The 115,343-nt window shown below is 72.4% G+C and carries 87 protein-coding genes and 4 pseudogenes (2 of these 91 cut by a window edge); 42 read left to right on the forward strand and 49 right to left on the reverse strand.

Annotated features, from left to right (window positions below; translation table 11 throughout):
• On the forward strand, positions 1–1,814 hold the 3' portion of the coding sequence (gene lnt, locus CC117_RS07210) for an apolipoprotein N-acyltransferase (protein ID WP_241829900.1). It extends 799 nt beyond the left edge of the window; the window shows 1,814 of its 2,613 coding nt (coding positions 800–2,613); its start codon lies off the left edge, out of view; it ends in the stop codon at positions 1,812–1,814.
• Positions 1,815–1,979: 165 nt separating this feature from the next.
• Here lnt and CC117_RS07215 read toward each other — a convergent pair whose 3' ends face one another.
• Positions 1,980–2,330: an RNA polymerase-binding protein RbpA gene (locus CC117_RS07215; RefSeq protein WP_018505947.1), complete on the reverse strand. Its 351-nt coding sequence runs from the start codon at positions 2,328–2,330 to the stop codon at positions 1,980–1,982.
• A gap of 142 nt (positions 2,331–2,472) precedes the next feature.
• Here CC117_RS07215 and CC117_RS07220 point away from each other — a divergent pair, with 142 nt between their 5' ends.
• From CC117_RS07220 to CC117_RS07245, 6 genes are all read left to right on the forward strand, one after another.
• Positions 2,473–2,943 carry a hypothetical protein gene (locus CC117_RS07220; RefSeq protein WP_241829901.1) on the forward strand — a complete coding sequence of 157 codons (471 nt, stop codon included), beginning with the start codon at positions 2,473–2,475 and terminating at the stop codon, positions 2,941–2,943.
• A gap of 38 nt (positions 2,944–2,981) precedes the next feature.
• On the forward strand, positions 2,982–3,419 hold the full coding sequence (msrB, locus tag CC117_RS07225) for a peptide-methionine (R)-S-oxide reductase MsrB (RefSeq protein WP_071082966.1): 438 nt from the start codon (positions 2,982–2,984) through the stop codon (positions 3,417–3,419).
• A 176-nt stretch (positions 3,420–3,595) separates the two neighbouring features.
• The gene (locus CC117_RS07230) at positions 3,596–4,261 is read left to right on the forward strand and encodes a DUF4262 domain-containing protein (protein WP_071082967.1); all 666 of its coding nucleotides are present in this window, start codon (positions 3,596–3,598) and stop codon (positions 4,259–4,261) included.
• 442 nt (positions 4,262–4,703) lie between these two features.
• Entirely contained in the window at positions 4,704–5,390 is a 687-nt protein-coding gene (locus CC117_RS07235) for a TetR/AcrR family transcriptional regulator (protein WP_071082968.1), read from the forward strand.
• A 262-nt stretch (positions 5,391–5,652) separates the two neighbouring features.
• Positions 5,653–6,276: a cyclodeaminase/cyclohydrolase family protein gene (locus CC117_RS07240; protein WP_071082969.1), complete on the forward strand. Its 624-nt coding sequence runs from the start codon at positions 5,653–5,655 to the stop codon at positions 6,274–6,276.
• Positions 6,273–7,100 carry a bifunctional 5,10-methylenetetrahydrofolate dehydrogenase/5,10-methenyltetrahydrofolate cyclohydrolase gene (locus tag CC117_RS07245; RefSeq protein WP_071082970.1) on the forward strand — a complete coding sequence of 276 codons (828 nt, stop codon included), beginning with the start codon at positions 6,273–6,275 and terminating at the stop codon, positions 7,098–7,100. Before CC117_RS07240 ends, CC117_RS07245 begins: the two co-directional genes overlap by 4 nt.
• Before the next feature lie 45 nt (positions 7,101–7,145).
• Here CC117_RS07245 and CC117_RS07250 read toward each other — a convergent pair whose 3' ends face one another.
• Positions 7,146–8,816: a GGDEF domain-containing protein gene (locus CC117_RS07250; protein WP_241829903.1), complete on the reverse strand. Its 1,671-nt coding sequence runs from the start codon at positions 8,814–8,816 to the stop codon at positions 7,146–7,148.
• A gap of 586 nt (positions 8,817–9,402) precedes the next feature.
• Complete coding sequence (gene bioA, locus CC117_RS07260) at positions 9,403–10,689, reverse strand: adenosylmethionine--8-amino-7-oxononanoate transaminase (protein ID WP_071082972.1); 1,287 nt, start codon at positions 10,687–10,689, stop codon at positions 9,403–9,405.
• A 146-nt stretch (positions 10,690–10,835) separates the two neighbouring features.
• On the opposite strand from bioA, the gene CC117_RS07265 reads away from it, so the two are divergent.
• The 3 genes from CC117_RS07265 (at position 10,836) to CC117_RS07275 (ending at position 15,257) form a co-directional block, all read left to right on the forward strand.
• Positions 10,836–11,657: a 4'-phosphopantetheinyl transferase family protein gene (locus CC117_RS07265; RefSeq protein ID WP_071082973.1), complete on the forward strand. Its 822-nt coding sequence runs from the start codon at positions 10,836–10,838 to the stop codon at positions 11,655–11,657.
• Between the two features lie 59 nt (positions 11,658–11,716).
• Positions 11,717–12,229, forward strand: a complete 513-nt coding sequence (locus tag CC117_RS07270; protein WP_241829904.1) for an SRPBCC family protein — start codon at positions 11,717–11,719, stop codon at positions 12,227–12,229.
• A gap of 367 nt (positions 12,230–12,596) precedes the next feature.
• Positions 12,597–15,257: a HelD family protein gene (locus tag CC117_RS07275; protein WP_407673482.1), complete on the forward strand. Its 2,661-nt coding sequence runs from the start codon at positions 12,597–12,599 to the stop codon at positions 15,255–15,257.
• Positions 15,258–15,381: 124 nt separating this feature from the next.
• Here CC117_RS07275 and CC117_RS07280 read toward each other — a convergent pair whose 3' ends face one another.
• On the reverse strand, positions 15,382–15,624 hold the full coding sequence (locus CC117_RS07280; RefSeq protein WP_018640105.1) for a hypothetical protein: 243 nt from the start codon (positions 15,622–15,624) through the stop codon (positions 15,382–15,384).
• 236 nt (positions 15,625–15,860) lie between these two features.
• Between CC117_RS07280 and CC117_RS07285 the strand changes: the two genes are divergently transcribed.
• From CC117_RS07285 to CC117_RS07305, 5 genes are all read left to right on the forward strand, one after another.
• Positions 15,861–18,539 (forward strand): DEAD/DEAH box helicase, encoded by a 2,679-nt coding sequence (locus CC117_RS07285; RefSeq protein ID WP_241829905.1) that lies wholly within the window; start codon positions 15,861–15,863, stop codon positions 18,537–18,539.
• A 903-nt stretch (positions 18,540–19,442) separates the two neighbouring features.
• Entirely contained in the window at positions 19,443–20,291 is an 849-nt protein-coding gene (locus CC117_RS07290; RefSeq protein WP_018640107.1) for a helix-turn-helix transcriptional regulator, read from the forward strand.
• A gap of 675 nt (positions 20,292–20,966) precedes the next feature.
• On the forward strand, positions 20,967–24,419 hold the full coding sequence (locus tag CC117_RS07295; RefSeq protein WP_241829906.1) for an MMPL family transporter: 3,453 nt from the start codon (positions 20,967–20,969) through the stop codon (positions 24,417–24,419).
• A 186-nt stretch (positions 24,420–24,605) separates the two neighbouring features.
• Positions 24,606–25,457, forward strand: coding sequence for an acyl-CoA thioesterase (locus CC117_RS07300; protein WP_071082975.1), 852 nt, complete (start codon positions 24,606–24,608; stop codon positions 25,455–25,457).
• A 163-nt stretch (positions 25,458–25,620) separates the two neighbouring features.
• The gene (locus CC117_RS07305) at positions 25,621–26,952 is read left to right on the forward strand and encodes an alkaline phosphatase PhoX (RefSeq protein WP_084131685.1); all 1,332 of its coding nucleotides are present in this window, start codon (positions 25,621–25,623) and stop codon (positions 26,950–26,952) included.
• Between the two features lie 98 nt (positions 26,953–27,050).
• Here the strand turns inward: CC117_RS07305 and nagA are convergent, their stop codons facing one another.
• The 3 genes from nagA to CC117_RS07320 all read right to left on the reverse strand — a co-directional run bounded on the left by nagA (position 27,051) and on the right by CC117_RS07320 (position 30,820).
• Positions 27,051–28,232, reverse strand: a complete 1,182-nt coding sequence (nagA, locus tag CC117_RS07310; RefSeq protein WP_071082976.1) for an N-acetylglucosamine-6-phosphate deacetylase — start codon at positions 28,230–28,232, stop codon at positions 27,051–27,053.
• A gap of 439 nt (positions 28,233–28,671) precedes the next feature.
• Positions 28,672–29,112, reverse strand: a complete 441-nt coding sequence (locus tag CC117_RS07315) for a cold-shock protein (RefSeq protein WP_071082977.1) — start codon at positions 29,110–29,112, stop codon at positions 28,672–28,674.
• Between the two features lie 97 nt (positions 29,113–29,209).
• Positions 29,210–30,820 (reverse strand): MFS transporter, encoded by a 1,611-nt coding sequence (locus CC117_RS07320; RefSeq protein ID WP_071082978.1) that lies wholly within the window; start codon positions 30,818–30,820, stop codon positions 29,210–29,212.
• 114 nt (positions 30,821–30,934) lie between these two features.
• Here CC117_RS07320 and CC117_RS07325 point away from each other — a divergent pair, with 114 nt between their 5' ends.
• Together CC117_RS07325 and CC117_RS07330 are read left to right on the forward strand one after the other, a co-directional pair.
• Positions 30,935–31,411, forward strand: a complete 477-nt coding sequence (locus CC117_RS07325; RefSeq protein WP_071082979.1) for a MarR family winged helix-turn-helix transcriptional regulator — start codon at positions 30,935–30,937, stop codon at positions 31,409–31,411.
• Positions 31,412–31,730: 319 nt separating this feature from the next.
• Positions 31,731–32,405 (forward strand): SnoaL-like polyketide cyclase, encoded by a 675-nt coding sequence (locus CC117_RS07330; RefSeq protein ID WP_071082980.1) that lies wholly within the window; start codon positions 31,731–31,733, stop codon positions 32,403–32,405.
• Here CC117_RS07330 and CC117_RS07335 read toward each other — a convergent pair.
• Entirely contained in the window at positions 32,374–34,623 is a 2,250-nt protein-coding gene (locus CC117_RS07335) for a sensor histidine kinase (RefSeq protein ID WP_071082981.1), read from the reverse strand. The two genes, CC117_RS07330 and CC117_RS07335, sit on opposite strands and share 32 nt — an antisense overlap.
• Positions 34,624–34,853: 230 nt before the next feature.
• Between CC117_RS07335 and CC117_RS07340 the strand changes: the two genes are divergently transcribed.
• The 3 genes from CC117_RS07340 to ppk2 all read left to right on the forward strand — a co-directional run bounded on the left by CC117_RS07340 (position 34,854) and on the right by ppk2 (position 38,280).
• Positions 34,854–35,783 carry an aminotransferase class IV gene (locus tag CC117_RS07340; RefSeq protein WP_071082982.1) on the forward strand — a complete coding sequence of 310 codons (930 nt, stop codon included), beginning with the start codon at positions 34,854–34,856 and terminating at the stop codon, positions 35,781–35,783.
• Between the two features lie 46 nt (positions 35,784–35,829).
• The gene (larC, locus tag CC117_RS07345) at positions 35,830–37,140 is read left to right on the forward strand and encodes a nickel pincer cofactor biosynthesis protein LarC (RefSeq protein ID WP_241829907.1); all 1,311 of its coding nucleotides are present in this window, start codon (positions 35,830–35,832) and stop codon (positions 37,138–37,140) included.
• Between the two features lie 327 nt (positions 37,141–37,467).
• On the forward strand, positions 37,468–38,280 hold the full coding sequence (gene ppk2, locus CC117_RS07350) for a polyphosphate kinase 2 (RefSeq protein ID WP_071083077.1): 813 nt from the start codon (positions 37,468–37,470) through the stop codon (positions 38,278–38,280).
• 205 nt (positions 38,281–38,485) lie between these two features.
• On the opposite strand, the gene CC117_RS07355 is transcribed toward ppk2, so the two are convergent.
• Positions 38,486–38,707: a hypothetical protein gene (locus tag CC117_RS07355; RefSeq protein WP_026311544.1), complete on the reverse strand. Its 222-nt coding sequence runs from the start codon at positions 38,705–38,707 to the stop codon at positions 38,486–38,488.
• A 258-nt stretch (positions 38,708–38,965) separates the two neighbouring features.
• Between CC117_RS07355 and CC117_RS07360 the strand changes: the two genes are divergently transcribed.
• A complete protein-coding gene (locus CC117_RS07360; protein ID WP_071082983.1) occupies positions 38,966–40,561 on the forward strand; it encodes an ABC transporter substrate-binding protein in 1,596 nt (531 codons plus the stop codon).
• 12 nt (positions 40,562–40,573) lie between these two features.
• Here the strand turns inward: CC117_RS07360 and CC117_RS07365 are convergent, their stop codons facing one another.
• On the reverse strand, positions 40,574–41,566 hold the full coding sequence (locus tag CC117_RS07365; protein ID WP_071082984.1) for a ParA family protein: 993 nt from the start codon (positions 41,564–41,566) through the stop codon (positions 40,574–40,576).
• Between the two features lie 327 nt (positions 41,567–41,893).
• On the opposite strand from CC117_RS07365, the gene CC117_RS07370 reads away from it, so the two are divergent.
• Positions 41,894–43,015: a DUF2637 domain-containing protein gene (locus CC117_RS07370; protein ID WP_241829908.1), complete on the forward strand. Its 1,122-nt coding sequence runs from the start codon at positions 41,894–41,896 to the stop codon at positions 43,013–43,015.
• 82 nt (positions 43,016–43,097) lie between these two features.
• Here the strand turns inward: CC117_RS07370 and CC117_RS07375 are convergent, their stop codons facing one another.
• Complete coding sequence (locus CC117_RS07375; protein ID WP_241829909.1) at positions 43,098–44,084, reverse strand: NAD(P)-dependent oxidoreductase; 987 nt, start codon at positions 44,082–44,084, stop codon at positions 43,098–43,100.
• A gap of 104 nt (positions 44,085–44,188) precedes the next feature.
• Positions 44,189–44,725 carry a MarR family winged helix-turn-helix transcriptional regulator gene (locus tag CC117_RS07380; RefSeq protein ID WP_241829910.1) on the reverse strand — a complete coding sequence of 179 codons (537 nt, stop codon included), beginning with the start codon at positions 44,723–44,725 and terminating at the stop codon, positions 44,189–44,191.
• Positions 44,726–44,858: 133 nt separating this feature from the next.
• Between CC117_RS07380 and CC117_RS07385 the strand changes: the two genes are divergently transcribed.
• Positions 44,859–46,376: an MFS transporter gene (locus CC117_RS07385; protein ID WP_071082987.1), complete on the forward strand. Its 1,518-nt coding sequence runs from the start codon at positions 44,859–44,861 to the stop codon at positions 46,374–46,376.
• A 48-nt stretch (positions 46,377–46,424) separates the two neighbouring features.
• On the opposite strand, the gene CC117_RS07390 is transcribed toward CC117_RS07385, so the two are convergent.
• Both CC117_RS07390 and CC117_RS07395 read right to left on the reverse strand, forming a co-directional pair.
• On the reverse strand, positions 46,425–47,861 hold the full coding sequence (locus CC117_RS07390) for a histidine kinase (protein WP_241829911.1): 1,437 nt from the start codon (positions 47,859–47,861) through the stop codon (positions 46,425–46,427).
• Positions 47,862–47,869: 8 nt separating this feature from the next.
• Positions 47,870–49,648: a sensor histidine kinase gene (locus tag CC117_RS07395; protein ID WP_071082989.1), complete on the reverse strand. Its 1,779-nt coding sequence runs from the start codon at positions 49,646–49,648 to the stop codon at positions 47,870–47,872.
• Between the two features lie 688 nt (positions 49,649–50,336).
• On the opposite strand from CC117_RS07395, the gene metK reads away from it, so the two are divergent.
• On the forward strand, positions 50,337–51,560 hold the full coding sequence (gene metK / locus CC117_RS07405) for a methionine adenosyltransferase (protein ID WP_071083078.1): 1,224 nt from the start codon (positions 50,337–50,339) through the stop codon (positions 51,558–51,560).
• 19 nt (positions 51,561–51,579) lie between these two features.
• Here metK and metX read toward each other — a convergent pair whose 3' ends face one another.
• A complete protein-coding gene (metX, locus tag CC117_RS07410; RefSeq protein WP_071082991.1) occupies positions 51,580–52,824 on the reverse strand; it encodes a homoserine O-acetyltransferase MetX in 1,245 nt (414 codons plus the stop codon).
• Positions 52,821–54,116: a bifunctional o-acetylhomoserine/o-acetylserine sulfhydrylase gene (locus CC117_RS07415; protein WP_071082992.1), complete on the reverse strand. Its 1,296-nt coding sequence runs from the start codon at positions 54,114–54,116 to the stop codon at positions 52,821–52,823. The genes metX and CC117_RS07415 overlap by 4 nt, the downstream gene beginning before the upstream one ends.
• 699 nt (positions 54,117–54,815) lie before the next feature.
• Between CC117_RS07415 and CC117_RS07420 the strand changes: the two genes are divergently transcribed.
• Both CC117_RS07420 and CC117_RS07425 read left to right on the forward strand, forming a co-directional pair.
• Complete coding sequence (locus tag CC117_RS07420; protein WP_071082993.1) at positions 54,816–55,946, forward strand: isopenicillin N synthase family dioxygenase; 1,131 nt, start codon at positions 54,816–54,818, stop codon at positions 55,944–55,946.
• Entirely contained in the window at positions 55,943–57,415 is a 1,473-nt protein-coding gene (locus CC117_RS07425; protein WP_084131689.1) for a bifunctional o-acetylhomoserine/o-acetylserine sulfhydrylase, read from the forward strand. Before CC117_RS07420 ends, CC117_RS07425 begins: the two co-directional genes overlap by 4 nt.
• Positions 57,416–57,432: 17 nt before the next feature.
• Here CC117_RS07425 and CC117_RS07430 read toward each other — a convergent pair whose 3' ends face one another.
• Entirely contained in the window at positions 57,433–58,266 is an 834-nt protein-coding gene (locus CC117_RS07430) for a TauD/TfdA dioxygenase family protein (protein ID WP_071083080.1), read from the reverse strand.
• Between the two features lie 186 nt (positions 58,267–58,452).
• Between CC117_RS07430 and CC117_RS07435 the strand changes: the two genes are divergently transcribed.
• Positions 58,453–59,508: an aldo/keto reductase gene (locus CC117_RS07435; RefSeq protein WP_084131692.1), complete on the forward strand. Its 1,056-nt coding sequence runs from the start codon at positions 58,453–58,455 to the stop codon at positions 59,506–59,508.
• A gap of 34 nt (positions 59,509–59,542) precedes the next feature.
• Here the strand turns inward: CC117_RS07435 and CC117_RS07440 are convergent, their stop codons facing one another.
• Both CC117_RS07440 and CC117_RS07450 read right to left on the reverse strand, forming a co-directional pair.
• On the reverse strand, positions 59,543–60,454 hold the full coding sequence (locus tag CC117_RS07440) for an NAD(P)-dependent oxidoreductase (RefSeq protein WP_198541766.1): 912 nt from the start codon (positions 60,452–60,454) through the stop codon (positions 59,543–59,545).
• A 217-nt stretch (positions 60,455–60,671) separates the two neighbouring features.
• Positions 60,672–61,436, reverse strand: coding sequence for an SDR family NAD(P)-dependent oxidoreductase (locus CC117_RS07450; RefSeq protein ID WP_071082995.1), 765 nt, complete (start codon positions 61,434–61,436; stop codon positions 60,672–60,674).
• A 206-nt stretch (positions 61,437–61,642) separates the two neighbouring features.
• Between CC117_RS07450 and CC117_RS07455 the strand changes: the two genes are divergently transcribed.
• Positions 61,643–62,296 (forward strand): TetR/AcrR family transcriptional regulator, encoded by a 654-nt coding sequence (locus CC117_RS07455; RefSeq protein ID WP_071082996.1) that lies wholly within the window; start codon positions 61,643–61,645, stop codon positions 62,294–62,296.
• A 76-nt stretch (positions 62,297–62,372) separates the two neighbouring features.
• On the opposite strand, the gene CC117_RS07460 is transcribed toward CC117_RS07455, so the two are convergent.
• From CC117_RS07460 to CC117_RS07475, 5 genes and pseudogenes are all read right to left on the reverse strand, one after another.
• Positions 62,373–62,702, reverse strand: coding sequence for a hypothetical protein (locus CC117_RS07460; protein WP_071082997.1), 330 nt, complete (start codon positions 62,700–62,702; stop codon positions 62,373–62,375).
• 27 nt (positions 62,703–62,729) lie between these two features.
• Complete coding sequence (locus CC117_RS07465) at positions 62,730–64,022, reverse strand: aromatic ring-hydroxylating oxygenase subunit alpha (protein WP_071082998.1); 1,293 nt, start codon at positions 64,020–64,022, stop codon at positions 62,730–62,732.
• Positions 64,023–64,564: 542 nt separating this feature from the next.
• A pseudogene (locus CC117_RS40385) lies at positions 64,565–64,660 on the reverse strand (IS3 family transposase); the annotation flags it as partial.
• A 74-nt stretch (positions 64,661–64,734) separates the two neighbouring features.
• Positions 64,735–64,908: a hypothetical protein gene (locus CC117_RS40390; RefSeq protein WP_157905368.1), complete on the reverse strand. Its 174-nt coding sequence runs from the start codon at positions 64,906–64,908 to the stop codon at positions 64,735–64,737.
• A gap of 1,119 nt (positions 64,909–66,027) precedes the next feature.
• Positions 66,028–66,672: a class I SAM-dependent DNA methyltransferase gene (locus CC117_RS07475; RefSeq protein WP_071083000.1), complete on the reverse strand. Its 645-nt coding sequence runs from the start codon at positions 66,670–66,672 to the stop codon at positions 66,028–66,030.
• 239 nt (positions 66,673–66,911) lie between these two features.
• Between CC117_RS07475 and CC117_RS07480 the strand changes: the two genes are divergently transcribed.
• Positions 66,912–67,247 (forward strand): ArsR/SmtB family transcription factor, encoded by a 336-nt coding sequence (locus CC117_RS07480; protein WP_071083001.1) that lies wholly within the window; start codon positions 66,912–66,914, stop codon positions 67,245–67,247.
• Positions 67,244–67,717 (forward strand): SRPBCC family protein, encoded by a 474-nt coding sequence (locus tag CC117_RS07485; RefSeq protein ID WP_071083002.1) that lies wholly within the window; start codon positions 67,244–67,246, stop codon positions 67,715–67,717. The genes CC117_RS07480 and CC117_RS07485 overlap by 4 nt, the downstream gene beginning before the upstream one ends.
• A 179-nt stretch (positions 67,718–67,896) precedes the next feature.
• On the opposite strand, the pseudogene CC117_RS40395 reads toward CC117_RS07485, so the two are convergent.
• Positions 67,897–68,091 (reverse strand): annotated as a pseudogene (locus CC117_RS40395) (SSI family serine proteinase inhibitor); the annotation flags it as partial.
• Positions 68,092–68,199: 108 nt separating this feature from the next.
• On the opposite strand from CC117_RS40395, the gene CC117_RS37910 reads away from it, so the two are divergent.
• Positions 68,200–68,409: a hypothetical protein gene (locus CC117_RS37910; protein ID WP_071083003.1), complete on the forward strand. Its 210-nt coding sequence runs from the start codon at positions 68,200–68,202 to the stop codon at positions 68,407–68,409.
• Between the two features lie 68 nt (positions 68,410–68,477).
• Positions 68,478–68,906, forward strand: coding sequence for a DoxX family protein (locus CC117_RS07495; RefSeq protein ID WP_071083083.1), 429 nt, complete (start codon positions 68,478–68,480; stop codon positions 68,904–68,906).
• Between the two features lie 79 nt (positions 68,907–68,985).
• Here the strand turns inward: CC117_RS07495 and CC117_RS36060 are convergent, their stop codons facing one another.
• A complete protein-coding gene (locus tag CC117_RS36060; RefSeq protein WP_241829912.1) occupies positions 68,986–70,827 on the reverse strand; it encodes a serine/threonine-protein kinase in 1,842 nt (613 codons plus the stop codon).
• Between the two features lie 141 nt (positions 70,828–70,968).
• The gene (locus CC117_RS07505) at positions 70,969–72,114 is read right to left on the reverse strand and encodes an RNA-guided endonuclease InsQ/TnpB family protein (protein WP_071083084.1); all 1,146 of its coding nucleotides are present in this window, start codon (positions 72,112–72,114) and stop codon (positions 70,969–70,971) included.
• Between the two features lie 281 nt (positions 72,115–72,395).
• Between CC117_RS07505 and CC117_RS07510 the strand changes: the two genes are divergently transcribed.
• Complete coding sequence (locus CC117_RS07510; RefSeq protein ID WP_071083005.1) at positions 72,396–72,992, forward strand: pyridoxamine 5'-phosphate oxidase family protein; 597 nt, start codon at positions 72,396–72,398, stop codon at positions 72,990–72,992.
• A gap of 13 nt (positions 72,993–73,005) precedes the next feature.
• Here the strand turns inward: CC117_RS07510 and CC117_RS07515 are convergent, their stop codons facing one another.
• The 4 genes from CC117_RS07515 to CC117_RS07530 form a co-directional block, all read right to left on the reverse strand.
• Positions 73,006–75,021, reverse strand: coding sequence for a protein kinase family protein (locus CC117_RS07515; protein ID WP_071083006.1), 2,016 nt, complete (start codon positions 75,019–75,021; stop codon positions 73,006–73,008).
• A gap of 67 nt (positions 75,022–75,088) precedes the next feature.
• Complete coding sequence (locus CC117_RS07520; RefSeq protein WP_071083007.1) at positions 75,089–75,814, reverse strand: hypothetical protein; 726 nt, start codon at positions 75,812–75,814, stop codon at positions 75,089–75,091.
• Entirely contained in the window at positions 75,811–76,683 is an 873-nt protein-coding gene (locus CC117_RS07525) for a vWA domain-containing protein (RefSeq protein ID WP_071083008.1), read from the reverse strand. Before CC117_RS07525 ends, CC117_RS07520 begins: the two co-directional genes overlap by 4 nt.
• A 128-nt stretch (positions 76,684–76,811) precedes the next feature.
• Positions 76,812–77,363, reverse strand: a complete 552-nt coding sequence (locus tag CC117_RS07530; RefSeq protein WP_071083009.1) for a hypothetical protein — start codon at positions 77,361–77,363, stop codon at positions 76,812–76,814.
• A gap of 591 nt (positions 77,364–77,954) precedes the next feature.
• On the opposite strand from CC117_RS07530, the gene CC117_RS07535 reads away from it, so the two are divergent.
• The 3 genes from CC117_RS07535 to CC117_RS07545 all read left to right on the forward strand — a co-directional run bounded on the left by CC117_RS07535 (position 77,955) and on the right by CC117_RS07545 (position 87,256).
• The gene (locus CC117_RS07535; protein ID WP_071083010.1) at positions 77,955–84,356 is read left to right on the forward strand and encodes a type I polyketide synthase; all 6,402 of its coding nucleotides are present in this window, start codon (positions 77,955–77,957) and stop codon (positions 84,354–84,356) included.
• A 169-nt stretch (positions 84,357–84,525) separates the two neighbouring features.
• Positions 84,526–85,962: a P-loop ATPase, Sll1717 family gene (locus CC117_RS07540; RefSeq protein WP_071083011.1), complete on the forward strand. Its 1,437-nt coding sequence runs from the start codon at positions 84,526–84,528 to the stop codon at positions 85,960–85,962.
• 283 nt (positions 85,963–86,245) lie between these two features.
• Positions 86,246–87,256, forward strand: a complete 1,011-nt coding sequence (locus CC117_RS07545) for an alpha/beta hydrolase (RefSeq protein WP_071083085.1) — start codon at positions 86,246–86,248, stop codon at positions 87,254–87,256.
• A 70-nt stretch (positions 87,257–87,326) separates the two neighbouring features.
• Here CC117_RS07545 and CC117_RS07550 read toward each other — a convergent pair whose 3' ends face one another.
• On the reverse strand, positions 87,327–87,587 hold the full coding sequence (locus CC117_RS07550; RefSeq protein ID WP_071083012.1) for a hypothetical protein: 261 nt from the start codon (positions 87,585–87,587) through the stop codon (positions 87,327–87,329).
• A gap of 768 nt (positions 87,588–88,355) precedes the next feature.
• On the opposite strand from CC117_RS07550, the gene CC117_RS07555 reads away from it, so the two are divergent.
• Positions 88,356–89,432, forward strand: a complete 1,077-nt coding sequence (locus tag CC117_RS07555; RefSeq protein ID WP_071083013.1) for an aromatic ring-hydroxylating oxygenase subunit alpha — start codon at positions 88,356–88,358, stop codon at positions 89,430–89,432.
• A gap of 179 nt (positions 89,433–89,611) precedes the next feature.
• On the opposite strand, the gene CC117_RS07560 is transcribed toward CC117_RS07555, so the two are convergent.
• The 14 genes and pseudogenes from CC117_RS07560 to CC117_RS07610 form a co-directional block, all read right to left on the reverse strand.
• The gene (locus CC117_RS07560) at positions 89,612–91,831 is read right to left on the reverse strand and encodes an NADP-dependent isocitrate dehydrogenase (RefSeq protein WP_071083014.1); all 2,220 of its coding nucleotides are present in this window, start codon (positions 91,829–91,831) and stop codon (positions 89,612–89,614) included.
• A gap of 390 nt (positions 91,832–92,221) precedes the next feature.
• Positions 92,222–95,755 (reverse strand): proline dehydrogenase family protein, encoded by a 3,534-nt coding sequence (locus CC117_RS07565; RefSeq protein ID WP_071083015.1) that lies wholly within the window; start codon positions 95,753–95,755, stop codon positions 92,222–92,224.
• Between the two features lie 173 nt (positions 95,756–95,928).
• Positions 95,929–96,081, reverse strand: coding sequence for a hypothetical protein (locus CC117_RS37320; protein ID WP_157905369.1), 153 nt, complete (start codon positions 96,079–96,081; stop codon positions 95,929–95,931).
• A 332-nt stretch (positions 96,082–96,413) separates the two neighbouring features.
• Positions 96,414–97,775, reverse strand: coding sequence for a DUF6351 family protein (locus tag CC117_RS07570; protein ID WP_131803030.1), 1,362 nt, complete (start codon positions 97,773–97,775; stop codon positions 96,414–96,416).
• Between the two features lie 279 nt (positions 97,776–98,054).
• A pseudogene (locus tag CC117_RS40400) lies at positions 98,055–98,352 on the reverse strand (transposase); the annotation flags it as partial.
• A gap of 197 nt (positions 98,353–98,549) precedes the next feature.
• The gene (locus CC117_RS38765) at positions 98,550–98,786 is read right to left on the reverse strand and encodes a HepT-like ribonuclease domain-containing protein (protein WP_241829914.1); all 237 of its coding nucleotides are present in this window, start codon (positions 98,784–98,786) and stop codon (positions 98,550–98,552) included.
• A 20-nt stretch (positions 98,787–98,806) separates the two neighbouring features.
• Positions 98,807–98,932: a ribonuclease HepT family protein gene (locus CC117_RS39760; RefSeq protein ID WP_256385360.1), complete on the reverse strand. Its 126-nt coding sequence runs from the start codon at positions 98,930–98,932 to the stop codon at positions 98,807–98,809.
• A gap of 98 nt (positions 98,933–99,030) precedes the next feature.
• Positions 99,031–99,213 (reverse strand): nucleotidyltransferase family protein, encoded by a 183-nt coding sequence (locus tag CC117_RS38770; RefSeq protein WP_241829915.1) that lies wholly within the window; start codon positions 99,211–99,213, stop codon positions 99,031–99,033.
• 220 nt (positions 99,214–99,433) lie between these two features.
• On the reverse strand, positions 99,434–100,504 hold the full coding sequence (locus CC117_RS07585) for a DUF4037 domain-containing protein (protein WP_084131700.1): 1,071 nt from the start codon (positions 100,502–100,504) through the stop codon (positions 99,434–99,436).
• Between the two features lie 45 nt (positions 100,505–100,549).
• Complete coding sequence (locus CC117_RS07590) at positions 100,550–101,029, reverse strand: inorganic diphosphatase (RefSeq protein WP_241829916.1); 480 nt, start codon at positions 101,027–101,029, stop codon at positions 100,550–100,552.
• A 113-nt stretch (positions 101,030–101,142) separates the two neighbouring features.
• Positions 101,143–101,370: pseudogene (locus CC117_RS07595) on the reverse strand (transposase); the annotation flags it as partial.
• A gap of 355 nt (positions 101,371–101,725) precedes the next feature.
• The gene (locus CC117_RS07600; protein ID WP_084131702.1) at positions 101,726–102,298 is read right to left on the reverse strand and encodes an RICIN domain-containing protein; all 573 of its coding nucleotides are present in this window, start codon (positions 102,296–102,298) and stop codon (positions 101,726–101,728) included.
• 319 nt (positions 102,299–102,617) lie between these two features.
• Positions 102,618–103,115 carry a hypothetical protein gene (locus tag CC117_RS07605; RefSeq protein ID WP_071083020.1) on the reverse strand — a complete coding sequence of 166 codons (498 nt, stop codon included), beginning with the start codon at positions 103,113–103,115 and terminating at the stop codon, positions 102,618–102,620.
• 138 nt (positions 103,116–103,253) lie between these two features.
• Complete coding sequence (locus tag CC117_RS07610; protein ID WP_071083021.1) at positions 103,254–103,499, reverse strand: hypothetical protein; 246 nt, start codon at positions 103,497–103,499, stop codon at positions 103,254–103,256.
• A gap of 430 nt (positions 103,500–103,929) precedes the next feature.
• Between CC117_RS07610 and CC117_RS07615 the strand changes: the two genes are divergently transcribed.
• Positions 103,930–105,210, forward strand: a complete 1,281-nt coding sequence (locus CC117_RS07615; RefSeq protein WP_071083087.1) for a sulfite oxidase — start codon at positions 103,930–103,932, stop codon at positions 105,208–105,210.
• 111 nt (positions 105,211–105,321) lie between these two features.
• Here CC117_RS07615 and CC117_RS07620 read toward each other — a convergent pair whose 3' ends face one another.
• Both CC117_RS07620 and CC117_RS07625 read right to left on the reverse strand, forming a co-directional pair.
• Positions 105,322–107,349, reverse strand: a complete 2,028-nt coding sequence (locus CC117_RS07620; protein ID WP_071083022.1) for a glycerophosphodiester phosphodiesterase family protein — start codon at positions 107,347–107,349, stop codon at positions 105,322–105,324.
• 240 nt (positions 107,350–107,589) lie between these two features.
• Positions 107,590–108,510: a hypothetical protein gene (locus tag CC117_RS07625; RefSeq protein ID WP_131803031.1), complete on the reverse strand. Its 921-nt coding sequence runs from the start codon at positions 108,508–108,510 to the stop codon at positions 107,590–107,592.
• Positions 108,511–108,973: 463 nt separating this feature from the next.
• Here CC117_RS07625 and CC117_RS07635 point away from each other — a divergent pair, with 463 nt between their 5' ends.
• Complete coding sequence (locus tag CC117_RS07635; protein WP_071083025.1) at positions 108,974–109,828, forward strand: alpha/beta hydrolase; 855 nt, start codon at positions 108,974–108,976, stop codon at positions 109,826–109,828.
• Between the two features lie 87 nt (positions 109,829–109,915).
• On the opposite strand, the gene CC117_RS07640 is transcribed toward CC117_RS07635, so the two are convergent.
• On the reverse strand, positions 109,916–110,653 hold the full coding sequence (locus CC117_RS07640; RefSeq protein WP_071083026.1) for an FAD-dependent monooxygenase: 738 nt from the start codon (positions 110,651–110,653) through the stop codon (positions 109,916–109,918).
• Positions 110,654–111,177: 524 nt separating this feature from the next.
• On the opposite strand from CC117_RS07640, the gene CC117_RS07645 reads away from it, so the two are divergent.
• From CC117_RS07645 to CC117_RS07655, 3 genes are all read left to right on the forward strand, one after another.
• Entirely contained in the window at positions 111,178–114,693 is a 3,516-nt protein-coding gene (locus tag CC117_RS07645) for a CHAT domain-containing protein (protein WP_241829917.1), read from the forward strand.
• A gap of 73 nt (positions 114,694–114,766) precedes the next feature.
• On the forward strand, positions 114,767–115,180 hold the full coding sequence (locus CC117_RS07650; protein WP_071083027.1) for a hypothetical protein: 414 nt from the start codon (positions 114,767–114,769) through the stop codon (positions 115,178–115,180).
• A gap of 1 nt (position 115,181) precedes the next feature.
• A protein-coding gene (locus tag CC117_RS07655) for a hypothetical protein (RefSeq protein ID WP_071083028.1) crosses the window boundary here: on the forward strand, positions 115,182–115,343 show its 5' portion. It continues 783 nt past the right edge of the window; only the first 162 of its 945 coding nucleotides appear in the window; the start codon lies at positions 115,182–115,184; its stop codon lies beyond the right edge, outside the window.

Consider the following 115,343-nt stretch of genomic DNA (forward strand, 5'->3'; position numbering starts at 1 on the left):
CCGCCAACCACGTCACCGGCACCGAACGCCTCGCCGCCGACGTCCGCGCCGGCCGCACCCCCCAGCCCGACCTGGTCCTGTGGCCCGAGAACTCCTCCGACATCGACCCCCTCACCAGCCCCACCGCCCACGCCGCCCTCACCCGCGCCGCCACCGCCGCCCGCGCCCCCCTGCTCATCGGCGCCGTCCTCGACGGCCCCGGCGACCGCCACGTCCGCAACGCCGGCCTCATCTGGACCACCGACGGCCCCACCGGCGCCATGTACGTCAAACGCCACCCCGTCCCCTTCGCCGAATACCTCCCCGGCCGCGCCCTCCTCGAAAAACTCATCAGCCGCTTCGCCGAGGAAATGCCCAACGACTTCCTCGCCGGCACCGGCCACGGCGCCCTGCCCGTCGCCGGCACCACCATCGGCGACGTCATCTGCTTCGAAGTCGCCTACGACGGCCTCGTCCGTGACAACGTCACCCGCGGCGCCGAACTTCTCGTCATCCAGACCAACAACGCATCCTTCGGCCGCAAGGGCGAAAGCGAACAACAGCTCGCCATGAGCCGGCTGCGCGCCGTCGAACACGGCCGCGCCACCGTCCAGGTCTCCACCAGCGGCGAAAGCGCCCTCATCGCCCCCGACGGCACCATCCTCACCCAGACCGGCCTGTACGAGGCAGGCATCCTGACCGCACCACTGCCCCTGCGCACCAGCCACACCCTCGCCACCCGGCTCGGTATCGYCCCGGAGGCGGTGCTCACCGCACTCGGGGCACTCTCCATGATCGCCGCACTGGCTCACGGTCGACGCTCCCGCCGCCGCACCGACCCGACCGTCAACCCGAGAGACAGCACCAACCCCCTGACCAGCACCGGCGACACCCAGCACCCCGTCGAGACGCCCCAGCCCGCCGCCGGCCCCGACCAGAAAAGGAGAGGCGTGGAAGCCACCCGCGTCGTCGTCTGCGTCCCGACCTACAACGAACGGGACAACCTGCCGGACACCACGCGCCGGCTCCGCACGGCGAACCCCGCGGTCGACCTGCTCGTCATCGACGACGCCAGCCCGGACGGCACCGGACAGATCGCCGACGAGCTCGCCGCCGGCGACAGCCACATCCACGTGCTGCACCGCGCAGGCAAATCCGGCCTCGGCTCCGCCTACATAGCCGGTTTCACCTGGGCCCTGCAACACGGCTACGACATCGTCGTCGAAATGGACGCCGACGGTTCCCACCAGCCCGAACAGCTACCCAGGCTGCTCGACGGCCTCACCGGGGCCGACATCGCGATCGGATCCCGCTGGATCCCCGGCGGCACCGTCCACAACTGGCCCCGCAGCCGACTCGTCCTGTCCCGCGGCGCCAACGCCTACGTCCGCGCCGCCCTCGGTGTGCCCCTGCACGACGCCACCGCCGGCTTCCGCGCCTACCGCGCCGACGTGCTGCGCGCCCGCGACCTCGACCAGGTCGCCTCCCAGGGCTACTGCTTCCAGGTCGACCTCGCCTGGCGCGCCTGGCAGGCCGGCTTCCGCGTCATCGAGGTCCCCATCGACTTCGTCGAACGCGAACGCGGCGCCTCGAAGATGAGCCGCGCGATCGTCGCCGAGGGCTTCTGGCGGGTCGGCTGGTGGGCCCTGACCTCCCGCCGCCGCGGCCCCGACCGCACCCCGCAGACGACCCAGGACACCGTCCCACCCGCCGCGTCGACCATCCCCGCCCCGGCCCCGCCCGGCGACCCCGCATCCACCCCGGCCGCCGCCGACCAGGCACCCACCGCCGACACCGGTCAACCGCCGACGAACGCCCCCGCCGGGCGCTCCTGAACCACCGGGCGCCCCTCGGCCCCGACATGCGTCGAGGGGGCGACAACGTTACGTTGTCGCCCCCTCGACGCATGTCGACGAGCCTGACCGACGACGCCTGATCGAGATCACACCCGACCAGGCACGGCAGGCCCGCCAGGGCCTGCCACCATCGGCAGCATTTCCCTAGGCGGACCGGCGGTCCGCCCCGGTACCCCGCAGCACCGCGAGCCGCTCAGCGAGGACCTCTTCCAGATCGTCCGTCGTCCGACGCTCCATCAGCATGTCCCAGTGGGTCCGCGGCGGCTTGCTCTTCTTCGGCTCGGGCCGCTCACCGTCCACAATCACCGAAGCCGCCCCGCACACCCGGCACTCCCACACCGACGGCACCTCGGCCTCGGCCGCGAACGGCATGGTGAACTGGTGCCCGTTCGGGCAGTCGTACGACGCTGTCTGCCGCGGGGCAAGCTCCGTGCTGCGGTCAGTCTCGTAGGACACTGCACCGAGACGGCTGCCCCGCAGAATGCGCTCGCCCATATGACTCCTCAGAGCGTCGTGGCGTGTTGACCTCAACCGAGTCCAACGTACGAACAAGCGAAGTCGTTCCCACCCCGGAAGGCCAGGTAACGAGATCGTGATCACACTACGTGTTCCCTCGACCGCAAAGGATACACGCCGGGTGACCAGTCGGGCCCAGATCCTGCTGAACGGCATCGCACGCTCCGCCGTCGGACTCACCGCCATCACCAGACCCGTCCCGATCATCCGCCTCGCAGGCGTCGACCGTGTGACAGCTGAGAAAATTGCCTGGCTCGCACGTATCGCCGGAATCCGGGACCTCGCCCTCGGCGTCGGGCTGCTGCACGCACATGCGACCCATCGGCCAACCCGGGCCTGGCTCGTCGCCGGCATGTGCGCCGACACCGCCGACACCGCGGCGTTCGCCCACGCCGTCGCCCACCGCCAGCTCCCGCCTGTCGGCGGAACACTCATGACCGCCGCGGCCGCCGGCGGAGCCGCGCTCGCCGCCACCACACTGCGCACCGCCCACCGCGAGCACAACGACGGCCGCACCCACGACGATCACGCCCGTGACGCGATGACGTCCGCACAGAACAAACCGGCGCGACGTCGCGTTGACATGCACTGAGCCGTCACCGAACCGACCCGTATCCGAAAGGACACGACGTGAGCGACAAGCAGGCCACCGGCAAGGTCGTCCGCAGCGACAGCGAGTGGCGCGAGCTGCTCGGCCCCGACCGCTATGCGATCCTGCGCCAGGCGGCCACCGAGGCCCCCTTCAGCGGCGCCTACACCTACAACAAGGCAGACGGCACCTACCACTGCGGCGCCTGCGACGCGCCCCTGTTCACCTCCGACACGAAGTACGACTCCGGGTCGGGCTGGCCCAGCTTCTACCAGCCCGTCACGCACGACGCCGTCGCCCTCGTCGAGGACCGCGCGCACGGCATGGTCCGTACCGAGGTGCGCTGCGCCCGCTGCGACTCCCACCTCGGCCACGTCTTCGACGACGGGCCCGCCCCCACCGGGCAGCGCTACTGCATGAACAGCCTCGCGCTCAACCTCGACGCCGCCGACGGCAGCAGCGGCACCGACACCGCCTGAGCCCGCCCCTACCCGCCCCGCGCGGCGGGTAGGGGCGGCCGGAGACCGGGTATGTCAACCACCCACGTCAACCGCCGTGATCCCACCAAGATCCACAGTCACGGATCCGGTCAGGCCGCCCGATCACCCACCGGGACCCGCATACGGTTCACCCACCCCACAGACGAGGTGAACCCATGACCCCCGGCCACCACCACCGACCCGACGACCATGCCTGCTGCCCCGGTTGCGACGTTCCGGACGACGACCCCGCCGCCATCGCCGCGTTCATCGCCGAGCAGGATGCCTGGCTCGCCGACACGATCCGCAGTTACGGGTGGGCCGTGCAGTCCGTGCTCGACGACGGCCCCGAGCATCCGCCGTACGCCTACACCATCGGGCTGCACGCCTTCGATCACCACCCGGAACTGCTCGTCAGCGGCCTCCCTGGCACGTCAGCCGCCAGGATCCTCAACCTGCTGGGGGAGCGGGTGCGTCACCACGAGCGCCTCAGCGCCGGCCAGCGGCTGATCCTCGCACCCCTGCTGACCATCGAGCTGCGGTCCATCACCCCGCTGGCCAGTGACCAGCTGCTCCTCGGCGCGAACCACCTCTACCGCGACCCGGACGGCCCGGCCGTTCCCGCCCTGCAGGCCATCTGGGCCGATGGGAGGGGGCGCCTGCCGTGGGAGCCCGCCGCGCTGCACCGCGGCGGGCAGCCTCTCGCCACGGCACCGTCGGCGGAGCACGGCACCGCCGGCGACCTGGTGTGGCACCTTCCCGGCCGGCCAGGCCGAGCTGTCCGAGGGCCGGCCAGGCCGCTGCGCCTGCCACGTCCGCGCCGTCCTCCCGAGATCCACTGAACCGCGCCGACCAGCTGCCGCTGCGGGCACCACCGGCCGGGCGGCGCGGGACCTCTCGAAGCAGCCGGGATCATCGAAAGGTCCTCTCTCGAGGAGAGCTCTTATTCCGATTTGATCTTGCTTTGAAGGTGACGATCAAGATCAAATTGCATAAGACCGGCTCGTCAACACCGTTGACTATCTTGGTTTTCGAACCGCTGGGCAAACGCCGCCGCCAGTCCGCCTGCGCCGCGGATCCCACCTACGAAGCCGGCCGGCCGTGCCGTGCCGGAAGGTCGCCGGCCGGCGACCGGGAGCGGCGCACATCCCGGACATGGCGCCCTCTCCCCCACGACCACCCCGGCAGTCGCGGATTCACCATGCCCACCCCTTGATCAACTATGGGTGCACCGCGACGTCAACGTCGTTGACCACGGCGTGGGCATAGATAAGATCAGACCTCGTGACAGCAGCGGACGACGATGAGCAGGCACCCCGCAGGGGCGCACCGGCTCCCCCACAGCGCACGCCCCGCGGCACGCTGTCCCGGGAGGTCCTGCTCGACGCGGCGATGGAGATCGTGCGGATCGGCGGGGCGGACGCCTTCAGCATGCGGGCGCTCGGCGGCCGTCTCGATGTCGACCCGACGGCCTTCTACCGCCACTTCCGCACCAAGAACGAACTGCTCGACGCGCTGGCCGACATTCTGATCGAGGGCGACGAGCCGCTGCCGGCGACCGGCAACGCCCGGGCGGACCTGCGGGCGAGCCTGCACCAGTTGCGTCACTCGCTGTTGCGCCACCCGACGATGGCCGCCGTCATCCTGCGCCGGCCGCCGGGGGGCCGCGCCTACTGGGCACGCGCCAATCACGCCCTCGGGCTGCTACGCGGGATGGGTCTGAGCCCCGAGGAGGCCACCGCGCTCTATCAGACACTGCTGTTCTACTGCCTGGGCCACGTTCTGTCCGAGGCTCGCGCCGTGGCGGCCGCGGTCGCCCGGGACCGCCGGCCCGGCACGCCCACCTCGACCTTCAATCCCCCGGCCCACCAGCTGCCCGACCTGGCTGCGGCCGTGCCGTTCCTGCGCTCCGACACCCTCACCCAGTTCGACACCGGCCTGGATCTGATCATGCGAGCGGCGCCCGCATGATCGGGCCGCGCGGGATGCAGGCCGGGCCCGGTCGCGTGCCTGCATCCCGCGCGCCGCGCGCCGGCAGCAGAGGGCCGGAGACATCGAGCGGCGCAGGTCACAAAACCGCCCTCGGCCGGCGCGGAGTGGCCCTCTCGCACCCCGGGCAGCGATCCACTTGCTACGGTGCACTCCGGCCAGCGTCGGTGTGCTGCGGTGGGGCAATGCACCCGGACGGCAGTGCACGTGGACATTGACCTTGAACGAGGGGGAGTCGGAGACGATGGCGGACGAGACGCTTGACGGGTTCCTCGAGGCGCTCGCCTCGGCGGCCCCCGCACCCGGTGGCGGTGCGGCGGCGGCGGTCCAGGTCGCGCTCGGCGCCTCCCTGGTGAGCATGGTCGCCAACCTCACCATCGGCAAGCCCCGCTACGCCGAGCACGAGGCGACGATGGTCGGTGCCCGCGACGAGGCAACCCGCCTGCGCCGTGACGCCCTCGGGCTGGCCGATGCGGACGCGGTGGCCTTCACCGCCGTGACGGACGCCTACCGGCTTCCCAAGGAGACCGTGCAGGACAAGGCTGCCCGCACCGCCGCGATCCAGCAGGCGCTGATCGGCGCGGCCGAGGTGCCGCTGCGCACCGCCGCCGCGGCCGCCGAGGTCGTCGGCCTGTGCCAGCGCATCCTCGACGGTGCCAACGTCAACGTCCTGTCGGATGTGGCGGTGGCTGCCGCGAGCGCCCGCGCGGCGCTGGACTCGGCGGCGATCAACGTCCGGATCAACCTGGCGTCGATGACCGACGCGGCCACCCGCGACGCGACCGCCGCCGAGCTGGACAAGTACCTGTCGTCACTGGCCGGCGCGGACAGTGTGGTGCGCGCCGTGGGAGATCGGATCGGGTCATGAGGTTGCTGGATGGGCGGTCGATGGCCGCCGACATCGGTCGGGCGGTCGTCGACGACGTCGAGCGGCTGGCCGCCACCGGCGTCACCCCGACGCTGGCGGTGGTGCTGCCGACCGTCGACGAGGCGGCGCGGTCCTACGTACGGGTGATCGAGCGCAGCGCCGCCAAGGTCGGCGTGGCGTGTGCCGTCCATGAGCTGTCCGGTGACCCGGCGCAGCTCATCGACACCGTCGACCGGCTGGCCGGCGATCCCTCGGTGCACGGGATGATCGTGCAGACCCCGTTGCCCGGCGCACTGACCGCTGCCGAGGTGGGGGCGCGCGTCCCCGTCGGCAAGGACGTCGACGGGATGAACCCGCTGAGCCTGGGGCAGCTCGCGCTCGGTCTGCCCGCGTTCGCACCGGCGACCGCGGCGGCCGTGCTGGAGATCCTCACCCGGGCGGAGGTGCCGCTGGCCGGCGCCCGGGCCTGCGTGATCGGCCGCAGCTCGGTGGTGGGCAAGCCCGCGGCGCTGCTCCTGCTCGCCGAGAACGCGACCGTCACGGTCTGCCATTCCCGGACGAAGGACCTGGCGGCGGTGGCGCACGAGGCCGACATCGTGGTCGCCGCGGTCGGCCGGCCGAAGATGGTGGGCAGCGGGTATGTACGGCCCGGCGCGGTGGTCATCGACGTCGGCACGAACTGGACGGACGCCGGCCTGGTCGGGGACGTCGACGCGGACGCGGTGGCGTCCGTCGCCGGGGCGTTGACCCCGGTCCCCGGTGGCGTCGGCCCGGTCACGACGATGCTGTTGCTGCGCAACACGGTCCGCGCCGCCGGCGCCTGAGCACGGACGCCGCCCTCGCCGGCGCGGCGGGCACCTCGACCCCGGTCAGGGCGCCGGATGCGATCCCGGTGCAGGAGGCCGCCACGCGGGCGCCGTGGGCGAGGCCGGCGGGCAGGCCGGCGCACCACCCGGGCTGGTTGACCCGGGTGGTGCGGCAGCGGACGGCTCGGCGGGCGCAGGCGGGCTGGTTGTCCTGGCCGTGCACACGCGGTCCCGTCCTTCCCGTTTCGCGCGGTAGAGCGCGGCGTCCGCTCGTTCGAGCAGGTCGGTGACGACGGCGAGGTCGTCGTCAGCGGCGCGCGGCGCCTCGGCGGTGACGGTGGTGGCCACCGCCCGGGCGGTGTTCTCCCTCGGTGCCGGGGCGATGCTCGCCACCCCGACGGACACGGTGACGCTCACCTCCACACCGGACAGGTGGATGCGGGCACCGGCGACCGTGTGCCGGATGCGCTCGGCGACGGTGGCCGCCGCGTCCAGGTCGGCGTCGGCGAGCAGGACGACGAACTCCTCCCCCCCGAACCGGCCGACGAGGTCCTGCGGGCGGGTGGCGTGCCGCAGCACGTTGGCGATGGCGACCAGGACCGCGTCGCCGTTGAGGTGGCCGTGGCGGTCGTTGACCTGCTTGAAATGGTCGATGTCGACCAGCAGGACCGACAGCGGCCGGCCGAGCCCGCGGGTGCGGGCGGTCTCCCGCAGGGCGACCTGCCGCCAGTAGGCCATGGTGGCCAGTTGCGTCTTGGCGTCGGTGCGGGCGGCGGTGAGCAGTTCGGCGTGGGTGAGCCCGCGGCGCAGCAGCAGGACGAGCGGCGCCGCGATCACCAGCAGGACCGGGCTCGCCGCCCACACCACGGTGAGCACGAGCGCGGCGCAGATCTCCACGGTGACCGTGGCGGCGTGTTCCCGCCCGTCCGGCCAGCGGCGGGGCCGCAGCAGCCGGTCCACCGCCGGATACGCCGCCACCGCGGCGAGCAGCGCCAGCAGGTCACGGGCGGACGCGGCGAGCCCATCGGCCGAACCGGGGTCCGAAGCCGGGGCGAGCAGGTGGTGGACGGCCGCGGCCGCCGCACCGGCGAGGCCGAGAGCGACGCAGTCGTGGATCTGGCTGTGTGCCCCGCACCCCCCCGGCACGCCGGCGGGGTGCTCGGGCTGCGCCGATCGGGCCACGCGCTCCCGCCCGGGTAAGGCGGCGAGCCAGAGCGGCAGGCAGGCCAGCAGCGCGTACAGCGGGGGCAGCAGCAGGGCGATCGGCAGCGTCCAGGTGGTGGTCATCGCCGGGTAACCGCCACGCGAGCCGCTGTCGGGGTCGTCACCGCGGGGGCTGCCGGCCCAGGGGCCGGTACCGACCAGGCCGGTGAGCGCCGCCAGGCTGGTGAAGGCGGCGAACGCCGCGATCTCGATGGCGCGGGGCGAGCCGGCTCCGCCGGCGACGGCATCGGCGGCGAGCAGGCCGGCGGTGACCAGGAACACCGCGTCGGTCAGCAGGGTACGGGCCGGTGTCGCGGGCGGCGGGGCAGCGGGGTGACGAGACGCCAGCCGCAGCCACCGGGCCAGCCTGCGGATGGTGCTGACCCCGCGCACGGCGGCGTGCGTGTCCTCCCGGGTGCAGGGTCGGACCCGTTCGGCGGGCGTCCACGCGGGCTGGTCACGGAGGAACAGCGAGGCGCCCAGCCCGGGGTCGCCCGGATGGCTGCCCGGCGGGACTACGGCAGCTTCCACCGCGAACGCGGGTTCGGCTGGGGTGGCAGGGCCGGGATGCCGGGCGGGAAGCGGCCGGCGCGGGGCTGATCCCAGGGGGACCGGATCCGTTGGCCACAGCGCCGGCCCCGGCAGAGCGTCAGGTCCGGCTCCGGAGCCGCCCCCGGAGCCCGGTGCGGGTCGGGACTCGACTCCGCGGCGCGAGAACAGGCGACCCGCGGCACGGGCCGCCATCCGAAGGGCGGCGGGAACACGCCCATGCCCGGGCCGCCCTGAGACCTGTCGTAACGACATCCGCACCTGGCCCTTCTCGTGTGCCGCCAAAGCTGCTACACACAGTGAAGCCTCGTGGACGAAGGGTATGAAGGCTCTTCGGGCATCCGCAACTAGTTCGCGGATGTCGGACATGCAGGGTGCGGTGGGAGCAGGGTGTCGCCACCCCGCGGCCCGGCGCCGGCGACGGCCCGTCCCACGTCCGTGACCTGCGCCGTCGCCGACCGCATCACCCGTGGCGCACGTGCGCGGCCGGGCCGGAGGTCCCGCCGGGCCGCGAACAGGAAGACCACAACCGGCACGTCGCCGGGGCTACTTCGGCGCVCCGCCGGGGCTACTTCGTGGTCGCCGCGACCGCCTCGACCATGGCCCCGGTCAGGGTGCTCACCTCGGCGGGGTCCATCACGAACGGCGGCATCGCGTAGACGAGACGTCCGAACGGCCGTACCCACACCCCGAGGTCGACCAGCAGTGGCTGGATGACTGTCATGTCGACCGGGTCGCGGGTCTCGATCACGCCGATCGCGCCCAGCGTGCGGACGTCCACGACACCGGGCAGGTCCGCCGCGGGGGCCAGCCCGGTGGCCAGCGCGTCGTGCACGGCTGCCACCCGCTCCCGCCAGGGGCCGGCGAGCAGCAGCTCGATGCTGGCGCGGGAGACCGCGGCCGCCAGCGGGTTCGCCATGAACGTCGGTCCGTGCATGAACGCGCCGGCAGGTGAGGCGCACACCCCGTCGGCGACCTCGGCCGTGCACAGGGTGGCGCCCATCGTCAGGTAGCCGCCGGTCATCGCCTTGCCGACGCACATGATGTCGGGCGTGATCCCGGCGTGCTCACAGGCGAACAGCTCACCGGTGCGGCCGAAGCCGGTGGCGATCTCGTCCGCGATGAGCAGGACCTGGTGGCGGTCGCACAGCTCCCGGACCCGGGTGAGCCACCCGGGGGGGTAGAAGCGCATCGCTCCGGCGCCCTGCACCACCGGTTCGCAGATGACCGCGGCGATCTCCCCGTGGTGGGCTGCGAGCAGCCGTTCGACGTCGGCGAGGTCACGGTCGGTCACCGGGTCCCGGTAGCCGCTGGTGGGGGCGGCGGCGAACAGGTGACGGGCGAGCAGGCCGGTGAACAGGTGGTGCATGCCGGTGTCGGGGTCGCACACCGACATGGCGCCGGAGGTGTCACCGTGGTAGCCGCGGCGGATGGTGAGCAGTCTGGTCCGGTCGGGCCGTCCCCGGCCCGTCTGGTACTGCAGCGCCATCTTGATCGCGACCTCGACGGAGACCGACCCGGAGTCGCAGAAGAAGACCCGCTCCAGGTCCGGGGGGGTGATGCGCACGAGCAGTTCGGCGAGGGCCACCGCCGGCTCGTGGGTGAGCCCGCCGAACATGACGTGGGCCATCCGGTCCAGCTGGTCGCGGACGGCGCCGTCGAGCACCGGATGACGGTAGCCGTGGATCGCCGCCCACCACGACGACATCCCGTCGAGCAGCTCACGGCCGTCGGTGAGGGTCAGGCGCACTCCCCGGGCGGACGCGACGGCGAACAGTGGTGCCGTGTCCCCCACCGCGCCGTAGGGATGCCAGACAACTGCCCGGTCACGCGCGACGAGGTCCGAACCGTGCATGCGTCCACCTTCTCCCAGCGGGGGCGCGGTGCCGCACCGGCGTGTCGGAAGAGCCACATGCGCACGGGCCCGGTGCCGGGCCGGGACGGGTGCCGTCGAAGATGGGACGCGCACGCATGATCTCGCCGAGGCGAAGGGACATCGCGATGACCGGTCAGCGGGCGGGCGGCGGCGCGGGCGGCCTGCCCGGGGGTGCGGAACTGCTCGCGGCGGTCCTGCCGTCTCCCACCTCCGGCGCTGGCCGGACGGCGCTCGCCGCCGTGGAGAAGTACGACGACGACTTCGGTGACGCCGTGGACGCCCGGCTGTTCCCCGAGGAGGCCGCCACGTTGACCCGCGCCGTCGACAAGCGGCGCCGGGAGTTCACCACCGGACGGATCTGCGCGCACCGGGCGCTCGAGGCGCTCGGAGAACCGGCCGTACCGATCCTGTCGGGTGAGCACCGGGAGCCGCGCTGGCCGGGTGGTGTCGTCGGCAGCATCACCCACACCAGGGGCTACCGGGCGGCGGCAGTGGCCCGGCAGGTGCCCGGGGCGACGGTCAGCGTGGGCATCGACGCCGAGCCGAACGAGGCCACCCCCGGCGGGGTGCTCCGTGAGATCTCGCTGCCCCAGGAGCGGGACCTGCTCGCCGAGCTGGGGCGGGCGCATTCCCAGGTCTGCTGGGACCGGCTGCTGTTCAGCGCCAAGGAGTCCGTCTACAAGGCCTGGTTCCCGCTGGCCCGGCGCTGGCTCGGCTTCGACGACGCCGAACTGGTCCTCACGGTCGACGACCCGGTCGACGACACCCCCGTGGCGGCGTCGGTGACCGGGTCGCCGACCGGGGGCGGTGTGACCGCGCGTGGGCAGTTCCGGGCTCGGCTGCTGGTTCCCGGCCCGGACCTGCCCACGGGCGAGCTGACCGGGTTCACCGGGCGCTGGGTGGTGGGCCGTGGCCTGATCGTCACCGCGATCGCCGTCGGCTGCTGACCGCGGCCCCTGCCGCTGGCGGGTGAAGAATCGGCCGGCCCGGCCTACCGTGGGTCAGTGTGAGTGTGGTGTTCCTGGATGCGTCCGGGCCGGYGCCACCGCAGGTGTGCTGGGAGCGGTACGCCGTGCCGGCGGTGTGGCCCAGTTGGGCCCCGCAGATCCACGCCGTCGTCCTGGACGGCATCCCCGCCGAGGCCTGGCGTCTGCCGGAGCGGGCCGGGGTCCCGCGGGGCATCGGCCCGGCCGCTCCCCCGCTGCCCGCCGCGTGGGAAACCCTGGAGCAGGGCGTGGCGGTGCCGCAGGCCGCGGTGCGTATCGTGCCGGGGCTGCGCGGCCGGGTCCGCGCGCTGGTACCGCCGGCGGCCCGGTTCGTCGTCACCGCGGTGGATGAGGTCGAGCGGACCTGGAGCTGGCGGGTCGGCGTCGGCGCGGTGCGGCTGGAGCTCGACCACGGGGTGGACGCCTGCCTGGACGGCGGGACACTCACCTGGCTGCGGGTCACCGCGCCCGGGCCGGTGATCCGCGCCTACGCGCCGCTGGCCAGGGCCGCGTTGCGCCACCTCGTCCGGTAGGCGGGGCGGTCACGGACGGAACGAACACGGTGGGCGGGCCGGCGCGGCGCCGCCGCGGTGAGTGCCGTGACGCTGTTCATGGCGTGGAGAGGGGCGAGCGTCGGCGAGCTAGGATGTCGGCCACTCGCAGGGGCGGGCACCACACCCAAGCGCTCGGGCACCTGCGGCCAGACACAGACCACATCACGCCACAGACCACGCTGCGGTCGGGTCGGCGCCGGCGGCCACACGGCACCCTGCCGCCAGCACACAACCCGCCGGTACACAACGCTGGATAAGTTACGACGCCAGTGGGCGCGTCGCCACCGCTGACGAAGACGGGCCACACAGCGAGCGCCGCGCTGGATGGTAGATGAGAGGGCTGGGTTTGTCAAAGCAATCGGTGCCCACCGGGTCAGCGGACACTCCCGAGCCCCGAGCCCCACGGCCGGGGGACGGCGGCGACGCCGAGCGGGAGCGGGAGCAGCAGTACCTGACAATGCTGCACGACCGGCTGGACCAGCTGCGTGCCACCGCGTCCACGGAGCTCGCCCAGGTGCTGCTGCGCGACGACCCCGAACCCGGCGCGCGCGCCGACCGGGACGCCCTCGCCGCCCGGCACGCCGACCAGGTGGCACGGTTCGACGCGGTCCGCGACCGGCTGCTGTTCGGCCGGATCGACATGGCCGACGGGGAACGCCGCTACATCGGCCGGATGGGTGTGCTCGACCCGGACACCGGCTACGATTCCCTGCTCATCGACTGGCGGGCCCCGGCCTCCCGCCCGTTCTACCTGGCGACCGGGGCCACTCCTCTCGGCGTGGCACGCCGCCGCCACATCCGGACCGTCGGTCGGCGGGTGACCCATCTCGACGACGAGACCCTCGACACCGGGGCGCTCGGCGACGGCGTGCTCGGCCTGCTGACCCTGGACGGCCTCGGTGCCGACGGAAGCGACCGGGGCAGCGGTGCCCGCGGCGCGCTGGCCGGAGAGGTCCCCCGCGACGCCCTGGTCGGCGAGGCCACCCTGCTGGCCACCCTCGGTGCCCAGCGCACCGGCCGGATGCGCGACATCGTCGCGACCATCCAGTCCGAGCAGGACCGGATCATCCGCTCCGACCGGGACGGCGTCCTCGTCGTCGACGGAGGGCCGGGCACGGGCAAGACCACCGTGGCGCTGCACCGCGCTGCCTACCTGCTGTACTCGCGCCGCGAGCACCTCGCCCGCCGCGGCGTACTGATCATCGGGCCGAACCCGGCCTTCCTGCGCTACATCGAGCAGGTGCTGCCCTCTCTCGGGGAGACCGGCGTGCTGCTGTCGACGATCGGCGACCTGTTCCCCGGGGTTCGCGGGCGTTCCGCGGAGAGCACCCTGGCCGCCGAGGTCAAGGGACGTTCGATCATGGTGGACGTCCTCGGTGCCGCGGTGCGTGATCTCCAGCGGCTGCCGGAGCAGCCGCTGGAGATCACCGTGGCCGACGGGGTGGCGCGTCTCGACGAGACGATCGTCGTGCCGGCGCGGGCCGCCGCGCGGCTCACCGGCCGCCCGCACAACCTGGCCCGGCCGGTGTTCGTCCGCGAGGTCATCGCCGGGCTGACCCGCCAGATCGCCGACCGCTACGAGGCGTCCATCGACGAGGTCGACATCCCGGACTTCGTCGATGACTTCATGCTCTGGCCGGACACGGACGCCGCCCGCGAGCACCAGAACGACAGTACGGCCGTGGGCGCCGACTGGTCGGACACCGCCCTCGCCGCGGCCGCAGCCGCCTCCGAACGCCCGGTGCTGGATGCCGCCGACCTCGCAGACCTGCGCCGGGACCTCAGCTCCGACCCGCGGCTGGCCGAGGCGATCGACGGTCTGTGGCCGCTACTCAGCCCGCAGGCACTGCTGACCGGCCTGTTCGCCGACGCCGACGCGCTGGGCCGCGCCGCCCCCGAGCTGACCGGCGACGAACGGGCGGTGCTGCTGCGCCCGCCGGGCCAGGACTGGACCGCCACCGACGCCCCGCTGCTCGACGAGGCCGCCGAGCTGCTCGGCGACGACCCCCGGCTGGCGATCGACGCCGCGGTGTCGGCGCATCTGGAACGCCGGGAACGCATCGAGTACGCCGGTGGGGTCCTCGACATCCTCGCCCGCGGCGACACCGAGGATCCCGACGGGGAGGTGCTGATGGCCAGCGATCTCATCGACGCCGACCGTTTCGGGGAGCGGCACGCCGAGATCGACGCCCGCACCACCGCGGAGCGGGCGGCCGCGGACCGCGGCTGGGCGTTCGGCCATGTGATCGTCGACGAGGCGCAGGAGCTGTCGCCGATGGCCTGGCGGATGGTGATGCGCCGTTGTCCGAGCAGGTCGATGACGCTGGTCGGCGACGTCGCGCAGACCGGTGACGCGGCCGGGACATCCTCGTGGGACCAGGTCCTCGACCCGTATGTCGGGCAGCGGTTCGTCCTCGAGCGACTGACCGTGAACTACCGTACCGGCGCCGAGATCATGGAGGTCGCCGGAGACGTCCTGGCGCTGCAGGGACGAGGGTTGCGCGCACCGCGGTCGGTCCGCCGGTCGGGCCACGCACCGTGGCGTCTCGCCGTCACCGAGCAGGAGCTGACGGCCCGCCTCGCCGACCTGGTCGCCGAGGAGCACAACGCCTGCGGCGGCGGGCGGCTCGCGGTGATCGTGCCGACGGCACGCCGCGACCAGCTGGCCGGTCTCGCGCGGGCGCTCACCGATGTCGTGCCCGGCGCCGTGCCCCGCGACGGAGCGGCGGGCGGCGGGGCGGCGGGACCCGACCCGGAGCAGCCGGTGGTCGTCCTCACGGTGCGGGAGTCGAAGGGCCTGGAGTTCGACGCCGTGATCGTGGTGGAGCCCGAACGGATCCTGGCCGAGTCCCCGCGGGGCGCCGGGGACCTGTACGTGGCGCTTACCCGCCCGACGAACCGGCTTGGCGTCGTTCATGTCGGCGAGCTGCCGGTCGCACTCGGGCGGCTGCGCCCTCGACTGGTGATGTCCGAGTGGATGCCGATCGGTCCGTCCCAGGGCGGGTGAGAGTGCGCCCGCCCTGGGACGGAGGGGACATTTCAAGATCAGATTTCACCATGGGCGGCCGTCAACAGCGTTGACTATCTTGTGCCGGAACGGGCCGGCGATCAGACGATCAGCTCACCGCCGATCACCCGCTTCGGGCGGTCGAGGCCAGCAGGCGGTGCCACCGGTCAGGCTCGAGGTTCAGCCACCGGTCGATGTCCTCGCGCCACCAGATACGGGTCCCGTTCCAGGCGGACGTCCGGTTCACGACCCCCGCGGCTGCGGGCGCCGCCGGATCACTGCGCAGACGGTGATCGACAGCCTGTCGGGTCACGCCCAGCGCACGGGCGATGTCACCCGACCCGACGAGCAGAGGGAGCTCATCCACCTCGCCGACGCTAACCGCACACCGGACATCACCGGCCGGCCGCAGACCCCGGTAGGTGGGGCGGGCACCTCATGCCAGAACCAACGGACAACACACCAGCACACACATTCCCTGCTCACCCGCGGTCGCCGTGCCGCACCGCGGGAGCTGTGACGACTCCGTCACGACACCCCCGGACCCGCCGTGGGCGCCCCGCGCCCCGCAGAGCGGCGGCGTGCGGCACGATCGAGGACACCATGACGTACCAGCCCCAGACCCCGCCCCGGACCCCGCCACCGAGCAGTCCCCGCAGCGAGCCCCAGCCCCAGGCCGGGCCGCCGGCCGAGCCACAGGTGGCGCAGCCCCAGCCGCCGGTGCCGCCGGTCACACCGGCGACGCTGACAGCGCGCCTGCCCGCCGGCGGGCCGGACCCGGAGGCGGACGCCGACGCCCTGTTCGACGCGTTCGGCGCCTGGGTGGTGGATCAGGGCCTGGAGCTGTACCCGGCGCAGACCGAGGCGCTCATCGAGGTGGTCAGCGGCTCGAACGTCATCCTGGCGACGCCGACCGGCAGCGGGAAGAGCCTGGTGGCCACCGGTGCCCACTTCGCAGCGCTCGGCTGGGGCCGGCGCACTTTCTACACCGCGCCGATCAAGGCGCTGGTGTCGGAGAAGTTCTTCACGCTGTGCGCGGTGTTCGGCGCCGCCAGCGTCGGGATGATGACCGGTGACGCCTCCGTCAACGAGGGGGCGCCGATCATCTGCTGCACGGCCGAGATCCTCGCGAACATCGCGTTGCGTGACGGGGCCGCGGCGGACGTCGGCCAGGTCGTCATGGATGAGTTCCACTACTACGCCGACCCCGATCGGGGCTGGGCCTGGCAGGTGCCGCTCATCGAGCTGCCGCACACCCAGTTCCTGCTCATGTCGGCGACGCTGGGTGATGTCACCCGCTTCGAGGAGGACCTGACCCGGCGCACCGGCCGGCCGACGGCCGTCGTGCGCTCGGCGCAGCGGCCGGTGCCGCTGTTCCACCGCTATGTGACCACCCCGCTGCACGAGACGATCGAGGAGCTGCTCGAGACGCGGCAGGCCCCGATCTACGTCGTGCACTTCACCCAGGCCTCGGCGCTCGAGCGGGCGCAGGCGCTGATGAGCATCAACGTCTCCACCCGGGCGGAGAAGGACGCGATCGCGCAGATGATCGGCGGCTTCCGGTTCGCCTCCGGGTTCGGCAGAACGTTGTCGCGCCTGGTCCGGCACGGGATCGGGGTGCACCACGCGGGGATGCTTCCCAAGTACCGCCGGCTGGTGGAGCTGCTCGCGCAGGCGGGGCTGCTCAAGGTGATCTGCGGCACCGACACCCTCGGGGTCGGCATCAACGTGCCGATCCGCACGGTCGTGTTCACCGCGCTGTCCAAGTACGACGGGACCCGCACCCGGATCCTGACGGCGCGGGAGTTCCACCAGATCGCCGGGCGGGCCGGCCGGGCGGGGTTCGACACGGTCGGCAACGTGGTTGTGCAGGCGCCCGAGCATGTGGTCGAGAACGAGAAGGCGCTGGCGAAGGCCGGCGACGATCCGAAGAAGCGGCGCAAGGTGGTGCGCCGCAAGCCGCCGGAAGGGTTCGTCTCCTGGGGCGTGCCCACGTTCGAACGACTGGTCGGCGCCGAGCCGGAACCGCTGGTGTCCCAGTTCGCCGTGAGCCACTCGATGCTGCTCAACGTGGTCAACCGCCCCGGGGACGCGTTCACCGCGATGCGCCACCTGCTCACCGACAACCACGAGCCGCGCCCGGCGCAGCGCCGGCACATCCACCGCGCGATCGCGATCTACCGGGCGCTGCTGGCCGCCGGGGTGGTCGAGAAGCTCGACACTCCGGACGAGACCGGCCGCTCGGTGCGGCTCACCGTCGACCTGCAGCTCGACTTCGCGCTCAACCAGCCGCTGTCCCCGTTCGCGCTGGCCGCCATCGACCTGCTCGACCGCGACTCCCCCGCCTACGCGCTGGACGTCCTCAGCCTGCTCGAGTCGACACTGGACAACCCGCGACAGGTGCTGTCCGCGCAGCAGTTCCGCGCCCGCGGCGAGGCGGTCGCCGCGATGAAGGCCGACGGTGTCGAGTACGACCGGCGCATGGAGCTGCTGGAGGAGGTCACCTGGCCCAGGCCGCTGGACGAGCTGCTGCACGCCGCCCTGGCCACCTACCGGCGCGGCCACCCCTGGGTCGACGACTACGAGCTGGCGCCGAAGTCGGTGGCCCGTGACATGTTCGAGCGGGCGATGACCTTCGCCGAGTACGTCGACTTCTACGGGCTGGCCCGGTCGGAGGGCCTGCTGCTGCGTTACCTGGCCGACGCGTTCAAGGCGCTGCGCCAGACGGTGCCGGAGGAGGCGCGCACCGAGGAGCTCGTCGACCTCACCGAATGGCTCGGGGAACTCGTCCGCCAGGTCGACTCCAGCCTGCTCGACGAGTGGGAGGCGCTGCGCGACCCCGAAGCCGGCGACGGAGCCGGCACCGGCGGTGGCCCGGGGGCCGCGGGCATGCTGGTGGAGCGGACCACCGCCGTCACCGCGAACACCCGCGCGTTCCGGGTGCTGGTGCGCAACGCGCTGTTCCGGCGGGTGGAGCTGGCCGCACTGCGCCGCTACGACCTGCTCGGTGAACTCGACGCCGAGGCCGGCTTCGACGCGCAGGCCTGGCGGGAGGCGCTGGAGCCCTACTTCGAGCTGTACACCGAGATCGGGACGGGGCCGGACGCCCGCGGACCGGGTCTGCTCATCGTCACGACCGCCGCGGACCGGTGGACGCTGCGGCAGATCTTCGACGACCCGGCGGGTGACCACGACTGGGGAATCAGTGCCGAGGTGGACCTCGCCGCCTCGGACGAGGCGGGAACAGCCGTCGTGCGGGTCACCGCCGTCGACCAGCTTTGACACCGAACCGTATCGCGGTAACGGCAGGCGGCGGCAAAGGCACAATGGGCATGGCACCGAAGTGTTCACACCCGTTTGGGCCGACCCGCAACCGGCACTTTCGGTCCAGCCCTCTCGCGTAGGTTCGGGAAAGGGCGCCGACGCGGTGCGGTGTGGCGCGGTGACCGAACGACGCCGGGAGGTGGGCCGACCGGCCGGTGGGGCTTTCCCGCGGGCGACGGTCCGACCGGGCCGCCCATCGCCCACCGGCGTCCACCCACGACCAGGGGTGACGGCGGCAACGGCACCGCCGGCCGACAACGGACGCCGCCGGCTGGTATTTACCCACCTTCCGCCGCAGACATTCCCATCCCTGAGACACCGGATTCACAACCGCCGCGTGACGCAATAGCGGATTCACCCACCTGGCGGCGGGCTTCGCGGTCCTGTATCAACGGAGAACGAACGCAGGATCACCGCCGCCCCCGTCGCGGCCGATCGACGCGGAGCCGGTCCGGTCGGGGCGGACGGGCCCGCGGCGGCCAGGAGCCGGCCGGGGCGACGGCGACCGCGACGGCCCTCGCCCACCGGCCGGCCCGGGCGGGCGCGTCCGGGCCACCCCATACACCTCCGCCCGATCACAACCCTCACTGCGCGCGTTCGGCACCACGGTGCACAATGCGCCGATTGCCGGGACGAAGATCCCCTTGCTAGTCTCATTTCTCGGCAAGGAGATTTGTCTGTCGTAAAGGGCAGCGCCGACCCGGCTGCGCCGGCCCCTCSACACGGAACCGGTTTCCGTGGCCCACCTGCRTCCCCGGCCGCTTCAGGCGGCGGAAACCGGGCAGGCCAGCAACACCTTTTGCCTGCTTTTCCGTTTTGTTTCGTTCTTAGTCCGCGAGACCCCCGGACGAGAGGAAGACGATGACATCGGGCACTACCGATGGCTGCTCGGTCGAGGCGATGCTGCCTCGGGCCGTCACCCGGCTGCGCGCCCGTACCGGCGCCGATCTGGCCTACGGCGGATCGGTCGATCCCCGCTCGCGCTACCTGACCATCAGCGCGCTTGACGGGAACCGCACGAACGCGTTGCGCGGGATGTCCCTGCCGCCGGGCCACGGCGTGGGCGGACGGGTCGTGGCCCTGGGCCGCCCCGTCGTGATCGACGCGGGCACCCGCCCGCGCTATACCGAGGACCAGCGCGACTGGGCCGTCCTGGGCGAGGACATCTCCTCGGTCGTCGCCGTGCCGGTGCGCGCCGGCGGCATCGTGCACGCGGTGCTGTACTGCGGTGTGCGGGCGGACAACCCCGTTCCACCGGCCGCGGTGGAGACGGCGCTCGGTGTCGCGCGCCGCTTCGAGGCGCTGCTCGCCGAACGCGCCATGGCAGCCCGGCCCGACACCGCCGCGGCGACGCCGGGCGCCTCCCGGCTGCGGACCCTGTGCCGCGTCGACGCCGAACTGGAGGAGCTGACCTTCCAGACCAGCGACCAGGCACTGCGGGAGCGGATCATCGCGGTCCGCGACCTGCTGGAGGACCTGTTCCCCGACGCGGCGCCGCCCACCCGCGCGCAGCCGTTCGGCCTGTCACCGCGAGAGCTGGACGTCCTGCGGCTGGTCGCGGAGGGCATGTCCAACGCCGAGACGGCCCGCCGCCTCGCGGTCAGCCCGGAAACGGTGAAAGCCTACCTGCGCAGCATCATGAACAAGCTCGGCGTGCACAACCGGACCGCGGCGGTCAACGTCGCGCGCCGTTCCAGCCTGCTGCCGTGAACACGGCACCGGGCCGGCCATAACAGGTCCCGAAACAAAAACCGGGTGCGGGCGAGATTCTCGCCCGCACCCGGTGGCTTTCACACGGCACTGGTGCCCGTAACCTGCAGGACAAACGCCTTTCCCGTCCCGGGACGTCCTTCACCTGGGGCGGCTCGGCCTGGGGCAGAACGGGCGCCCGACGGGGCGTCGGGCCGGGCCGGTGGCCGCGGAACCTGGCGCCGGCAGGGCCAACGGCCCGGTGATCGCGGGGCTGCCCGCACCCCCCGACTCGCCGGCCGCTCCCTGCTCCTGACCTGGTGGTGGTGCCTGACCGGGGCCGCCGTGCCGCGGCTGGGCGCCGGGGCGCGGCCGGTCCGTGTTGTCCGTGCCGGCCCCCTGGCCCCGCTGGGCATCGTCCGGACGGCCCGCCCGCTCCCCCGTACCACCCCCGTGCGGCTGGGCTCCGTACCGCGGCCGGGGACACCTCCCCCGATGCGACGGCGATCCGCCGCTGTTGTGCCGTTCGAACTTGTCTGCCACGACGAACTCCCCCTCCTCCGGATACCGACTGGCGTGACTCACGACGTCATCGCGGTACTGGCGCCATCGGCGTGAACATTAAAGAGGTATTCGCGGCTTTGGTACCCCTCTCCGGGGGTAACACCAAATCTTTTGCACTTCTACGTTGAACTCATGTCATTTCCCGTCGATGTCACGCGGCGGTTCAGGGGCTCGACGGGGCGCCCCGACAGCCACCGGTCACCCGCCCACGCGGGAACGGTCGGCGCGACAGCGGAGGCATCGCCGCCACCGTTCACCGCGCACACGCCGCCGCCCTCCGCCGCCGCGCTGCCGGCTGCCGCCGCGCTGCCCGCCGGCAGCGGCCGACCGTCCGCGACCCTGACGGCATTCGCCACCGGCCTGCCGTCGGCCACCACGCTGGCGCCTGCTCCGGATCCGGCGCACGGCTCCGCCCGTGCCGGCTCCACGCGGCGGGGCGTGTCCCGGCCTGACGCGTGGGCCGGTGCCGCCCGCCCGGGGCACCGGCGAGCGGACCGGATCCACGAGCCGGCCGGCCGCACGCCGGCCCAGCCCGGCAGCTCGGGCCGATCCGGCCGGTCGAGGCACTCGGACGGCGGCGGCACGATCGGCGACGCGGGTGGCGGAAGTGGCGGGAGTGGCGCGGCCTCCGGCAGCGCGGGCGACGCGGGCGACGCGGGCAGCGCCGGTTCCGGCAACGCGGGAAACTCGGGGCGGTCCGGCGGGGCTGGTGGGCCCGCCAGCGCGCCGGCGGGTGGGCGTGGCGGCCTGTTCGCCCTGCTCGCCCGGCTGGCGGTCAACCGCCCGGGACGGGTCCTGACCATCACCGCGCTGCTGGTCATCTGTCTGCTGCCGTGGGCCGGCGGTGTCTTCGACCGGCTCTCGACCGGCGGCTTCTACGCCGCCGGTGACTCCGCCACTCATGCCGAGGCGCTGCTGGACGCCGAGTTCCCCGGCGCCCCACCGAACGTGGCCATCATGGTCACCGCACCCGGCACCATCGAGGGACCGACCGCGCGGCGGGTCGGGGAGAACCTCACCAGCCAGCTGCAGCGCGAGCCAGGCGTCAGCGCGGTGACCTCCTACTGGTCACCGGACGCGCCGGCGGGCCTGCTGCGCTCCCAGGACGGGCGCAGCGCCCTGGTCCTGTTCCGGCTGACCGGCTCCGAGGACGCGATCGCGCGTCATGTGGCCGACCTGCACGACCGCTACGCCCATGACGGGCCCGGGGTCACCGTCCGGTTCGGCGGGGCGCCGGCGGTGATGCTGGACGTCACCGAGCAGAGCCGCGCCGATCTGGAGCGGGCCGAGCTGGTGACCGCACCGCTGGTGCTCGGCGTCCTGCTGTTCGCCTTCGGCGGGACGGCCGCGGCGCTGCTGCCGGTGGTGGTGGGCGGCAGCGCGGTCATCGCCAGTCTCGCCCTGTTGCGGCTGCTCTCCGAGATGACCCACATCTCGGTGTTCTCGCTGAACCTGACCACCGCGCTCGGGTTCGCCCTGGCGGTGGACTACTGCCTGTTCATCCTCCGGCGGTTCCGTGAGGAGCGGGAGGCTGGTGTGCAGCGGGAGGTCGCCCTGCACACCAGCCTGCGCACCGCCGGGCGCACCGTGCTGTTCTCCGGGCTGACGGTGGCGCTGTCGCTGACCGGCGCGCTGCTGTTCCCCCTGCCCTACCTGAAGTCCTACGCGTACGCGGGCATCGCGGTGGTGGTCACCTCGGAGCTTGCCGCGCTGCTGGTGCTCCCGGCGGGGATCATGCTGCTGGGCGAGCGGGTCGAGCGGGGCCGCCGCCGCGGCCTCGGTTTCGGCCGGCGCAGGGGCGGCGGCCGCAGGCGCCGCGAGCCGGGGGCGGTGTGGACGGCGGTCGCCCACCGGGCGATGGCGCACCCGCTGCTGTTCGGTGGGGCGGCGGTGGCGCTGATGGTCGTGATGGCGCTGCCGCTGGGCGGCCTGCGCGTCGCCCTCGCAGACGACACCGTGCTGCCGACGACGGCCGACTCGCATCTGGTGAACGACGCGATGCGCGACGACTTCACCGTCTGCCTGCCCTGCCAGATCCCGGTCGTGGTGCCCGGGGTGGACGCCCGCGAGCCCGCCGTCGTGGCCCAGCTGGGCGGGTACGCCGCCGCCCTGTCGGACGTCCCCGGCGTCGCCCGGGTCGACACCGTGGCCGGCAGCTTCACCAACGGGCGGATGATCGCGCCGGCGCCGGCCGGCGGCCAGCAGTTCGTCGGCACCCACGGCGGTGCCTGGCTGTCGCTGTGGCCGACCGAACCGGATCCGATCTCCGCGGCGACGCAGCGCACGGTCGGCCTGATCCGCGCCATCCCGACGCCCTACCCGGTCGAGATCGGCGGCCTCGCGCCGCACCTGGTGGAGACCCGCGACACCGTCATCCGCGGCCTGCCCGGCGCGATCGCCGTGGTGGTGACCGCGACGTTCGTACTGCTGTTCCTGTTCACCGGCAGCCTGCTGCTGCCGCTGAAGGCGCTGCTGCTCAACGCGCTGAACCTGGCGGCGGTGATGGGCGTGATGGTGCTTGTCTTCCAGGACGGGCATCTGCAGTCGCTGGTCGGGCACTTCCAGGTCTCGGGGACGGTCGAGCTGACCAGCCCGGTCCTGATGTTCTGCGTCGCGTTCGGGCTCAGCATGGACTACGAGATCTTCCTGCTGGCCCGCATCCGGGAGGAGCACCTGCGCGGTGCCGGCAACCGGCGGGCCGTCGCCCGCGGCCTGGCCGCGACCGGCCCGCTGCTGACGTGCGCGGCGCTCGCCCTGATCGTCGTCATGATCGGCGTCGCGACGTCCCAGATCAGCATCATCAAGATGGTCGGTCTGGGCCTCGCGCTGGCCGTGCTCCTCGACGTGACCGTGATCCGCGCGGTGCTGGTCCCCGCCTTCATGGCCCTCGCCGGCCGCTACAACTGGTGGGCGCCGACGCCGCTGCGTCTCCTCCACGAGCGCCTCGGCCTGCGCGAGGGTGCCGAGCCCGGCGAGCCGGACGGGCTCGGCGCTGCCGGGGCGCCGGACGGGCTGGCCGTCCCCCGCGGGGTGTTCCCCGCGGTCCTGCCGGCCGTCCTCCCCACCCGGGGGACCGCGGCATCACCGCCCCCCGTCGGGGCACCACCCGTCCGGACCCCCTCGGCGGCGGAGACGGCCGCGGCGGGACAGCCGGCCCACGCAGGCGGGGACGTCCTGGCCGGGTCGCCCCGGCACAGCGGCCTCGGTCCGCCGGGACCGCGGCCCCCGGCCCGATCCGACGGCGCCGGACCGGCCCTGTTCTCGGCGAGTACCTACGGCCGGGCGGAGGACGGGCTGTTCGATCCCGACGGGTACGGCAGTCTGGCCGGGCCCGCCGAGCCATCCGGGGCGCACCGGCCGGCGGATCCGCCCGCGGATCCGGCCGGGCAGGACGGGCCATGGGAGGAGCGCCCGGCCCGATCGGGCCGGGCTCCGGAGCGGACTGCGGGTGAGCAGGATGCCTCCCCCGAGAAGTACGTGCCCACGCTGGGTGAGCGGGAGAAGGCCGAGGGCTGCTGGTCGGCGGACGCCTGGTTCTCCCCGCACGGCGACGCCCCGGCCACCGATCCCCGCCGGGACGGCTGACGCAGGGTGGGGTGCGGCACAACGCCGGGTGCCGGGCGGCCGTGATGCAGTATTCCGGAGCAGTGGCCCGCTCCGCGCAGGGCCGCGACCGGGGACGTTCCCGCCGCACAGGGTTGGCGGGGCTCCCGGGCACCCGGCCGGCCCGGGGCCCGGGTGACCCGCGCCCGGCCGACCCGAAGGTGGAAGATGCGACCTGCTGCCGTCACCCGTCCGGTGAGCGTCACCCCGTCCGCACCGACGGTGCTGGACCTGATGGACCTCGAGGAGATCGACCGTGATCTCTTCCGGGTCCGGGTGGTGTTCGACGACCGGTACGCGCTGTACGGCGGGCAGGTCGCGGCCCAGGCCCTGCTGGCGGCGGGGCGCACCGTGCCGGAGGGCCGGGTGCCGCACTCGCTGCACGGCTACTACCTGCGCCTCGGCGACGCCTCCCGGCCGACGATCTTCCGGGTGGACCGTGACCGCGACGGCCGCTCGTTCTCCGCCCGCCGGGTGGTGGCCGTCCAGGGCGGCAAGGTGATCTTCAACATGTCAGTGTCGTTCCAGGTCCCCGAGCCGGGCGTCGACGTCACCGCCGAGCCGATGCCACCGCTGGCCGCGCCGGACACCCTCACCGAGGTCAGGCTGTCACGGCCGGTGTCCTTCGAGGCGCGGGCGGAGCGGGCACCCGCGCCCGGCGTCGACTTCCCGACCCGGCTGTGGGCGCGGTGCACCACGGCGCTCCCCGACGACCCGCTCCTGCACGCGGTCATCCTGACCTACCTGTCCGACAGCGTGGCGGGGCTGGCCCCGTACCACTCCGCCACCGCCCGTTCGGGCTCCAGCCTGGACCACGCGGTCTGGTTCCACCGGCACATCCGGATGGATGACTGGGTGCTGATGGACCACGTCCCGCGCACCATCGCGGGCGGCCGCGGCTGGTACACGGGCACCATCCACGCGCGGGACGGCGTGCTGGGCGCGAGCCTGGCCCAGGAGGCGCTCTTCCGCCCGCCGGTGGATCACCCGCGGCGTCCCTGGAGCGGCGACCAGCCCTGACACCGGCGGGGGGCGCGGGCGCAGCGTCCCGCGGGTGTGACGGCGGGTGTACCGAAGTTGGCGAATCGGACCGCCGCCTGTGCATGTGCGTTTGCGTCCGGGTCGCGTCCTGGTCATCTGCGACTGCGAACGTGCGGACCGTCCTTGCTAAGGAGGGTCCTACATGGCAGTCAACCGCCGCCAGGTGGTCATGGGCACCGGCGCAGCCGGCCTCGGCTTCACGCTGTCAGGTGCCGTGAGCTCGGTCTTCAGCGGCACCGCGAACGCCGGCGCACCGAAGAAGTTCAAGGGGTACGGCGAGCTCGTCGCCGACCCCAGGGGTCTGCTCGACCTCCCGCGCGGCTTCCGGTACACCGTCCTGTCCCGGGCGGGCGTCGACCAGCTGCCCGACAACCAGGGCCCGCTGCCGGGCGCACCGGACGGGACCTACGCCTTCGCCGCCGGTTTCGGCCGCAGTGTCCTGGTCCGCAACCACGAGCTGTCCGGCTCGGCCGTGCCCGTCCCGCGGCTGCCCGGAATCACCTACGACCCGGCGGCGCCGGGCGGCACCACCACCGTCACCGTCGCCGGGGACCGGCTGCTGTCCACGGTCCCGAGCCTCGCCGGCACCATCCGCAACTGCGCCGGCGGCAACACCCCGTGGCAGACCTGGCTGTCCTGCGAGGAGACCGAGGACACCCCGGCGACCGTCCCCGCGCTGACCAAGCGGCACGGGTACGTCTTCGAGGTCGACCCGTTCGGCCGGCTGCGGGACCGGGAGGCGGTGCCGCTGACCGCGCTGGGCCGCTTCGCCCACGAGGCCGTCGCCGTCGACCCGCGCACCGGTGTGCTGTACCTGACCGAGGACGCCTCCGGCCCGTACGGGCTGATCTACCGCTTCCTGCCGCGTCGGCCGCTCGGCGGCCCGGGCAGCCTGCGCGCCGGCGGGAAGCTGCAGGCGCTGAACATCCCCGGTGTGCCGGACCTCTCCGCCCCCAGCGCCCTGGGCACCAGGCTGAAGGCGACCTGGGTGGACGTCCCGGACCCGGACGCCACGACGGTCTCGATCCGCAGGCAGTTCGACGCGGGCAAGGTCACCCGTGTGCCCAAGGGCGAGGGGATCTTCTGGTCCGACGGACACGCCTACATCGTCTCCAGCTACGCGGAGACCTCCGGCGGGGCTGCGCGCAACCACGCCGGGCAGGTCTGGAAGTTCGACCCGAAGCACTCCACCCTGACGCTGATCCTCATCATCGAGCCGGGCGGCCGCTTCGACGGCCCGGACAACATCACCGTGTCGCCGAACGGCGGCATCGTGCTGTGTGAGGACGGCGACGGCGAGCAGTACCTGGTCGCCGCCTCCGAGGACGGCACGCCCTACCCGCTGGCCCGCAACGCCGGCAGCGGCAGCGAGTGGGCCGGCGCCACCTTCTCCCGGGACGGTCGCTGGCTGTACGCCAACATCCAGGGCGACGGCATCACGGTCGCGATCACCGGCCCGTGGTGGCGCGGCTGAGCGGCGCCGACGAGCCGGGCTCCGGTGGCGTCACAGCGCGGTGACGCCGGGGCCCGGCCACCGACCCGCGGCGGATGCGGGGGGACATCCGCCGCGGGTCACCCACCTCCGGAACGGGGCGCCCCGCGCCCGCCGACCCACCTGCCGCCTGCCATCACAGCGGTGACGGCAAGCTCGGCGTCGAGGACGACGAGGTCGGCGTCCAGGCCCGGGGCGATCGCTCCGCACCGGGCGTCCAGGCCGAGCACCCGCGCCGGGTTCGTCGCCGCGGCGGCGGCGACCACCTCGATCGGCAGACCGGCGGCGACGGCCCGGCGCACCGCCTGGTCCATCGTCAGGGTGCTGCCCGCGAGCGCACCGCCGGCGACCAGCCGGGCCTGCCCGTCGCGCACCCGCACCGGGTGGCCGCCCAGCACGTACTCCCCGTCGCCGGCGCCGGCCGCGTCCACCGCGTCGGTGACCAGCACCAGCCGCTCCGGTTCCGCGGCGACGAGCCGCAGCAGCGCCGGGTGCACATGCACCCCGTCGTTGATCAGCTCGCAGGCCACCCCCGCGTCGAGGGCCGCACCGGCGGTGCCGGGCTCCCGGTGGTGCAGCGGGCGCATGCCGTTGAAGACATGGGTCGTCAGCGTGATCCCGGCGGCGAAGGCGGCGCTGGCCTGCGCGTAGGTGGCATCGGTGTGACCGGCGGCGGCGACCGCTCCCGCCTCGAGTGCGGCCGCGACGACCGCGGCGGCGCCGGGTAGTTCCGGGGCGACGGTGATGACCCGCAGCGCACCGGCGGCCGCGGCCTCGAGGTCGGCGAACACCGCCCGGTCGGGCCGGCGCAGATGCTCCGCGGGCTGGGCCCCGCGGCGCTCGGCCGCCAGGAACGGACCCTCCAGATGGGCCCCCACGACATGGCCGTCCGGCCCGGGCCCGGCCGCGGTCAGCGCCGCGACCCAGCCGAGCTGCTCGGCGAGCCGGGCCACCGGCGCCGTCACCAGCGAGACCAGGGTGCGGGTCGTCCCGTGGGCCTGGTGGAAGGCGACCGCCCCGGCCATGTCCGCAGCCGACGCCGCGACATCGTGCCCGCCGCCGCCGTGCATGTGCAGGTCGACGAAGCCGGGCAGCAGCCAGGCTCCCGTCAGGTCGACCCGCTCCGCCGGCTCCGCCCGGCCCGGGTCGAGGTCCAGGTCGCCGCGGCCCACCTGCGCGATCAGCCCGTCACGGACCAGCACCCGACCCGGGTCGAGGACGCCGCCGGGTGTGACCACCTTCGCGCCGGTCAGCAGGATCATGGCACCACGTTAGCGAGGCCGTCCGGGTGCCGTCCGGTTGAAGAACCGCCCGGTCGGACCGTCCACTGGAAGCCGTGGTTCTGTGAAGGCCCGGTTCTGGGAGGTGTGGTTTCCCCGGGCACATCCGTGCCGGTGGGACCCTGCCACGGCTCGCCGTTCGCCGGTGACGGTGGACAACGCCAGGCAAGGAAGCCGACCATGCCATGTACGCGGCGAAGCGCAGCGGCAAGGTCCATCTCGTCACCGGGCGTCGACGGTCGGCACCCGCCGGGCCGCCGTGGACCCGCGCCTCTCGCCCGTCTCGCCCGTCTCGCCCGTCTCGCGTGCCGCTCGCGCGGACGGGGTCGGGCGCGCCTGACCTACCGCCGGAAGCGGCGGCCACCGCGGCGGACGGCCGAGCCGGCCCCGCCGCGGCCAGGCCGGGCGGGGCCGGCTCCGGTCAGTTCTCGACCCAGCCGTACTTGCGCGCGACGCTCGCGAGCTGGCGGCGCACATGCAGGATCTGCGTGCCGGTCAACGCCGGCTCGGTCTGCAGCAGAACCTCGGTGATCTCCTGCGTGAACTCGTCCAGCGGCAGGACGTCACACAGCCCGTCGCCGCCGTCATCCGGCCGCACCGGTACCGACACCGGGCCGGCCCCGCCGATCGAGGAGACACCCGCGGGCACCGCCGCGGGGCTGCGCAGGATCCTGGCCGACGACGCCTTCCGGCYGCGGTCGCTGTCCTCGACGTCGAACTCCATCACCACGCCCGGGACCACCAGGCTCTTCTCGACGAGGAGGTCGTTCGCGTGCAGGAAGACGTCCTCACCGCCGTCACTCGGGGCGATGAAACCATAGCCACGGACATGATCGAAACGAAGAACTTTACCCGTACTCACAACTCACCCACAACCCCTAGGAAAACCCCATATCGGCACACTGCCGACCGCGCCCGCCCGTCACCACGAGACCGGACCGTGGCAGTCGCCCGACATCTTAGGCAAGCCACGCTCCGGCGTCGCCGGGTTTCGCCGCCACGGGGGTGGCGATGGTGGTGGCGGGGGTGGCGGGACGCCGCGGGGCCGGCGTGACCGCGCCGAGAACGACGTCCTGCCGGGCGTCGCTCCCCACCGCGGCGGCCACGACCGCCGCCGGCGCCCGCCTCGCCTCGGGCCCGGGGCCCGGACCGGGGATGCACAGGCCGAGCAGCACCGCCAGGGCCGCCGCACCGGCGCCCAGCAGAAAGACCGCCTGGAAACCCGCCGCGGACGGCACCTGCCCACCGTCGAAGGCGACGGTCATGCTCGCGAGCAGGGCGCCGACGACAGCGGCCGACGACGAGGTGCCCAGGGAGCGCATCAGCGTGTTCAGGCCGTTCGCCGCCGCGGTCTCGGTGTCGGGCACCGCCGCCATGATCAGGGTGGGCATCGAGGCGTAGGCGAGCGCCACCCCGACCCCGGAGATCAGGCCGATCAGTACCGTCTGCCAGATCGAGTGCATGAACCACGCGCTGATGAGGTAGCCGACGCCGATGATCCCGGAGCCCAGCACGAGGGTCACCCCGGCGCCCCACCGCGCGGAGACCCGGGCGGTGAACGGCGAGGCGAGCATCATGACGACGCCGAACGGGGCGAAGCACACCCCGGCGGCGATCATCGACTGGCCCAGCCCGTAGCCGGTGGCCGTCGGCAGCTGCAGGATCTGCGGCACCGCCAGCCCCATCCCGTACATGGCGAAACCGACGACCACCGAGGTCAGGTTGGTCATCAGCACCCGGGGGCGGGCGCTGACCCGCAGGTCCACCACCGGGGACGGGTGCCGCAGCTCCCAGGGTCCCCAGAGCAGCAGGAGCACGGCCACCGCGGCAAGGGCCGTACCGACGGTGGCGGGAGACACCCAACCCCAGGTGCCACCCTTGGAGATCGCCAGCAGCAGGCAGCTCACCCCGGCCGCGAGCCCGATCGCCCCGACGACGTCGAAGCGGCCCGGCGCCGCCTCGCGGACCGGCGACTCGGGCACGACCCGCCAGAGCAGGAGCAGGATCGCCAGGCTGAGCCCGGTGGCCATCCAGAACAGAACGTGCCAGGTGAAGGTCTGGGCGATCACCGCGGCCACCGGCACGCCGAGCGCGCCGCCGATACCGAGCGAGGAACTCATCAGGCCGAGGGCGGAGCCGAGCCGCTCGGCGGGCAGCTCGTCGCGCAGCAGGCTGATGCCCAGCGGGATCAGCCCCGTCGACAGGCCCTGCAGCCCGCGGCCGACCACCATCGGCGCCAGCGAGGTGCTGAGCGCGCAGACCAGCGAGCCGAGGACGAGCAGCCACACGCTGCCGAGCATGACTCTGCGCTTGCCGTACATGTCGCCGAGCCGCCCCGCGACGGGCGTCGCGACCGCGCCGGCGAGCAGGGTGATCGTGATGATCCAGCTGGTGTCGGCTGCCGGGGCGTGGAACAGCCGCGGCAGCGCCGGGATGATCGGCACGACCAGGGTGTGCATGAACGAGGCGACGGTGCCCGCGACGGCCAGCACGGCGATCAGCAGCCGGGGGCTGGGGGTGGTGGAACGGGACCGCCGCCCCCGGAAGGCCGGTTCCGCTTCTGCCGTCACAAATATGCATGGTACACGCACCATGCATAGTGCACATCCGCGAGCCTGCCGCCGTAGACTGGGGAAAAGTCACACCCTCCGCCCCGGCCGCGGAGGCGTCGCGCGGAGGCACGGGTGCAGGACAGCCTGCGGGATCTCGAACGAGAGCTGATGCTGCTCAGCCGGCATCACATCCTGCCCGCGGCGGCCCGCCGCCGCCGCGCTCCGCACCTCGACCGCTCCGCCTACCTGCTGCTCAGCCGGCTCGAGGCGGAAGGGCCGATGAGCATCGGCCAGCTCGCCGAGGCGTTCTCGCTCGACGTCTCCACCGTCAACCGGCAGACCGCCGCGATGCTGCAGGCCGGCCTGGCGGAACGCATACCCGATCCGGACGGCGGCCTCGCCCGCAAACTGGCGATCACCCCCGAGGGCGCCCGCCGGGTCGCCGAGTACCGCGAGATCGTCCTGAGCCACCTCGGCGACCTGGTCGGCGACTGGTCACCGGACGACGTGCGCACCTTCGCCGACATGGTCGAGCGCCTCAACGCCGGCATCGAGACCCGGCACGGGCAGCGCGTCTGGCCACGCCCCGCGCGGCTGCCCGCACAGTAGGAACCCACCAGCGCCCACGAGGACGTCCACCCGACAGGCGGGCGTCCGTCCAGGGGCATGCCACGGAGGGTGAAACCAGGGCACCCCTGGGCTACCCTTCGGCCCTCCCCGATGGTCCATGTGCCCCTGCCGGCGGGACCTTCGACGTTCCGCGGAGGACAAACGGCGCGGACCTGGCAGGTTGTTCTCCGTCCAGACTCGGATTAGACCTGATTTGCGCTGATTAGTCGCAATTTGACGGGACGCCATTGCCGTCCCGAGCAGGGCCTGGGCACGTCACCCGACCGCACGACGTATCGGAACCACGGAGGACGACACGGTGAGCGACGACAGCCCGACCGGCACGACTCCGCTGCATCTCCAGGGCCGGGACGCGGTCATCGCCGCGTGCCCCGACGCCCGCTGGCGCCACGGCGCCCCGCCCGACTACCACCTCTCCCGGGAGGTCATGCCCGGCGAGCGCACCACCCGGCACGAGCCCGGATCGCTCGCCGACGTCGTCGAGCAGCTCGTGCAGGTCTTCGAGATGGAGCTGTCCCACAAGGCCGACCCCGCGCAGTGGGTCAGCATGGTCACCGACCGGATCAAGGTCAGTCTCAACGGCGGCCCGCCCGCGGACGCCGCCGAGCTCGCCGAACGCGGCAGCTACAACATCCTGATCGGCGAGAACCCCTACTACTCGGCTGCCGAGGAGAGCTTCGAGTCCTCCCACCAGGTCTTCCACCAGGYCTTCCCCAGTGGTTTCTTCTGGGAGGTCCTCGAGGTGTACTCGCCGCCGCCCGTGATCACCTTCAAGTGGCGCCACTGGGGCACCTTCAGCGGCCCCTACAAGGGCACCGAGCCGACCGGCGAACGCGTCGAGCTCTACGGCGTCACGGTCGCTCGCTGCGCACCCGACCTGCGCCTCGTGGAGACCGAGCACTTCTACGACAACACGACGTTCCTGGGAAGCCTGTCCGGCGTCACACCCCGACCGGGGTCGGCCCAAGCCTGAAGATCGTCCGCCGGATGTCGTCGATGGTCGAGTCGAGTCCGGTGATGGCGGCGTTCAGCCGGGCCGCGGTGACGTCACCGACGGCCCGGCTCAGCGACTGCAGGTGCAGGCCGATCGCGAACAGCCGCTGGATGACGAGGTCGTGCAGGTCCCGGGCGATGCGCTCGCGGTCCTGGACGACGGCGGCGCGGGCACGGTCGCGGTGCGCCTCGGCGAGGTGCACCGCCATCGCGGCATCGTGCGCGAACGCACCGGCCAGCTCGGGGTCCCGCGCGGCGAACGGTGCGGCGTCCGGGCTGTTCCCCAGAACGAGCGCACCCATCGGTCGCTCCGCGGCGGTGAGCGGGATGACCAGCGCCTCCCGCAGTCGCGCCGCCGTGGCCAGGTCCACCGGCCCGTCCCGATCCGCCTCCGGCCGCGCTGCCATCCCAGCCCGGGCTGCCATCCCAGCCCGGGCTGTCGCCTCGTCCCGCGTCGGCACGTCGTGGGCGGCCGTGAGCGGGATCGGGCCGCTCCAGGACTCGGACTCGTCCAGCCCGTCGACATGGACGGGTCTGCCGGCCAGGAACTCCGCCCGGTTCTCCGCCGCCTCCAGCGCCAGCGCCAGACCGTGCAGCGTCTCCGGATCGCAGTGCCGGTGCGGGGCGGCGTCGACCTCGGTGGCGATCAGGTTGCCCGCCTCGTCGGGCAGCGCGACAGCACCCACATCGGCGGACGTCACCCCGCGTGCCAGCGATGCCAGCAGCATCAGCGCCTGCTGCTGGCCGGCGACCATCGCCCCGGCGGTGACCTCGGCACGGGCCGCGAGCCACGCTCGGCCCCGCTCGGCCTCCTCGTGGCGTGTCCGGGCACGACGCTCGGCCGCCTCCCGGTCGGCCGCGGCACCGAGCAGGTGCGCGACGGCCTGGACGAAACGGGCCTCGTCGGCGGTGAACCGGCGCGGCATCGTGCTGGCCGCGGCGAGCACCCCGAACGGCGCGGCGGACGAGCCGACCCGGGCGGCGAGCGCCGCCTGCGCCCGGCCCGCGTCCGACCATCCGCTGCGCAGATGCGGACTGGCATCGAGGTTGTTCGCGACGACCGGCTCGTCGACGTCGAGCGCGAGGTGGACGAGGGACCGGGCCTCGATCGCGAGCGGTCCGGTGAGGTAGATCGGCCCGGTACCCAGTGCTGCGGGCGCGGCCGACGCGGGCGGTTCGGCCACCCGCGCGAGCCCGCCGGACGCCGCGGCGTCGCCGGCATCGCGGATGACCTCGCAGACCGCGACCTCCAGGGTCGCGGAAACCAGCTCGACCGCCTCGGTGAGCAGCGCCGGCAGATCAGCGCCGGCCAGTGCATGCTGCCCCAGCCGCGCCAGACCCGCCTGCCGGCGCTCGGCGTGGCGCAGATCGGTGATGTCACACAGCGACACCGCCGCCAGCTCCTCGCCGCCCTCCTCGTACGGGATCACCGAGGCTCGCAGCGACCGGCCGGCCCCGCCCGCACCCACAAGTTCCAGGTCGCCGAGCTGGGCGCGGCCCGTCCGCAGCGCGACCGGAACCAGCCCCCACTCCCCGCTCAGGGAGCGGGACCGCCAGTCCGCCGGGCGGGCCCGCTCGGCGAGCCGGTCCAGCGGGTCGCCCACCCGCAGCGGTACATCGACCAGCCGCTCGACCGCGCCCGAGGACCGGCGCAGCCGCAGGTCCCGGTCATAGACGGCCACGCCGGTGGGCAGCTCGTCGGAGCGGCCGGCGGTGACGGACTCCAGCAGCGTGGCGTGCTCCCCGACCACCTGGGCCGCGAACCGTGAGCCGGACACGTCGACGATCGTCCCGGTGTTGCCGAGTGCCTCCCCGGCCGGCCCGCGCAGCACCGTCGCCCGGATCTGGACCCGCCGGTAGCGACCGTCACGGGTCCGGTAGCGGGCCTCGTACAGGCACTGGCCCGTGGTGCCCCGCGCCAGGTCGGCGAACACCGCGGACGCGTAGGCGGCCTCGTCCGGGTGGACGTAGTCCAGGAACCGCGCGCCCAGGCTGGGGCCGACCTCGTGGCCGGTCAGATCCGTCCAGGCCCGGTTCAGGTAGGTCCAGCGGCCGTCGGCGTCGGTCCGGAAGACGACCTCGCTCAGCAGGTCCAGCAGGTGCACGGCGGACGTCTCCGCCGCCGCCCGGCCCGTCCCGCCGCCGCCACGGGACCAGGGCCGGCCCGCCGCCTGCGCGTGCCTTGTCTCGGACGTCACCGAAGACCCCCATCCATCACGGCTGCAGTCGTCGCCCGCACCCGGCGCGAGGGGACGGGAGATCCTCTTCGGAGATGCCACCGTACGCGCCGGCGGAAGTGCCCGCCGGCAGAACAACATCCTCCTCGGTTCACCCCGTGTGATCTCCCCCGGGGCTCTCCCCGCGCGCCCCGAAACCACTGCGGCCACAGCCCGCGGAACCTCGCCGGTCGCAGCTCTGACGGTCTACCGTGAACGCCGTGGAGCCGCCGCCGTACATCGAGGTCGACGGCCGTCCCGCCGACGGAACCGGCCTGCGTGACCTCGCGCTGTCCAATGACGGACACCTGACCACGATGCAGGTCCGCGCCGGCCGGGTCCGTGGGCTCGCCCCGCACCTGAGCCGGCTCGACCACGCCAACCAGGAGCTCTACGGCGCCCCCCTGGACGCCGGCCTCGTCCGCGACCGGATCCGCCACGCGCTCGCGGTCGCACCGGCCGCCACGGCACCTCCGACCGTCGCGGCACCGGCCGAGGCCGGGCAGGCGGCCGGAGTCCCGGCCCGCAGCGTGGACGCGACCGTGCGGGTGGTGGTCTTTCCGACCGGGCCGGGCGCGGTCTCGGTCCTGGTCTCCGTCGGCCGGCCCGCCGAGCCCGCCAGCGCACCGCTGCGGCTGTGCTCGCTGCGGTACCAGCGGCCGTTCGCGCACATCAAGCACCTCGGCACCTTCGGCCAGCTCCACGGCAGCCGGCTCGCCCGCCGGCGCGGCTTCGACGACGCCCTGCTCGTCACCACGGACGGCCGGGTCTGCGAGACGACGGTCGCCACCATCGGTTTCGTCGCCGCCCCTGCCCGCGGCCGCACCGCGGGCCCGGCCACGGTGATCTGGCCGGAGGCACCGTCACTGTGCGGCGTGACCATGACGCTGCTCGACGAGCAGCTCCGTGGCACCGCCCTCGCCTCCCCGCCCGCCTCAGGCACGGGGCCGCCGACGGTTGCGGGGACGCGGCGGGAACCGGTCCGGTTGGCCGAGGTCGGCGGGTTCCACACCGTGTTCGTCGCCAACGCCCGCGGGCTGGCGGCCGTCGAGCGCATCGACGACACCCTCGTCCCCCCCGACCCCGAGGTCATGGCCGGACTGCGCCGCCTGTACGCCGCCGTCCCCTGGGACGAGATCTGACAGCGGGCGGTGAGGGGCTGCCCGCCGCCGGCCATGATGAGGGGCCATGACGGGCGACTTCCCCGCGGCGACGGTCGGCTGGCTCGACGCCACCGGCGGCATCAGCGGCGACATGTTCCTCGGCGCCTGTGTGGACGCCGGGGTCGACCTGGCTGTCCTGCACTCCGTCGTGGCCGCTCTCGGGCTGGCCGACGCGGTCACCCTGGACGCCCGGACCGTGCACCGCGGCGGCCTGCGGGCGACGCAGGTCCTGGTCCGGTGCGCACCGGCGGCCGAGCAGCCCACGCGGGGGCTCGGCGACATCCTCGGCCTGCTCGACGCCTCCGGCCTCGACCCGGTCGTGCGGCGACGGTCCGCGGACGTGTTCCGCGCCCTGGGAGCCGCCGAGGCACACGTGCACGGCCGCCCGGTCGAACAGATCCACTTCCACGAGGTCGGCGCGCTCGACAGCATCGCGGACGTCGTCGGGGCCGTCGCCGCCCTGCGGGCACTGGGCGTCGAGCGCCTGGTGTGCAGCCCGCTGTCGCTCGGCGGCGGCCGGATCGGCACAGCCCACGGGGCGATCCCCCTGCCTGGACCAGCGGTGCTCGAGCTGGTCCGTGCCAGCGGAGCGCCGGCGGCCGGCGGGCCGGTCGACACCGAACTGGCCACCCCGACGGGTGTCGCGCTGGCCGTCACCCTCGCGGAGAGTTTCGGCGCGATGCCGCTGATGCGCACCACCGCCGTCGGTCTCGGTGCCGGCGGCCGCGAGATCCCCGGGCACCCGAACGTCGCCCGGCTCGTCGTGGGCCAGCCGGATCTCGCCGGGGCCGGGCCGGCGCACGGCGCCCGCCACGGCGACAGCGTCGTCCTGGAAACCAACGTCGACGACCTGGACCCGCGGCTGTGGCCGTCCACCCTGGAAGCCCTGCTCGCCGGCGGCGCGGCGGACGCCTGGCTCACCCCGATCCTGATGAAGAAGGGCCGACCGGCACACACGCTTTCGGTGCTGTGCGACCCCGACGCCGTCGACCGCGTCCGCGACGTGCTCTTCCGCCACACCACGTCGATCGGGGTCAGGGAGCACGTCGTCACGAAGACCGCGCTGGCCCGCCGCGCACTGCGGGTCGAGGTGGCCGGCGGCCAGGTGGGCGTGAAGGTCGCCTCCTCCCACGGCGAGGTCGTCAACGTCTCGGTCGAACACGACGACGTCCTCGCGGTCGCCGAGTCATCCGGCCTGCCCCCGAAGGTCATCCTCGACTGTGCGCGTTCCGCCGCAGCGGCTCTGCTCCACCCTCACGTGCCGCGACGCCTTGAAGCGCACGCGTATATGCACCCGCATCCCGAGGAGTTGACCGACCAGGAAACGCCTCGTTGAGCTCACTGGTCGGCCGATAGTTCACCGAATGCTCCCAGTTTCGCGGGCTACGGTCCCAGGCCGCGAGGGTGACCTGCCGTTGCGCGGCCTCGAGCTGCGCGGCGATCCACGCCGCCCAGTCGGCGTCCGGCCGGGCGCGGGCGTGGCTCTCGATGCGGACCGGCGCCGTTCCGGGCTCGTCCGAGAGACGGACAGTCGGGCGGGCCGCGCCTACGCTGGGCGGGACTGCCGCGTTCAGCCCGGGGCGAGGGTGCCCCGAGCCGATCTTCCCGAGGGGCCGCCGTGACCGTCCATCCGAGCCAGGACGGCACCGCCGTTCCGAAGCACGTGGCCGACGGCGCCGCCGTGGCCGCGCCCGTCCGGCTGTCGAAGGGCGGGTACGAGAAGGAGCTCGCCCGGCTGCAGACGGAGCTGGTGCGGATGCAGGAGTGGATCGTCTCCACGTCGACCCGCCTGGTCGTCGTGATGGAGGGCCGGGACACCGCGGGCAAGGGCGGCACGATCAAGCGGATGACGGAGCGACTCAACCCCCGGCACTACCGGGTGGTCGCGCTCGGCAAGCCCAGCGAGCGGGAACGGGCGCAGTGGTACTTCCAGCGGTACATCACCCATCTCCCGGCCGGCGGGGAGATCGTCTTCTTCGACCGCAGCTGGTACACCCGCGCCGGGGTGGAGCGGGTGATGGGCTTCTGCTCCGACGAGGAGTACGAGGAGTTCCTGCGGTTCTGCCCGCAGTTCGAGCGGGCCCTGGCCCGGTCGGGCATCAGGCTGGTCAAGTACTGGCTCTCGCTGAGCGACGACGAGCAGGAGCGCCGCTTCACCGAGCGGATCAGGAACCCCGAGAAGCGGTGGAAGCTGTCGGACCTCGACCTGCAGGCCCGGGCGCACTGGGTCGACTACGCCGAGGCCAAGGACCAGATGTTCGCCTACACCGACATTCGGGAGGCGCCCTGGTCCGTGGTCGACGCGGACGACAAGCGCAGCGCGCGGCTGAACCTGATCAGCCATCTGCTGTCGACGGTGCCCTACGAGCGGGTCTCCCACCCGGACGTGATGCTTCCGCCGCGGCAGAACCGGGGTTACCAGCGACCGCCGATCGACAGCCAGACCTGGATCCCCCGCCGTTACATCGTCGGGTAGGCCAGACATCTCGCCGGGTGGACCGGACGTCACCGGACTCGGCGCTCGCCGGGCACAGCGCTCGCCGGGCACGGTGGCCCTCGGGCCCGGTACCGGTTTCCGGCGTCGCCGAAGGCCGGCGGCACCCGACCGGTGGCGCCGCCTGCTGACTGCACCGGGCACCGACGCCGTCCGGTGAACGGACGGCGTCGGTGCACCGGCGGTGTCAGAGGTGGGACATGCCCTCGAAAGGGCTGGGGATGCGTTCCTGGCGGGAACCGAAGTCCACCAGGACGGCGCTCTCCCCCTCGACCCGGGTGACCCGACCGAGCCCGTAGGAGTCATGCACGACCCGGTCACCCTCGGCGAACCGGGGGGTCGGCACCACCACGGGTGCCTTGAACGGGCTGGTCGGCAGGTGGCGTCTGGGAACTGCTGACTGGCTCATCTCTGCCAGTATGCAACGCGTGGGCCCGGCGCGGTTGGTGGCACACCGCCGGATCCGGGCCACCGGCCCCTCCGCACCGCGTCCCCAGCGCATCCGCCCTGGTCACCAGCACCTCAAACGGTCGTTCAGCATTTCGCGAATGTTGCCGGATCGGACCCGGCGCCCCGTCTACGCTGTGACAGACAGGTGACTTACCGCCAGCTGGCCCCGGGCCCGCCGCCTTCCGCGGAGTGCGCCGGCACCCACGAGAGGACGACGATGATCCGTCGAGGACGATTACTCGCCACTGCCGCCGCCTGCTGCGCCGTGCTGGCCTTCGGGACCGCCTGCGGCGGCGACAGCGGCTCCACCGCGGCGCCGGGGACCGGCGGCACGGGCGGGCCGGGCGGGCCGGGCGGCGAACCGGTGGCCGGTGGCACCGCGCAGGTCATGCAGATCCGCGAGCCGTCCTCGATGGACCCGGTGACCATGACGAACGCCTGGCAGATCAGCGGATTCCTCGGCAACGCCCTGTACGGCACGCTGCTCGTCAACGACGCGCGCACGGACGAGATCCACTACACCATGGCCGAGTCGTTCGCCTCGACCGACAACGGCGCGACCTTCACGCTGCGGCTGCGGCCCGGCCTGCTCTTCTCCGACGGGACCGCGCTCGACGCCGCCGCCGTCAAGATCAACTGGGACCGGCACCGCGACCCGGTGCTCGCCTCGCCGTACCTGTCCGAGGCCTCGCTGATCGCCGCGACCGAGGTGGTGGACGCGACCACCCTCGCGGTGCGGATGACGGAGCCGGTGCCGAGCTTTCCGCGCGCGCTGCTCACGACGTCCATGAACTGGATCGCCTCCCCGGCCGCGCTGGCCGGTGACCGCGCCGCGTTCGACCGGGCGCCGGTCGGTGCCGGGCCGTACACCCTGAAGAGCTGGACCCGCCAGGACCGCATCCAGCTGACCCGCAACGCCCGCTACTGGGACGCCCCGCGCCCCTACCTGGACGAGATCACCATCCGCACCTCGAACGACGCGGGGCAGCGCTACAACACCCTGGTCAGCGACGGCGCCGACATCGTCATCGAGACCAACGCGGACAGCCTCGCCCGCGCGGCGAAGGCCGGGTACACGACGGACGTCACCCCGCTGAGCGGCGGGCTCTTCCTGGCGATGAACATGCGACGGCCGCCGTTCGACGACCTCCGCGCCCGCCGCGCCGTCGCCGCCGCGATCGACCTGGAGGCGTTCGATCTCGCGGTCTACAACGGTGCGGCGACGACCGTCGACACGCTGTTCTCCGAGACGTCGCCGCTGTATGTCGACACCCCGCTGCGCCGGCAGGACCGGGCGCTCGCGCAGCGTCTGTTCGACGAGCTGGCCGCCGAGGGCACACCGGTGTCGTTCACGTTCACCGGTTACAACACCTCGGAGATGAAGGACACCGCCGAGAACATCCAGGCGCAGCTCAGCTCGTTCGACAACGTCACAGTGGACGTCCGGGCAGTCGACTTCGCCGAGAACACCCGCCTGGCGACCACACACGACTTCGACATGCTCGTCTGGTCGTCGAGCTTCATCGACCCGGACCCGCGGGTGTGGACGGCGTTCCGCAGCGACTCGCGGGGCAACTTCCCAGGTGTCGACGACGACCAGCTCGACGCCGCCCTGCGGACCGGCCGCACCGCGACCGCCACCGAGCAGCGCCGGGCCGCCTACGGGACGTTCCAGGACCGCCTGGTCGCCCTGGTGCCCGGCGTCTTCACCGTCCGGGTGAACCCGGGCGTGATGGCCGCTCAGGACGTCGGTGGCGTCACCCAGTACGGGCTGGGCTCGCTGCTTCCCGAACGACTGTGGATCACCCGGTGACGCGCCGGGCGGTCAGGACATCCAGGCGGAGGTGACGGGCACGGCGGCGTCCTCGACCGGGGCGGCCTCGCCGCGGGCCGCCCCGATCCGGACCAGGAACTCCTCGACCAGGCCGAACAGCTCGCGGGCCAGGTCGAGGGTGAGGTCCGGGGAGAGCACCGCCGGCAGYGGCAGGTCGACGGCGCCGGCGAAGCCCCGGTTGTTCACCCGCAGCATCGCGTCGAAGACCGGGATCCCGAGCTGGCGGGCCCCTTCGATGTGCGGGCGCAGGAAGCGGGTCGGTGCCCCGCGGTAGTACTGCACCATCGTCAGGACGACCCCGAGCAGCCTCGGTTCGAGCGGCTTCACCACCGGGTGCAGCCCGGACTGGAGCTCGGCGACCCGGTTGTACTCCCAGACGAAACGGCCGAGCCGGCGCATCAGGTGCTCGACGCCGAGGGTCGACTGGTTGTCCGGCCGGGACGGGATGAGCAGGTGGTCGCAGGCGGCCACGGCCGCCCGGGTGATCACCCCGAAGTGGGACGGGCAGTCGAGGATGACCAGGTCGTAGTCGGACGGGTCGAAGGACGCGAGCCCCAGCGCGAGCTGCTGGTAGACGTCGAAGTAGTACCGGGTGGACCGGTGCGCCTGCGCCCCGCCGAGCCGCCCTACGAGATCCATCTCGATGTCGCCGAGGGCGGTGTGCGATCCGAGCAGGTCCAACCGGCCCCCGCCCTCGGCGATGACGGCGGCCGCGGCCGGCGGCGTCGTGACGTACCCGGCCAGCGGCGGTGGGGCGGTGTGCGGACGCCAGGACTCGAACCAGGCCTTGACGGTGCGGCGCCGGTCCGCGAGACCGGCCTGCCAGGTCTCGGCGTCGTAGAAGTTCAGTGTCAGGTTCGCCTGCGGATCCAGGTCGACCAGCAGGACCCGCCGCCCCATCCGCGCGATCGCCGCGCCGATGTTGGCGGACAGTGTGGTCTTGCCCACCCCGCCCTTGTAGCTGGCGATCGTCACGACCTTCACCGCAGCCTCGCTCCCGGTCGTGCGCCCTGACGAGATGCACACTACGGCCCATTCCACCCCTGTCCCGCATTCCGTCCGCAATCGCCACGCATTCCGCCGGCAATACGGCAACACCCGGACAGTGGGCCGCCGCGGCGGGAGACCGCCCGCCGCCTGAGGTCACGGACCGGGTACACCCGGGCGCACACACGCACGGACCGCTGGTGCGGACAGCACCGGAGTGGTAGCCGGCCCGGCCCCGATTTCGCGTCGTCCGTGCTGCGTGTCATCGTCTGCGGAGAGAACTTGCCGGACTTACGGCTCAAAGCCGGAAATCAGGTGATCGGTGTGGAAAACGGCAATGCGGCGGCAGTGCCACGACGGGCCGCAGGACGCTCCGACCGGGCGATCCGGATCACGACCGTGGTGGCGGTGGCCACGGTCGCCGCCGTCGCGGCATTCGTGTCCTATCGGCACATGCGCGGTGTCGCTCTCCTGCACGGCGAGGACACGGTGACCGCCACCGTCCTGCCGTTCAGCGTCGACGGTCTGATCGTGGCAGCCTCCATGGCGATGCTGGCGGACCGGCGGGCCGGGCGGCGGCGGTCCTGGCTGTCCGCCACCCTGCTGGCGGCGGGCGCCTGCGCGTCGCTCGCCGCGAACGTCCTGCATGCCGACCCGACGGCGACCGCCCGCATCATCGCCGGCTGGCCACCGCTGGCGCTGCTCGGCTCGTACGAGCTGCTCATGCGCCAGATCCACCCCGCGCGCCGGTCGTCCGCCGCGACCGCCGCGACCGTGACGGACGCCGGGACTGTGGAGGACGCCGAAGCCCTGGCGGACGCCGGGGTCGGCGCCGCCGCCACCGAGTCCGTCCCTGCCACCACGACCGCCGTGGTACCTGTCACGGCCCAGGCAGCCCCCGCCACCCCCCCAGCCGACTCCGCCGACATCCCCACGGGTCCCGCCGCAGCGGCGCCTGCAGGGGCCGCTGCGGCGCACGCGCAGTCCACGGCGGGGCCGCCCGCCACCCGCACGGAGGCCGACCGGCTCACAGCCGCGGCATCCCCCGCCGCCGAACCAGTCGAACCAGTCGAACCAGTCGAACCAGCCCGCCCGGCTGCGCCGGCCGCGTCAGCTGACACGCCCGCGCACGTCGGCGGGCCGCGGCGCCTCACGCCGGTTCCGTTCAACGGTCTCGACACGACGGATCCGTCGGTGAAGCGGGCGGCGATCATCCGCGCGCTCGACGAGACCGGTGGCTCGGCGACCGCGGCGGTCTCGCTGCTCGGCCGGTGGGGCGTCACGGTCAGCAAGAGCTGGGTGTACCAGGTCCGCAAGGAGACCCGGTACGCGAACCTGCAGACCGGGCCGCTGCCGGTGCCCGCACCGCGGGCGCCCCGCGGCGGGAGTACGGGGCGGCGCCGGGGCATGGCGGCCGCACCGTCACTCACGGTCCCCTCGCGCTGACGCCCGCACCGCCGCCAGACGCGTCCGTCCCGCCGGCGCCGACACCGACGCGGGTGTCAGCCGGCGCGGCGGCAGACGGATCTCAGGAGCTGACCGCCCCGTCGGAGTCGTCGACAGCGCGCGGACCGGTCGCGGCACCGGTGGCTCCGGTGCCAGCGGTGGCACCGGAGGCCCCAGGGTCGGCGGCGAGGTGCGGCGGATGCGTCTCGGCGCGGCGCAGGCGGATGACGGCGGTCGCGTCGAGGCCGCCGTCACCGCGCTCCTGCGCCGCGGCGTAGTCGGCCTCGGCGCGGGCGGCGAACGGGAGCGGGATGCCGCGGCGGGCCGCCTCGGCCAGGCAGATGCGCAGGTCCTTGCGCATCCAGTCGACGGCGAAGCCGAAGTCGAACTCGTCGCGGACCATGGTGTGTCCGCGGTTGTTCAGGTACCAGCTGCTGGCCGCGCCGCCGCCGACGGCGGCCAGCACGAGATCGGTGTCGAGGCCGGCCTCGGCGGCGAAGTTGAGGGCCTCGGCGGCGCCCGCGATGGCGGCCGCGACGAGGATCTGGTTGACCATCTTGGTCAGCTGGCCGCTGCCGACCGGCCCGATCCGGGTGATCGTGCTGCCGTAGGCGGCCAGGACCGGGCGGACCGTCTCGAGCGTCCGCGGGTCGGCGCCGCACATGATGCTGAGCCGACCGGCCTGCGCCCCCGCCTGGCCGCCGGAGACCGGGGCGTCGACGAACCCGACACCGGCCCGCGACGCCTGGCCCGCGATCTCCACGGCGAGCTCGGCGGAGGTGGTGGAGTGGTCGACGACGGTGGCGCCGGGGCGCAGCACACCGAGCGCACCCGCCGGGCCCGTGATCACCTCGCGGACGTCCGCGTCGGCACCGACGCAGACACAGACGACGTCCGCGCCCGCCGCGGCCGCGGCGGGGGTGGGGGCTGCGGTGCCGGAGTGACGCTCCAGCCACCGGTCGGCGGTCGCCGCAGTGCGGTTGTGGACGACGGTGGTGAAGCCCGCCGCGGCGAGATGCCCCGCCATGGGGAAGCCCATGGTGCCGAGACCGATGAAAGCCACCTTCATGCCGGCACGCTCCTGTCCCGCCGCCACGGCGGCTCGGTCACCTCTGGTGCCCGGCCTGGCGCCCGGTCGTTCCCGGGGGCCTCGATCGCCCGGGCCGGCGCCGGTCAGAGGGCACCCAGCAGGGTGCGCAGGGCGTCGTCCAGATGCTGGCGCTGTTCCGGTGTGAGATGGGCGGCCAACCGGGCGAAACGCGTCACCTGCTCGGTGAACGCGGCGTCGATGATGACCCGCCCCCGCTCGGTGAGTCCCACCCGGAAGCTGCGCCGGTCGGCCGGATCCAGCCGGCGCTCCACCAGCCCGGCGTCCTCCAGCCTGTCGAGCCGGTTGGTGATACCGGCCCGCGACATCATCAGCTTCTCGGAGAGCTGGGAGGGGATCAGCACACACGGCGGGCCGACCGCGCGGAGCGCGGCGAGCACCTCGAAGTCGCCGGACGTGAGTCCGTACTGCTCCAGGGGGTCGCCCTTCGAGCCGAGCGCGGTGACGAACACCTTCATCCGCGCGAAGGTTCCGAGGGCACTGATGTCGAGGTCGGGGCGCTCGCGCTGCCAGTGTTCGACTACGTCGTCGATCTGGTCCGGAGCATGCCCGTCGATACATGCGTTCCAGGCGCCGTCCACGGCACGAGTGTATTTGATCATCGTCCTCTCACGCTAGAAATTAGTTTGATGCAGTACTATCAGTCCTCGTACTGTCTCGTGTCGAACCAACAGCGGCCGCCCCGTAGTGGCCACTCCGACAGACCGCAACCACCGGACACCAGGAGATCTTTCCGTGACCGCATCCACCGACATCGTCGGCGACGGGCAGTCATCAGTCGCCTCGGACGGGTCACCGGGGACGAGCCCGCAGGTCGACCCTCGGCGCTGGCTCGCGCTGGGCATCATCGCCATCGCTCAGCTGATGGTCGTCCTCGACGCGTCGATCGTGACCATTGCGCTCCCCCACGCCCAGGCTGACCTGGGCATCTCCACCGCCGACCGGCAGTGGGTCATGACCGCCTACACGCTCGCCTTCGGCGGCCTGCTGCTCCTCGGCGGCCGCATCGCGGACTTCCTCGGCCGCAAGCGGATCTTCATCTGGGGGCTCATCGGCTTCGCCGGAGCCTCCGCGCTCGGCGGCGCCGCCCCGAACGCCGAGTTCCTGTTCGCAGCCCGGGCGCTGCAGGGTGCCTGCGCGGCGCTGTTGGCGCCGGCGGCACTCTCGCTGATCACCGTGACCTTCACCGAGGGCAAGGAGCGGGCCCGGGCGTTCGGCGTCTACGGCGGGATCTCCGGCGGTGGCGCGGCCATCGGCCTCATCGTCGGCGGTCTGCTCACCGAGTACGCGTCCTGGCGGTGGTGCCTGCTGGTGAACATCCCGATCGCGCTGGCCGCGGCGGCCGCGGCGCTGCCGATCGTCCGGGAGAGCAAGGCCGAGGGCAAGGCGAGCTATGACATCCCGGGCGCGGTGACCGTGACCGCCGGCCTGGTCGCGCTGGTCTACGGCTTCACCGTCGCCGCCGAGGACGGCTGGGGTTCAGCCACCACGATCGGCCTGCTCGTCGGGTCGGCAGTGCTGCTCGCCGCGTTCGTCGTCATCGAGACCCGCACGAAGGCCCCGCTGCTGCCGATGCGCGTCCCCCTGGAGCGCAACCGAGGCGGGTCCTTCCTGGCATCGCTGCTCATCGGCGGCGGGCTCTTCGCGATGTTCCTGTTCCTCACGTTCTACTTCCAGTCGACGCTGGGGTACAGCGCGCTGCGCAGCGGCTTCGCCTTCCTGCCGTTCAGCGTGGGCATCATCGTCTCGGCCGGTCTGTCCAGCCAGTTCCTTCCCCGGGTCGGCCCCAAGGCACTGATGATCGGCGGCAGCGTGCTCGCCGTGGCCGGCCTGCTGCTGCTCAGCCAGATCGGCGTCGACTCCAGCTACGTCGCCCTGGTGCTGCCGGCGGAGCTCCTGATCAGCTTCGGGATGGGCTTCGCCTTCGTCCCGATGTCCAGCGTGTCGCTGCTGGGGGTCGCCGAGCACGACGCGGGTGTGGCCAGCGCCCTGGTCAACACCACCCAGCAGGTCGGCGGGTCGCTCGGGGTGGCACTGCTCAACACCGTCTACGCCACGGCCGTGACCGACTACCTCACCTCGCACGGCACCGGCCCGGCCGCCCAGGCGCAGGCGGCGGTGGAGGGGTACACGACCTCGTTCCTGTGGAGCGCGGCGCTGATCGCGCTGGCTCTGATCTCCGTGATCGTGCTCGTCAGGGCCGGCCGGGACGACGTGCCGCAGGGTGACGGGATCCCGATCCACGCCGGCTGACGCCGGTCATCACGGCCGGATGACGGACAGCGGGTCAGGCGGCGGTGGTCATCCCGGCCCGGGGGTGCGTGGCGGGCCGTCCGCCGCCTCCCCGGGGCCGAGGCCACGGCCCAGGTCGCGGACCTCCTGGTTGGCGGCGAGCAGTCCCTCGCGCAGCTGGCGGAGCACCGTCCGGGTGCCGGCCGGGTCGGCGGGCTGGGCCTGGGCGTCGGCCGCGACCAGCACGAGCTCCATCAGCCGCCGCTGCATGCCGTCGTGCAGGTCGGCGGCCATCCGGCGGCGCTGGGCGGCCTGCGCGCCGGCGACCTGCTGGTGGGCCGCATGCGACTCGACCAGCCGGGCCCGGGCGGCGACCTGGAGCTGGGCGTTCTCCAGCGCCAGCTGCCCGGCCCGCAGGGCGGCCTCGGTGTAGGCGTTGTCGGTGCCGAGGGCCGGGTCACCGGTCACCACGGCGAGCACTGCGCCGTCTCCGGTCCGCACCTCCCGGGCCCAGCGGGGCGCCGTGGCCAGGCCACGATCGCCCACCTCCGCGCGGTCCAGGGCGGTCGGGCCCAGGTCGGTCAGGTGGAGGTCGGTGGGGCGGCCGTCGACGTCCACGTAGCCGGGAAGGCCGGGCAGCCGGAAGCAGATCTCGACCGTCGGGTCACGCAGCACGGTCCGCAGCGCGTCCCGGACGCTGTGGACGGTGGCGGGGTCGGCGAGGCGCAGCACCCGGTCGGCCGCGGTGACCACCCCGAGCGCCCGGCGCGCGGCGGCGACCACGAGCACCACCGGGAACACCGCGAGCACGATGCTCTGGACCGCGATCCCCCGCATGACACCGTCCAGGCCGTCCACCTCGATCGGCGGGGTGAGTACCGCGACGGTGACGATCGCGCCGCCCACCATGCTCAGGACGAGCGGGGCCACCACCCGCTCCGGGCCGCGCAGGCTGCGGACCCGCCGGAACAGCAGGACCGCGAAACCGACCGCCAACAGCGGGATGATCACCTGGAATCCGTCGCTCAGCGCGCCGAACACCGACCGGTGCGCCAGCCAGCCGGGCCACCAGGCGTCCGCGGCGTAGCCGTTCCACTCCGGCCGGGAGGTGACCACGCTGAGGGCCATCACCGGGCCGAGCGCGACGGCCGCCGCGGCGGTGAGCACCCGGTCCGCCCGGCCGGCCAGCCGCCCCTGCGGGTAGCGCAGCAGCGCCAGGCCGAACAGGACGTAGAAGGCGCAGTTCCCGGCGATCCCGAGCACCGGCAGGATCCCGGTGTTCCAGCTCATCGCCCAGGTCGCGAGCCAGGCCAGGCCCGCGCCGACGAGCGGGCGGCCACAGCCACGCAGCGGCCCGGCGGGCAGCATCAGCACGCCGGCGCCGGTCAGGCCACCCGCGATCAGGACGTTCACCACCGCGATCGCCGGGGCACCTCCCAGGTAGGGCCATCCGACGGCCAGCGTCGCCGCGCCGGCCGCGGCACCCGCACCGGCCGCGGCCGCCACCCGGCCGTTCACGGCGCCGCGGCGGTCGGGACGGTGACCCGCACCGTCGTCCCGGCGCCCGGCGGGCTGGCGAGGTCCACACTGCCGCCGGCCGCCTCCGCCCGGTCGCGCAGACCCGCCAGGCCCCCGGACGTTCCCTCGGCGGCGCCGCCGCGCCCGTCGTCCCGCACCTCCACCACCAGCCACTGCGCGCCTCCCGACAGCCGCACCCGCGCCGACGCCGCCCCCGCGTGCTTGACGACGTTCGCCAGCAGTTCCGAGACGGCGAAGTAGACCGTGCGCTCGGCCAGGTCGCCGTAGGGCCCGGGCCCGGTCAGGGCGATCTCGACGTCCACCGGCAGTGCGAGCCGACCGGCGGCGGCGCGCACCGCCCCGGCCAGGCCCTGGCTGCGCAGGATCTCCGGGTCCAGGCCGCGGGCGATCGTGCGTACCTCGTCGTTCGCCGCGAGCAGGCCGGCGCGGATGTCGCCGAACACCGTCGCCGACGCCCCCGGGTCGTCCGCGGACCACTCGGCGGCACTGACCATCATCGCCAGGGCGAGCAGCCGCTGCTGGACGCCGTCGTGCAGGTCACGGGCGATCCGGTTTCGCTCGACTGCCTCGGCCTCCTCGACCCGCCGCTGCGCCGCCCGGGTCTCGACCAGCTGTGCCTGGATGGCTACCTGCAGCTGGGCGTTCTGCAGCGCCAGCCGGGCGGCCCGCAGCGCCGCCCCGGTGAACGCGGCGTGCCCGCGGCGCAGCACCGACCGGCCGGTGACGAGGGCGAGCATCTCACCGGACGGAGCTGACACCGGCTGACGCCAGGCCGGCCCGGGATCGCCGTCGGGCTCGGCGGGCTCCCCGTCGACGTCGACGAAGCGGCCCTCGTCCGGCAGCCAGAAGTACAGGTCGACGGTGTCGTCGCGCAGCACCCGGCGCAACGCGTCCCGGACGGCGGTGACCGTGGTCGGGCCACCGCCGGGCCGCAGCATCCGGTCCGCGGACGTCGCGACCGTGACGGCGCGCCACAGCTCGCACAGCACCAGCGCGAACGGAAGCACCGCCAGTGTGGCGCCCTGCTCGGCGACGTTGTCGGCGTTATGGCCGGGTTCCCGGTTGTCCAGGGTCGGCGAGAGCACCGCCAGGCCGATGACGACAAAGCTCAGCGCGACCAGCGCCGGGGCGAGCACCGACCGCTCCAGGCCGTACAGCCGGGCCCAGCGCCGCCCGACCAGCGCCACGAACACGGCCGCCAGCACCGGGTTGACCACCAGGTAGACATCGCTGATCGCGCCGAACAGCGCGTCGCTGGCCGCCAGTGTCGGCCAGGACGCGTCCGCGTCGAAGCCGTTCCACTCCGGCTCGGAGACCAGGATCGACAGCGCCGCCAGCGGGCCGTAGGCGAGGGTCGTGAGGGCGCCGGCCCACCAGTCCAGGCGGCCGGTCGGGATCCCGTCCGGGTAGAGCAGGACGCCCCAGCCGAAGGCCACGAAGAACAACGCGTTGGCGAGGAAACCGAGGGCCGGCAGCGGGCCGACGTCCCAGCCCAGTAACCAGGTGAGGGCCCAGCACAGGCCGGCGGCCACGGCCATCCAGCCCGTCCGCCGCAGCGCCGGGGAGCCTGCGAGCAGGACCCCGGAGACGACGAACGCGCCGGCCACGAAGGCGTTGACCGCCGCGAGGGCGTGCTCGCCACGCCAGTAGGGCCACCCGGCGGCCACGGTGAGCGCCGCGGCCGCCGCCCCGCAGGTGATCGCGGCCAGCAGCAGGCGATACCGGGACCAGCGGGGGACGGAGCTCGTCGACACGGACCCCTTCCCTCAGCCAGCCGGCACCGAATCCGGGCGGCCGGGGCCGCCGTGTGCACCGGGGCCGCCGCTCCGTATGACGATCATCCCATGCACGCCCTGCTGCCGGCCGGGCGGGGAGCACAGGTCAGACATCCGGGACGTCGCCGATCCGCACAGTTGACCGGGTGTCCCTTCCGATGGTGCAATCGGGCCCATGTGGAGTTCGGCGCGACTGAACGCGCCCCGACTGGTCACCCGGAGTCACATCGACTTCGGCCGGGTCAGCTCCGCCGTCTGTACCACCGCCGCCTGTACCGCCACGTCGGCGCTTCGGTAACGCGCACCTCGGCCGCTCGCCACCCGGCAGTCCGGCCGGCGGGCGTCCTCCTGTAGCGGACCGGTCACCTCGGCGGGCGCGCGGGTCGCGGCCGCCCTGTCGGGTTCCGGCCGGGTAACCTGCCTCCTCACACGTGCGAGCCGGCTGCCCGCAGCCCTGTTCCGCGCCGCGGTTGCGCTGTCCCCTGTGCCCGCCCCCGCGACGTCCCGTACCGGCCGCGACGTCCTGCGCCGGTTCCGCGGCGTCCATCCCTCCACCGGTCGCGCCAGTGCGCCGGTGCCGTCGTTCCGCGGCTTCGTCCCCGCTCCCGCGGGCAACGGCCCCGTTCCGGCCCTGCCCGCGCCGCCGAGAAACAGAAAGCAGGTCATGATGCCCCGTCGGTTGTTCACCTCCGAATCCGTCACCGAAGGCCACCCGGACAAGCTGGCCGACCAGATCAGCGATGCCCTCCTGGACGCCTACCTCAGCGCCGACCCGACCTCCCGGGTCGCGGTCGAGACGCTGCTGACGACCGGCCACGTGCACGTTGCCGGCGAGGTCACCTCCGCGGCACTCATCGACGTCACCGCGGTCGTGCGCCGCACGCTGACCGACATCGGGTACAACGCGGCGACCGGCTTCGACGGGGCGACCGTCGGTGTCCTGGTGTCGATCGGCGCGCAGTCCCCCGACATCGCCCAGGGTGTCGACCACGCCTACGAGGCACGGCGGTCCGCCGACGCCGGCGGGACGGCCGCCGACGACGCGCTCGGCCGGCAGGGCGCGGGCGATCAGGGGATCATGTTCGGCTACGCGACCGACGAGACCCCGGACCTGCTGCCACTGCCGATCACGCTGGCGCACCGGCTCGCCGAGCGGCTCGCCCGGGTCCGCCACGACGGGGTGCTGCCCTACCTGCGCCCGGACGGCAAGACCCAGGTCACCATCGAGTACGACGGCGACCGGCCGGCGCGGCTCGACACCGTGGTCGTCTCCGCCCACCACGCCGCCGGGGTCGACCTCGAGGGCCAGCTGATCCCGGACATCCGCGCCCAGGTCGTCGAACCGGAGCTCAAGCGGCTCGCCGAGGAGAGCCTGGGCCTCGAGGTCGACGGCTACCGGCTGCTCGTGAACCCGACGGGCCGGTTCGAGATCGGCGGCCCACAGGGTGACGCCGGCCTCACCGGCCGCAAGATCATCATTGACACGTACGGCGGGTACGCCCGGCACGGCGGCGGTGCCTTCTCCGGCAAGGACCCGTCCAAGGTCGACCGCTCGGCGGCCTACGCGCTGCGCTGGGTGGCCAAGAACGTGGTCGCCGCGGGCCTGGCCCGCCGCGCCGAGCTGCAGGTCGCCTACGCGATCGGCAAGGCGGAGCCGGTCGGGTTGTTCGTGGAGACGTTCGGCACCGAGCAGGTGCCGGTGGAGCGGATCGAGCGGGCCGTGGACGAGGTGTTCGACCTCCGCCCCGCCGCGATCATCCGGGACCTGGACCTGCTGCGCCCCGTCTACCGGCGGACGGCCGCCTACGGCCACTTCGGCCGTTCGCTGCCCGAGTTCACCTGGGAGCGCACGGACCGCGCCGACGCGCTGCGCGCCGCCGCCTCCGCCTGACCGCCCCGGGCTGAGCGCATCAGCTGCCGGCGTCGGTGAGGGCGGCGCGCACGACCTGGCCGACCGCCGCCGTCTCCAGCAGGAAGCCGTCATGGCCGAACTCGGACGACACCAGGTGCGCCTCGGTGCCCAGGTGCCGGGCGAGTTCGGCCTGCAGCCGCGGCGGGTAGAGCCGGTCGCTGTCGATGCCGGCGACCGTGACCGGGGCCCGGCAGCCGCGCAGGGCTGCCGGGACCCCGCCGCGGCCGCGGCCGACGTCCTGGCTCATCATCGCCGTGGTGAGCGTGACGTAGGTGCCGGCGTCGAAGCGGCTGATCAGTTTCGCCCCCTGGTGCTCCACGTAGGACGCGGCTGCGTAGCGGCCGTCGCTCTGCATGGTGTTGCCGAACCGGTGGGCGAACTCGGCCTCGCTGCGATAGCTGACCTGGCCCATCTGGCGGGCGAGCGCCAGACCGGTGTGCGGGCCACCACCAGCCGGCCGGTGGTGGTGGTAGTCCCCGCCCAGCCAGTGCGGGTCGGCGCGGATCACCGCGAGCTGGGTCGCGTAGAGCGCGATCTGCTCGGCGGTCGCCGCCGCGCCGCACGACAGCACAACCGCCCTGGCCACCCGCTCGGGCAGCGCCACCGCCCACTCCAGCGCCCGCATACCGCCCATCGAGCCGCCGACGACCGCCGCCCAGCGGCTGATGCCCAGCGTGTCGGCGAGCAGCGCCTCGGCCCGCACCTGATCACCGACGGTGATCTCCGGCCACCGGCTACCCCAGGGCTGCCCGTCGGGGGCCGGTGAGGCCGGTCCGGTGGTCCCCTGGCAGCCCCCGAGGACATTCGGGCAGACGACGAAGAACCGCTCGCTGTCCAGCGGAGCGCCCGGGCCGATCAGGGCATCCCACCAGCCCGCGGTGGGATGCCCCGGCCCGGCCGGGCCATGGACGTGGCTGTCCCCGGTGAGCGCGTGCAGCACCAGCACGGCGTTCGACCGGTCCGCGGCGAGACGCCCCCACGTCTCGTAGGCGATCGTCAGGCCGGGCAGCGAGCCGCCCCGTTCCAGCGCCAGCGGGCGGGTCGGGGTGGCGAACCGCCGTAGCCCGACCGGGTCACCGACCCGCCACGCGGCGGAGGCTGGCGGCCCGGCTGCCGCGGGTGCGGGTGCGGGTGCTGCGGGCACGGATGCGGTCTGGCGCTCGGACCCGGGTTCGGACGAGCCCGGTCGCGCAGGCGGCTCCGGCGGGACGACGAGTGGGCGGTGCCCGGGCTGCGCGGTCATCCGGCCTTCGCGGCGCGGAACCCGGCGTCGAGGTCGGCGAGGATGTCGTCGATGTGCTCGATGCCCACCGAAAGCCGGATCAGGTCCGGAGTCACGCCGGTCGCCGCCTGCTCGGCGTCGGTGAGCTGCGAGTGGGTGGTCGTCGCCGGATGGATGACCAGCGAGCGGACGTCCCCGATGTTCGCGAGGTGGCTGAACAGTTCCAGCCCCTCGACGAACCGGCGGCCCGCCGGCGCGCCACCGGAGATACCGAACGCCAGCACCGCCCCGGCGCCCCGTGGGAGCACCTGCGCCGCCCGCCCGTACCAGGGCGAGCTCGGCAGCTTCGGGTAGGCGACCCAGCTCACCTCGTCCCGGGCCGCCAGCCATTCGGCGACCCGCAGCGCGTTGGCGCTGTGCCGCTCCAGGCGCAGCGACAGTGTCTCCAGGCCCTGCAGGAAGAGGAACGAGTTCAGTGGCGCGATGGCCGGCCCGAGGTCACGCAGGAGCTGCACCCGCGCCTTGGCGATGTAGCTGCCGTGGCCGAGCGCGTCCCAGTAGACCAGACCGTGGTAGCTCGGGTCGGGGGTGGTGAAGTTCGCGAACCGCCCGCTGGCGCCGTAGTCGAACCGGCCGCCGTCGACGATGACACCGCCGATGGACGTGCCGTGCCCGCCGATGAACTTGGTCGCCGAGTGGACGACGATGTCCGCGCCGTGCTCGAACGGGCGGTACAGGTACGGGGTGGCCAGGGTGTTGTCGACGATCAGCGGCACGCCGGCCTCATGTGCCACCCCGGYGATCCCCGCGGTGTCGAGAACGTCCAGACGCGGGTTGCCGATCGTCTCGCCGTAGAACGCCCTGGTCTCCGGGCGCACCGCCGCCCGCCAGGCGTCCAGGTCGTCGGGGTTGTCGATGAACGACACCCGCACCCCCAGTTTGGGCAGGGTGTAGTGGAGCAGGTTGTACGTGCCGCCGTACAGGTTCGCCGAGCTGACGATGTGATCCCCGGCCTCGGCCAGGTTCAGGATCGCCAGCGTCTCCGCCGCCTGCCCGGACGCCGTCGCGAGCGCCCCGACCCCRCCTTCGAGGGCGGCGACACGCTGCTCGAAGACGTCCTGTGTCGGGTTCATGATCCGGGTGTAGATGTTGCCGGGTTCCCCCAGCGCGAAGAGCGCCGCCGCGTGGTCGGTGTCGCGGAAGACGAAGCTCGTCGTCTGGTAGATCGGGACGGCGCGCGCGCCGGTCGTCGGATCGGGCTGCGCACCCGCGTGGATMTGCTGCGTCTCGAACGACCAGGTCGGCTCGGTCATGGCGGGGCTCCCCCTCGGACATTGCCGGCACGGGACGGTGCTGGCACGAGACATTGCTGGCACAGGACATTGCTGGCACAGGACATTGCTGGCACAGGACATTGCTGGCACGGGACATTGCTGGCACGGGATGGTGCTCGCGCGGGCGGCTGCCGGTCGGGCCGTGGCCGCGAGGTGATCGGTGCGGACGTGGGTGTGCGGCGGCGGTCCTTCTCCCCGGGCCCCGGCGGTCTGGGCCGGCCGCGGCCGCAAGAAGGATGCCCCGCACGGAACGGAATCGCGCGCATACACGCCCGGACCCCTCCGAACGGGCGGTCACGCCGGGCGATGGGTTCCCGCGCCCCGGACCCTTCGGACCGTTTCGACCGGGTCACGCCACGGCCCTGCTCCGGAGCCGACGCCGGAGGCCAGGCTGCCCGCGGGAGCTCTCAGCTCCTCGGACAGGCGGCCGACGTCACCCGGAGCAGGTCGATGTACTCCCGACGCACGAGTTTCAGCGGCCTCGGCATTCCCGAACCGAAACATGCCCACCGCGCGGCGACAACGAGCTGACGACGTGACCCGGGGCACACTACGGAGGGGTGTCACTCGCGCACAGCACGCCGCTCGGGCGAGCGTCCCCGAAAATGCATATCTTCGATCGGGAAGATGAGTAACGTCTCACGGATGCGTCCTGTCGCCACCAGGAGGGAGGGCCGCGTGCCCGTCTCCCCCGGCCCGGGCCGACCGAGCGCCGCGGCGCTGCCGGTGCTCGACCTGCGCTCGTACGGCGCAGCCAGCACCCCCGCCGACCGCGCCGACTTCCTCGCGGCGCTGCGCGCGGCCTGCCGCGACCCGGGTTTCTTCCAGCTCACCGGCCACGGCGTCCCGACGCGCCTCACCGAGGGAGTACTCGCCGTGAGCCGCGAGTTCTTCCGCCTGCCGACCGCGGTGAAGCTGGAGATCGAGAACATCCACTCGCCGCACTTCCGCGGTTACACCCGCCTCGGTCACGAGATCACGCGGGGCAGCCCGGACGTCCGCGAGCAGATCGACATCGGTGACGAGCGGCCCGCACGGGTTCCCGCTCCCGGTGATCCGCCGTACCTGCGGCTGGACGGGCCGAACCAGTGGCCGGCACGCCTCCCACAGCTGCGGGAGACCGTCCTGGAGTACATGGCCGCACTGGGCCGGCTGGCGCGGGTCGTGGTCCGGGCGCTGGCGGAGTCCCTCGGGCTGCCGCCCGGGCACCTGGACCCGACGTTCGCCGCCGATCCCCGCTCCCATGTCAAGCTGCTCCGCTACCTCGCCGCGCCCGCCGGCTTCACCGACGGCTACGACCAGGGTGTCGGCCCGCACAAGGACGGCGGGTTCCTCAGCCTCGTCCTGCAGGACGGCCTCCGTCCATGGGACGAACCGACGGAGCCCGCCCGACCGACCGCGCTGCCGACCCAGCCGCCTGCCCTGCAGGTCGCTGACGGTCGCGGTGGCTGGATCGACGCGGTGCCACTCGCGGGCGCGTTCGTGGTCAACATCGGTGAGATGTTCGAGTTGGCCACCCAGCGCTACTACCAGGCGACCGTGCACCGGGTGGTGAGCCCACCGAAAGGCCACGAACGCGTGTCCGTGGCGTTCTTCTACGGACCGGGCCTGTCAGCGACCCTCGAACCCGTGCCTCTGCCCGCCGACCTCCGCGCCCAGCTCCCCGACACCGAGGAGCCACCCGACCCCGACAACCCGATCTTCGCGCAGCACGGGACGAACACGCTGAAAAGCTGGCTGCGCAGCCATCCCGCGGTCGCTCGCCGGTACTACGCCGACCTGGCACCGCTGACCGGATCCGTCCGGTGAGCGAGCAGACCGATGCCGCGACCACGCCCACCCGGCCGCCCGGCGCGAACCCGTCGGCGCGCCGAGCCGCGCACCCGACCGACCGGACCACGTATCCGACCGACCGGGCCACCGAACCGCCCCCCGTGCCACCCGCCGGGCGGCCCGCAGCGCTCCCGGGCGTCACGCCCGCGCAGGGCGGGTCCGCCGTCTCGGCATGGTCGTTCGAGACCCGCCAGATCCACGCCGGCGCGCAGCCCGATCCGACGACCGGCGCGCGCGCCGTCCCGATCTACCAGAGCGCCTCGTTCGTCTTCGCCGACGCCGAACAGGCCGCCGGCCTGTTCGCCCTGACGGAGACCGGCTTCACCTACACCCGGGTCGTGAACCCGACCCAGGACGCACTCGAACAGCGCATCGCCGACCTCGAAGGCGGCGTCGCGGCGCTCGCGACGGCCAGCGGGCAGGCCGCGCAGACCCTGGCCCTGCTCAACATCGCCTCGGCCGGCGACCACCTCGTCTCGTCCGCCTCGCTGTACGGCGGCACCTACGCCCTGTTCCGCCACACCCTCGCCGACCTCGGCATCGAGACGACGTTCATCGACGACCCCGACGACCTGGACGCCTGGCGGGCGGCGGTGCGCCCGAACACCGCCGCGTTCTACGGGGAGACGATCGGCAACCCGCGCGGCAACGTCCTGGACATCGCCGGGATCGCCGCGGTCGGCCACGACGCGGGCATCCCGCTCGTCGTCGACAACACGCTCCCCTCGCCCTACCTCACCCGCCCGCTGGAGCACGGAGCCGACATCGTCGTGCACTCGGCCACGAAGTTCATCGGCGGGCACGGGACGTCCATCGGCGGCGTGATCGTCGACGGCGGCCGGTTCGACTGGGGCAACGGCCGTTACCCCCGCTTCACCCGGCCCGACCCGTCCTACAACGGCCTGGTGTTCCTCGACGTGTTCCCGGAGACCGCGTACATTCTGCGCGCCCGCGCACGGCTGCTACGCGACCTGGGCCCGGCGCTGTCGCCGATGAACGCGTTCCTGCTGCTGCAGGGCCTGGAGACGCTGTCGCTGCGGATGGAGCGGCACAGCGCCAACGCACTGCGCGTCGCGACCTGGCTGCGGGGCCACGAGGAGGTCACCCGCGTCGCCTACCCCGGCCTGCCCGACAGCCCCTGGCGCGACGCCGCGGCACGGTACCTGCCACGCGGGGCGGGCGCGGTGGTCGCCTTCGGGCTGCGCGACGGCGAGCGCCGCGGCCCCGCCTTCATCGAGGCCCTGCGCCTGCACAGCCACCTGGCGAACATCGGGGACGTCCGCTCCCTCGCGATCCACCCCGCCTCGACGACCCACGCCCAGCTCACCGAGGCCGAACGGGTCTCCAGCGGCGTCCCCGCCGACCTGATCCGCCTCTCCGTGGGCCTTGAGGGCGTCGAGGACATCCTCACCGACCTCGACACCGCGTTCCGCGCCACCCACTGACCCGCCCGATCGCGGACTCAGGCCACTGCCTCCTCGCCGACCAGGGTGGTGCGGTGCATCAGGCGGCGGGACTCGGCCGTGTAGGGCTGGGCCCGGTGCAGGATGCCGGTGTTGTCCCAGACAACCAGGTCGCCTGGGTGCCAGTGGTGCCGCAGCGAGTACCGGGGCTGGGTCGCCCAGGCGAGCAGGCGGTCGAGCAGCTCTCGGCTCTCGGCCTCCGACAGGCCGACGACCTGTTCCGCGGTGGCCCCGACCAGCAGCGACCTGCGGCCATTGCCGCGGGTCCACACCAGTGGATGCTCCCGGGACGGGACCTTGTCCCACGATGCCCGCATCCTCGGCGACGCGTCGGGGTGCGCCAGCCGTTGCGTCGCGGCGAAGCTGTGCACCACGCGAAGCTCGGCGTACCGCGCCTTCTCCTCGCCGGACAGCCCTTCGTAGGCCGCATAGAGGTTGGCGAACTCGGTGTCGCCGCCCTCGGTCGCGACCTCCAGCGCGGTCAGCAGGGTCGCCTTCTGCGGGACGAGGTCGTTGGCACCGTCGATGTGCCAGAAGAACGTGCCCGCCCGGTAGGCGGCCAGCGCGCTCTGCGCCGGATCGAGAGAGATCGCGGAGACCTCGGGGTGGTCCTTCTCCCCGCCCATGGGAGCGACCACCACCTCGCCCAGAAGGCGGCTCACCGCGACCAGGTCCGCGTCGTCGATGTGCGCCTCGCGGTAGACGACGACGCCGTACCGGTCGAGGTACTTCCTCGTGTCCGCGGCGATGGCCGGATCCGTCAGCTGACGGCCGGTCAGGCCGGTGATCTCTAAGCCCACCTCGGGGCTGATCGGGCTTGCGGTGACGGCCATGTGTCTCTCCTCGTCCGGCTTCGGCGCGGTCGGCCGGTCTCGTTCGGTGGACAGGTCATCCATCCCAAAATATACTTTTGCGTATACTTACGGTCAATGCTTGCGGAGAGGCTCGACCCGCGCCGCAGGTTCCGGCTCCCAGGCACGCACATCTCTCACCACGTCACCACGCGGAGGACGCAGCGCATGACCGAACCGAGCGCGCCGGAGATGACTGCCCCGGCAGGTGCCAGGCCGCGGCCGACGAGAATCGAGCTGTGCCAGCTCGGGCGCAGCGGCCTCTACGTCTCCCGGTTCGCCCTCGGCACGATGACGTTCGGCATGAAGGACTGGGGCTGCGACGAGGAGACCTCGATCGCGCTGGTACACCGTTACCTCGACGCGGGCGGTAACTTCCTCGACACCGCGGATGTCTACGGCAGCTCCGAGGACATCGTCGGCCGAGCCCTGAAGGGGCGCCGCCACCGCGTGGTCGTCGCGACCAAGGCCGGCCTTCCCGTCGGTCGTGGCCCGCATGACAAGGGCACCGGCCGCCTTCACCTTCGCAGGGCCTGCGAGAACAGCCTGCGCCGGCTGCAGACCGACTACCTCGACCTCTACCAGGTCCACTTCGACGACCCGACCACCCCGATCGCCGAAACCCTCGACACTCTCGACGATCTGGTTCGTGAGGGCAAGGTCCGCTACATCGGCGCATCCAACTTCCAGGCCTACCGGCTCATGAAGGCACTCGCCACCAGTGACGCCCGCGGCAAGGAACGTTTCGTCTCACTGCAGGGCCAGTACAACCTGATCGTGCGCACGCTGGAACGTGAGCATCTGCCGCTGCTCGAGGAGGAGGGCCTGGGCTTCATCGCGTGGAGTCCGCTCGCGGCCGGCATGCTCACGGGCAAGATCTCGGCCGGAGCAGAACCGGAGGGCACCCGACTCGGCCAGCGTGAGGTCGAACTCGACGCGCTGGTCAGGAACGACCGCGGCTTCGCCATCGCCGCCGCCGTGGTGAAAGCCGCCACCGAACTCGGCTGCACCCCGGCGCAGCTTTCTCTCGCCTGGCAGAGCACCCGCCCGGTCACCGCCACCATCATCGGGGCCCGCACCATGGCCCAGCTCGAGGACAATCTCGCCGCCCTGACTATCGCGATTCCCGAGGAGATCCTGGCCGAGCTGGACCGCCTCACCGGCCTCCCCGACGAGTACCCCGGCGCCTTTCTCAGGACCATGCACAGCTGGCTCCGCCGCTGACGAGCTCCGCCGCCGACGAAGCCTTCCTCGGCCGTCAGTCGGAGGCCGCGTCCTCAGGGGCGACGAACGGGTAGATCGCGGTGAAGTCGGCTCCCGGCCGCTGGTCGGCGAACCTCCGCCACAGGGCGGCCACGGGGCGTCCGACCTCGTCGGGTCCACCCGCGGCGGCGACCTCGTCGAGATAGAGCCCGACGTCCTTGGCCATCAGACTGTTGGCGAAGCCGGCGGCGTATCCGCCGGTCAGAACGTGGTTGGGGAACTTGTCGCTGGTCGCGGAGTTCTGCCCACTGGAGGTGTTCAGCACGTCGAGCATCGTTGTCATCGACAGACCCGCCGCCGTTCCGAAGGCGATCGCCTCGCTCGTCGCGGCGAGCGCGGTGGCGGAGAGGTAGTTGTTCGCGAGCTTCATCGCCTGGGCCAGGCCGGGCCGGTCACCGACCCGGATACGACGGTCGGAAAGGCCCGCCAGCACCGGCACGGCCCGGGCGCAGCTGGCCTCGTCACCTGAGTACATCACCGTGAGAGTCCTGGACCGGGCGCCTGCGACCCCGCCGGAGACCGGCGCGTCGACGAGGCCCATGCCGGCGGTCTCGAGGAGTGCCGCGTTGTTTCGCGCGTGGACGACGCCGATCGTCGAGGTCTCCACGACCGTCAGGGCCGTCCGCGCGACGGTACCGACGATCTCGCCGACCACCTGTGCTGACGCGAGGCCGTCCGGAAGGCTCAGGACGACCGTGGCACTCGCGGCGGCGACAGCGCCCACCGAGGCCGCGAAGCTGGCACCGGCCGGTGCGCGGTCGGCTCCGGCGAGGTCGTGGCAGACGACCACGTGACCGGCCTCGACCAGGTTGTGGGCGAGGACGCTGCCCATGCTGCCGAGACCGATGAAGCCGACCACACTGGTCACCGCCGGGTCAGCCGCTCGCGGCGGACGCCGCTCAGACATCACCGTGACTCCACCGGAGTCGCCTGCCCCGGCAGACCGCGGGATCGTCGGTGCAGAAGTCGGTCGGATCGAGCGTGTCGGGCACCCGGACCTCCGGTCGGTGGTGACGTCGTCGGTGGTGACGTCGTCGGTGGTGACGTCGTCGGTCGTGCGCTGGTCGTCGTTCGTGCGCTGACCGGCCCGGCCGCGCCGGGTGTCGCCTGCGCGGCCGGGCCGGTCAGGTGTTGCGGCCGCCGTTCACGCCGATGATCTGGCCCGTCACGTAACCGGCCTCGTCGGAGACGAGGAACGAGCAGGCCGCGGCGATGTCCTCCGGCCGGCCGGCGCGCCCGACCGGAGTTCGGGAGATCGCTTCGTCGATGCCGCCGGGACCGAACCGCCCCTTGCCCTCGTTGCGACGGGTCATCGGGGTGTCGATGAAGCCCGGCGGAATGGTGTTGACGGTGATCCCCGCGGGGCCGAACTCGAGTGCCAGTGACTTGGTCAGGCCGACCATGCCGGACTTGGAGGAGACGTAGTGCGCCATGTACGGCTGCCCGCTGTGCGTGCTGGACGACGAGATGTTCACGATCCGCCCCCAGCCCGCCTCGATCATGTCGGGAAGCACAAGCTGGCAGCAGTGGAACGTACCGGTGAGGTTGATGGCGATCAGCTCGTTCCACGACGCGGGCGAGATGTCGAGGAACCGGCGGAAGCCCTCCTTCCCGGCGTTGTTGACCAGAACCGTGATCGGGCCAAAGGTCTCGCGCACCCGCTGAAGGCCCGCGTCGATCTGGTCACGGGAGGCGACATCGACACCGACCGCCATCGCCGCACCGCCATCGCCGCGGATCTTCGCGGCGGCCGACTCGGCTGCGACCACATCGAGATCGAAAAGACCGACCGCGATGCCGTCGAGAGCCAGGCGCTGCGCGATTCCCAGCCCGATACCGGATGCCGAGCCGGTGACCACAGCCACCTTCTCGTCGGGGCTTTCGACCATGGCAATCCCTTCGGGGCGCTCAACGTGATGTGCACTGCATACTGATGCGGCAGTCGCGCAGAACGCCAGAAGTATACGATAAAGTATATTTACGGTCAATGATCAGAAGAGGATTCAGGCCGCCCACACGCCGGAGCCGGCGCGTCGGCACGTCGGGGCGCGGGCTCCGGCACGGGCGAATTCAGCCGGTGCGAGAATCGAGGACCATGACGCAACCTGCGCGCACCGGCCGGCCGACCCGGACCGGGTCAGCCGAACTCGAACAACGGCTGCGTCAGGCCGCCTTCGAGGTCTTCTGTGACCGCGGCTTCGAAGCCGCGTCCATGGAGGAGATCGCGCGGGCCGCGAACATCACCAAGCGCACGCTCTACGCAAAGTATCCAGACAAGCGCGCACTGTTCACAAAGATTCTTCCCTGGGCGATGTCGTCGCTGCAATGGGATCCGCCGCTCGTGGCGGTGCCCGAGGGCGACCTCCGTGGCGAGCTCATGATGATCGCCCAGGCGGCGGTCACCCGGGCCGTGGATCCCGCGATCGCGCAGCTGATCCGGATGGCCATGAGCGAGGCGCGCCGCTTCCCCGAGTTCGCGCAGGCGGCTCACTCGATGGCCTGGTCGCCGCGGCTGCGTTCGGTCATCGAGCTCCTCGAACGGCACGCACGGGCCGGCACCATCGTCGTGGACGACCCGGAGCTCGCGGCCGAGCAGTTCCTGGCGATGGTCGCGGGTTTTCCGTCCATCCTCGCCGTCTTCGACCTGCGGCGCGACAACGATGTCGAGCAGCGTCACATCGAGCACGCGGTCGAGCTGTTCCTCTCCGGCGTCGAGCCGCGGCCTGAGCGGGCGCCCGGCAGGCGCTGACGGATCAGCCCAGCGGCCCGCCGGGCCGGGGCTCCGGGCCGATCCGGGCGGGGCAGCGCCAGTGCCGTGACCGACGCTAGATCGCGGGCTCGAGCACCGCGTCGACCGCGGAGGGCCCCGAGTCGGGCACCCGCGCCTGACGCCACACCTCGACGGGGAACGAGACGGTGCACAGCGCCGAGTAGAGCCAGGTCAGGCGCTGGTCCTCCGCCTTCATCTCCGCATCGTAGGGCACCTGCTCGAGGTAGGCCCGCGCGTCGTCGATGCGGGCGAAGGCGGCGTCGTAGAACGCCTGAAGCTCGTCCATCGAGCTCGTGAAGCGCTTGTCGTAGCGCGCTCGTTCGCCCTGGATGGCCCAGTCAGCGAAAGGCTCAAGGTCCGCGAACTGTGCGGGAAGGACAGCCATCTGTCAGCTCCTGTCTGGAATCAGCGGTCAGGCACCCGAGGAGGCCGGAGCCGGCCGACCGGTCCGGCCGGCCTCCTCGAACTCGGCGACGAGGCGGGCGGTGGTCTCGTGCAGGTGACGGAGCATGACCTCCTGGTCGTTCAGCGGGAACTCGGTCACGATGCGCGATTCGARCATGGTCTGCGTCGCCTCGAGCGTGTTGGCGTCCTGGAGGCCGTACTCCTTGAAGGAGACGACGGCGAGCTCCTGCTGAACCCGTTCCCACGCGGTCTTCGGCGGCACGAAATAGCAGGTGCCTTCGAAGATGTGCGTGTTGTGGGACGTCGGCCAGTAGTGGTAGGTGAGCACCCAGCCCGGCTTCCAGATCAGCATCATGAAGTTCGGGTAGAACAGGAAGGAGTCGAGGCCCCAGGTCGGGTGGCCTGACGGGTTGAGGCCCTTGGGCAGGTCGATGTCGATCGGCGGCTCCCACGGGCCGAACAGGCCGCTGCGCAGCTTGCGCTCGATGGGCTTGACCATCTTCTCGTCCTTGGGCGGAGCCATGCCCCCCCAGGACGAGACGACGCCGTGCAGGCCGTCGACACCGTAGTGCAGTGCCTCGTAGCCGACCTTCTGCAGCTTGATGGACTCCTCGGTCACCGCCTGCTTCTGGTGTAGCACCGGGGCGTGGTAGAACTCGGTGAATCCGTCGATGTAGAGCTTCCAGTTCGCGCCGATCTCCGCCCGGTACTTGTGCACCTGCGTCATCTCGTGGAACGGGTAACCCTCGATGCCGGCACCCAGTTGACCGAGGTACTCCTTGACGGGAGCGGGCGTCGACTCCCGGTCGAAGTTGACGAAGATCCACCCTTCCCAGACGTCGCAGTGCACCGGGACGAGACCGAACGTCGACCTGTCGAAGTCGAAGAACTCGTGTTCCTGCTGCACGAAGGTGCAGCCGCCGTCGAGTCCGTAACGCCATCCGTGGTACTTGCAGGTGAACTGACGCGCGGTCCCGCTCGTCTCCTCCTGCGGAAAGTCCTGCCACACGAGCTTGTTGCCACGGTGCCGACAGATGTTGTAAAAGGCCTTGACCTCGCCACCGGACGCGCGCACCACGATGATCGAGGCGTTCAGAACCTCGATCTCCCGGGTGAAGTAGGCGCCGACCTTCGCGATCTGCTCGACACGCCCGACGTTGAGCCAGTGCTTGCCGAAAACGGCTTTGCGCTCGAGCTCGTAGTACTCCGGCGAGATCGAGTCCTCGTAGCTCGTCAGCGTCGTGCGCAGGTTGTAGTGCTCGGTCCAGGTGCCCTCGGCAGGCTTGGTGAAGTGAGCCACGGCTGTGCCTCCACGGCAGGTTCCCGGTTGGGCCGGATCAGTGGGTACGCAGGAGCGAAAGTATACGGAAGCGTTCACATATGCAAGACGGCTGACGGATCCGGAGAACCTGGCTCTCGCCGCGCCGGCCACCGGTGTCACCCGACGCGCGGGTCCAGGCCGCCGCCGACCGGCCTCCCCACAGGCCTCTCGCCCCGCCATGGCGAAACGTGGCCGCGGCGTGATCGTCACCATCACCTCGACCGGCAGCCACCTCCGCCGCCCCGATCGGGACGGCCTACGGCGCCTCCAGGGCGGCGGTGGAGCTCCTGCGGAACCGTCGTACTGGCCGACGGCGGCGAGCGCGGTTCCCGTCCCGGCCAGGCCGAAGGCGATATCGCGCAGCCAGACACCCGCGGTGCGCATCCAGAGGCCGCCCCCACCGGGTCCGTGCGGAGCAGCTCGTCGCCCAGTCTGGAGACCTCGTCGAGGTCGCTGGTGGACGCGAGGTCCGCGAATCCCCACCGGGCGGGTGCGATCACCGATCAGGCCGATGACCACGCCCCGGTCAGCCCGGCCGCACGCATCAGGCGCTCCACCGTGCACCGGGCGACCGTGATCCCCTCACGGTTCAACACCCGCCGCACCCTCCGCGCGCCGCACATCTCGTAGTTCTCCTTCCACACCGGCTCGACCCCGCCGAGATCCTCCCGGTGCCTGTCGATGAACGTGACTACCGTGGCAGTCGCGGGTCGAGCTCCCGCGCAAAGAAAGCCGATGCCACCTTCAGGATCTCGTTCGCGCGCTTCAGCTCGCGATTCTCGCGCTCCAGCTCGGCGATACGTGCCGCGACCGTCGAGATCGCATATGACGCGTCCCCGGGCCGCTCGCGACGGATCTGCAGCACGAGACGAACGGAACGTTCACGGAGCTCATCGGGCTACTTCCTGGGAGCGGGCACGACTCGTTCCTTTCACACGGACCGGTCTCCACTGAACCCGGGGCGGTTCATACTCGAGAACCAGCGCTTGGCCAGGACCATCTACGACTGGTTCAACCCCCGCTGTACAGCTCCGGGTGACTCAGGGGTGCGTGCAGAAGCTGGCGGCGATCCAGCGGTTCGGCGAGTTCGACAAGGCCGGCCACAGGTGCACGCGCAACTGCCTCGCAGATCTGCCGCGTGTCATGAACCCAGTACGCGATCCAGWCGTAGGAACCGGATTCGGCCACCTCGACTCCGGCTGGCTCCGGGCAGGAATCAGCACCACCCCAGGTGATCAGGAGGGATCTGCCACCGTCCCGCACCTCGACAAGCTGCCATGGTTGGCTGCTCCAGCTCTTCTTCCCGACCGACACGGTTGGGACACGCGGAAGAGGAGAGGGCCTCTGGAGGGGCAACGAGCCCGGAGGGGGACTGTAGGACTGCAGCCGGTCAGGAACTGCGTCCCTGACCGGCCGGATACTGTTTGAAGGCTCCTGACCGCAAGCCGACAGCAGAGCGGTCAACACCAGACAGACCACCGCACATAAGCCGGATCCTCGCCGCACCGGTCTCCGTCCTCGGGTTCGGTTTCACACTCTCTTTTTCTCGCTTCTCGGAGATGGTGGAACGGGCGCGGCCCGGGAGCCACCGGTCGCCGGGCCGGGACGTCGGCTGGGCGACCGACATCCGTGGGGCGACGCTGTGCCGTGCGTGGGCGTGGGCGCTGCCTGTGAACCGTGAGAGCGGGACAGCCGCAGAGTGTGGACCCGGTAGGGGTGGGACTAGCGGTAAGGACGGGATTCCGCATCGTCCAGCGATTGCGCTACTTCTGGTGATGGATGTCGGCACCGACCTGGGGAGTCCTTACGCTCGGCAAGGTGACCCTGGCTACCAAAATAGAATAATCCGGACGTAAATGGACATTTCTTCACCATCTGCCCGATGGTCCGCTACCGACGAGATCACATTACGTGCAGATTATGGCGTTCGTCACGTCCACCTCGGGATGGTTCCCGTCGATGCGATGTCGGAAGGTCGGGTCCCTCAGGGGCGGCGGGCCAGAAGCTGGGCCTGCCGTCCCCGTTCGTCCTCCACCGCGGCTCGCACCAGCTGGGCGACCTCGACAAGCCCCGCCTGCCTCGCCACCTCGGCGAGGTGGCCGGGCGCCCAGCGGTAGGCGGGCGCCACCCGGTGGTCGTAGGCATGCACCCTGGCCGTGGACTCGTCTGCGGCCAGAAAGCCGATCAGCAGGTGGCCGCCGGGCACCAGAACGCGGTGGATCTCAGCAAGGACGGCGGGAATGTCGGTGGGAGGGGTGTGGATGAGCGAGTAGCGGCAGAGGGCACCGCCGAGCGTGCAGTCCGGCAGGTCCAGCGCGGTCATCGTGCCCACCTCGAACCGCAGCTCCGGGTGGGAGCGTCGGGCCAGGGTCACCATCTCCGCCGACAGGTCCACACCGAACACGTCCAGCCCCAGCCCATGCAGGTGGGCCGACGCATACCCTGGCCCGCAGCCGAGATCCGCCACCGGACCGGCGACATCACGCACCAGATCGGCGAACGCGGCCAGCAGCGCACGCTCCAGCGGCTGACGGTCGAGAACGTCAGCGAAAAGCTCGGCATAGACGTCGGCCACGCCGTCATATGCCGCCGCGACGTCAGCCAGATAACTCGGAGCGGGCTCGGTCATGGCCGACGACCCTACCCACCGGCCTCACGCACCTGCCCACCCCGGGCCCGACAGGTCAGCACAACCGGCTTGGTCCTCAGCGACGACAACCTCGGCGCCACCCAGGTCACCCGCCTGCTCCGGGTCGCGGTACGCCTGCCCTGACGGAGCCCGGCCGCCCGGTCGGGTCACCGCCGGACAGACGGCGACCCGACGCTTAGCCCTTGCGCTAAGCGTTCGAGCACACGATACTTAGCCGCGTGGAACAGTATTCGGTGCAGCTCGACGGGCTGCTCGTCGCCCTGGCCGATCCGACCCGGCGCGCCGTGCTCAGCAGGCTCGGCCGCGGGCCGGCCACCGTCAGTGACCTCGCCGAGGGCTTCCCGATGGCCCTGCCCTCGTTTCTGAAGCACGTGCGCACGCTCGAGAGGAACGGCCTGATCCGCACGGCGAAGTCCGGGCGGGTCCGCACCTGCGAGCTCAACCGTGCGGGCCTCGCGCCGCTCGAGGRCTGGCTGACCGAGCAGCGGCGCATCTGGGAAGACCGCACCGACCGGCTCGCCCAGTTCGCCACCTCCCCCCAGGAGCAGGAATGAACGCCGACCTCGATCTCTCCCTCGAACGCCTCATCCGGGCGCCGCGCGCCGCCGTCTGGAGGGCGTGGACCGACCCGACCAGCCTCGAACAGTGGTGGCTGCCGGCTCCGACACAGTGCCGCGTCGACCGGCTCGAGGTGCGCCCCGGCGGGGCGTTCATCACCCGTCTCAGCGACGACGGCACCGTGTTCAGCCCCCATCTGGACGCCTGCTTCCTGGTCGTCGACGACCTCGAACGCATCGTCTTCACCAACGCGCTCGACAGCGCCTGGCGCCCCGCGGCCCCCGCGCCGGTGTCGATGACCGCCGAGATCACGTTCCGTGACCATCCCGACGGCACCGACTACCGGGTCGTCGTGCGCCACGGCGACCCGGCCGCCCGTGCCCGGCACGAGGATCTCGGCTTCCAGGCCGGGTGGGGTGCGGTGACAGCCCAGCTCGCGGGCTTCGCCGAGACCAGTCGCGTCTGACGGACGGGCAGCCACCAGCCCCGGCCCGCGGGGAGCCACCGGTGCCGGTTACACCAAGGCCAGTTGTCGTCAGAAGACCGGGCTGGTCTCCGCGTACAGCAGGCAGCTGTTGCCGAAGGTCTCGTCCAGTGGACGGTCTTCGCTCCCCAGCGGCCGTCGGCCGTCGCCGTGACCGGGTCGTAGATGAACGGACAGAGCACGGCGGGGTCTACCGGGAGTTTGTCGAAGTCGCCGCCCGCCCTCGCGATGGCCGCGCAGGCCCGCACCGGGTTCGGATGGGTCGTCGCGGCGTTCGGCGGGCAGGTCAGAACAACCGGCCTGCCCTGGTAGGGATTTTCTCCCGCCGAGACGGTAAGAACGAACGCGCCTCGCACGGGGCCGGGCCCCGCCTGCGCGGACGCCGGCGCGATGGCGACGGCGGCGATCGCGGCCGCGAACGCGAACGCGAACGCCGTCCACTCACTGCCGACACGATCGGCCGCGTGGTCGGCCGTCTCACCGAACGCCCCCGCCCGGTGACGATCGGGCCGCGCCGGCGGGGCCCGATGATGCGCTTCGTGGATCTCTTCCCCCGCCTCGCCACGCCCGTGGTGCCAGAACTGATGCGGGACGCCCAACGCCGACAGCAGCGCTACAGGCGGCTCACCGAGAACGGCGAACGGGCCGTGACGGCTCCCGCCGTTCGTCGGTGAGGCCCGCGGCAGGACCGCGCTGCGCGCTGGCGCGGGCGGGTGACCACCGCCGGTGCTTGGATCTGTTCATGACGCGCGCACGGCTCACCCGACCGAGCCCCTGGATCGTGGCCGGAGCGTTCCTGGTCAGCGGAACTGTGCACCTGGTGCGTCCCGCGGTGTTCGAACCGCTCATACCGCGGGCGCTGCCGCGACCCCGCGAGATCGTCTACGTCAGCGGGGTCGCCGAGCTCGCCTGCGCGGCCGGACTGGCGGTACGGGCACCGTGGGCGGGGCCGGCCAGCGCCGCGCTGCTCGTCGGCGTGTGGCCCGGCAACCTGCAGATGGCGCTGGATGCCACGGCGCGGGTCCGCCGCGGCGGCGGCCGGCCCCAGAACGTCGCCCTGGCCGCGGTGGCGTGGGCCCGGCTGCCGCTTCAGGTTCCGATGATCCGTGCGGTGCTGTCCACCCGGCGCGGTACCGGGGAACGCGCCGCCGCCCCGCGGTCCCGGGCGTAGCCCGCGCGACCCCCGCGACCTCGCGACCGGCCGCACCCGAGCGGGACTGGCAGGCACTGACGCCCGCGCCGCCCGGGCGCTAGTGCCCGCGGCGCCGGGACAGGTCGGGCAGCGTCACGGGCCGCGCCCCGGCGAGGTCGCCGAGCACCGGGACGGCCGGCAGGTCCGAGAACGCGGCCAGCGGATGCCCCGCCCCCACGGTCGCGCGGAGGTTCGGCAACGGCATGGTCGGCGCCTCGACGACGGCCACCGTCGCCGCCGTGCAGCCGGCGGCGTGCGAAGAGCGGCCGGCGGGCGGGGCCTGCCCGGCGCGGGCGGCGATGGCCCGCAGCGCGGTGCGGTCAAGCGGGCAGGTCTGCTCCCCCGCACCGGACGCCCTCCACCCACCGGCTCCGCCGAGGACGGCCAGGTCGTCCAGCCCGACCTGTACGTCAGGGAGCGCCGGGCGCCACCCGGCGAGGATCTCGCCGATCTCGACCCGGGGCAGATCCACGTCCAGGCCTGGGCCGGTGCCGTTGCGGGTGAGGCGCACGGGGCGGTGCCGGGGTGCGGGAGCGGCGGGAGCCGTGGCGGTGACCGGCTGCTCCGCCGGGGCCGTCAGCTGCTCGGGGGTCGGGGGGAGCTGCGGGGGGATCTCCACGCCGCTGCGCCCACGGTCGCCACGGTCGGCGGGCGGCATCATGGCGGTGGCGGCCCCGTCGGCGACGTCCTGCCACAGGTCGTTCGGGCCCGCGGCGGGGCCGGAACGTGCCATTCCGAGGGCGTCGCCGAGGACGTCACCCGGGCCGCCGACACCCATCCCGGCCGCGGCGGCGACGATCGCGACGACGCCGGCCGCCGGGACCAGCCGGCGTCCCACCACCGCGGAGCGGCGCCGCCGGGAGGACAGCGACGGTGTGGCGGCATCCGTTTCGTCCGGGGCGGCCGTGGCCGTGCGGGTGGCGGCGGCGACGTCCAGGAACTCCAGGGCGGGCTCGCGGCGGCGGGCACTGCCCGACCGCACCCGGCCGGCACCCGCACCGGCCGGCGCACGCACGCTGCCCACCGGGTCGGCGTCCAGTCCGGCGTCCACGTCCAGGCCGGGGGCGGGGTCGGCCTCCAGGTCGAGACCGTCGGGAGCGGTACCGGAGGCCAGCCAGTGCAGGAGGGCCGCCGCGTCGGGCCGGCGCTCCGGGCTCGTCCGCAGCGCCGTGGTGACCACGGGGCGCAGGTCGGGCGGGACGCCGTCGATGTCCGCGTCGCCGCGGACCGTACGCAGGACGAGGGCCTGCAACGGCCCGTCACCGAACGGGGCGCGGCCGGAGGCGGCGTACGCGACCGTCAGCGCCCAGCAGTAGACGTCCGCCGCGGGGCCCGGGCGGACGTCGCCCGAGATCAGTTCCGGGGCCATGTAGCCGACACTGCCCAGCACCACGCCGGACGCCGTCATCGTCCCGGGCAGGCCGGCGGCGATGCCGAAGTCGATGACCTTCGGGCCGTCGCCGGCGAGGATGACGTTGCTGGGTTTGAGGTCGCGGTGCACGACGTCGGCGTCGTGGATCGCGCGCAGCGCCTCGGCGAGACCGGTCGCCAGCGTGCGCAGGGCATCCGGCGACGTCGGCCCGTCGTCGGCGACGGCGCGCAGCAGGGTCGGGCCGTGGACGTACTCGGTGGCGATCCACGGCGGGTCGCCGTCGGGCTCGGCGGCGAGCAGACGGGCGACCCGCGGGCTGTCGATCGCCGCGATCGCGGCGGCCTCGCGGGTGAACCGGCGGCGGAACCCCTCGTCGTCCAGGAACTCGTCCCGCAGCACCTTGACGGCGCCCTGCCGGCCGCCGGAGTCAACCCCCAGGTAGACGACGCCCATCCCGCCGCTGCCGAGACGGGCCGCCAGCCGGTACGGGCCGACGACGAGCGGGTCACCGGCCCGCAGTGGCTTCACCGGCACCAGCTCCGCCGACGGCCAGCATCCTGTGCCTGTGTGTCGGACGGGTACAAGTTGACATCCTCTCCGCCTTGAAGGGCGGAGATTCCCACCCTCACGGATGGGTTTTCCTGTTTCACAGACAGACGCCTCCCCACTCTAGGAGCGGGGTGGTCTCACTCCATCTCCACAGGCAGACGCCGCGAGCCCCGCGGCCAGAATGTTCTTCGCAGCGTTGATGTCCCGGTCGTGGACGGCGCCGCAGGCGTGGCAGGCCCATTCCCGGACGTCGAGTGGCAGCTTCTCCACGATCGACCCGCATGCCGAGCACGTTTTGCTGGACGGGTAGAACCGGTCGATCGCGATCAGCTCCCGGCCGTACCAGCCGGCCTTGTACTCCACCATCCGCCGTAGCTCCGACCACGATGCGTCGGAGATGGCGCGGGCCAGCGCATGGTTCCTGACCATGGTGCGGACGGACAGGTCCTCGATGGCCACCGTTTGGTTCTCGCGGATGATCCTCGTGGACAGCTTGTGGAGATGGTCCCGGCGCCGGTCGCGGACACGACCATGGACACGGGCGACCTTCAGCCGGGCCTTCGCCCGGTTCGCCGAGCCCTTCGCCCTGCGGGAAAGCTCCCTCTGGGCTCGGGCGAGACGGATGCGGTCGGCCCGCTCGTGGCGCGGGTTGGTGACCTTCTCCCCTGTCGACAGCGTGACCAGCGACGTGATCCCCGCGTCGATCCCCACCCGCCCCGATACCGCAGGCAGGGTGGTGATGGTCTCCTCGATCAGGAAAGAGAGGTGGTACTGGCCGCGGCTGTTCCGTGACACCGTGACCTGCGACGGCACCGCCCCCTCGGGCAGCGGACGCGACCAGACGACGTTCAGCGGCTGGTCCTGCTTCGCCAGCCTGACCTGTCCGCCGCGGTAGCTGAAGCAATTCCGGAAGTAGGTCGCCGAGTCGAGCGTCCTGCCCTTCTTCTTGAAGGACGGGTACCCGGCCCGCTTCTCCCAGAAGTTGACGTAGGCGGTCTGAAGGTGCCGCAGGGTTGCCTGTAGCGGCCCTTTCGAGGGCTCGGCGAGCCACAGGGTTTCCGGGTCGCGTTTCCACTCCGTGAGCATCTTGTCGGTCTCGGCGTGGGTGACGCGACGCTGTTCCTGAAACCAGGCCCGGTGCCGTTCGGCGAGCGCCCGGTTGTACACGTAGCGGACACAGCCGAAGGTCCGCGCGAGCTGGGCGGCCTGGCTGGGGGTCGGGTAGAAGCGGTAGCGGTACGCCCGCTTCACCACCTTCGACCCCATGAGTGACAGCATAGTGTCCTTGCCTGTCACGCTGTCGTTGATGCGCTGTCCCCCCCTTGAAGGACGGGGCCTGCGCGCTACGTTTCACGGTCACCACCGGATCGTCGTGAGTCGGACAGGTCGCTCGACGGACCCGCCCGCCGCGGGATGACCGCGGGGGCCGGCGCCTCCACAGCTAGATACGCGGTGACCGGCCGGCTACCCGCGTATCACCTCGGATCACTTCCAGATCACCGCTGGATCGCCTCGGGTGCAGCCGTTCGCGGGCTCATACTTCCCTCATGGGACAGGTCCATGAGTGCATCGACGGCCGGCTCCGCGCGTTCATCGAGGCGCAGAAGATGTTCTTCGTGGCGTCCGCGCCGCTGGCGGGCGACGGCCGGATCAACGTCTCGCCGAAGGGACGGGACGGGTCGCTCACCGTGTTCGACGAACGGACCGTGGCCTACCTCGACTTCGGCGGCAGCCACGCGGAGACCATCGCGCACCTGCGCGAGAACGGGCGGATCACGCTCATGTGGTGCGCCTTCGACGGGCCACCGAAGATCGTCCGTGTACACGGGGCGGGTGAGGCGGTCTTCCGCGACGACCCGCGCTGGTCGGAGCTGCTCGACCGTTTCCCGGGCGGGCAGGCGGAGGCGGGCGGGCTGCGGGCGATCATCGTGGTGCGGGCGCTGCGTGTCAGCGACAGCTGCGGCTACGCCGTCCCGCTGATGGAGTACCGGGAGGAGCGGGATCTGCACACCCGGTACCTCGACCGCAAGTCCGAGGACGAGTTCGCCGCCTACTGCGAACGCGCCCCGTTCAACCGGGAGAGCATCGACGGGCTGCCCGCGCTCCCCCTCCCCCTCCCGCCCCGGCCCCACCCGGCGCACTGACCGCCACGATGCGTCAGCTCCACCCGGGCCAGCGCCCGGGCTTCGGCCCGACCGGGCCCGGAACGGGCGGCGGCAGCCGACGGCGAGGCGGCAGCACCGGGCCCGAGCCGTAGGCCGCCCGGGTTGCGGGGGCCGCGGGCACCGATCCGGGACGGTTCAGCAGGCTCTCGGCCTCCCGCTCGGTCAGCACCCGCAGGAGGCTGCCGCGGCGCAGCTCGATGCGCGGCGAGCGCGGCGCCCGTGCGGTCCGGGTCAGATCAGCGCTCGACGCGGCACGACTCCCACCCTGCGCACGACTCCCACCCACGGCGCCACTGCCGGCCGGAGCGCGGCTGCCGGCCGGAGCGCGGCTGCCGGCGGGGCCCATGCCCATGCCGGGCGGGATCCAGCCCCCGTACTCGTCCGCCAGGTCACCCCGGTCGTCGACCACGATCTGGCCCACCATCCGGACCCAGACGCCCGCGAGAGCGGCAAGATCGCCGTGGCTGGCGGTGAGTTCTCGACTGACCCGGTCCCAGGCGATGACCTTGAGGCTGCCACCGCGCGGATTGCCGAAGTCGAGGATGGTCACGGTCCCCGTTCGGCGGACCTGGCGCACGCCCTGGATCCTCCCGACGACCATCACCTCCTCCGCACGGCGGGCGAGCAGCCCCGCGCGGTCCCGCGCGGACAGCACCGTCGGCGCGGGGACGACCACCGGTGCCGGACGCAGCGGCCGGGTGCGCAGATACCGCGCCGCGGACACCGTGCTGACGACCCCCACCGCACCCGCGGCCGGCCCTGCGGCAGCGGGCACCGCCGACATGGCCGGTGCTGCCGGAACGGCCGACACGGATGCGCCTGGCGCGGGCGCGGCGGGAGGTGCCGATGCGGCTGACACGCCCACGGGTGCCGCGGGTGCCGCCGAGACGGCCGGTGCGGCCGGTGCGGCCAGCGGGCCGGGGACGCCACGCGGACGCGGACGTGGGACAGCATGCGGACGCGCCACGCCAGGCGGACGCGGGACAGCAGGCGCGCGCGGGAGGCCGTGCGGCCCGAACACCGGAGGCGGGGCGGGTGGGCCCTGCCAGGCGGACGGGACACCCGGCGCCCGGCCAGGACTGCCGTGCCAGCCGCCGGCCCAGCCACCAGCACCAGCACCTTCGTAGTGGACGTGTGCCTCGGCGTCGAGGATCGCGGCGGCGTCCTCGTAGTCGACCAGGCAGGCGTCCCGAAGCCGGCGGGCGGCGGCGGCGACGCCGGGCATCTGTTCGAGCCGGGCGAACAGTGCGGAGGCGGACGGGTCGGCGAAGTCGGCGGCGGAGAGGAGGAGGTTCTCGCCGGTGTTGAACTCGCGCCACAGGTACGGGTCGCGGGCGAGCGCGGCGAGCGACACCGCGATCACCTCCTGGGCGAAGCGGTCGAGCGTGACGTCGTACTGGTTCGAACGGTCCGGATGCTGGTAGTTGCGGTGGCCGCGTTCGGAGGCGCCGAGGGAGCCCAGCGCGGGCAGGTACATCCCGTCGTAGTCGACGAGCCGGATGGACGCGTCCGGCAGGACGAGGATGTTGCCGTGCTGCAGGTCGCCGTGGGCGGCACCGCGGCGGCGCAGTTCCGCGACGGCGGTGTTCAGGCTGAGCCGGGCGCGGTCGAGCCGGGACGGGCGGTCCAGGTTCTCCTGCACCCAGTCGTCGAGGCGGGCGCCGTCGATCCACTCCATCCGCACGATGGGCCAGGCCCGGTCGCGGACCCGGATGCCGGCGGGCAGGTAGTCGACGCCGACGAGGAAGTCGAGGGAGGCGGAGCGGACGAAGTCGGCGATGCAGGCGTAACGCAGCTCGAGGTTGTCGCTGTGCCGGTGGAAGCACCGCACGGCGTACCGCCGGCCGGCCCGGCTGACGTCGAAGGTCAGCGCGAAGCCGCCGGTGGCGACGGCGGGCATGCCGAGCGGGGTGAGTCTCGGCACGCTGTCACGCAGCCGCTCGTCGAGGAACGCCAGCCGCGGGATCTGGACGGCCTGCTGGTAGTCGAGAAGGGTGGGCAGCTTCATGCACGTCCCTCGCGCCGTTGCGGGGAGCCGGCAGGGGCCGGGGAAACCACGTGGTGCGGACGGGGGTTCACGTCTGGACCACGCAGATCGTCGTGTCGTCGTTGGCGAGGCAGCCATGGTGCCGGTAGGCGTCCACGGCTCGGGCGAAGCGCGCGGCGGAGTGGGCGAGCCAGCCGGGCGACGGCATCCGCCCGCGGGCCTCGACGGCGCGCAGCAGGAACTGCGCCAGCGCATCGGTGGCGAGGACGAACACGTCCCCCGGCCGGTAGGCACCGCCGAGAACAACCGGGTCCGGATGGGACGGGCCGCGGCTGCCGACCAGCTGGGCGAAGCGGCTGAAGTCCGTGGAGTGCTCCACGGGCCCGGCCGCGCAGGTCTTGCCCGCACTGACATGGAACACGCACGAGTCACCGACGCAGGTGGCCGCCCACAGCTGGTTCCCGACGTCGACCGTGAGGCCCAGGAAGGAGGCGTCCGCGCCGAGCTGGAGCTTGGCCCGGGCGTACCAGGGCAGGCCGGGACGGTTCACCTCGGCCCACCACCGCTCCCGCAGGCCGGGCAGCACGTCGGCGGCGAGCGGGTCGACCGCGTCGCGGACGAACGCGTCGACCAGCAGCCGGCTCCACACCTCGGGCCGGGCCGAGGTGGAGGCGCCGTCCGCGACCGCGAACCGGCCTCGTTCCGGGCAGGTGGCGCAGCAGTCCTCGTTCTCCTCGGCGGCACGGCCGAGCTTCGTGACCGTGCGGGACGTCGCGGTGAGGGCCACCGCGACCGCCGTGGACCGCGATGTCATCCGCTCGACCGCGGCCCGACGCTCAGGTCCCGCAGGCCGGTCGGGGTGACCGCCCGGGTGCCGATGTCGAGGAACTCGATCAGGGCGGTGACGTCGGCGTTGTAGAGGAAGCCCTTGGACGCCGCGTCCGCCGGGTAGCCGAGGCTGTCCGCCGCCGCCACCATCGTGGGCGGCAGGTGGCTGGACATGTCGAACAGCACCCGCGCGAACTCGTCGGGCAGCTCGTCGCGGTCGTGCGGGAAGGTCACGGCGCGCCGCGCGGTCGCGGACAGGTGGGCGTTGAACAGCAGGGCCTCACCGTCGGCCGTGCCGGCGGCCCGTACCTGCGCGGCGGCCTCCCGGGGATCACCGTCCGTGCTCTGCCCGTCGGTGACGTTGACGACGATCGGCGGGAAGCTGGCGGGGTGCTGGCGGCACCAGCCGTCGGCGATCCAGGCGGCGACCCGCAGGGCCTCGACCATCGGCGTCCAGCCGTCGGCGACCGGGTCGACCCAGGCCGGGATCGGGGTCTGGATCTCGACCAGGCCACCGGCACCATCGGGGACCTTGCGCAGCACGTGGTCGACGCGGTTCGGATTCAGCGCGACCTCGCTGATAGGCAACAGCGGTCGACTCACGCTGGAACCATACAGGACCGGCGCTACACCCCGGCCATAGCCCAGAATTCCTACCTCGAAATAGTCGTAGACACGATCGTCACCTTTACTGCACAGCAGGACCGCGTTACCGAGGAGCCGGTTGACGGCGAGCGCGAGCTGGTCGGCCTTGCTCATGGTCCCGCCGGCCCAGGTCTCGGACATCGACGTCGAATGATCGATGACGAGCAGCAGACATGCCGGCTGCCGGCGATTGATCTCGGCGGAGTACATACCCTTATCGTTCCATATCTCGTGGGCATTCCGACGTTCCGGCCACAGCAGACCGCGCTGTCGGGGTGACCAGACAACACCTTTTGATGAATCCACATCGTTATGCGGATCCGGACTGCCCGGACGTATCAGCCGGGCGGCCGGTGACGCCCGCGCGGAGCGGCGAGCGCGGGCAGCTGCCCGTCCCGGGTGGCCAGCCTGCGCCGCAGGTCCAGCGGGGCCAGGTCGTCGCGGTTCGTCCGGCCGCAGCGGGGGCACGTCTGCTGGCCGAGCGGGAGCAGGACGCCGCAGCCACCGTCCCCGGCGCCGCAGCGGCGCCAGTCGTTGCCCACCTCGATCCGTGAATGCTGCTGGGCACGGCGCCCGGTGCCGCCCAGGCCCAGTGCCCGCACCAACCGCCGCGCCGAGGCTCCCGGCCGGGAGCCTCGCGCGGCCGCATCCCGCCCGCCATCGGCATCGCCCCCGTCCTCCCCGCCGCCGTCCGTCCCGGTTCCGGCCCTCGCCGGGCCGGCGGTACCCGTGACGGCCGGTGCGGGCGCAGGGTGTTCGGGTCCAGTGGGTTCGGGCGCAGTTGGTTCGGGCGCGGAGGAGTCGGGCGCGGGACGCAGGGGGTCGGCGTCCGGGGCCGCGCGAGGCGCGTTGCCGCCCGCCGCGACGTCCCGCGGGGTGATCTCTCGCATGCGCGTCCTCACTCCTCGCCTCGGGCGGAAAGCGACACTACGGACCGGTCAGGAAATCGACAATCCGTCGGTGCCAACCAATAGCCCGAACGGCGCACGGCAGCAAGGGCGGATGTGTCTCCCACCACCCGGCGAATGACCGAGGACCTGCCCACAGCGGGACGGAGGACCACCACCATCCCCGTTCCGCCTAGCCTGAAGGCGCCATCCCGGTTTTGAGAGCACAACTGCTCTGGGGCAGGATTCTCAGGGAGTCGCCTGGCCGGCCGTGCCGCCGCGGGGCGGGGTACGGCCGGAACGGAACCGGCGCGCCACGATAGCGCGCCGACAGACCCGGGAGCACCCCGGGAGAACAGCCTCCCGGCGCGGGCCCGCCCGTACGCCGGCGCATTCTTCGGCCAGCAGAGATTTCCCGTCCGGGCATTTCCCGGTCGGCCGGGAACCGCAGACGGAACCGAACACGGGAACGAGCCCAGAGAACGGCGCGGGGTTCCACCCCGCCACGGCACCCCGCCACGGCGCCGTCATGGCACCGCGTCATGGCACCGGGGTGCCGCCAGCCGCCTCGCCGCGCACGTCAGGAGCGTTCGGATGGACAGCAGCCTCCCGGAGTACTCGCCGGCCGGGCAGCCCGCCACGCGGGCCCGCGACAGCTGGCGGGCCCGGCTCGCCGGGCTGGAGCCGACCGCCCAGGTGGAGGCCCTGCTCGAGCTGGTCGCCACCCAGGTCGCGGCGGTGACCGCCGGCGCGACCGGGCCCGGGCACGGCGCGGACAGGCAGCTGGACCACACGGTGCCCTGGCGCGCGCTCGGGGTGTACCGGCGCACCGCGGATGCCCTGCGCGGCCGCCTCGCCGCCGCCACCGGCGTCCCCCTGCCCGCGACGCTGCTGTTCGAACGGCCGACGCCGGGCGCCGTGGCCGCGTTCCTGCGCGCCGAGATCCTGGGGGTGCGTGAGGAGACGACCCCTGCGCGAACCCCGCGCCGCCCTGCGCGCTCCGGGCGGGACGACGACCCGGTGGTCATCGTCGGCGCCGGCTGCCGCCTGCCGGGCGCGGACTCCCCGGCCGCTCTGTGGGACCTGGTCGCGCAGGGCCGGGACGTCATCGGCCCGCTGCCCGCGGACCGCGGCTGGGACCTGGCCGGCGTCCACCATCCGGACCCGGATCATCCGGGAACCACCTACGCCCGGGGCGGCGGCTTCCTGCCGGGAATCGACCGGTTCGACGCCACGTTCTTCGGCATCGGCCCGCGTGAGGCCGTGGCGATGGACCCCCAGCAGCGGCTGATGCTGGAGGTGTCGTGGGAGGCCCTCGAGCATGCGGGGATCGACCCGCTCGGGCTGCGCGGCAGCCCCACCGGCGTGTTCACCGGCGTGTCCCTGCAGGACTACGGAACAGCCTGGCACCAGGCCCCCGCCGAGCTGCAGGGACACCTGCTGACCGGCAACGCGGCGGGCGTGATCGCCGGCCGGGTCGCCTACACCCTCGGCCTCGAGGGCCCGGCGCTGACGGTGGACACCCAGTGCTCCGCATCCCTCGTCGCCGTCCATCTGGCGGCGGCGTCACTGCGCGCCGGCGAATGTGATCTCGCCGTCGCCGGCGGGGTGACCCTGATGTGCAGCCCGTCGATGCTGGTGGAGTTCAGCCGCAAACGCGGCCTGTCCCCCGATGGCAGGTGCCGGCCGTTCTCCGCCGACGCGGACGGTACCGGCTGGGCGGAGGGCGCCGCGGTCGTGGTGCTCACCCGGCTCTCCGACGCCCGGGCACGCCGGCTGCCGGTGCTCGCCGTCATCGCTGGCAGCGCCGTCAACCAGGACGGCGCCAGCAACGGCCTGACCGCCCCCAACGGCCTGTCCCAGCAACGCCTGATCAGCCAGGCGCTGGCCAGTGCCGGACTGCGGCCGGCGGATGTCGACGCGGTCGAGGCCCACGGCACCGGCACCCCCCTCGGAGACCCGATCGAGGCCCGCGCGCTGCTGGCCGCCTACGGGCCGGGGCGCTCCCCCGACCGGCCGCTGCGTCTCGGCTCGCTCAAGTCCAACATCGGCCATGCCCAGGCCGCCGCGGGCGTCGCCGGCGTCATCAAGATGGTCGAGGCCCTGCGCCACGAGACGCTTCCGGCGAGCCTGCACGTCGGCACCCCCACCCCGCACGTCGACTGGAGCACCGGCGCCGTCGCCCTCCTGACCAGCCCCGTCGCCTGGCCCGCGGGACGCCGCCCGCGCCGCGCCGCGGTCTCCGCCTTCGGCATCTCCGGCACGAACGCCCATCTGATCGTCGAGGAACCACCCGCCCACCCGCGCATCCCCACCCAGAACACCCCCAGTCCGAACACCCCCGTTCAGGACACCGCCGTTCAGGACACTCCCGCCGTCGACACACCGGGTGCCGGCGAGGGCTCCGAGCCGGCGCCGGTGACGGTGGTCCTCTCCGCCCGCGGTGAGGCGGCGCTGCGCGCCCATGCGGGACGTCTCGCCGCGCACCTCGGCCGCCATCCCGAGCTGCGCGGTGACGACATCGCGCACACCCTCGCCGCCCGCGCCCAGCTGCCCACCCGGGCGGCGGCCGTCCTCGACGGCCCACCGGCGCAGCGGACGTCCCGCCTGGCCCGGACGCTGACGGCGCTCGCCGCGGGCCGGCCGGCGCCTGGTCTCGTCCAGGGCACCGCCCCGCCCACGCGCCCCGGCGGCCGGGTCGCCCTCGTCTTCACCGGTCAGGGCAGCCAACTGCCCGGCATGGGGCGTGACCTGCACGCCGCCTATCCCGCCTTCGCGCGGGCGCTGGACGGCGTCTGTGCCGCGTTCGACACCCACCTCGACGAGCCGCTGCGCGATGTCATGTTCGCCGCCGCGGGTACCCGGCACGCCGCGCTCCTCGACGAGACTCTCTACACCCAGTGCGCCCTGTTCGCCTACCAGACAGCGCTGACCCGGCTGCTCGGCACGGCCGGCGTCGTCCCGCAGCTGCTGCTCGGCCACTCCGTCGGGGAGCTGACCGCCGCGCACATCGCCGGGGTCTGGACGCTGCCCGACGCCGCGGCGCTGGTCGCCGCCCGCGGGCGGCTGATGCAGAGCTGCCGCGGCGGCGCCATGGCCGCGCTCGGCGCCACCGAGGACGAGGCCCGCGCGTCCCTCGCAGGGCTGGAACGCCCTGCGGACATCGCGGCGGTGAACAGCACGGCGTCCATCGTCGTCGCCGGCGACCCCGACGCCGTCACAGCCCTGGTGGCCTACTGGGCCGGCCGCGGCCGGCCCACCCGCCGGCTCGCCGTACGTCACGCGTTCCACTCCGCCCACATGGACCCCGTCCTGGACGCCTTCGCCGCCGTCGCCGCGGGGCTCACCTACCATCCGCCGACGGTCCCGGTCGTCTCCGCGCTGACCGGACGGCTCACCGGCGACCCGGCCGAGACGCCCTCCCTCCCGGAGACCCTCCGCCACCCGGAGACCCTCCGCGGCCTGGAGACCCTCTGCCACACGGACCCGGCCTACTGGGTCCGCCACATCCGGGAGACGGTCCGCTTCGGCGACGCCGTCGCCCGCAGCGGGCGGGAACATCCGGCCGCCTACCTGGAGGTCGGCCCACGGCCGACGCTCACCGCGCACCTCGACGGCATCCTGGCCGACACCGCCGAACGGGCCGCCGGCGGACCGTCGGCCCGCCACGAGCCGGCGGATGTGCCCCTGGTGACGGCCACGGCGGCGAACCGGCTGACCGAGCCGGTTGCGCTGCACACCGCGCTCGCCGCGCTCCACACCCACGGCATCCCGGTGGTCTGGTCCGAGATCAACCATCCGGCGGTTCCCGGTCCCCCGTCGAGGGCGGGCGCGGGGGCCCGCCGGCCGGCCCACTGCGACCTGCCGGGCTATCCGTTCCAGCGGCAGCGCCACTGGATGCGCCCTGCGCAGGGCCCCGCGTCCCCGGCGGTCGGAGCCGGAGCCGGAGCCGCCGACGCAGCCGCGGTCCCGACATCCGCGAGCACCGCAGCGGGAACGGAGACGTCCCGGCCGGGTCTGTCGCGGTACCGCACGCTCTGGCGGGCGCTGCCCGCCTCGGCGGCACCGCCGCTCGCCGGGACCCCCGGCGTGGCGTCACCGCTGTCCGGCCGGTGGCTCCTGCTCCTGCCCCCGGCCGGGGTGAGTGCCGCCGAGGTCTCCCGCATCGGCTGGATGGTCGAGCGTCTCGGCGGTACCGCGGTCGAGGTCGGGCTGGGGCCGGCGGAAGCGGACGCGGACGCCGACCGGCGCCGCCTCGCCCACCGGCTCCGCGCGCTCGACCCGTCCACCGGCGTCGGGGGGATCCTCTCGCTGCTCGCGCTGGACCCGACCCCGCATCCGGGGCAGCCGGCGCTCACCACCGGGTTCGCGCTCACCTGCGCGCTGGCGCAGGCGCACCATGACCTGGGACTGCAGGTACCGCTGTGGGTCCTGACCCGCGGCGCCGTCGGGACCGGCCCCGGCGACCCGGTCCGGGATCCGGCCGCGGCGCTCGTGTGGGGGCTGGGGCGGTCGCTGGCGCTCGAGCGTCCCGACGGCTGGGGTGGCCTCGTGGATGTGCCGGCCGACCTGGACGACGGTGCGCTCGCCTGGCTCGGCTCCGCACTGGCCACCCCCGGCGGCGAGGACCAGTTCGCCGTGCGGACGTCCGCCCTGCTGGTGCCCCGCCTCGTCCGGGAGGGCCCGGCACCCGACCGTGACGTCGACGTCGACGTCGACCGGGCCGCGGGGCTGCCGGCGGAGCTGCCGCTGGCCGCCGCCGGCACGACCGTGCTGATCACCGGGGGTACCGGTGCGCTCGGCGCCCGCATCGCCCGGGACCTCGCCCGTACCGGGAGCGGCCGCCTCGTGCTGGCCAGCCGCCGCGGGCCCGACGCTCCGGAGGCCGCTGCTCTGCGCGACGCGCTGGCCGCACACGGCACGGAGATCATGGTCCGGCGCTGCGACACCACCGACGGCGAGCAGCTCGCCGTGCTTGTCGGCGAGCTCACCGGCGACCGGGACGCCCCGCTGGGCGCCATCGTCCACGCGGCCGGCGTCAGCGGGCCGACCGCCGAACTGCACGAGCTCGACCTGGCGCGGATCGCCGCCGTCGTCGCACCGAAGGCCGCCGCCGAGCGGCTCCACCAGCTCGCCCCCGAGGTTCCGCTGGTGCTCCTGTCCTCGATCTCGGCCACCTGGGGCAGCGCGGGCCAGGCGGCCTACGCCGCGGCGAACGCCCACCTCGACGCCCTGGCCGACGCGCGGCTGGCCGCCGGTCTGCCCACCGTCTCCGTCGCCTACGGCCCGTGGGCCGACGCGGGGATGGGCGCGGAGCCGGCCCGACGCGACTACCTGCTGCGGCGGGGCCTGCTCCCGATCCCCGCCGATCAGGCTGTGGCCGCCCTGGCTCAGGCGCTGCGGGCCGAGGGCGGCGCTGACGGCGGCGCTGACGGCGGCGCGCCGACAAAGATCGTGACGGTCGCGGACGTCGCCTGGGATCTGTTCCTTCCCGCGTTCACCGCCGCCCGGACGTCCCACCTGTTCGACGAGATCGCGGTCGAGTCCGGGATGGTGGCGCCGGATCCGGCCCCCGGTCCGGGCCTGGAGCCCGCGCCGGGACCAGCGTCGCGGCCGGGAACGGGAGCAGGTACGGGACCGGGAGCAGGACCGGGCGATCTCGGACGGCTGCCGGCCGCGGAGCGTGGCCGGGCGCTGCGTGACCTCGTGCAGGCGGCGGCGGCCGACATCCTCGGCCATGACGACGCCCAGGCGGTCGAGACCGGCCGGCGCTTTCTGGAGCTCGGCCTCGACTCGGTCGCCTCCGTCCAGCTCAGCCGCCGTCTCGCCGCCGCGACGGGGCTGCGGGTGGCCACCACGGCCATGTTCGAACATCCCACCGTCGCCGATCTCGGTGACCACCTCGCCGCGCTTCTCGCGGCCCAGCCCGGCGGCGCCACCACCCGCGGGAGCGGGACACGGGACGGCGGGGAGCAGGTCGGAGTCCGCGGGCTCTATCGGCAGGCCTGCGCGGACGGCAGGTTCGCGGCGGGGGTCGGGGTGCTGCGCGCCGCCGCCAGGCTGCGGCCGACGTTCACCACCCCCGGCGATCTCCCCAGCCGACCGGTACCGGTCACACTCGCCGCCGGCCCGGCGCAGCCGGTGCTGGTCTGCCTGCCGTCGATGGTCGCGCCCTCCGGGCCGCACACCTTCGCCCGGATCGCGCTGCACCTGCACGGCCGGCGGGCGGTGCACGCGCTGGCCCACCCGGGCTTCGGTGACGGTGAGCTGCTGCCCGCCACCGCCGACCTGGTGGTCGACCTGCATGCCGACACGATCGCCCGCCATCTCCCGGACACCCCGGTCGCGCTGGCCGGGTACTCGTCCGGTGGATGGCTCGCGCACGCCGTGGCGGCCCGGCTGGAGGCACGTGGCCTGGCCCCGGCCGCCATCGTCCTGCTCGACACCTGGCTGCCCGGCGACCGGATCCCCGAGGCGGACGTCGCCGAGGAGCTGCGCGGCATCGCCGTGAACGACCAGGCCTTCGCGCTCATGACGGAGGCGCAGGTGACTGCGCAGGGCGCCTACCTGGACCTGTTCGAGGGATGGCGCCCGGGCACGGTCCGGACGCCGATCGTCATGGTCCGCGCGGCCGAGCGCATGCCCCGGCGCGACACCGAGCCGGGGCCGGCGGCCCGGACTGCGGCGTCCCCGGTCCCGGCGAGCTCCGCGAACCCCGCGAACCCCGCGGGGCCGGTGCCCCCGGTTGCCGGCGGTGCCGACGCCTGGGAGCTGGAGTTCGACCTCGTGGCCACGGCCGGCGACCACCAGTCGATGATGAACGAGCACGCGCGGTCGACCGCCGAGACCGTCCATGCCTGGCTGAGCGGGCCCGGCCCGGGCAGCGGGCAGGGCGGACGCGGCGGAAGAGCCGGGGCCGGCGGACGCGGTGACCGCGGCGGCCGCCACGGCCGCGGTGCTGTGTCGCGGCCGGTCGGCAGCGGAGCTGCCCGCTAGTGCACCTGGTGTTCCACGCCGCCCGGGCCGACGCCGGCCCGCGCCGCACGGGGCATGGCCGAGTGGTCGGACGAATGTGCATCCCGGGGTTTCCGAAAACGCCAGCCGGAATACTCCGCGCTCGTTAGACTCGGTTCACGCAACCCGACGGGGAACATCCGGAGGCAGCGTGGCTGATCTGAGCCGTCTCAACTTCGGTGCGCCGGCAGCCGAACGCGACGTCCGGCGTGGGCTGGACGCCTATTTCATCGAATCCGCCGCGTATCGCAACATGAACGCGGGAACGAAGACGATCCTGGTCGCGAACCGCGGCGCGGGGAAAAGCGCCATTCTCAAGACGATGGCGCACCGCAACCGCGACCGCGGCGAGTCGGTGATCGAGCTCTCCCCGGAGGACTACTCCTACGAGTTTCTCAGCGGGGCCATGATCCGCGAGTCGGAGGGCGCCTGGGCCAAGCTGGGCGCGTACGCGGTGGCCTGGAAGTACCTGCTGCTCGTGCTCATCATGAAGGAGCTGACGAAGCGGCACGGCCGGATCAGGCGTGGCGCCGAGAGCCAGATCTACGCCTATCTGCGCGACAACCACCACGGTGGCAGCGTGACGCCCTTCGATGCGTTCGTGTCCTATCTGCGGCGCATCGAGTCGGTGAAGGTCGGGCGGGTCGAAGGCGGAATCCGGGCGCGGGAGCTGCAGAAACTTTACCGGCTGGAGGAGCTGGACCACCTGGTCGTCCCACTGGCCCGGCTGTGCGCACGCGCCGGGGTGACCGTTCTCGTCGACGAGCTCGACCGGGGGTGGGACGCGAGCGAGGACGCGCAGGCCTTCGTCGCCGGCCTTTTCCAGGCCTGTATGACGCTGAACGACCTCTCCCCGCACCTGCGGGTCTACATGTCACTGCGCCAGGAGCTCTACGACAACATTCCCGCCCTGTACGACGACGCGCAGAAGTTCCGCGACCTCATCGAGGTGGTGCGCTGGGACGAGCCGCAGCTGTGGCGGCTGATCGCCTGCCGCATCCGGCACACCGTTCCCGGGCTGACCACGGCGAGCGACGACCAGTGCTGGGCCGCGGCGTTCCACGCTCCGCGCTGGTCGTTCCGTTTCATCGTCGACCGCTCGCTGCGCCGGCCACGGGAGATCATCCAGTACTGCAGCCATGCGCTCGACCACGCGCAGCAGGTCAACGGCCGCAGCGGGCTGCGGATCTCCCGCCGCGACATCGCGGCCGTGGAGGCCACCTACTCCGGTGAGCGGACCCGTGACATCGCGGCCGAGTACCGGTTCCAGTACCCGGGCCTGTTGAGCGTGTTCGAGGCGTTCCGCGGGCGGCAGGCGACGTGGACCCGGGAGGACCTGGAACTGCTTCTGCTGGACCTCGCCACCGGTTCGGTGCGGATCAGCCGGGAGGCCACCCGGTGGACCTCGGGCCGGGATCCCGACCAGCTGCTCGAGGTGCTGTGGAACGTGGGCTTCCTGCGCGAGTACTGCCCGACGTCCGCGGAGTGGGACGACGGGAACGCCCAGGTGCCGTACAGCTCGACCCGGGGCATGCCGGCGTTCGCCGTGCACCCGATGTTCCGCCAGCACGTCGGCACCCAGGACTGAGCCCGCGCCCCGAACCGACCCGAGGCCGAACCGGACCAAGGACGAGGCCGAGGACGAGGCCGGGCCGGCGTGCCGGCCCGAACCGTGCGCCGCGGCTGTTACGCGCGGCAGCAGGGGTGCCACCGCGCATGTTCCTCCCTCGAGGGGGCCCGGAATGCCGATCCGGCAGATCGGCGGGTTTCACAGCGCCGAGGCCGGGCCGTGGGGCGACCATGGCAGTGGTTGGGAACGCGCCGGGGCGATCTCAGACCGCAGGTGCCCGCCACATGCGCTGGAGGACGCGATGCCCTACCGCTTCGACGCCGAGCTCGCGACGCTGGTCGAGATCACACCGAACGCCGTCCTCGACGACATCACGGCGAGCCGTGCGCGCGCCACCGAACTGATCCTGGCCGCGACCAGGGAGATCGACCTGACCGGCGTCAACATCATGGACACCAGCGTCCCCGGCCCGCCGGACGCCCCGGACGTGGCCGTGCGCATCTACACGCCGCTGATCGGCGCGCGCCCCGCGCCGGCCGTCCTGCACCTGCGCGGCGGCGGTTTCGTCGCCGGCGCGCTCGGCACCGATCATCGGGCGAACATCGAACTCAGCCGGAGCCTCGGCGCCGTCGTCATCGCGGTCGACTACCGGCTGGCCCCCGAGAATCCGTATCCGGCCGCCCTGGAGGACGGCTACGCCGCCCTGCTGTGGATGGTCGGCCGGGCTGACCGGCTCGGCATCGACCCGGCGCGGATCGCCGTGCACGGGGTCCACAACGGGGCGGGCCTGGCCGCCGCGCTGGCCCTGCTCAGCCGCGACCGCGGCGGGCCCGCGCTGTGCTGCCAGTGCCTGGACCGCCCGGAGCTGGACGACCGGCACACCGCCGCCCTGCGGACACCGGAACCGGCTCATGGGGCACGTGGCGGTCACCGCCCGGACGTCGCGGCCCGCTGGGACGCCTACCTCGGCGCGGAGGTCGCCGGAACCGACGAGGTGTCGGTGTACGCCGCGCCGGGCCGGGCCACCGACCTGCGCGGGCTCCCGCCGGCGTATGTGGCGGTGGTGGAGGGCGACCGCCTGCGCGACCAGGGCGTCGCCTACGCGGACGCGCTGCGCGCCGCGGGCGTCCCCGTCCAGCTGGGCCGCCAGTCGGGGGCGATGCCGGGGGCCGCGCCCGGCCGGTGCACCAGTGCACCGGGCGGTCGCCGCCGGCATCGCGCCCCGGTGGCGGCCTCTGGGGCCGCCGGGGTGAGCCGCGAGCGGGACGAGAAGATCACGTTCCTGCGCGCGGCGTTGAACATCCGGTACTGAGACGACAGCCGCTTCGCGGCGGCGCGGGCCCCGTGTGCAGGGGCGGCGCGCTCGGCCGCGGCGGGAGCGCTCAGCCGCGGCCGGTGTGGTGGGAACGGTCGGAGTGACCGGCGTCCGCGTCGGTGCCGCGCTTCTGGCGCGGGATGTCCGGCGTCGACGCCGGGAGCTGCGCGGTGTGCCGGGTGTAGATGGCCTGGATTTCCTGCCGCAGCGTCGGCGAGACGTCTCCGGACTGGAGGATCTCGTTGAACAGGTACCGCTCGCGGCGGACGGCGCGGCGGGCGGCGAGCTTCCGGTACAGACCGGAGCGGTCGGAGAGGTGAAGGTTCACGGCTGCCTCCTGGCGACGTGTCCACAGGACGGCCGAATTTCTGCCGTCACCATCAATAATGACCCAGAAAGGCGCAGCAATCCCGTTCCTGAGCGTGACGTCGGCCGCATTCGCGAGGGCGGGACGCACCAGATGTAAGCCACGTCTATGCCGTGGGACACATTGCTGGAAAGCAGTCCTGCGCGACACCGGGAAATCGTGACGCCGATCACCGAAAAGCGTTTCCGTGACCCGCGTCACGCGTTGTCGCCAATCCCCCCGACAGCAGGGCCGCGACACCCCCGCGGCCGGCGACCGGCATTGCCCACCGCCCGGGCGCCGGCCGGCCCGGGCGCCCGGGCCGGCCGGCGCCCGCCCCCCGCAGTGCACGTGACCAGCGCCACACCGACCGCGGCCCGCTGTCGGCGAGCGGACTGACCCCCGCGGGACGACGGACCGTGCCACAGGTCCCGACACAACGGGACAGTCACCTCTGGCAGACCACCGGGAAGCCCACACCGCCCCCCTTACCACACCTTTGATCACCACTCCCGTCAGACAAGTCCGTGACGCTGTGGAGCGCCCGACCTTCGGTGTCGCCATGGTGACTTAGCCCGGCTAATGCCCGTTGGTGGTAGCCACATACAATTCGGTCTATCTGATCCCATCCCGCCGCCCCGGGCGCGCGRGATGCCGACGCATCGAATTAGGAGGGCTCACATCGACCGCCACGAACTCGTCGATCTCACGCGACGGGCGCTGAAAATAGCTACTGACAAAACCACCGACATGACGCCGGCGGAGGGCGGTGTGCCGGCCACGGCCTATACCGGCCAGGAGCAGTTCGAAAGAGAGCGCGAACTCGTCCGGCGCTCACCCCAGCTGGTCGGCTACAGCTCCGAGCTGCCGACCGCCGGGAGCTACAGCACAAAGACGGTCATGGACGTCCCCGTGCTCCTGACCCGCGGTGAGGACGGGACCGTTCGCGCCTTCCAGAACATCTGCGTCCACCGGCAGGCCCAGGTCGCCTCCGGCTGCGGCACCGCGGAGCGTTTCGTCTGCCCGTGGCATGCCTGGACGTATGACGCGCGCGGCGAGTTCGTCGGCGGTCCTGGCCGGGAGGGCTTCCCGGCGACGCTGAACGGCCGGGCCCGCCTCACCGAGCTGCCCGCCGCCGAGCACTCCGGCTTCCTGTGGGTGGGGCTGGACCCGCAGGCCGGCCCGCTGGACATCGACACCCACCTGGGGCCGCTCGGCCCGGAGCTCGCCTCCTGGGGCATCGGGAACTGGGCGCCGGTCGGCGAGAAGGTCCTGGACGCACCGGTCAACTGGAAGCTCGCCCTCGACACCTTCGCCGAGAGCTATCACTTCGCCACGGTGCACAAGGACACCTTCGCCCAGATCACGAAGAGCAACTGTGCGCTGTTCGACTCCTACGGACCGCACCACCGGTTGATCTTCCCGATGAAGCACATCGGCGACCTCGCGAACCAGCCCGAGGAAGAGTGGGTGCCGCTGAACAACTTCGTACTCATCTACGCGTTGTTCCCGAACATCGTGCTGTCGGTGACCGTCGCGAACGGCGAGATCTTCCGGGTGTATCCGGGTGACCGTCCCGGCCATTCGGTCACCGTGCACCAGAACGCGTCGTCCATGGACTGCAGTGACGAGGCGACCGCCGAGACGGCGCGGACGATCTTCGACTACGCGCACGACGCCGTGCGCGACGAGGACTACGCTCTCGCCGCCCGGGTGCAGGAGAGCATGGCCTCCGGCGCGCGGGCGGACATCGTCTTCGGCCGCAACGAGCCGGGGCTGCACCACCGCCACGAGTCCCTCGCCGACGCGCTGGCCGCCGACCGCTGACCGCCGCCCGCAGGGCACTGGCCGCCGCCCGCAGGGCACCCGGCCGCGCAGGTCGCCGGCTACCRGCCGGCGGCCGCGGGACGTCGCGTGATCGTCGGCTGCCGGCTACCGGCCGGCGGCTGCAGGGAAAGGGCCCCCGCTGATCCGGGGCCCTTTCCCTGGATGTCCCGCCCAGACGGTCAGGCCAGGGTCGCGATGGCGTCGTTGAAGGTCTTCGACGGGCGCATCACGGTGGTGGCCTTCACCGGGTCGGGCTGGTAGTAGCCGCCGATGTCGGCGGGCGAGCCCTGCACGGCGAGCAGCTCGTCCACGATGGTCTTCTCCTGCGAGCTCAGCGTCTCCGCCAGCGCGCTGAAGGCCTGCGCGAGCGCCGGGTCGGCGGTCTGCGCCGCCAGCTCCTGCGCCCAGTACAGCGACAGGTAGAAGTGGCTGCCCCGGTTGTCGATCCCGCCGACGCGGCGGGTCGGCGACTTGTCCTCGTTGAGGAAGGTCGCGGTCGCCCGGTCGAGGGTGTCGGCCAGGATCTGCGCGCGGGCGTTGCCGGTGGTCTGCGCGAGGTGCTCGAAGCTGACGGCCAGCGCCAGGAACTCGCCGAGGCTGTCCCAGCGCAGGTAGTTCTCCTTGACCAGCTGCTGGACGTGCTTGGGCGCGGAGCCGCCGGCGCCGGTCTCGAACAGGCCACCGCCGTTCATCAGCGGCACGACCGAGAGCATCTTGGCACTGGTGCCCAGCTCCAGGATCGGGAACAGGTCGGTCAGGTAGTCACGCAGCACGTTGCCGGTGACCGAGATGGTGTCCTCGCCGCGGCGGATGCGCTCCAGCGAGAAGGTGATCGCGTCCACCGGCGCCTTGATCTCGATGGTCAGGCCGGCGGTGTCGTGCTCGGGCAGGTAGGCCCGGATCTTCGCGATGAGCTGGGCGTCGTGCGCGCGGGTCTCGTCCAGCCAGAACACCGCCGGGTCACCGGTGGCSCGGGCGCGGGTGACGGCGAGCTTCACCCAGTCGCGGATCGGGGCGTCCTTCGTCTGGCAGGCGCGGAAGATGTCGCCGGCGCTCACCGTCTGCTCCAGCACGGCGGTGCCCGCGGCGTCGACGAGCCGCACGGTGCCGGTGGTCTGGATCTCGAAGGTCTTGTCGTGGCTGCCGTACTCCTCGGCCTTCTGCGCCATCAGGCCGACGTTGGGCACCGAGCCCATGGTGGACGGGTCGTAGGCGCCGTGCGCGCGGCAGTCGTCGATGACGGCCTGGTAGATCCCGGCGTAGCTGCTGTCCGGCAGGACGGCGAGGGTGTCGCCCTCGGCGCCGTCCGGGCCCCACATATGACCGGAGGTGCGGATCATCGCCGGCATCGACGCGTCGACGATGACGTCGCTGGGCACGTGCAGGTTGGTGATGCCGCGGTCGGAGTCGACCATGGCCAGGGCCGGGCCGCCGGCCAGCTCGGCCTCGAAGGAGGCCTTGATCTCCGGCCCCTCGGGCAGTGCCTCCAGGCCCTTGAAGATGCCACCCAGGCCCTCGTTCGGGGTCAGGCCGGCGGCGGCGAGGACGGCGCCGTGGCGGGCGAACGTCTCGGGGAAGAAGGCGCGTACGACGTGGCCGAAGATGATCGGGTCGGAGACCTTCATCATCGTGGCCTTCAGGTGCACCGAGAACAGCACGCCCTCGGCCTTCGCCCGGGCGACCTGCGCGGTGAGGAACTCGCGCAGCGCGCCCACCCGCATGACGGAGGCGTCGACGACCTCGCCGGCGAGCACCGGCACGGACTCGCGCAGCACGGTGGTGGTGCCGTCGTCACCGGCCAGCTCGATGCGCAGCGTGCCGTCGACGGCGATCACCGCGGACTTCTCGGTGCTGCGGAAGTCGTCGGCGTCCATGGTCGTGACGTTCGTCTTCGAGTCGGCGGACCAGGCGCCCATGCGGTGCGGGTGCGACTGCGCGTAGCCCTTGACCGAGGCGGGGGCGCGGCGGTCGGAGTTGCCCTCGCGCAGCACCGGGTTGACCGCACTGCCCTTGATCCGGTCGTACCGGGCGCGGATCTCCCGCTCCTCGTCGGTCTTCGGGTCGTCCGGGTAGTCCGGCAGGGCGTAGCCCTGCTGCTGCAGCTCCACGACGGCCGCCCGCAGCTGCGGGATCGACGCCGAGATGTTCGGCAGCTTGATGATGTTCGCCTCGGGCGTCTTCGCCAGGTCACCGAGCTCGGCGAGCGCGTCATCGATGCGCTGGGACGGGTCGAGGTGCTCCGGGAAGCTGGCGATGATCCGCCCGGCCAGGGAGATGTCCCGACTCACGACGCCGACCCCGGCCGTCGACGCATACGCCTGCACCACCGGCAGGAACGAGTACGTCGCCAGGGCGGGCGCCTCGTCGGTCTGCGTGTAGATGATCACCGAATCAGTCACCGATACTCCGCTTCGCGTCTACTACTTCGTGTCGTATCAAGGTATGCCCTGCCCGTCCCGTGCCCGGGCGGCGGACATGGACGCGTGTGGCACAGCTCGTCCCCACCCCGCCCCGGCCATCCACTGTCGCCGCCCTCCGGCCCGCCGCGCCACAGTTTGCGCTGCTGGCAGGCCGGCTCACCGCCGGGGCGGGTCCGGGCCCGCCCCCGGCGGGACAGGGCAGCCGTCATGGCACCGCACCCGGCCGGCGGCACACGCGGAAGTTATTAAGCAAGCCTAACTAGTTTCGGCTGACGTCGCGACAAATGCCATGGCGGGCAGGCTTCCCTTCATCCGGGGCAGACCCCGCCCGCGGCGGGATACGCGGATCAGAACGGATCAGAGCAGCCCTCAGAGCAGGCCGTCGACGAGGCCGTCCGGCGTGCCGAAACGGTGCGCCGTCAGGCTGACGGCCTGTTCCCGCAGGAACGGCAGCAGTTCCAGGCGCCCGCTCTCCGTCACCGGGCCGGCGTGGACGACGATCTCCGGCCGGCCGCGGGTCACCGCCGCCACCGCACCGGCGTCCCCACCGACCAGGCGCAGCCGCAGTTCCGCGCGCCGCGCCGCCGCCCGGGCGACCCCCGCGAGCCAGTCCGCGCCGGTCTCCTCCCGCCACGGCACGCCCCGTTCGGTGAACGCCACCCGCAGCGGCTCCGGGAGACGCCCGGCGACCGACACACGCACCGCCGACCCGGCGCGCAGCCCCGCGGCCACCACCCGCACCAGCGCGACGATCCCGCCGGTCTCGGGGAGGCGGACCTCGACCGGCACCGGGAGGTACCGCAGCACGTTGCGCTCCACGGCCAGCCCGCCGACCTCCCGCGCCACGCCGTAGGCATCCGCCCAGGCCACGGCGTCACTGCGCAGCGCCCGTTCCAGCCCCGCCAGCGCGGACGCCGCAACACCACCGGCCGCGGCGGCCTCCTGGGCCGCGGCGGCCTCCTGGGCCCCGGCGGCCTCCCGAGCCCCGGCGACCTCCCGAGCCGCGCCGAGCAGCCGGCGGGCCGCGGCCCCGAGATCGGCGACGGCGGTGCTGGGCCGGCCGGTCCAGTCGCCGAGGGCGTACAGGTAGGTCGGGCCGCCGGCCTTGGTGCCCGGCCCGACCGCCGAGCGCTTCCACCCGCCGAAGGGCTGACGCCCGACGATCGCCCCGGTGATGCCCCGGTTCACGTACAGGTTGCCGGCCTCGACGTGCCGCAGCCAGTAGGCCAGCTCGTCGGCGTCGCGGGAGTGCAGCCCCGCGGTCAGCCCGAAATCCACGTCGTTCTGGATCTCCACGGCCTCGGCGAGATCCGCCGCCGTCATGATCCCCAGCACCGGGCCGAAGTACTCCGTCCGGTGGAACTCCGAGCCGCGGGCCACGCCGTCGCGCACCCCCGGCGACCACAGCCGGCCGTCGGCGTCCAGCCGGCGGGGCCGCACCAGCCAGCGCTCGCCGGGCCCGAGCGTCGTCAGCGCGGCCAGCAGCTTCCCGGACGCCGGCTCGATCAGCGGGCCGACCTGTGACGTCGACTCATGCGCCGGCCCGACGACCAGCGAGCCCACCGCGTCGACGAGCTGGTCACGCAGCCGGCGCGACCGTGCCGCCGAGCCGACCAGGATGAGCAGCGAGGCGGCCGAGCACTTCTGCCCGCCGTGCCCGAAGGCGGAGGCGACGACGTCCCGGACGGCCAGGTCGACATCCGCGCTCGGGGTGACCACGATCGCGTTCTTGCCGCTGGTCTCGGCCAGCAGCGCCAGGTCGGGACGCCACGAGCGGAACAGCTCGGCGGTCTCGAACGCCCCGGTCAGCAGCAGCCGGTCGACCCGCGGGTCGCTGACCAGCGCCTTCCCGAGCTCCCCCTCGTCGACGTCGATGAGCCGCAGGACGTCGCGGGGCACCCCGGCGGCCCACAGCGCCCGTGCCAGCACCGCGCCGCACCGGCGAGCCGGACCCGCCGGCTTGAGGATCACCGACGAACCGGCGGCCAGCGCCGCCAGCGTGGAACCGGCGGGGATCGCCACCGGGAAGTTCCACGGCGGCGTCACCACGGTGAGCCGCACCGGCCTGAACACCGCCCCGTCGACGTCGTCCAGCTCCGCGGCGCGCGCCGCGTAGTAACGGGCGAAGTCGACGGCCTCCGACACCTCCGGATCGGCCTGGTCAACCGTCTTGCCCGCCTCGGCGACCATCACCTCGACCAGTTCACCGCGGCAGCGTTCCAGCTGGTCGGCGGCCCGCAGCAGCACCTGCGCGCGCCCCGCCCCACCGAGCGCCGCCCAACCAGGACCGGCCGCCACCGCACCGGCGAGCACCTCGTCGAGCTCGGCCCGCGTCCGCACGGCGGCCCGCTCGACCAGGTCGGCGCCGAGAGTGGACGTCCCCGCCCGCAGCAGGATGCGCCGCGCCCACGCCCGGTTCGCCGCCAGCGACGGATCGGTGTCCGGCGCGTTCCGGAACCCCACTCCCGGGGTGTCCGCGGCGGACCCCACGGACTGGAGCTGCCGGTTCTGCGTACGGCGCGCAGCCGGCGGTGCGGCCAGCTCCGCCTCGAGCCGGGCCAGGGAGGCGCGGAACCGCCGTTCCTCCCGCGCGAACAGCAGACCGTCGTCGGCCAGGTCGAAGACCGCCGACATGAAGTTCTCCTGGCTGGCCCCCTCCTCCAGCCGCCGGACCAGATAGGCGATGGCGACGTCGAACTCCGCCGGCCGCACGGCCGGGGTGTACAGGAGCAGCCCGCCCACCTCGCGCGCCACCACCCGGGCCTGCGTCTGCGCCATCCCGCGCAGCATCTCGAACCGCAGCCCGTGCCGGACCCCGCGCCGCCCGGCCAGCACCCAGGCGAACGCGAGATCGAACAGGTTGTGCCCGGCGACGCCGACGCGGACCGCGTTCACCCGCTCCGGCCGCAGCGCATGCTCCAGCAGCCGCTTGTAGTTGGCGTCGGTCTCCTCCTTGGAGCCGTACGGCGCCGCCGGCCAGCCGCGCAGCGACGCCTCGACCCGCTCCATCGGCAGGTTCGCACCCTTGACGATGCGGACCGTTATCGGGGCGCCACCAGCCGTGACCCGGGTCGCACTCCACTCCCCCAGCCGGACCAGTGCCCCCAGCGCGTCGGGCAGGTAGGCCTGCAGGACGACCCCGGCCTCCAGCCGGCGCAGCTCCGGCCGATCGAGCAGCGCGGTGAAGACCGCGATCGTCAGGTCCAGATCCCGGTACTCCTCCATGTCCAGGTTGATGAACGTGGACGGACGGGTCGCCGCCGCCCGCGCGTACAGCGGGCACAGCGCCTCCACCACCTGGGTGACCGTCTCCTCGAAAGCCCAGGGAGCATGCGGAGCCGTACTCGCCGACACCTTGATCGACACATGGTCGACGTCCGCCCGCTCGACGAGGGCCATCGTGCCGGCCAGCCGCCGCGCCGCCTCCCGCTCGCCGAGCACCGCCTCGCCCAGCAGGTTCATGTTCAGCCGCACACCCGGCCCCCGTGCCGCCGCGATCGCCGGCCCCAGCCGCCGCTCGGTGGCGTCGACGACCAGATGGCCCACCATGCCCCGCAGCGCCCGCCGCGCCACCGGAATCACCAGCCACGGCGCCGCCGGCCCCGCCACCCCACCGGCACGGACCGCCGTCCGCAGATACCAGGGCAGAAACCCGGGCGTGGACGGCGCCAGCCGGGCCAGGTTCCGCGCCGCGACCCGCCGGTCCTCGGGCCGGATCACCCCGTCGACGAACCCGACCGTGAACGCCAGGCCCCCCGGCTCCCGCAACACCCCCGCCAGCCGCGCGGCGGCGGGATCGACCGACTCGGCCGCGGCCTCGGCGACCCAGCGGCGGACAAGCGCCACCGCCTCGTCCGCCACGGCGGAGAGCTCGGACTCGGTGGTGCTGCGAGCCGCGGTCATCGGGCGCCCCCAGGTCCTTCTCGGCACTGCCATGGACCTGTCCAGTGTGGTCGCCGCCCAACTCCCGGGACCGGCACCGGACCTTACGTCCCGCCTCCTACCCAGCCGGCGCGCCCGCCTCCTGACCTGGACCGCCCGTTTCACCTAAGATCATTTAACGAGGCGAAGGCCTGTCAACATTGTTGACTATCTTCGTGTTCGGCGGTGAGCTCCTGCCCGCGTTCGAGGAGCATCTGCTCCAGTCGACCCACCGTTGTCGGCCGGTGCCGGGTGCGCAGGCTCTGGGCGACGAGGACAGCCGGCATCACGAGCGGGACGGTGCCCACCAGACCCGACACCCTCCGCGAACGGACCCACCCCCGGGCCGTCCGCCGCGCTGGCCACAGGGAGTACCCCGTCAAGAAACCCGGCCAGCGCGGCGTCCGCCACAACACTCCAGCCACGACCAGACTCGCCAACCCCCTGAACCCCAGGTCACAGCTTGATCCAACTAGCGGAAGCGACATTGGGGCCTGGCGGGAGCCTCCGGATCCGGCGCCTACCGGGCTGTCGTACTCATCCGGAGATGATCTCCTGAAGCATCCTCAGGGTCAAAGTTCCAGGCTCAGAAACAGCCCCACATCACCTTGGCAGAGAGGGCCTGGAGCTTCTCTGGCGATTACTTCCCATTCACCTTGTACTTGTCGTTCGCCCAGAATCCGCCTGCGAACTCAGGGTTCCGGTATTCGGTGAAGCGCGGCACGAGATCCGGGTTGATGTGGGTGGCGCGACGGTTCAGGTCGGCGGGCGCCGTGCTCGGYCAGACGCCGGTACGCACGCGCTCGTTCATGATTTCGATGGCCGCCACGGACTCGTTCGCCCGGAATGCRCAGTGGCCGGCACCGTTGACGTGGATCAGCCTTACAAGGTTTCCCTTACCGTGCTTCGTTGCTTCCTGGACATACCCGAAGTTCGCAACCGGCTGCACCAGCGGGTCACCGATCAGGTTGTTCATCAGGAAGGGCCTCTTCGGCTTCGTCGTGTAGTCACCGTGGAGGTTGATCTCCTCGACGGCGGCCGGATCTGCCTCGATCCGGGGGGCGTTGTTGATCGTCCCCAGGTCGGCATCCAGGTTCAGCCCGGCCTGCTGGTAGAACTTGCGCACCGCCGCCTGCTGTTCGGGAAGGGTCTGCTGGTAGAAGATCTTCCTGTAGTCGAATCCGGTGGTCCAGCTGAAGGGTTGCCCACCGACCTGCTGCTCCTGGTTGCGGCGTGTATTCACGTCGAAGGAGTACAGGTTGCGCAGCGTGTCGTACATGTACGCCTGCACCTGGTCGAGGTTGGTGATGTCCGGCGAGGGCAGGGCGGCGCTGGTCCAGGTGTTCATCTGGCCCAGGGTCAGCGCCAGTGCGATGCGCGCCCTGCCTTCGGGGGTGGCCTGCGCCGCATCGATGGCGGCTCGCCAGCTGTTGGCGTCAGCCTGGAAGTTCGTCCCGGGATGCTGAATGATCGGCAGGTTGATGCCGAAGAAGGTCTTCGCCGCGAACAGGGAACTCAGCCTGGGCATGAGGTACGGGATGTATCCAGGCACGGTGCAGTTAGCCACAGCGCCGTCGATCCGGTCGGGATAGCGCTCCAAGGTGTACCCCGCAACCACGCCGCCGCTCGATCCGCCATTGGCGATGACGTACCGCGGCTTGCCGTAGCGTGCCGTGAAGACGTCAATGACCTGGATGAGCTGCGCTGCCGATACCCGCGAATCGCGGCCGCCGAGCTCGTAAGGGATCCGCCGAACACCAGCCGCGGCGTAGCCGCGGTTGTATAGCGTGGTGTAGCTGCTGCCGACTCCACCGGTGACGAAGTCCAGGTCCAGAAGCAGCGTGCCGTTCCACCCGCGGTCCGGCATGGTGATCCGCCAGTCCATGCCGTCGGGGAGCAGTCCGCTGGTCGTGGTGACCGGGACGTCCTCGGCCGCCACCGCCGGCGTCGCGGCGATGTGTCCCGTAACGACAAGGACGAGCGCCAGCGCGGCAGCTAGCACGCCGCTTCGCGCAGAACGCGAGCGTAAGCGTAAAGGGGGGGTCGCCATGGATCGCCTCCGCATATACGAACAACCAGACGAATATACGGAATATAGCCGGCCGACCAAGGTAGGTCAACCTAAGAGCGTTCCTCACGTCGCGTGCGGGAGTTCTTCCAACAGGTGATCACGGCGTCGAGACAGGGAACCCAAGGGTGTTGCAGCCGTTGTGTTCGTAACGCAGAGTTAGATGGCAATAGCCACCGAGCCGGGCGAGGGATCTCTCGGCTTCCAGCGACAGCCCGGCCCGTCGGTCGGAACATGGATTGTCGAGCCCGGTTTGCCGCGATCGATCGGGTTCGGACCAGTCAGGCTGCCCCTTTTCCGCCCCGAGGCTGGCCGCGTCCACGATCACCGACGACCAGTCGACCTACCCGGCCACGGCGTGCAGATCAAAGATCTTCCGATGCATCCGAGGCCAGACACCCGCCCGGGTCCATACCTGGAACCGACGGTGCGCCGTGGGCACCGACACCCCGAACTCGGTCGGTAGATGYCGCCAGGCACACCCCGAGGTCAGCACGTAGACCACCGCCGACCGCCGCAGCCCGGACGCCGACCCGGACCGACCAACATCGTGCTGCGCGGCCGCAACGCCGTCGGCTACACCCGTTGGACATCGTGGTCGCGTCGACGTTCCTGTTCCGCCTCGGAATGTGCTTGTGCTCGGGCCGCGGTCACGCCGAGGAGGGGGTGACGGCCAGTACGTCCGCACCCAGGGCGATGTGCCCGTGGTCAGTGCGGCTGGTCGAGTTGGCTGGCGACGAGCGGGAACTCTGCCTTGAGGAGCATTGTCAGTTGCTCCTGGATCTCGCGCAGCGCGGTCGTGGCGATTCGCCACACGATTGACCAGTCGACCTCGAAGTATGTGTGAACGGCGATGTTGCGGAAGCCTGTGACGGACCGCCACGGCACGTCGGGCCAGCGCGCGCGGATCTCGGACGAGACTCGCCCGGCCGCCTCGCCGATCACCAGGAGCTTCTCAGGAGCTTCTACAGAACGGCGCTCTGAGTCAGGTCGCTCGCCAGGAACGCGGTCTCGTCGACGCCCCGGACGAACGCCGTCGCGGCGACCGCGGTTTCGATCATGTCGACGAGGTAGAGCTCATCACGCCGCATAGAGGACCTTTGCCTCCGCGAGCACTCGGTCGCGGATGACCCATTTCAGCCGAGACCTGGGAACCAGGTCGACGTGACGACCGACGATCTTTTTGAGATCATCTCGGAGATCGACGATCTCGAAGCCAAGCTTCGAGATCGGGCGCCAGCACGTACAGCAGGTCGACGTCCGACTCGTCGGTGTCGTCGCCGCGGGCCACCGAGCCGAAGACGGACAACTCGGCGATGCCGTAGCGCCGGCACACCTCAGCGATCCGGCTGTCACGAAGGTCGACGGCCACATGACCATCATCGCCTCCAGACAGCCACGACCGCACGGCTCAGGCACCGCCTCACCCGCGACGGCCGCCGGCGTCCTGCGTGCCGCGCGCGAACCACCGTCCCGCCGCGACCCGAAGCGTCGCGAAGCAGTCCGACGTACGAGGTGCATCTGGTCATGCGTCCCAGTCGCCAGCGCCGACGAGTTGCTCGATCCACTCCGCGGACAGCTTGCCGCGAGATTCACGCCCGGAGTCCAAGCACGGGGGCATAGTCGCGGCGGCGGCTCGGTCGGGTGAGAATCTCGACGCTGTCGATGGCCTGGTCGATCGCGCCGGGGAGATGGCCGAGCGGGCCCTCGGGGCGGTGTCCGAGCCGGGCGAGGAGGGCTCGCAGCCGCGGATCGTTGATCGCATCAGTCAGCGCACGGGTGAGGCGCTGCGCGCCGAGTACCTGGATGTCTCGGGAATGAAAGCGGCGCGGCGCAGGATCGACAGGCTCGGTCAGACCAAGCCGGTTCGTGGCGGCGGCGAGGTGACTGGCCATGGCGCACAACGCTGCTTCGCGGTCCCGCCACTGCGCCGCGCCGAGCGCGTGGCGCAGGTGCCGACCGACCTGGTCCGCGAGGGTCAACTGCGCGAACGCGGTCATCAGCCACTTGCTGTACGGGGCCCAACGGCGCTCGAGGAGGAAGCCGATCCGGACGAGGTCGCGGGCCACACGGGCGACGAGCATGCGCGAGCCGAGGTCGTCGCCGCGGCCACCGGTGCGGCCGATGAACGGTTCTTCCTGGCTTACCCGCAGCCAGCCGGCTGCCAGGACATACCGCCAGACGTCGTCTGGGTACCAGGCCAGCGCCCGGCGCCGCGCGGTGAGCAGAGCGAGCGGGTCGTGCAGAACCACGCCGCCCGTGAGACTGGCCAGGATCTGCGTCGGGGCCAGCAGCCAGTCCGCCAGGTCCATCCCGCAGGCGGGGTCGACGCCGAGCCGGCCTACGAAGAACGCCTGTGCAGTGGCTACTTCCACCTGGTGGTGTGGCCGGCCATCGTGTCGGTCGCTGTCGGGATAGACAACCGGGAAACCGTCGAACCGCGCTGGCAGCCTCTCCAGGGCGATGTCGATCGGCGTGGTGTCGAGACCTGGCGGGACGAACAGTTGCACGCGGGGGCCGAAATCGTGGTCCGCGGAGACCTCGTCGTCGAAGCCGAGGACCTCGGACCCCTCACCGAGCAACGCGGCAGCGTGGGGCACGTCCGCGACCAGCGGACGAACCGCCCGCTCGTAGAACCGTCGGGAAAGATCGCGACCGGGCACGGCTCTGCGATCCTCCTCAAGGCATCCCGTCATGCACCAGGCGTCTCATCGTCCCCGCTGCTGCCTCGTCTGCGCACCCGGTTTCTCACCAGCCGTCAGGCCGTCCGAGCCAGYGACGGTCTCCAGGTTCCGCCGCACGAGCAGGCCCCCGATCTCCAGGACGTCGTCAAGCAGTCGCTGCACACGCTCGATCTCGCCGGCGGTGCAGTCGATCAAAATCTTGACCTCCACGTCGCGCTTGCCCGGATCCACCGTCACGAGGAATCCCACCACGCCAGCGCCGACGGCACTGCCGCGGAAGACGTCCACGCCGTCACCATCCGCGGCCACGGTGCCCTCCAGGTAGCCGTAGTCAACGGGGTACACGGCCTCCGGCACCCGCGGATGCCTGCTGCCGGCCGGGCGGTCCACCACCAGTCGCGAGGTGGCTGTCAGCTCGTCAAGGTGCCCGAACAGCCGTGCGCGGGACGTGTCAGACACGATCTCCCCCGAACCGAGGACGTCCACGAAGGATGCCACGGACATGAACTGGTCAGGGCCATGTGCCGACTCACGTGAACGGCGACGGTCGCGTCCACGATGGTGGTGTACGGAGAGTGATGGCGCGTGATCCTGGTTGAAGGTTATGCAGTGAGAGCTTCGGGTGTCCCGGCGCGGGTTTCCCACTCCCGCGTCCGATACCCGTTCCGCCGGTTCACCCGCTCGGGAGAAATCTCCCCGTATTCCGCGTTGCGGATCCCATCCACCTCGGCGCCCATCAACGCCTCCGCGAACGCCTTCACCATCGAGCCCAACAGATCCGGACTCGCTGCCATCAGCTCCTTGCCGAACCCCTCGACATCAGCCACAGTCGGACGCACGGCCATCGCGTATCTCCTCCTCGAGTTCTTGGCGGTTCTCGAAAAGGATCACGCGGTGGTCGCTCTACGTCACGGACCACCACTCCGGCGAGTCGCCATACGATCACTATCCGTGCACCATGCGTGGACTCCACTCGAGCACCAGCCGCTCCCCGCCTTCGTCGACACCTGGCGGAGCCGCTACGACGCCGGCGCACCGGTCGCCGCCTGGTATTCGACGTCCGCTCCGGCTCGGTGAGGCAGGCTCCGCGACAGAGCCGTTATCTGGACAAACCCCACCCCAGAGTCGTGACTCAACGTCACATGCAGGGTGGGGCCAAACTCGCTGGAACCGACCTACCGACCAGGTACAGCGCTGTGTTCAGATTCGTCCCACCACGGGTGCCCGGAATCCGAAATCCTGCGGAGAGACCGGGAACGCCCACCGCTGATCGGGATTCCGGTGGCAGTCCCACAGGACCAACTCGGTGCCGTTCGCGGTACTGCCGCGGTCAGCCAGACCCACGCACCTGCGGGTCGGCGAGTTCCGCAACAGGTAGGTCCCGTCGCCGAGGCCATAGAACTCCCATTTCTGATCGCTACGACCGTTGTCGCAGGTCGCCAGGACCAGCCGCGTTCCGTTGACCGTGCTGCCGCCACCGTCCAGGCCCACGCATCTGCTGTCCAGGGCCACGCTGACCACCAGGCCGAGACCAGGAACGCCATGCCACAACTGGTCGGGGTGGTAGTGGCAGTCCCAGAGCACGAGGCGCGTGCCGACAACGGTGCTGCCCCGATCGGCCAGCCCGACGCACTTCTCATTTCCCGCCGCGCTGTGAAGGGCGGTCGGATTCACTCCTTCGGCGTGCGCCGGAGACGGCACTACGAGCGCGGTCACCGCCGCGGCAAGGACGGTGAGCACTACAAAGAAATTCCTGATCCGACGAACAGCCATCGAGCACCCCCGAGGTACGCGGTCGACGCCGCATCCTAGACGCCCGCCGGGAGCCGATGACACTTCTGTCCATATCCCGATGAAAGTCAACGGACATCCGAGGACACTCCGACGCGCATGGTCGTCCGGACCTGGCCGTGCATGGCGCGTACGGCGCACCGTGCGGTCATAACCTTGGCTGGGAGGCCTGCGAGTCCCGGTTCCGAAACGACCAGCACAATCGGCCAATGGACGGATGGGACAGGGCCTTCCAGCCGCCGAGTCGGACAGCCGCGTGCAGTCTCCTTCGGTCGTCGGCAGGCGGGGAAGCCCGGCACCGTCACGAGGGTCGGGAGGCGTGTCCCCTGTCTTCGGCGCGTAGCGCCCACGCCCGGGCCACCGCGACCAGCAGCAGCACGATCGCCAGCGGCACGCCGAAAAGAAGGACGAATCCGAACCCGATGTTGGCGCCGATGACTCCGGCGGTCGCGATGTGGTAACCGAGGCCGAGGATCACTCCGACTCCCACGAGCGGCCACAGCACCTGCCACTGGCGCCGGTCGGCGTCGCCGCTACGGCCCCGGTGTAGCAGGAGCGACGCTGCGGCTGTCGCCAAGAGCAGAGCGACAATACCGATGGTCGTCATCCACCCGGCGAGGATGTCTGGCGGCCGGACCACGTAGCTGAGTTCCGACTGGTGGCTGTCCTGTTCGTAGTCCTGCCCCAGCAGTCCCGCGACCGCGACCGGCACAGCCGCGATCAGAACGGCGGCGGCCCCGCGGTGCAGGGCCCGCGCGGGGGCGGATGTCGGCGTCCGCTTCGGCGGCGAGGTACGCATACGAGCCAGTCTTCCGGTCAGCCTCCGGGACGACCTGAGCGCGAATACTCAGGTTCGCCGCCCGGGACCGGCCCCGGATGCTGGCCGCGACCGAGCTCCACCCTCCCTCGCCGCCGGCCGGCGGTGGCTGTGCCCTGACTAACGGAGACCGATCCGGCGCAGGTCGTGGTCGGCGACGGTTTGGCCGAGCGCGGCGCCCACCTCGTCAGTGTGGCGGAAGTGGACGCCTTCCCACACCCGGGCGTCGACGTCCAGCGTGGCGGTTGGCAGGGCCGCGGCGGAGACCGTCCGCGCGGTGACGTCGTACCAGTCGATCACGACCTCGGTGCCGGAGCTGGTGGGTGCGCCGGCACCGGTCGAGCTGGTGCCCGGCGAGGGCGGCACCAACCAGCGTGGCGGTGAGCAGGAGCGCCCGCGCACGCGGGCGTGTACGGGCACGCGACAAAGGCACGGTCGTCGCCGTGAAAGAAAAGCCCTACCTGTGAACGAAACCGGGGCAGCTTCGGCGGCTGGCCGTCCACTGGCCGGACTCGCACGAGGCAGAGGGAGAGGCACTGGCAGCTACTACAGAAGCCGCGAGCCCCTCCTGAAATCAGCATCCACCCGGTCTCCCCGCGACTCTTGACCAGGGATGAGGCCAGTGAGCACCGAGGCGGCAACATCATCCAGCGACTCAAACACACGTTCCGCAGCCGGCCGAGGACTTCCCGACGCCTTCGACTGGGCCCGCTTTGCTAGCTTCCCGATCGTCTTGCTGAAAAAGACCCGATCCGGCTGACGGGTTCGATGGTGCGGGCTAGCCTGATTCAGCGTGATCGAGCCCATCGGCGACGAGATCGCCTACGACCAGGAGCGGTTGCAACAGTTCGTGCGGGGGCAGGCCCGCGCCCACGGTCTGTCCCGCCGTTCCCTGCTGCGGTTGCTGGCCCTAGCGACCGGGCCGGTGGCCACGGTCGCGGCATCGGCGGGGCCGGCCCGAGCCGGCACGCCCGGCATCCCTACGATCGTCAAGCCGCTGCCGCCGGAAGTGTTTACGGTCCGCGGCACGAACGCGGAGACGAACTTCCAGGCGTTGGCCGGGCTGGGGCGGAACGAACCGGCCAGTCATTTTTTCGTGCGTAATCACACCGCGACTCCGAACCTGGACGCGGCTAGTTGGCAGCTGCGGGTGTTCGGTGACGGGCTGCGCGGCGCGCCGTCCGTCACCGAGGCTGTCACATTCGACTACCACGACCTGCGTCGTATGCCGGCCCGGACCGTGGACGCCGTCGTCGAGTGTGCCGGTAACGGGCGCAGCTTCTACGCGACCCAGCAGGGTCAGGCGGTCACCGGGACGGCTTGGCGGTTGGGCGCAGTCGGCCAGGCCCGGTGGCGGGGCGTCCCGCTGTCGACGGTCCTGCGCCGAGCCGGGATCACAGACGCCGCCGTCGACGTGATGCCCCAGGGCCTCGATGACGAGTACGTGGCCGACGGGGTGAACCTCGGCCGGGTGCGGCGGCCGCTGCCGGTGGCCAAGGCGCTCGACGACGTGCTGTTGGCATACGAGATGAACGGCGCTCCGCTGCCGCCTGACCACGGCTATCCGGTTCGGCTGATCGTGCCGTCCTGGGTCGGTATCGCGTCGATCAAATGGGTCGGAGACATCGAGGTCTCCACGCGACCGCTGCTGTCCCCGTGGAACACCCAGTTCTACCGGCTGTTCGGCGACGCCTGGCCGGGCGGCGCGAGCCCGCCGCTGACCACCCAGGTGACCAAGAGCGCGTTCGAGCTGGCGTGGAACGCCACCCTCCGCGGCGGCACCTCCCGCCGGGTCCACCTGACCGGCCGGTCGTGGTCGGGGCGAGGGCGGGTCACGAAGGTCGAGGTCAGCACCGACGCCACCGCGACCTGGCGGCCGGCCCGCCTGCTCGACCGGCCGGCTCCGGACCAGTGGGTCCGCTGGGAGTACGACTGGCACCGCCCCACCCTCGGGCCCGCGGTTCTGGCCGCCCGGGCCACCGACGAGACAGGCGCGACCCAGCCGACCAACGTCGCGTTGAACACCCAGGGCTACCTGTTCGGCGCAGTCGTCCTGCATCCGGTGACCGTCACCTGACCAGTCAGGTCACCGACGTGATCGTCTACGGTGTGCAGTCCGTCCGCACCATGTCCGCACCAGCGGCGCTGACGGTGGCGAGAGCGGGAAGCGCGGAGGGCTGGCAGTCCCTTATCGGACCTCGACCGTGATCTCATCGCTCGTGGTGGTGCCCACCGCGTTGGTGAACTCGACCGTGTACCGGTACGTGCCGGCGGCCCTGCCGGTGACGTCCAGCGTGGTGTTCTGGGCGGCGGGGCTCGCCGCGGTCAGTGTGCCCTCGGCGACCCGGGTGCCGTTCTCGAAGAACCGGTAGCCGGTGACGTTGACGCCCCACCACAGGTTGACCGTGATGCGGTAGGAGCCGTCGCCGTCCCAGTTGTCCTGGGAGAGCACGGGCTTCGCCGGGGCGGCGTCGCGCACGGTGACGGTGAGCGGGGCGGTGTCGGTGTGCCCGGCGGAGTTCCGCAGCACGCCGGTGAAGGCGTAGGTGCCGTTGGCCAGGCCGCCGACCGGCACGACCGCCTTCTGCGCGCCCGGGGTGGCCCAGGTCAGCGGGACCGTGGCGATGCGCCGGCCGTCCCGGTACAGCTCGAAGGACGTGGCGTTCTCGCCCCACCACAGGTCCATCGTGACGTTGAAGACGCCGTCGCTCAGGCCGGTGTCCCAGCCCTCGTCGGAGCTGAGCACACCCCGGGTGGGTGCGGCCTGCGCCTCGTCGCACCAGTCGATCTCGGGGTTGTTCGTGGCGTTGTAGGTGTCCTGCCAGGCCACGAGCTCGCCGGGCAGGTCGGTGATGATCCCGTCGACGCCGAGCGCCGTCAGGCCCGCCCAGGCGGTGGCGGAGTTCTCCGTCCAGACGAACGTCCTCAGTCCGGCGGCCCGCATCGCGTGCAGCGCCGCCGCGCTCGGCCAGGCGTCGGGGTTCAGGCCGATCGCGTGGTGGGCCCGGGTGAAGGCCACCGGGTCCGCGGGGAAGTCGCCGAGGATCATCGTCGGCAGCTCCGGGTACACCTCGTGCAGCCGGTCGACGGTGGTCGTGCTGAAGCTCTGTGCGATGACCTGGTCGCGCACCCCGTACCGCTCGATGAGGTCACGCGTGGTCCGCGTGTACTCCTCCGACCAGGTGCCCTTGTACTCCAGGAGCAGCTTCGCGCCGCTGTCCTTCATCCAGGCCAGCAGCTCCTCCAGGGTCGGCACGGGGGTACCGGCGAACTGGGCACCCTTCCACGATCCTGCGTCGAGCTGCCTGATCTGGGCGATCGTCAGGCTGTGGTTGCTCCCGGTGCCGTCGGTGGTGCGGTCGACGGTGTCGTCGTGCATGAGGAAGGGCACGCCGTCCGCCGACCAGTCGATGTCGACCTCGACGTAGTCCGCACCCTTCGCGAACGCGGACTGCAACGCCGGCATCGTGTTCTCCGGGTACGCGGCCGAGTCACCCCGGTGCGCGACGACGGCCCCGGTCTGCCCCGGCCCGGTGGCGCCGCTCGGGATGCAGGGGGCCGGCGGCAGCGGGTCGATCTCGGTGATCCGGACGTTGTCGTAGGAGACGGTCGCCCCGTCGACGACGAAGCCCTGCACGCCGTTCGCGCTGCGCAGCAGGCCGWCGGTCTCGAAGACCTTGACGCCGTTGTACCACCACTCGCCGTGGGTGCCCTGCACGACGACCGAGACGCGGACGTCGGTGCCGGTGCCGGTGCCCGCGGCGGTGGGCGCGGCGTGCGTGCTCGGCACGTACCACCCGTTGGCCGCGGTGCGCTGGGCGAACTCCAGCCCGTTGGCCGCGGTCGTGGCGCTGCGCATCGCCGCCTGCTGCCACGGCACGGAGCCGTTGGCGGGGATGTCGAGCGCGAGTGCCTGCCAGCGGCTGGTGTTGTCCACCGCTACGAAGCGCACCGTGGCGTCGAACCGGTAGTTCTCCAGGTGTTGACCGAACGTGATCCGGACGATGCTGCCCCCGGTGCCGAGCAGCCGGCCGTCCTGAACCCGCCAGTTCCCGTTGACCACGTTCCAGCCGGCCGGGATGGTGCCGCCGGAGAAGTCCTCCTGGAGCACGACCTGCTCGCCCACGGCGTCGGCCGCGGTCGCCGGCGATGCCCCGCCGACGACCACGACACCGCTCACGGCGGAGGTGGAGGTGGAGGCGACAGCCGCGATCACCGCGGCGATCCGTCTCCCCCAGGACCGAACCCTCGTCTGCTTTCGTTCCACCTGTGCCGCAGTCCTTTTGCGTCCGTCATGACCCGGGGCCCCGCGGTGCTTCCGCCCAAGTCCCACTGGAGGTGCTCCGGCGGGCCGGCCCATTGAAAGAGGGGTTCCTGACCTGCTGACCGCGACCCGGTCAGCAGCCGGTGAATCTTTGATGAAACGCAAACGACCCTTCGACTTCACCAACACCGGTCATTCCTGGCGCCCGTCGTCGCGCGCTCGTTCCCGCTCGGCGAGCCAGGCCCGGCGGGCCCGTCCGGCGCCGTCCGGTTCGAGGATGCCGACGTCGACGACCGGACGTCCGCCGAGCGGCTGGTCGAGGTGCACGACGGTGCTCCACCGGCGGGCGGCGGCCTGGCGGTACATGAGGCGGAGACGGCGCCCGTCGGGTGACGTCCGCACCGGCCCCGTACCGAAGGACGTCGGCCCGTCCGGGCCAAAGGCGAGCCAGGCCCGGACCGCGACCCGTTCCGCGGTCTGCTCGACGACGTCGAAACCGGCCAGCATCTCGTCCCGGTAGCCGCTGCCCGTGCACCACAGTTCGCGGCCGTCGGCGGTGACCGAACAGGCTCCCACCGTGCTCTGCCATCGGTGCCGGGCCTCGATGATCGGCCCGGCCGCCCGTGAGCGGTGGTACGCCCGCACGGCGTCCGGCAGCCAGTCGGGGGTCTCCGCCACGCCGTCCAGAACACCGGCCGGTGCAGGTCGCGTGCCGGGCCGGGGGCGGCGGGGGTGGACGTGGATCAGCTGCCCGGAGTGGAACAAGGCGGCGACGGTGCCGGGCACCGCCAGCAGGAGCCGCCCGGCGGCAGCACCGTCGTAGGGGCGGTCGGGGTGGATCGGCCAGGCCCACCAGGTTCTCTCCGCAGCACCGTCGCCGGAGCTGCACCCGACGCGCCGGATCCCGCCGGCGGGGCCGGGTGTGGAGTCCTCCGTCACGGCCTGCCGGAGCCCATCCCCCTGCGGCGTCAACCACCAGGTGACATGGGTGACAGCCGGCTGGACGCCGACATCGAGCTGCCGACCCCCGCCTACGGCCTCACGGTTCCCGGCCCCACCACGGCTGGGACCGCCTCCGTCGCGGGCACCGGTCCGGTCCGTTTCGTCCGCCACGCCGCCGCCCTTCGCGATACCGCGATGCTGAGACCCCGAGGTGCATCCCGATGATGCACCGGACGGTCACCGGGGCATTTCGAGGACCTGTTTCCTCTCGGCCCGGGCCGGCGTGGCCAGGCCACGCCGGTGGAGTGCTGGCACGTGACGGGGAATCCGACCGCCCAGCCGGCGGCAGGCATGGCGGTGACGACGACCCGGCCCGGTTCGGCCCGGCGCGCCGGCCACAGCCACGGTCAGGCGTGCAGGATCCCGGTGAACAGCGCGGGGAAACATTGACCGAAGCGACGGACGGACCGGGGGAACCCGGGACATCGTGAACGCCAGCAGGACCCGACCCCATGACCGTCCACTCGCGACCAGGTCCGTGCCTTACCCTCAATGACCGCCTGGCCGACCGCGACCCGCCGCAGCTCGGGCTACGCGGCCGGGTGGACCGCCGCACCACCGACGAAGGAGAAGCATGTCCCAGTCCGAGCCCGTCCTCCCCGAGTCCACGGTCGCGCAGATCGAGCGGGCGAACGCCTCGGGCCGCATGCCTGTGGTGTTCATCCACGGGCTGTGGCTGCTGCCGAGCAGCTGGGACCGCTGGGCCGCCCTGTTCGAGGAGAACGGCTACGCGCCGGTGCTCCCTGGCTGGCCGGACGACCCGGAGACGGTCGAGGAGGCCAAGGCGCACCCGGAGGTGTTCGCCAACAAGACCATCGGCCAGGTCGCCGACCACTTCGGGGCGGTGATCAGCAGGCTGACGACGAAGCCGGCCGTGATCGGGCACTCGTTCGGCGGGCTCCTGACGAACATCATCGCCGGGCGCGGCCTCGCCGCCGTCTCCGTGGCGATCTCTCCCGCACCGTTCCGGGGGGTGCTGCCGCTGCCGATCTCGGCGCTGCGCGCCTCCGCCCCGGTGCTGGGTAATCCCGCCAACCGGCACCGGGCCGTGCCGCTCACCTTCGAGCAGTTCCACTACGCCTTCGCGAACGCCGTCAGCGAGGAGGAGGCGAAGGAGCTGTACGAGACCTACGCCGTCCCCGCCCCGGGCGCGCCGCTGTTCCAGGCCGCGACCGCCAACATCAACCCGTGGACGGAGGCGAAGGTCGACACCGACAGCCCCGACCGTGGCCCCCTGCTGATCATCGGCGGCGAGCGCGACCACACGGTCCCGAAGGCGATCTCGTCGGCCGTCTACCGCCAGCAGAAGGACAACCCGGGAGTCACGGAGTTCGTGGAGATTCCCGGCCGAGGACACGCGATCACCATCGACAACGGCTGGCGGGAGGTCGCACAGACCTCGCTGGAGTTCGTCCGCCGCTTCGCCTGACCCTGGCATCGGCCCGGGTCGGCGACCGACCCAGGCCGATGTGCGGCCTGGATACCGCCGGCGACCGTGGTGAGGAACCCGTACGGGTTACGCCGCGGAAGGTCCAGCCGTTCGAACCAGGTCGTGAACGTCCCCTCCCGGCACATCAGCATGGCCGCTGACCTGGCTTGAGGATGGTGTGCAGGGAGTGGAGTGCGTCGTGGAGGCTGGTTCCTCGCCAGGCGATGATGTGGGCCGCAGGAGGACGAGTTCGTCCTGGTCGCGAAAAGCGACGTCGTCGGCCTGGTGGACATCGATGTGCGGATCACCCGCCCGGCGCGGGAGTGATGGCAGTCGGTGGCGGGTGAGAATGGCCCGGCCCGGCCCGGCGAGATCGATCGTCGATCGGGTGTGCCCGACGTCCAGCCAGCGATGCGGGATGCGGGTACCGACCCGTCCGCAGGGGTCGAAGCGGGTGGTCGGCTCGGGATCGCCGTCCGGGCCGACCCGTGGGATGAGGGCGCCCGCGGTGTACTGAAAGCCGCCGGCGTCGAGCACGTAGGGATGCGCGAGCGTGGGGTCGGGCGCGGAGCGGTCCAGGATCTGCTGGGTGTAGTGGGTGGACTGGTCGGCGGTGAACCAGCCGGCGGGGCGCCGCTCGGTGTCGTAGCTGTCGAGCAACGCCTCGCTGGCCTGGCCGCGGAGGAGCGCGGCGAGCTTCCAGGCCAGGTTGTGCGCACCTGCGATCCCGGTGTTGGCGCCGTTGGCCGCGAACGGGGGCATGACGTGCGCGGCGTCCCCGGCGAGAGACACCGGACCGGCCCGGCAGGTGTCCGCGACGCGCATCTACAGTCACCATGCGCGCCCGCACCGGCCACCCCACCGATGCCGACCTCAACCGGGCAGTCGGCCCCTATCTGGCCCGCATCGCCGAAGCCGGCCAGCACACCCATTTCTCCCGCTGGGCCGCCGATCCCGACCGGCACAATATCTGCTCGGGGCGTGCCTCACCGGCACCAAACAGTCCGGAGCCGACGCACATGAGACCGAGGTTAGACGCGGTACATGTGCTGTGTCATCATTCCTCTGGATCGAAGCATTGCCGGACATCGGAGTCAGTTCATTGGCTAGCATGCCCGGAGTGACTGTCGGATCTGCCGTCAGAGATGACATCGGAACCGACACCGGGAGGCAGAGAGATGCTGTACCGGAGGCGTCTGCTCAGGCAGGTGCGGAGGCGGTTACGGCAGTCCTCCCGCAATCATGATCCGTCGATAGTACTGAGTCGAGATGCCCTCGACGACGTAGCTGCTCTGCTGGCGACGATCACTGATCCGAGCACAGRCCTCGAGGTGTCCCAGGCGGCGGGGATGGTGCACTGGAGGCGTTTCCTCGCCCTCGGCCCGGATGACGGCGAGGCGGATTTCACTGCGGCGATAACTTTACTCGCCCCGGTATACAGACGGAGACCTCGCGCGGTTCCGCAGGGCGCCCGCGCCTACTTCGAAGAGGAGCTCCACGCAGGGGGCGGCCTGATCAACGCCTGGGTTCAGCGCGCCAACGAGCTCCTGGACGACTTCAGGCAGACCGGCAATCGGGCCGAGCTGGATACTGTGGTCGACCTGCTCCGCCGGGTGCTCGATGCCCTCCCTGCAGACCATTCTGCCCGTGGTCTGACGCAGTACAACCTCGGCGTCTCGCTGGTGGCCCGGTTCGAACACGCCGCCGACCCAGTGGATCTGGCGGCGGCGGTGAATGTGTTGCGGGCAGCCGTGGAGGCAACGCCCGTCACAGATCCCAACCGTGTCCTGATGCTCTCCAGCTGGGGGGCCGCGCTGATGGCCCGCTTCGAATCCGCCGGTGACTCGGTGGATCCAGCGGATCTGGAAGCGGCCATCACCCTGCTGCGGGCAGGCGTGGACGCCACACCCCACGCAGATCCCAACCGCGTCATGCTGCTTGCCAATCTCGGGGCCGCACTGATGCTTCAGGGTTGGCGGACCCTCGACGTCGCGGACCTGGCCGCCGCCACCACCACTCTGACGGCGGTCGTCGGCCTCACCCCCGCCGACGACCCGAGGTACGCCGGCCGGATGTCGAACCTCGGCACTGCCCTGCACCTCCAGTACGGGCAGACCAACGATGTCACGCAGCTGGACGCCGCCGTCACCGCCCACCGGACGGCGGCGGGCAACGCCCCGCCGGGTCATCGTCTCCACGCCAGGTGCCAGGCCAGCCTCGGCAATGCCCTGCGGGACCTGTACGAGCTGACCGAAGACCTGGCGGACCTGGACGCCGCCGTCGCCTGTCTGCGGGCGGCTGTGGACCACACTCCCCCCACGCATCCCGACCGGGTCAGGATGCTGTCGTCGTTCAGCAACGCGTTGGATACCCGATATGAAGAGACGGGGGATTTCGCGGCCCTGGACGACCTGATCGCCGCCAGGCGGGCCCGCGGCGAGTTCCCCGGCACCGATCCGGCCGGCGACACCATGAACCGGTCGATCCTCGGTAACGCGCTACGTCTCCGGTTCGAGCACGCCGGCGACCCGGCGGATCTGGAAGCGGCGGTCAGCCTGCTTCGGACAGCCGTCGACGCCGCCCCGTCCACTCTGTCCGACCCGTCCGACCGTGCTCGGTGCCTGTCCAACTTCGGCCTCACATTGCGGATCAGGTTCCAGCAGGTCGGAGATCTCACCGACCTGAACACCGCGATCGACGCCCTCCAGACATCCACCGATGTCCTTCCCACCCACCATGCCGACCGTGCCGGGATGCTGCTCAACCTCGGCACCGCGCTGCTGTCCCGGTTCCAGYGGACGGGCGACCCTGCGGATCTGAACGCCGCTGTCACGAACCTCCAGGCGGCGCCAGACCTCATCCCCGCCGGCCACCGCAGGCGCGGCATGATGCTGGCCAACCTCGGCAGCGCGCTACAGATCCGGTTCGCCCAGACCGACGATCCCGCCGACCACGACGCGGCCGTCGCCGCTTTCCAGACGGCAGTGGACGTCACTTCCGCCGGCCGCCCGGACCACGGGGCGATGCTGGCCAATCTCGGCGGCGCGCTACGGTTCCGGTTCACGCGGACGGATGACCCCGCCGATCTGGAGACGGCGATCGGCCACCTGCGGACCGCGGTGAAGATCACTCCTTCCGACCGCCCGGACCGCGCCTGGATACTGTCCGAGTTCGCCAGCGCGATGTGGAACCGGTTCGGGCAGTCCCATGATCCAGCAGATCTGGACACCGCGCTCGATGCGCTTCGAGCAGCTGTGGACGTCCAGGCGGCACCGCCGCGGATACGGATGTCCGCCGCGCGCAGTTGGGGGCTCATCGCCGGCGCCGAGCAGCGGTGGCAGGATGCGTTGGCCGGGCACGAGGCTGCGGTCGACCTGCTGGGGCGGCTCGCGCCCCGCGGTCTGGACCGCGGCGACCAGGAACACCTGCTGGCCGAGCCGGGAACACTCGGTGCGGACGCGGCGGCATGTTGCGTACGCGCCGGCCGCCCCGAACGGGCGGTGGAACTGTTCGAGCAGGGGCGAGGTGTCCTGCTGAGGCAGGCCCTGGACACCCGCACCGACCTGACCGCCCTCGCCGAACGACACCCCGGCATCGCCCGTCGCTTCACGGTGCTGCGCGCCAGCCTCGACCAGGCCGACGAACCCGGCGGTCGCCCGGCACCGGCGCGGCGGAACACGGCGGCGGCGTTCGACCAGCTGATCGCCGAGATCCGCGAGCTGCCCGGGTTTGATGGATTCCTGCGGCCACCGCCGGTGGCGGACCTCCTGGCGGTGGCCGCCGGCGGCCCGATCGTCATCGTGGCGGTCTCCTCGTTCGGATCCTGCGCACTGATCGTGACCGAGGGCGGCGTCGACGCTGTGCCGTTGCCCGGCCTGGAACCGCTGACGATCCACGAGCAGGTCCTCACGTTCCTGGACGCGCTCGACGACCGCCGGAAGGGCACCGGGGAGCGGCAGCTGGCGGACGTCCTCGGTTGGCTGTGGGATGCCCTCGCCGCTCCGGTGCTTGACCGGCTGGGCATCACCGAGCCCCTTGGGGAGGAACGACCGCGGCTGTGGTGGTGCGTCTCCAGCCTGCTGTCGTTCCTCCCCATCCACGCCGCCGGCCATCACTCGAGCCGGTTCGACCCCGCCCCGGCCACGCTCATCGACCGGGTGATCTCCTCGTACACTCCGACGGTGCAGGCCCTGGCCCATGCCCGCAGGAGCGGCCCGGCGGACGTCCGCCGACGGTTCGGCACCAGTGGCACAGGCGAACAGGGCGGCAGGATCACGCTCGACGGCGGACGGGTTCTGGTGGTGGCGATGCCGCAGACCCCGGGCATTCCCACGGACCTTCCTGGCGCGCGGGCTGAGGCCGCCGAGCTGCGGCAGAAGTTCCCCGGCCGAGTCGAGGTTCTCGCCGGGCCCGAGGTAACCCTCGACGCGGTGCTCGCCACGCTGCCCACCGCGCAGTGGGCGCACTTCGCCTGTCACGGCACTGCTGAGGCGGATGATCCGTCGAACAGCCGCCTGTACCTGTATGACGGGCCGTTGACCACCGTCGACATCGCCCGGCTCCGACTCGACCATGCGGAGCTTGCCTTTCTGTCCGCCTGCGAGACCGCATGTCCGGGGAACCAGCTTCCCGACGAGGCCATCCACCTGGCGTCGGCATTCCAGCTCGCCGGCTACCGGCATGTCATCGCCACCCTCTGGCCCATCGCGGACAAGGGCGCCGTCGCCGTCGCGGAAAGCATCTACGCGTCCCTCGCCTCGGACGGAGACGTCGCCGGCGCCGTCCACACGGCAACCCGTGCGCTCCGCGACTTCTGGCCTGGCTATCCGTCGATGTGGGCGTCCCATGTCCATTCCGGGGCCTGACCCCGGACCTCCACCAGCACCGATGACGATGACACCGGCAGGACCGACGACAGCGACAGCAGGGGGCCTCGGCATGGACGGCGACGACGGCGTGTGGGAAGCAGYGCGGGCGATCCGCCCCTACCTCGCCGACCTGCTCGGTCCGCTCGCCGCCGGCCTGGACCTGCGGCTGGYCGCGGAGCTCACCGGCGACACCGAGCGGTCAGAACGCGAGCCCCGGCTCCGCGACCTGCTGGACCTCCACCCCGGCACCCGATGGTTCCTCGCCGAAGTCCTCGCCGACGCCCCGCACTACCGGCCGCCCTACGAACAGCCCCGCGATGAGCGTCACTACGTCGACGCCGGACCAGCAGGGGATCCCAGTCCCGTCACCGCCGATCGCTACGTCTGCCCGCACAGCAGCCACGACTACGCCTGGTACCGAAGAGACGTCGCCGAGCCCGTCCCCCAGTGCGCAACACACCACGTCACACTGATCCGCGGCTGAGATGCTCGGCGCGTTCTGGCAGGCCGTCGGCGGCAAGCTCGCCGAGCGAGCAGCAGCCGTCTCCATCCCGGCGCTGATCTTCTGGCTCGGTGGACTTGCCACCTGGACGTTCGGGCAGGGCGGCGTGCACGCGCTGTCCACCCCCTCCCGGTGGCTGGACCAG

The sequence above is a fragment of the Parafrankia colletiae genome, assembly GCF_001854655.1.
GTDB lineage: Bacteria > Actinomycetota > Actinomycetes > Frankiales > Frankiaceae > Parafrankia > Parafrankia colletiae.

Excerpts from the sequence above, each read along its gene's own strand:
- CC117_RS07215 (WP_018505947.1), bottom strand. The coding sequence starts at position 2,330 with ATGGGCGAGCGCATTCTGCGGGGCAGCCGTCTCGGTGCAGTGTCCTAC.
- CC117_RS07230 (WP_071082967.1), top strand. The coding sequence starts at position 3,596 with ATGACCCCCGGCCACCACCACCGACCCGACGACCATGCCTGCTGCCCC.
- CC117_RS07240 (WP_071082969.1), top strand. The coding sequence starts at position 5,653 with ATGGCGGACGAGACGCTTGACGGGTTCCTCGAGGCGCTCGCCTCGGCG.
- CC117_RS07245 (WP_071082970.1), top strand. The coding sequence starts at position 6,273 with ATGAGGTTGCTGGATGGGCGGTCGATGGCCGCCGACATCGGTCGGGCG.
- bioA (WP_071082972.1), bottom strand. The coding sequence starts at position 10,689 with ATGCACGGTTCGGACCTCGTCGCGCGTGACCGGGCAGTTGTCTGGCAT.
- CC117_RS07265 (WP_071082973.1), top strand. The coding sequence starts at position 10,836 with ATGACCGGTCAGCGGGCGGGCGGCGGCGCGGGCGGCCTGCCCGGGGGT.
- CC117_RS07285 (WP_241829905.1), top strand. The coding sequence starts at position 15,861 with ATGACGTACCAGCCCCAGACCCCGCCCCGGACCCCGCCACCGAGCAGT.
- CC117_RS07290 (WP_018640107.1), top strand. The coding sequence starts at position 19,443 with ATGACATCGGGCACTACCGATGGCTGCTCGGTCGAGGCGATGCTGCCT.
- CC117_RS07295 (WP_241829906.1), top strand. The coding sequence starts at position 20,967 with ATGTCATTTCCCGTCGATGTCACGCGGCGGTTCAGGGGCTCGACGGGG.
- CC117_RS07300 (WP_071082975.1), top strand. The coding sequence starts at position 24,606 with ATGCGACCTGCTGCCGTCACCCGTCCGGTGAGCGTCACCCCGTCCGCA.
- CC117_RS07305 (WP_084131685.1), top strand. The coding sequence starts at position 25,621 with ATGGCAGTCAACCGCCGCCAGGTGGTCATGGGCACCGGCGCAGCCGGC.
- nagA (WP_071082976.1), bottom strand. The coding sequence starts at position 28,232 with ATGATCCTGCTGACCGGCGCGAAGGTGGTCACACCCGGCGGCGTCCTC.
- larC (WP_241829907.1), top strand. The coding sequence starts at position 35,830 with ATGACGGGCGACTTCCCCGCGGCGACGGTCGGCTGGCTCGACGCCACC.
- CC117_RS07355 (WP_026311544.1), bottom strand. The coding sequence starts at position 38,707 with ATGAGCCAGTCAGCAGTTCCCAGACGCCACCTGCCGACCAGCCCGTTC.
- CC117_RS07360 (WP_071082983.1), top strand. The coding sequence starts at position 38,966 with ATGATCCGTCGAGGACGATTACTCGCCACTGCCGCCGCCTGCTGCGCC.
- CC117_RS07375 (WP_241829909.1), bottom strand. The coding sequence starts at position 44,084 with ATGAAGGTGGCTTTCATCGGTCTCGGCACCATGGGCTTCCCCATGGCG.
- CC117_RS07380 (WP_241829910.1), bottom strand. The coding sequence starts at position 44,725 with ATGATCAAATACACTCGTGCCGTGGACGGCGCCTGGAACGCATGTATC.
- metK (WP_071083078.1), top strand. The coding sequence starts at position 50,337 with ATGCCCCGTCGGTTGTTCACCTCCGAATCCGTCACCGAAGGCCACCCG.
- metX (WP_071082991.1), bottom strand. The coding sequence starts at position 52,824 with ATGACCGCGCAGCCCGGGCACCGCCCACTCGTCGTCCCGCCGGAGCCG.
- CC117_RS07430 (WP_071083080.1), bottom strand. The coding sequence starts at position 58,266 with ATGGCCGTCACCGCAAGCCCGATCAGCCCCGAGGTGGGCTTAGAGATC.
- CC117_RS07435 (WP_084131692.1), top strand. The coding sequence starts at position 58,453 with ATGACCGAACCGAGCGCGCCGGAGATGACTGCCCCGGCAGGTGCCAGG.
- CC117_RS07440 (WP_198541766.1), bottom strand. The coding sequence starts at position 60,454 with ATGTCTGAGCGGCGTCCGCCGCGAGCGGCTGACCCGGCGGTGACCAGT.
- CC117_RS07450 (WP_071082995.1), bottom strand. The coding sequence starts at position 61,436 with ATGGTCGAAAGCCCCGACGAGAAGGTGGCTGTGGTCACCGGCTCGGCA.
- CC117_RS07455 (WP_071082996.1), top strand. The coding sequence starts at position 61,643 with ATGACGCAACCTGCGCGCACCGGCCGGCCGACCCGGACCGGGTCAGCC.
- CC117_RS07460 (WP_071082997.1), bottom strand. The coding sequence starts at position 62,702 with ATGGCTGTCCTTCCCGCACAGTTCGCGGACCTTGAGCCTTTCGCTGAC.
- CC117_RS07475 (WP_071083000.1), bottom strand. The coding sequence starts at position 66,672 with ATGACCGAGCCCGCTCCGAGTTATCTGGCTGACGTCGCGGCGGCATAT.
- CC117_RS07485 (WP_071083002.1), top strand. The coding sequence starts at position 67,244 with ATGAACGCCGACCTCGATCTCTCCCTCGAACGCCTCATCCGGGCGCCG.
- CC117_RS07495 (WP_071083083.1), top strand. The coding sequence starts at position 68,478 with ATGACGCGCGCACGGCTCACCCGACCGAGCCCCTGGATCGTGGCCGGA.
- CC117_RS07505 (WP_071083084.1), bottom strand. The coding sequence starts at position 72,114 with ATGGGGTCGAAGGTGGTGAAGCGGGCGTACCGCTACCGCTTCTACCCG.
- CC117_RS07510 (WP_071083005.1), top strand. The coding sequence starts at position 72,396 with ATGGGACAGGTCCATGAGTGCATCGACGGCCGGCTCCGCGCGTTCATC.
- CC117_RS07515 (WP_071083006.1), bottom strand. The coding sequence starts at position 75,021 with ATGAAGCTGCCCACCCTTCTCGACTACCAGCAGGCCGTCCAGATCCCG.
- CC117_RS07520 (WP_071083007.1), bottom strand. The coding sequence starts at position 75,814 with ATGACATCGCGGTCCACGGCGGTCGCGGTGGCCCTCACCGCGACGTCC.
- CC117_RS07525 (WP_071083008.1), bottom strand. The coding sequence starts at position 76,683 with ATGTACTCCGCCGAGATCAATCGCCGGCAGCCGGCATGTCTGCTGCTC.
- CC117_RS07530 (WP_071083009.1), bottom strand. The coding sequence starts at position 77,363 with ATGCGAGAGATCACCCCGCGGGACGTCGCGGCGGGCGGCAACGCGCCT.
- CC117_RS07535 (WP_071083010.1), top strand. The coding sequence starts at position 77,955 with ATGGACAGCAGCCTCCCGGAGTACTCGCCGGCCGGGCAGCCCGCCACG.
- CC117_RS07545 (WP_071083085.1), top strand. The coding sequence starts at position 86,246 with ATGCCCTACCGCTTCGACGCCGAGCTCGCGACGCTGGTCGAGATCACA.
- CC117_RS07555 (WP_071083013.1), top strand. The coding sequence starts at position 88,356 with ATGACGCCGGCGGAGGGCGGTGTGCCGGCCACGGCCTATACCGGCCAG.
- CC117_RS07565 (WP_071083015.1), bottom strand. The coding sequence starts at position 95,755 with ATGACCGCGGCTCGCAGCACCACCGAGTCCGAGCTCTCCGCCGTGGCG.
- CC117_RS39760 (WP_256385360.1), bottom strand. The coding sequence starts at position 98,932 with ATGCGGCGTGATGAGCTCTACCTCGTCGACATGATCGAAACCGCGGTC.
- CC117_RS07600 (WP_084131702.1), bottom strand. The coding sequence starts at position 102,298 with ATGGCTGTTCGTCGGATCAGGAATTTCTTTGTAGTGCTCACCGTCCTT.
- CC117_RS07605 (WP_071083020.1), bottom strand. The coding sequence starts at position 103,115 with ATGCGTACCTCGCCGCCGAAGCGGACGCCGACATCCGCCCCCGCGCGG.
- CC117_RS07635 (WP_071083025.1), top strand. The coding sequence starts at position 108,974 with ATGTCCCAGTCCGAGCCCGTCCTCCCCGAGTCCACGGTCGCGCAGATC.
- CC117_RS07640 (WP_071083026.1), bottom strand. The coding sequence starts at position 110,653 with ATGCGCGTCGCGGACACCTGCCGGGCCGGTCCGGTGTCTCTCGCCGGG.